General features: G+C 68.2%; 91 protein-coding genes (1 of these 91 only partly in view). 41 read left to right on the forward strand and 50 right to left on the reverse strand.

The window, feature by feature from the left end; translation table 11 throughout:
- The 3 genes from JHL17_RS37820 to lptF form a co-directional block, all read right to left on the reverse strand.
- On the reverse strand, nt 1-365 hold the 5' portion of the coding sequence (locus tag JHL17_RS37820; RefSeq protein WP_200199225.1) for a flagellar biosynthesis regulator FlaF. 181 nt of this gene lie to the left of the window's left edge; 365 of the gene's 546 nt are visible here — the first part of the coding sequence; the start codon lies at nt 363-365; its stop codon lies off the left edge, out of view.
- 87 nt (nt 366-452) lie between these two features.
- Nucleotides 453-1,463 carry a glycosyltransferase family 9 protein gene (locus JHL17_RS34775; RefSeq protein WP_200199226.1) on the reverse strand — a complete coding sequence of 337 codons (1,011 nt, stop codon included), beginning with the start codon at nt 1,461-1,463 and terminating at the stop codon, nt 453-455.
- Nucleotides 1,460-2,599 (reverse strand): LPS export ABC transporter permease LptF, encoded by a 1,140-nt coding sequence (lptF, locus tag JHL17_RS34780; RefSeq protein ID WP_200199227.1) that lies wholly within the window; start codon nt 2,597-2,599, stop codon nt 1,460-1,462. Before lptF ends, JHL17_RS34775 begins: the two co-directional genes overlap by 4 nt.
- Nucleotides 2,600-2,771: 172 nt before the next feature.
- On the opposite strand from lptF, the gene JHL17_RS34785 reads away from it, so the two are divergent.
- From JHL17_RS34785 to JHL17_RS34795, 3 genes are all read left to right on the forward strand, one after another.
- Nucleotides 2,772-4,949 (forward strand): O-linked N-acetylglucosamine transferase, SPINDLY family protein, encoded by a 2,178-nt coding sequence (locus JHL17_RS34785; protein WP_247894036.1) that lies wholly within the window; start codon nt 2,772-2,774, stop codon nt 4,947-4,949.
- Between the two features lie 107 nt (nt 4,950-5,056).
- Complete coding sequence (locus JHL17_RS34790) at nt 5,057-6,421, forward strand: PQQ-dependent sugar dehydrogenase (protein ID WP_200199229.1); 1,365 nt, start codon at nt 5,057-5,059, stop codon at nt 6,419-6,421.
- Nucleotides 6,422-6,547: 126 nt separating this feature from the next.
- A complete protein-coding gene (locus JHL17_RS34795) occupies nt 6,548-7,189 on the forward strand; it encodes an NUDIX hydrolase (RefSeq protein ID WP_200199230.1) in 642 nt (213 codons plus the stop codon).
- Nucleotides 7,190-7,214: 25 nt separating this feature from the next.
- Here the strand turns inward: JHL17_RS34795 and JHL17_RS34800 are convergent, their stop codons facing one another.
- The 3 genes from JHL17_RS34800 to JHL17_RS34810 all read right to left on the reverse strand — a co-directional run bounded on the left by JHL17_RS34800 (nt 7,215) and on the right by JHL17_RS34810 (nt 9,186).
- On the reverse strand, nt 7,215-7,685 hold the full coding sequence (locus tag JHL17_RS34800; protein WP_247894037.1) for a GNAT family N-acetyltransferase: 471 nt from the start codon (nt 7,683-7,685) through the stop codon (nt 7,215-7,217).
- A gap of 83 nt (nt 7,686-7,768) precedes the next feature.
- Entirely contained in the window at nt 7,769-8,011 is a 243-nt protein-coding gene (locus tag JHL17_RS34805; protein ID WP_200199232.1) for a DUF4167 domain-containing protein, read from the reverse strand.
- 542 nt (nt 8,012-8,553) lie between these two features.
- Nucleotides 8,554-9,186 carry a 3'-5' exonuclease gene (locus JHL17_RS34810; protein ID WP_200199233.1) on the reverse strand — a complete coding sequence of 211 codons (633 nt, stop codon included), beginning with the start codon at nt 9,184-9,186 and terminating at the stop codon, nt 8,554-8,556.
- A 249-nt stretch (nt 9,187-9,435) separates the two neighbouring features.
- On the opposite strand from JHL17_RS34810, the gene JHL17_RS34815 reads away from it, so the two are divergent.
- Together JHL17_RS34815 and JHL17_RS34820 are read left to right on the forward strand one after the other, a co-directional pair.
- Nucleotides 9,436-10,563 carry a cysteine desulfurase family protein gene (locus JHL17_RS34815; protein WP_200199234.1) on the forward strand — a complete coding sequence of 376 codons (1,128 nt, stop codon included), beginning with the start codon at nt 9,436-9,438 and terminating at the stop codon, nt 10,561-10,563.
- Nucleotides 10,564-10,673: 110 nt separating this feature from the next.
- Nucleotides 10,674-11,357, forward strand: coding sequence for a hypothetical protein (locus JHL17_RS34820; protein WP_200199235.1), 684 nt, complete (start codon nt 10,674-10,676; stop codon nt 11,355-11,357).
- An 82-nt stretch (nt 11,358-11,439) separates the two neighbouring features.
- Here the strand turns inward: JHL17_RS34820 and JHL17_RS34825 are convergent, their stop codons facing one another.
- The 17 genes from JHL17_RS34825 to JHL17_RS34905 all read right to left on the reverse strand — a co-directional run bounded on the left by JHL17_RS34825 (nt 11,440) and on the right by JHL17_RS34905 (nt 27,836).
- Nucleotides 11,440-12,204 (reverse strand): porin, encoded by a 765-nt coding sequence (locus tag JHL17_RS34825; protein WP_345773940.1) that lies wholly within the window; start codon nt 12,202-12,204, stop codon nt 11,440-11,442.
- 309 nt (nt 12,205-12,513) lie between these two features.
- Nucleotides 12,514-13,275 (reverse strand): 5-oxoprolinase subunit PxpA, encoded by a 762-nt coding sequence (locus tag JHL17_RS34830; protein ID WP_200199236.1) that lies wholly within the window; start codon nt 13,273-13,275, stop codon nt 12,514-12,516.
- 41 nt (nt 13,276-13,316) lie between these two features.
- On the reverse strand, nt 13,317-14,891 hold the full coding sequence (locus tag JHL17_RS34835; RefSeq protein WP_200199237.1) for a methyl-accepting chemotaxis protein: 1,575 nt from the start codon (nt 14,889-14,891) through the stop codon (nt 13,317-13,319).
- 245 nt (nt 14,892-15,136) lie between these two features.
- The gene (locus JHL17_RS34840) at nt 15,137-16,159 is read right to left on the reverse strand and encodes a 5-oxoprolinase subunit C family protein (RefSeq protein WP_200199238.1); all 1,023 of its coding nucleotides are present in this window, start codon (nt 16,157-16,159) and stop codon (nt 15,137-15,139) included.
- Nucleotides 16,156-16,923 (reverse strand): 5-oxoprolinase subunit PxpB, encoded by a 768-nt coding sequence (pxpB, locus tag JHL17_RS34845; RefSeq protein ID WP_200199239.1) that lies wholly within the window; start codon nt 16,921-16,923, stop codon nt 16,156-16,158. Before pxpB ends, JHL17_RS34840 begins: the two co-directional genes overlap by 4 nt.
- A gap of 44 nt (nt 16,924-16,967) precedes the next feature.
- Nucleotides 16,968-17,747, reverse strand: coding sequence for a substrate-binding periplasmic protein (locus JHL17_RS34850; protein ID WP_200199240.1), 780 nt, complete (start codon nt 17,745-17,747; stop codon nt 16,968-16,970).
- A gap of 87 nt (nt 17,748-17,834) precedes the next feature.
- Nucleotides 17,835-18,623, reverse strand: a complete 789-nt coding sequence (locus tag JHL17_RS34855) for a putative hydro-lyase (protein WP_200199241.1) — start codon at nt 18,621-18,623, stop codon at nt 17,835-17,837.
- Between the two features lie 171 nt (nt 18,624-18,794).
- The gene (locus JHL17_RS34860; protein ID WP_247894039.1) at nt 18,795-19,562 is read right to left on the reverse strand and encodes an ABC transporter ATP-binding protein; all 768 of its coding nucleotides are present in this window, start codon (nt 19,560-19,562) and stop codon (nt 18,795-18,797) included.
- 4 nt (nt 19,563-19,566) lie between these two features.
- The gene (locus JHL17_RS34865) at nt 19,567-20,286 is read right to left on the reverse strand and encodes an ATP-binding cassette domain-containing protein (RefSeq protein WP_200199242.1); all 720 of its coding nucleotides are present in this window, start codon (nt 20,284-20,286) and stop codon (nt 19,567-19,569) included.
- A complete protein-coding gene (locus JHL17_RS34870; protein ID WP_200199243.1) occupies nt 20,283-21,311 on the reverse strand; it encodes a branched-chain amino acid ABC transporter permease in 1,029 nt (342 codons plus the stop codon). Before JHL17_RS34870 ends, JHL17_RS34865 begins: the two co-directional genes overlap by 4 nt.
- Nucleotides 21,311-22,177 carry a branched-chain amino acid ABC transporter permease gene (locus JHL17_RS34875; protein ID WP_200199244.1) on the reverse strand — a complete coding sequence of 289 codons (867 nt, stop codon included), beginning with the start codon at nt 22,175-22,177 and terminating at the stop codon, nt 21,311-21,313. The genes JHL17_RS34870 and JHL17_RS34875 overlap by 1 nt, the downstream gene beginning before the upstream one ends.
- A gap of 226 nt (nt 22,178-22,403) precedes the next feature.
- Complete coding sequence (locus JHL17_RS34880; protein WP_200199245.1) at nt 22,404-23,756, reverse strand: ABC transporter substrate-binding protein; 1,353 nt, start codon at nt 23,754-23,756, stop codon at nt 22,404-22,406.
- Nucleotides 23,757-23,927: 171 nt separating this feature from the next.
- A complete protein-coding gene (locus JHL17_RS34885) occupies nt 23,928-24,848 on the reverse strand; it encodes a LysR family transcriptional regulator (protein ID WP_200199246.1) in 921 nt (306 codons plus the stop codon).
- Nucleotides 24,849-24,903: 55 nt separating this feature from the next.
- A complete protein-coding gene (locus JHL17_RS34890; RefSeq protein WP_200199247.1) occupies nt 24,904-25,473 on the reverse strand; it encodes a hypothetical protein in 570 nt (189 codons plus the stop codon).
- A complete protein-coding gene (locus JHL17_RS34895; protein ID WP_200199248.1) occupies nt 25,470-26,132 on the reverse strand; it encodes a ParA family protein in 663 nt (220 codons plus the stop codon). The genes JHL17_RS34890 and JHL17_RS34895 overlap by 4 nt, the downstream gene beginning before the upstream one ends.
- Before the next feature lie 148 nt (nt 26,133-26,280).
- The gene (locus JHL17_RS34900) at nt 26,281-26,928 is read right to left on the reverse strand and encodes a hypothetical protein (RefSeq protein WP_200199249.1); all 648 of its coding nucleotides are present in this window, start codon (nt 26,926-26,928) and stop codon (nt 26,281-26,283) included.
- Entirely contained in the window at nt 26,925-27,836 is a 912-nt protein-coding gene (locus JHL17_RS34905) for a helix-turn-helix domain-containing protein (RefSeq protein WP_200199250.1), read from the reverse strand. The genes JHL17_RS34900 and JHL17_RS34905 overlap by 4 nt, the downstream gene beginning before the upstream one ends.
- 646 nt (nt 27,837-28,482) lie before the next feature.
- Between JHL17_RS34905 and JHL17_RS34910 the strand changes: the two genes are divergently transcribed.
- Nucleotides 28,483-29,715 carry a plasmid replication protein gene (locus JHL17_RS34910; protein WP_200199251.1) on the forward strand — a complete coding sequence of 411 codons (1,233 nt, stop codon included), beginning with the start codon at nt 28,483-28,485 and terminating at the stop codon, nt 29,713-29,715.
- Nucleotides 29,716-29,730: 15 nt separating this feature from the next.
- Here the strand turns inward: JHL17_RS34910 and JHL17_RS34915 are convergent, their stop codons facing one another.
- On the reverse strand, nt 29,731-30,384 hold the full coding sequence (locus JHL17_RS34915) for a phosphatase PAP2 family protein (RefSeq protein WP_200199252.1): 654 nt from the start codon (nt 30,382-30,384) through the stop codon (nt 29,731-29,733).
- 172 nt (nt 30,385-30,556) lie between these two features.
- Between JHL17_RS34915 and JHL17_RS34920 the strand changes: the two genes are divergently transcribed.
- Nucleotides 30,557-30,982, forward strand: a complete 426-nt coding sequence (locus JHL17_RS34920; protein WP_200199253.1) for a putative toxin-antitoxin system toxin component, PIN family — start codon at nt 30,557-30,559, stop codon at nt 30,980-30,982.
- A complete protein-coding gene (locus tag JHL17_RS34925; RefSeq protein ID WP_200199254.1) occupies nt 30,979-31,230 on the forward strand; it encodes a pilus assembly protein HicB in 252 nt (83 codons plus the stop codon). Before JHL17_RS34920 ends, JHL17_RS34925 begins: the two co-directional genes overlap by 4 nt.
- 56 nt (nt 31,231-31,286) lie before the next feature.
- Here the strand turns inward: JHL17_RS34925 and hutG are convergent, their stop codons facing one another.
- From hutG to JHL17_RS34940, 3 genes are read right to left on the reverse strand one after another with little or no spacing between them, the layout of a single operon-like run.
- Nucleotides 31,287-32,102 (reverse strand): N-formylglutamate deformylase, encoded by an 816-nt coding sequence (gene hutG, locus JHL17_RS34930; RefSeq protein ID WP_200199255.1) that lies wholly within the window; start codon nt 32,100-32,102, stop codon nt 31,287-31,289.
- Nucleotides 32,099-33,637: a histidine ammonia-lyase gene (gene hutH / locus JHL17_RS34935; protein WP_200199256.1), complete on the reverse strand. Its 1,539-nt coding sequence runs from the start codon at nt 33,635-33,637 to the stop codon at nt 32,099-32,101. Before hutH ends, hutG begins: the two co-directional genes overlap by 4 nt.
- Nucleotides 33,634-34,998, reverse strand: a complete 1,365-nt coding sequence (locus tag JHL17_RS34940; RefSeq protein WP_200199257.1) for a formimidoylglutamate deiminase — start codon at nt 34,996-34,998, stop codon at nt 33,634-33,636. The genes hutH and JHL17_RS34940 overlap by 4 nt, the downstream gene beginning before the upstream one ends.
- Before the next feature lie 251 nt (nt 34,999-35,249).
- Between JHL17_RS34940 and hutI the strand changes: the two genes are divergently transcribed.
- The 3 genes from hutI (at nt 35,250) to hutU (ending at nt 39,099) form a co-directional block, all read left to right on the forward strand.
- Nucleotides 35,250-36,503 (forward strand): imidazolonepropionase, encoded by a 1,254-nt coding sequence (gene hutI, locus JHL17_RS34945; RefSeq protein WP_200199258.1) that lies wholly within the window; start codon nt 35,250-35,252, stop codon nt 36,501-36,503.
- Nucleotides 36,500-37,228: a histidine utilization transcriptional repressor HutC gene (gene hutC / locus JHL17_RS34950; RefSeq protein ID WP_200199259.1), complete on the forward strand. Its 729-nt coding sequence runs from the start codon at nt 36,500-36,502 to the stop codon at nt 37,226-37,228. Before hutI ends, hutC begins: the two co-directional genes overlap by 4 nt.
- 188 nt (nt 37,229-37,416) lie before the next feature.
- Entirely contained in the window at nt 37,417-39,099 is a 1,683-nt protein-coding gene (gene hutU / locus JHL17_RS34955) for a urocanate hydratase (protein WP_200199260.1), read from the forward strand.
- A gap of 177 nt (nt 39,100-39,276) precedes the next feature.
- Here hutU and JHL17_RS34960 read toward each other — a convergent pair whose 3' ends face one another.
- Nucleotides 39,277-40,605 carry a GH1 family beta-glucosidase gene (locus JHL17_RS34960; RefSeq protein WP_200199261.1) on the reverse strand — a complete coding sequence of 443 codons (1,329 nt, stop codon included), beginning with the start codon at nt 40,603-40,605 and terminating at the stop codon, nt 39,277-39,279.
- 201 nt (nt 40,606-40,806) lie between these two features.
- Here JHL17_RS34960 and JHL17_RS34965 point away from each other — a divergent pair, with 201 nt between their 5' ends.
- Nucleotides 40,807-41,832: a hypothetical protein gene (locus JHL17_RS34965; protein WP_200199262.1), complete on the forward strand. Its 1,026-nt coding sequence runs from the start codon at nt 40,807-40,809 to the stop codon at nt 41,830-41,832.
- Nucleotides 41,833-41,883: 51 nt separating this feature from the next.
- Here the strand turns inward: JHL17_RS34965 and JHL17_RS34970 are convergent, their stop codons facing one another.
- From JHL17_RS34970 to JHL17_RS34990, 5 genes are all read right to left on the reverse strand, one after another.
- Nucleotides 41,884-43,245 (reverse strand): GAF domain-containing protein, encoded by a 1,362-nt coding sequence (locus tag JHL17_RS34970; protein ID WP_200199263.1) that lies wholly within the window; start codon nt 43,243-43,245, stop codon nt 41,884-41,886.
- Entirely contained in the window at nt 43,242-43,745 is a 504-nt protein-coding gene (locus JHL17_RS34975; protein ID WP_200199264.1) for a pyridoxamine 5'-phosphate oxidase family protein, read from the reverse strand. The genes JHL17_RS34970 and JHL17_RS34975 overlap by 4 nt, the downstream gene beginning before the upstream one ends.
- A gap of 110 nt (nt 43,746-43,855) precedes the next feature.
- A complete protein-coding gene (locus JHL17_RS34980) occupies nt 43,856-44,923 on the reverse strand; it encodes a transglycosylase SLT domain-containing protein (RefSeq protein WP_200199265.1) in 1,068 nt (355 codons plus the stop codon).
- 176 nt (nt 44,924-45,099) lie between these two features.
- Nucleotides 45,100-45,531, reverse strand: coding sequence for a hypothetical protein (locus tag JHL17_RS34985; protein WP_200199266.1), 432 nt, complete (start codon nt 45,529-45,531; stop codon nt 45,100-45,102).
- Nucleotides 45,532-45,649: 118 nt separating this feature from the next.
- A complete protein-coding gene (locus JHL17_RS34990) occupies nt 45,650-46,201 on the reverse strand; it encodes a hypothetical protein (protein WP_200199267.1) in 552 nt (183 codons plus the stop codon).
- Nucleotides 46,202-46,718: 517 nt separating this feature from the next.
- On the opposite strand from JHL17_RS34990, the gene JHL17_RS34995 reads away from it, so the two are divergent.
- Nucleotides 46,719-48,686, forward strand: a complete 1,968-nt coding sequence (locus tag JHL17_RS34995; RefSeq protein ID WP_200199268.1) for a methyl-accepting chemotaxis protein — start codon at nt 46,719-46,721, stop codon at nt 48,684-48,686.
- A 183-nt stretch (nt 48,687-48,869) separates the two neighbouring features.
- Here JHL17_RS34995 and JHL17_RS35000 read toward each other — a convergent pair whose 3' ends face one another.
- A complete protein-coding gene (locus tag JHL17_RS35000) occupies nt 48,870-50,321 on the reverse strand; it encodes a catalase (protein ID WP_282189404.1) in 1,452 nt (483 codons plus the stop codon).
- Between the two features lie 121 nt (nt 50,322-50,442).
- Here JHL17_RS35000 and JHL17_RS35005 point away from each other — a divergent pair, with 121 nt between their 5' ends.
- From JHL17_RS35005 to JHL17_RS35015, 3 genes are all read left to right on the forward strand, one after another.
- Nucleotides 50,443-51,417, forward strand: a complete 975-nt coding sequence (locus JHL17_RS35005; RefSeq protein ID WP_200199270.1) for a LysR substrate-binding domain-containing protein — start codon at nt 50,443-50,445, stop codon at nt 51,415-51,417.
- A gap of 108 nt (nt 51,418-51,525) precedes the next feature.
- Nucleotides 51,526-53,853 carry a glycogen debranching protein GlgX gene (gene glgX, locus JHL17_RS35010; protein WP_200199271.1) on the forward strand — a complete coding sequence of 776 codons (2,328 nt, stop codon included), beginning with the start codon at nt 51,526-51,528 and terminating at the stop codon, nt 53,851-53,853.
- A gap of 188 nt (nt 53,854-54,041) precedes the next feature.
- Nucleotides 54,042-55,121, forward strand: coding sequence for a zinc-binding metallopeptidase family protein (locus tag JHL17_RS35015; RefSeq protein WP_200199272.1), 1,080 nt, complete (start codon nt 54,042-54,044; stop codon nt 55,119-55,121).
- Here the strand turns inward: JHL17_RS35015 and JHL17_RS35020 are convergent.
- Nucleotides 55,118-56,818 carry a sensor domain-containing diguanylate cyclase gene (locus JHL17_RS35020; protein WP_200199273.1) on the reverse strand — a complete coding sequence of 567 codons (1,701 nt, stop codon included), beginning with the start codon at nt 56,816-56,818 and terminating at the stop codon, nt 55,118-55,120. The two genes, JHL17_RS35015 and JHL17_RS35020, sit on opposite strands and share 4 nt — an antisense overlap.
- 482 nt (nt 56,819-57,300) lie before the next feature.
- On the opposite strand from JHL17_RS35020, the gene JHL17_RS35025 reads away from it, so the two are divergent.
- The 5 genes from JHL17_RS35025 (at nt 57,301) to JHL17_RS35045 (ending at nt 63,261) form a co-directional block, all read left to right on the forward strand.
- The gene (locus tag JHL17_RS35025; protein ID WP_200199274.1) at nt 57,301-58,398 is read left to right on the forward strand and encodes a TRAP transporter substrate-binding protein; all 1,098 of its coding nucleotides are present in this window, start codon (nt 57,301-57,303) and stop codon (nt 58,396-58,398) included.
- A gap of 309 nt (nt 58,399-58,707) precedes the next feature.
- The gene (locus tag JHL17_RS35030) at nt 58,708-59,817 is read left to right on the forward strand and encodes an ABC transporter ATP-binding protein (RefSeq protein ID WP_200199275.1); all 1,110 of its coding nucleotides are present in this window, start codon (nt 58,708-58,710) and stop codon (nt 59,815-59,817) included.
- 67 nt (nt 59,818-59,884) lie between these two features.
- Nucleotides 59,885-60,931: an ABC transporter substrate-binding protein gene (locus JHL17_RS35035; protein WP_200199276.1), complete on the forward strand. Its 1,047-nt coding sequence runs from the start codon at nt 59,885-59,887 to the stop codon at nt 60,929-60,931.
- A gap of 252 nt (nt 60,932-61,183) precedes the next feature.
- On the forward strand, nt 61,184-62,434 hold the full coding sequence (locus JHL17_RS35040; RefSeq protein ID WP_200199277.1) for an ABC transporter permease: 1,251 nt from the start codon (nt 61,184-61,186) through the stop codon (nt 62,432-62,434).
- Entirely contained in the window at nt 62,431-63,261 is an 831-nt protein-coding gene (locus JHL17_RS35045) for an ABC transporter permease (RefSeq protein WP_200199278.1), read from the forward strand. The genes JHL17_RS35040 and JHL17_RS35045 overlap by 4 nt, the downstream gene beginning before the upstream one ends.
- 132 nt (nt 63,262-63,393) lie before the next feature.
- On the opposite strand, the gene JHL17_RS35050 is transcribed toward JHL17_RS35045, so the two are convergent.
- On the reverse strand, nt 63,394-63,960 hold the full coding sequence (locus tag JHL17_RS35050; protein WP_200199279.1) for a cupin domain-containing protein: 567 nt from the start codon (nt 63,958-63,960) through the stop codon (nt 63,394-63,396).
- Between the two features lie 218 nt (nt 63,961-64,178).
- Between JHL17_RS35050 and JHL17_RS35055 the strand changes: the two genes are divergently transcribed.
- From JHL17_RS35055 to JHL17_RS35065, 3 genes are all read left to right on the forward strand, one after another.
- Nucleotides 64,179-65,639, forward strand: a complete 1,461-nt coding sequence (locus tag JHL17_RS35055) for an NAD-dependent succinate-semialdehyde dehydrogenase (RefSeq protein ID WP_200199280.1) — start codon at nt 64,179-64,181, stop codon at nt 65,637-65,639.
- A 23-nt stretch (nt 65,640-65,662) separates the two neighbouring features.
- Nucleotides 65,663-66,952: a 4-aminobutyrate--2-oxoglutarate transaminase gene (gabT, locus tag JHL17_RS35060; protein ID WP_200199281.1), complete on the forward strand. Its 1,290-nt coding sequence runs from the start codon at nt 65,663-65,665 to the stop codon at nt 66,950-66,952.
- Nucleotides 66,953-67,176: 224 nt separating this feature from the next.
- Entirely contained in the window at nt 67,177-68,379 is a 1,203-nt protein-coding gene (locus tag JHL17_RS35065) for a CaiB/BaiF CoA transferase family protein (RefSeq protein ID WP_200199282.1), read from the forward strand.
- Between the two features lie 61 nt (nt 68,380-68,440).
- Here the strand turns inward: JHL17_RS35065 and JHL17_RS35070 are convergent, their stop codons facing one another.
- Entirely contained in the window at nt 68,441-69,481 is a 1,041-nt protein-coding gene (locus tag JHL17_RS35070; RefSeq protein ID WP_200199283.1) for a zinc-dependent alcohol dehydrogenase family protein, read from the reverse strand.
- Nucleotides 69,482-69,615: 134 nt separating this feature from the next.
- Here JHL17_RS35070 and JHL17_RS35075 point away from each other — a divergent pair, with 134 nt between their 5' ends.
- Nucleotides 69,616-70,083 (forward strand): Lrp/AsnC family transcriptional regulator, encoded by a 468-nt coding sequence (locus JHL17_RS35075; protein WP_200199284.1) that lies wholly within the window; start codon nt 69,616-69,618, stop codon nt 70,081-70,083.
- Between the two features lie 48 nt (nt 70,084-70,131).
- On the opposite strand, the gene JHL17_RS35080 is transcribed toward JHL17_RS35075, so the two are convergent.
- Entirely contained in the window at nt 70,132-71,979 is a 1,848-nt protein-coding gene (locus tag JHL17_RS35080) for a methyl-accepting chemotaxis protein (RefSeq protein ID WP_345773941.1), read from the reverse strand.
- A 427-nt stretch (nt 71,980-72,406) separates the two neighbouring features.
- On the opposite strand from JHL17_RS35080, the gene JHL17_RS35085 reads away from it, so the two are divergent.
- The gene (locus tag JHL17_RS35085) at nt 72,407-73,309 is read left to right on the forward strand and encodes a DMT family transporter (protein ID WP_200199285.1); all 903 of its coding nucleotides are present in this window, start codon (nt 72,407-72,409) and stop codon (nt 73,307-73,309) included.
- Between the two features lie 9 nt (nt 73,310-73,318).
- Here the strand turns inward: JHL17_RS35085 and JHL17_RS35090 are convergent, their stop codons facing one another.
- From JHL17_RS35090 to JHL17_RS35100, 3 genes are read right to left on the reverse strand one after another with little or no spacing between them, the layout of a single operon-like run.
- On the reverse strand, nt 73,319-73,693 hold the full coding sequence (locus tag JHL17_RS35090) for a hypothetical protein (RefSeq protein WP_200199286.1): 375 nt from the start codon (nt 73,691-73,693) through the stop codon (nt 73,319-73,321).
- 38 nt (nt 73,694-73,731) lie between these two features.
- Complete coding sequence (locus JHL17_RS35095; protein WP_200199287.1) at nt 73,732-75,033, reverse strand: hypothetical protein; 1,302 nt, start codon at nt 75,031-75,033, stop codon at nt 73,732-73,734.
- A 2-nt stretch (nt 75,034-75,035) separates the two neighbouring features.
- Nucleotides 75,036-76,139, reverse strand: coding sequence for a hypothetical protein (locus JHL17_RS35100; RefSeq protein WP_200199288.1), 1,104 nt, complete (start codon nt 76,137-76,139; stop codon nt 75,036-75,038).
- Nucleotides 76,140-76,364: 225 nt separating this feature from the next.
- On the opposite strand from JHL17_RS35100, the gene JHL17_RS35105 reads away from it, so the two are divergent.
- Together JHL17_RS35105 and JHL17_RS35110 are read left to right on the forward strand one after the other, a co-directional pair.
- Nucleotides 76,365-78,389: an AsmA family protein gene (locus JHL17_RS35105; RefSeq protein ID WP_200199289.1), complete on the forward strand. Its 2,025-nt coding sequence runs from the start codon at nt 76,365-76,367 to the stop codon at nt 78,387-78,389.
- Between the two features lie 62 nt (nt 78,390-78,451).
- Nucleotides 78,452-80,227 (forward strand): SLC13 family permease, encoded by a 1,776-nt coding sequence (locus JHL17_RS35110; RefSeq protein WP_200199290.1) that lies wholly within the window; start codon nt 78,452-78,454, stop codon nt 80,225-80,227.
- Nucleotides 80,228-80,254: 27 nt separating this feature from the next.
- Here the strand turns inward: JHL17_RS35110 and JHL17_RS35115 are convergent, their stop codons facing one another.
- Nucleotides 80,255-82,024, reverse strand: a complete 1,770-nt coding sequence (locus tag JHL17_RS35115; protein ID WP_247894040.1) for a methyl-accepting chemotaxis protein — start codon at nt 82,022-82,024, stop codon at nt 80,255-80,257.
- A 438-nt stretch (nt 82,025-82,462) separates the two neighbouring features.
- Here JHL17_RS35115 and JHL17_RS35120 point away from each other — a divergent pair, with 438 nt between their 5' ends.
- Nucleotides 82,463-82,942: a hypothetical protein gene (locus JHL17_RS35120; protein ID WP_200199292.1), complete on the forward strand. Its 480-nt coding sequence runs from the start codon at nt 82,463-82,465 to the stop codon at nt 82,940-82,942.
- A 100-nt stretch (nt 82,943-83,042) separates the two neighbouring features.
- Entirely contained in the window at nt 83,043-83,333 is a 291-nt protein-coding gene (locus JHL17_RS35125) for a hypothetical protein (RefSeq protein WP_200199293.1), read from the forward strand.
- A 41-nt stretch (nt 83,334-83,374) separates the two neighbouring features.
- Here JHL17_RS35125 and JHL17_RS35130 read toward each other — a convergent pair whose 3' ends face one another.
- Nucleotides 83,375-84,394, reverse strand: a complete 1,020-nt coding sequence (locus JHL17_RS35130; protein ID WP_200199294.1) for a purine-nucleoside phosphorylase — start codon at nt 84,392-84,394, stop codon at nt 83,375-83,377.
- 250 nt (nt 84,395-84,644) lie between these two features.
- Here JHL17_RS35130 and JHL17_RS35135 point away from each other — a divergent pair, with 250 nt between their 5' ends.
- From JHL17_RS35135 to JHL17_RS35145, 3 genes are all read left to right on the forward strand, one after another.
- Complete coding sequence (locus JHL17_RS35135) at nt 84,645-85,808, forward strand: aminotransferase (RefSeq protein ID WP_200199295.1); 1,164 nt, start codon at nt 84,645-84,647, stop codon at nt 85,806-85,808.
- 262 nt (nt 85,809-86,070) lie between these two features.
- Nucleotides 86,071-87,615 carry a sensor histidine kinase gene (locus JHL17_RS35140; RefSeq protein WP_247894041.1) on the forward strand — a complete coding sequence of 515 codons (1,545 nt, stop codon included), beginning with the start codon at nt 86,071-86,073 and terminating at the stop codon, nt 87,613-87,615.
- A 164-nt stretch (nt 87,616-87,779) separates the two neighbouring features.
- Complete coding sequence (locus JHL17_RS35145; RefSeq protein ID WP_200199297.1) at nt 87,780-92,591, forward strand: alpha-2-macroglobulin family protein; 4,812 nt, start codon at nt 87,780-87,782, stop codon at nt 92,589-92,591.
- 55 nt (nt 92,592-92,646) lie between these two features.
- Here JHL17_RS35145 and JHL17_RS35150 read toward each other — a convergent pair whose 3' ends face one another.
- Nucleotides 92,647-92,835, reverse strand: a complete 189-nt coding sequence (locus tag JHL17_RS35150) for a hypothetical protein (protein WP_200199298.1) — start codon at nt 92,833-92,835, stop codon at nt 92,647-92,649.
- Nucleotides 92,836-93,247: 412 nt separating this feature from the next.
- Here JHL17_RS35150 and JHL17_RS35155 point away from each other — a divergent pair, with 412 nt between their 5' ends.
- The 5 genes from JHL17_RS35155 (at nt 93,248) to JHL17_RS35175 (ending at nt 100,078) form a co-directional block, all read left to right on the forward strand.
- The gene (locus JHL17_RS35155; protein WP_200199324.1) at nt 93,248-93,703 is read left to right on the forward strand and encodes a MerR family transcriptional regulator; all 456 of its coding nucleotides are present in this window, start codon (nt 93,248-93,250) and stop codon (nt 93,701-93,703) included.
- Complete coding sequence (locus JHL17_RS35160; protein WP_200199299.1) at nt 93,700-94,836, forward strand: thiolase family protein; 1,137 nt, start codon at nt 93,700-93,702, stop codon at nt 94,834-94,836. Before JHL17_RS35155 ends, JHL17_RS35160 begins: the two co-directional genes overlap by 4 nt.
- 26 nt (nt 94,837-94,862) lie before the next feature.
- Nucleotides 94,863-97,217 carry a 3-hydroxyacyl-CoA dehydrogenase/enoyl-CoA hydratase family protein gene (locus tag JHL17_RS35165; RefSeq protein WP_200199300.1) on the forward strand — a complete coding sequence of 785 codons (2,355 nt, stop codon included), beginning with the start codon at nt 94,863-94,865 and terminating at the stop codon, nt 97,215-97,217.
- 16 nt (nt 97,218-97,233) lie between these two features.
- The gene (locus JHL17_RS35170) at nt 97,234-99,024 is read left to right on the forward strand and encodes an acyl-CoA dehydrogenase C-terminal domain-containing protein (RefSeq protein ID WP_200199301.1); all 1,791 of its coding nucleotides are present in this window, start codon (nt 97,234-97,236) and stop codon (nt 99,022-99,024) included.
- A gap of 397 nt (nt 99,025-99,421) precedes the next feature.
- The gene (locus tag JHL17_RS35175) at nt 99,422-100,078 is read left to right on the forward strand and encodes a response regulator (RefSeq protein ID WP_200199302.1); all 657 of its coding nucleotides are present in this window, start codon (nt 99,422-99,424) and stop codon (nt 100,076-100,078) included.
- A 218-nt stretch (nt 100,079-100,296) separates the two neighbouring features.
- Here the strand turns inward: JHL17_RS35175 and JHL17_RS35180 are convergent, their stop codons facing one another.
- From JHL17_RS35180 to mutY, 6 genes are all read right to left on the reverse strand, one after another.
- Entirely contained in the window at nt 100,297-100,731 is a 435-nt protein-coding gene (locus JHL17_RS35180) for a CBS domain-containing protein (protein ID WP_200199303.1), read from the reverse strand.
- 159 nt (nt 100,732-100,890) lie between these two features.
- Nucleotides 100,891-101,598, reverse strand: coding sequence for an OmpW/AlkL family protein (locus JHL17_RS35185; protein WP_247894042.1), 708 nt, complete (start codon nt 101,596-101,598; stop codon nt 100,891-100,893).
- Between the two features lie 156 nt (nt 101,599-101,754).
- Nucleotides 101,755-102,267: a hypothetical protein gene (locus JHL17_RS35190; RefSeq protein ID WP_200199305.1), complete on the reverse strand. Its 513-nt coding sequence runs from the start codon at nt 102,265-102,267 to the stop codon at nt 101,755-101,757.
- Between the two features lie 28 nt (nt 102,268-102,295).
- Nucleotides 102,296-103,435, reverse strand: a complete 1,140-nt coding sequence (locus JHL17_RS35195) for an FAD-dependent oxidoreductase (protein ID WP_200199306.1) — start codon at nt 103,433-103,435, stop codon at nt 102,296-102,298.
- A 45-nt stretch (nt 103,436-103,480) separates the two neighbouring features.
- Nucleotides 103,481-104,197: a DUF1194 domain-containing protein gene (locus tag JHL17_RS35200; protein WP_200199307.1), complete on the reverse strand. Its 717-nt coding sequence runs from the start codon at nt 104,195-104,197 to the stop codon at nt 103,481-103,483.
- Between the two features lie 43 nt (nt 104,198-104,240).
- Nucleotides 104,241-105,299 (reverse strand): A/G-specific adenine glycosylase, encoded by a 1,059-nt coding sequence (mutY, locus tag JHL17_RS35205; RefSeq protein WP_200199308.1) that lies wholly within the window; start codon nt 105,297-105,299, stop codon nt 104,241-104,243.
- A 160-nt stretch (nt 105,300-105,459) separates the two neighbouring features.
- Between mutY and JHL17_RS35210 the strand changes: the two genes are divergently transcribed.
- The 3 genes from JHL17_RS35210 (at nt 105,460) to smc (ending at nt 110,421) form a co-directional block, all read left to right on the forward strand.
- Nucleotides 105,460-105,933 (forward strand): DUF721 domain-containing protein, encoded by a 474-nt coding sequence (locus JHL17_RS35210; RefSeq protein WP_200199309.1) that lies wholly within the window; start codon nt 105,460-105,462, stop codon nt 105,931-105,933.
- 103 nt (nt 105,934-106,036) lie between these two features.
- Nucleotides 106,037-106,699: a DsbA family protein gene (locus tag JHL17_RS35215; protein WP_345773943.1), complete on the forward strand. Its 663-nt coding sequence runs from the start codon at nt 106,037-106,039 to the stop codon at nt 106,697-106,699.
- Nucleotides 106,700-106,947: 248 nt separating this feature from the next.
- A complete protein-coding gene (gene smc / locus JHL17_RS35220) occupies nt 106,948-110,421 on the forward strand; it encodes a chromosome segregation protein SMC (protein WP_200199311.1) in 3,474 nt (1,157 codons plus the stop codon).
- The last annotated feature ends 251 nt before the right edge of the window (nt 110,422-110,672 follow it).

Genomic DNA, 110,672 nt, shown 5'->3' on the forward strand with positions numbered 1-110,672 from the left:
GCGGCGATGAACTCGCCCTGCGCGGTCAGGCCGCTGGCGACGTTGCGGTTGACGTTGACCAGCATGTCGATCTTGCCGAAATCGAGGTCGATCAGACGGTTGGTCGTTTCGCGGTCGACCAGCAGCGACAAGGCCGCGATGTTGGTCCGGACTTCCGGCGGATGGCCGCAATCCTCTTCGGTGATCGCCGCCTGGAAGATGGTCCACAGGCGCTGGTTCAGCTGAAGAGCTTCACGGAAGGCCTTTTCGTCCTTGGCATGGCTGGCGGCGATCATGCGGCGTGCCGCTTCCGCCAGGGCCCACGCCTCGACATCGCGCGGATTGTCCGAGGTCGGCTTGTTGGCATAGGTGGGAGTCGGCTTCATTCCAAACCCTCGGGGGAAAACCCATCCGGTGGGGCGGACCTGCCCCTTTGCTTCGTCCCGGAAGTGTCGGTTATCCGGCCGGCTTTGTCAACGCGACGGGGGTAGTTCGGCAGCTGCGGTGGACCCTGACGCAAACTGGTCACAAGTTCTATGCGTTTCGGACAGGAGCGCCTCGGCCGCCTCGGCCACCCGATCCTCGCCGATGCCGTCCATCAGGCCTCGGGCATCGGGGTCGGCGGCGACCCGGGCCAGCAACTCCGCCTGGGGAATGTCGCCGGTCACCACTCGCCCATGCGGCCCCCAGGGGCCGTAGATGGCGGGATAGCCGGGGCCGAACAGCCCGACGGTCGGCACCCCGGCCGCCGCGGCGATGTGCATCAGCCCGCTGTCGTTGCCGACATAGAGCGCTGCCCGCTCCAGGCAGGCGGCGGCGGCCATCGGGTCGGTGCGGCCGGTCAGGTCGATGGCGCGCGGCCCCAGCGCGTCCAGCACCGGGCGCGCCCGGTCCCGTTCCGGCCCGGCTGCCAGCACCGCCACCCGCGCACCCGCCAGCGGCCCGCCGTCGCGGGTCAGCCGCAGGGCCAGCCGGGCGAAACGGTCGGCCGGCCATTCCTTGCCCAGCCAATTGGCCGTCGGGCCGATGGCGAGGAAGGATTCGGTTCCGGCGGGGATGAGGGCGTCGGCCTGTCGCCTCGCGGCCTCATCGATCCACAGGCGGGGGGCCGGCGGCGGCGCCAGGCCAAGCACGGCGGCATTCTCCTCCACCTTGTGCATCGGGCGGGCCGCCTTGGCATGGAAGGCGCGGCGGCGCGCCGGCACCAGCCGCCCGACCGCCGAGTTGCGGAGGTCGACCACCAGATCCCAGCGCGTCGCCACGCAGTCCAGCCACAGCCGCAGCCAGTGCCGCGCATAGGACCGCTTCGCCAGCGGGATCAGCCGTTCCAGCCCCGGCACCGACCGGAACAGCGGCGCCGGAAGCGGTCCGCAGGCGATGGTCAGCCGCGCGTCGGGATGGGCCTCGGTCAGATGGCCGAGCAGCCCGGTCGACAGCACGGCGTCGCCCAGCCGGTTGGAGGTGATGAAGAGGATGCGGCTCATGAGGCCCGCCCGGCGGCGGCGGCGTCCGGAGCCCCCTGCCGGCGGCCGGGCCGCAGGCTCAGGCCCCGCGACATCACCCACAGGGCCGGCAGCAAGACCAGCAGCGGCATGGCGTACATCAGCGGCACGAACACCGTCGCCTTGCCGGCGAGGCTGGTCAGGCCCAACGCCGCCGACTGCAGCCCCATCACCAGCAGCACGGCGATGGTGACGCGGGAGGATTGGCCGCGCCGGTTGAACTCTCCCGACAGCAGGGCCGCCAGCGCGACCAGCGCATAGGACAATGCCAGCAGCGGCGAGGAGAAACGATGGTGCAACTCGGCGATCAGGCCGCGGCGCATGCGGTCGTCCTGGGCGGGAACGTTGCCGTCCATCAGCTCCGCCGTGGTGCGTTCACGGGCGTCGGGCCAGCGCTCCGCCGCCTGGGGCGCCACCGCCTTCAGGTCCACCGCATAACGGTCGAAGAACAACTGCGACAGCCGGTTGGTCTTACGGTCCAGCTCCTGCCGGTTGCCGTCGTAGACGACGAAGCGCGTGCCGTCCGGCCCGGTCTGCATCACCGCGCGGTCGCCCATGATCGTCACCGGCTTGTCCGGCTGGCGGCCGTCATGGATCAGCACCTTGTGCAGGTTGCCGTCGGAATCGCGGTCGCGCAGGAAAACGCTGAAGCGCTCGCCGACCTCGTTGAACACGCCTTCGCGCAGGAACAGCTGCGAATAATCGCTGCGCACGGTGTATTCCATCCGCACCAGCTCGCGGTGGGCGGCCGGGGTGATCCAGACGTTCAGCGTGAAGACGACGACCGTCACCGCCACCGCCAGGACCAGCGCCGGCTTCGACAGCGAGAAGGGCCCGACCCCCGCCGCCCGCATCACCACCAGCTCGCTGTCGGTCGCCATCTTGTTGTAGGTGAACAGGATGGCCCCAACCAGCGCCAGCGGCAGCACGATGCCGAGGAAGGTGGGCACGGTGAGCAGCAGCAGCCACAGGAACATGCCCATCGGCGCGCCGGCGCTGACCACGATCTCGATCAGGCGCAGCGACTGGCTGAGCCAGATGGTCAGCGTCAGGCCGGCCGTCGAATAGAGCGTGGCGATCAGCAGGTTGCGGAACAGGTACCGTTGCAGTCGGTTCATGGAAATCGGCCGGGGGCTGTATACGCGCGGCAAGCTGACCGCCCCGGACCGCCGGGTCAAGCATTGAAAACCGGCGGTACCAGCACGGGGTGCCTCGCCCCTCCAAGAAACCGCCGATATCCGTCCGGGAAAGCGCTGGCGCCGCCGCCCACCAACCGGTATGACGGTCGTCATGGCGACGATCCAGGAAGCGATGGCTGCCGCGTTGGCGCATCACCAGGCCGGCCGGCTCGCCGAGGCGGCGGCGCTGTACCATGCCGTGCTGGACGCCCTGCCGGGCCATGCCGACGCCGCCCATCTGCTGGGCGTGGTCCATCTCCAGTCCGGCCAGCCGGAACGCGCCGTCCCGCTGATCCGCGGCGCCATCCAGCACAACCATCGGGTCGCCGACTATCACGACAATCTCGGCAGTGCGCTGAAGGCGCTCGGCCGGCTGGAGGAGGCGGTCGCCGCCCACCGTCAGGCGGTCCGGCTGCGGCCGGAATTCGCCCAGGCGCTGTACAATCTGGGCAATGCGCTGGAGGCGCATGGCCGGCTGGAGGAGGCGGCGACCGCCTTCCGGCAGGCGGCGGCGCGACGGCCCGGTTATGCCCGCGCCCGCTTCAACCTCGGCAACGTGCTGGCGGCCCTGGGCCGGCGGGCGGAGGCCGACGACGCCTACCGTGCCGCCCTGGCCGACGATCCGGGCTTCGTCGAGGCCCATGCCAACCGCGGCGCGCTGCTGCTGGCGCTGGACCGGCCGCGGGAAGCGGCGGCGGATCTCGCCCGCGCGCTGGCGCTCCGTCCCGACCATGCGCCGGCCCTGTCCAATCTGGCCGCGGCCCGGCTGGCGCTGGGCGACCGCGACGGCGCGGAGCGTGCCGCCCGCCATGCGGTATCCGCCCGACCGGACCTCGCCGAGTGCCTGCTGCGACTGGGCGAGGTGCGCCAGCGCGCCGACCGGCTGGGCGCCGCGGCCGACGCCTATGGCGCGGCACTGGCCTGGAACCCGGCGCTGGCGGAGGCGCATGCCAACCTCGCCCTGGTCCGGCAGGGCCAGGGACTTCTCGACGCGGCGGAGGCCGGGAACCGGCGGGCGCTGCGGATCGATCCGTCGCTGGCCGACGTGCGTTCGAACCTCGCCTATCTCCGGCTGTTCCGGCCGGGAGTGACGGCGGCGGCGGCGCTGGAGGCGCATCGCGGCTGGGACGCCGTCCACGGCGCGCCGCACCGTGGGCGTTGGGTGAAACCCAGGGCGAAGCCCGGCGCGGCGCCGGCCGCCACGGGGCCGCTCACCGTCGCCATCCTGTCCGGCGATTTCCGCCGCCACCCGGCCGGGCTGTTCGCCGTCCGCACGGTGGAGGCGCTGCCCGGCCGGGACGTCCGGCTGCTGCTCTACGCCAACCAGACCGAAGCCGACGACGTGACCGCCCGCTTCCGCAGGGCGGCGGCGCGCTGGACCCCGGTCGCCGGCCTGACGGACGAGGAGGTGGCGGCCCGGATCCGCCATGACCGACCCGACGTGCTGATCGATCTCGCCGGCCACAACGCCCGCGGCCGGCCCGGCGTCTTCGCGCGCAAGCCGGCACCGCTGCAGGTGGCATGGGCGGGCTATATGGCGACCACCGGCTTGGCCGCCATGGATGCGCTGGTCGCCGACCACCACCATGTGCCGGACGGGATGGAGGCCTTCTACGGCGAACGGGTCCTGCGCATGCCCGACGCCTTCATCGCCTACGATCCGCCGGGCGACGACGGCGAGCTGCCGCTGACCCCGCCACCCAGCCTGTCCGGCGCCCCGGTCACCTTCGGCAGCTTCAACATCCTGACCAAGCTGAACGACGACGTCCTGGCCGCCTGGGCGGCGATCCTGCGCCGGATGCCGGACTCGCGCCTGCTGATGAAGACCAAGGCCCTGTCCTGTCCGGTCACCGCCGAACTCTGGCGCGGCCGGCTGGCCGCCGCCGGCATCGCGCCGGACCGCGTGACCATGGTCGGCGCCACCGGCAGCCTGGAGCATATGCGCCGGTGCGCGTCGGTCGACGTGGCGCTCGACCCCTTCCCCTTCTCCGGCAGCACCACGACGCTGGAGACGATGTGGATGGGCGTGCCGGTCGTCACCCTGCCGGGGGAGACCTTCTCCAGCCGCCATTCCCTGGCCTTCCTGACCGTGGCGGGGGTGGAGGGCTGCGTCGCCGCCGACCCGGCCGATTATGTGGAGCGCGCCATCGCCTGGGCGTCCGCCCCGCGGCGGCTGGCGGAGCTGCGCCGGAGCTTGCGGAGCCGCATGGCCGGCGGGCCGCTGTGCGACGGCGAACGGCTCGCCGCCGCCCTGGCAGGGGAACTGCGGGCGTTGACGGCCCCGCACTGAACATTGCGGCGAACACTGCGGCGAACACTGCGGCGGAACCAACCCGAACGCGTCGGCGTTGAGCCTTGGGTACCTCCTCCACGCCCATAGACGCGGGAATTCGGCGCATGCACAGCTCCACTCGGCTTGCCTTCCTGCTCTCCGCGACTGTCGCCGTCCTGTCGCTCGCCGGCTGCGGCGATCAGGCGTCGCTGCCGGTGTCGGCCGGCACCGGCCCCAACCCGACGCTACCGGCGCCGAAATCCTCGCTGATCCCGACGGTCAACATCGCCGACGCCATCGGCTGGCCGCAGGGCGCGCAGCCGGTGGCGGCCCAGGGGCTGAGCCTCACCCCCTTCGCCACCGGGCTGGACCATCCGCGCTGGATGCTGGCGCTGCCCAACGGCGACGTGCTGGTGGCGGAGACCAACGCGCCGCCGAAGCCGGAGGACGGCAAGGGCATCAAGGGCTGGGTCATGGGTCTGGTGATGGGCAAGGCCGGGGCCAAAACGCCCAGCGCCAACCGCATCACCCTGCTGCGCGACAGCGACGGCGACGGCAAGGCCGATATCCGCGAACCGTTCCTGGAGGGGCTGAACTCCCCCTTCGGCATGGCGCTTGTCGGCGGCGACCTCTACATCGCCGACACCGACGCGGTGGTGAAGGTGCCCTACAAACAGGGCGACACCCGGATCACCGCCAAGCCGGCGAAGGTCGTCGACCTGCCGGGCGGGCCGATCAACCATCATTGGACCAAGAACATCATCGCCAGCCGCGACGGCAGCAAGCTCTATGCCACCGTCGGCTCCAACAGCAATGTCGGCGAGAACGGGATGGAGGCGGAACAGGGCCGCGCCGCCATCTGGGAAATCGACCTGAAGACCGGCGCCCACCGCATCTTCGCCTCCGGCCTGCGCAACCCGAACGGCATGGATTGGGAGCCGACGACCGGTGCGCTGTGGACCGCGGTGAACGAGCGCGACGAGATCGGCAGCGACCTCGTCCCCGACTACATGACCTCGGTGAAGGACGGCGGCTTCTACGGCTGGCCCTACAGCTATTACGGGCAGCATATCGACCAGCGGGTGGAGCCGCAGCGCCCCGACCTCGTCGCCAAGGCGATCCCGCCCGACTATGCGCTGGGGCCGCACACCGCCTCGCTCGGCCTGACCTTCTCGCGGCAGGGCGCTTTGCCGCAGACTTTGCAGCAGGGCGCCTTCGTCGGCCAGCACGGGTCGTGGAACCGGGAGCCGGCCAGCGGCTACAAGGTGATCTTCGTTCCCTTCCAGAACGGCAAGCCGTCGGGTGAGCCGGTCGACGTGCTGACCGGCTTCCTCGACAAGGACGGCAAGGCACAGGGGCGCCCGGTCGGCGTTACTCTGGACGGCAAGGGCGCCCTGCTGGTCGCCGACGATGTCGGCAACGCCATCTGGCGCGTCGGCGTCGGCAGCACCGCCCAATCCGCCGAGCGGCCGGACCAGCCGAAGCAGTGACGATAGGGCTGCGGCTAAGGGGAGGATAGGCCCTGAAGCCGATGGCCGAGGCCAGGATTGCGGCCCTGGCCGGCTGTCCCCATAGTCACCCGAACCCTTCTGTTCAGGGACGTCGCGGAGTGCGGGATGGAACCGGATTGGTTGGTTTGGGCTCGCCGGGTTCAGGCACTGGCGCAATCCGGCCTCGCCTTCACCAGGGATGCCTACGACCGCGAGCGGTACGAAGACCTGCGGTTGCTGGCCGCAGAGATGATGGCCGCGCGTTCCGGCGGCGATCCGGCCCGGATCGAAGCGCTCTTCGCGGATCAGGCGGGCTACGCCACGCCCAAGGTGGATGTGCGTGGGGCGGTGTTCGATCCCGCGGGCCGCATCCTGCTGGTCCGCGAACTGGCGGATGGTGGCCGCTGGACCCTTCCCGGCGGCTGGGCCGACGTCAACCAGACGCCGAGCGAATGCGTCGCGCGCGAGGTGCTGGAGGAGGCCGGACTCGCGGTGCGGGTACGTAAGCTGGCATGCGTCTACGACCGGGCCCGTCATGCCCACCAGCCGCCCTATCCCTTCCATATCTACAAGATGTTCTTCACCTGCGATCTGGCCGGCACCGCGGCGGACGCGCGCGGGGACGGGCATGAAACGGGCGCTGCGGCGTTCTTCGCGCAGGAGGATGTCCCGGAAGCCGAACTCTCCGTCAGCCGCGTGCTGCCATTTCAGATCGCACGCCTGTTCCAGCACTGGCGGGATCCGCGGCTGCCGACGGACTTCGACTGATCAGCCTGCGCATCGCGTCCGACGCCTACCGCTGCGGTCCGGCAGCCGGGAGCGGACGCTCCATGACAATCGTGCGTTCCTCGCCATGGTATGCATCCCGGACGGCAGTGAAACCGAGCTTGGCATAGAATGGCTCCGCCGTGACGGACGACGGCACCGTCAGCGTCGTGACGCCCTTCCGGATCGCCACGCGTTCGATCTCGGCCATCAGGCTTCGTCCGATGCCTCGGTTCTGGCATGCCGGGTCGATGAACACCGTCCGGACGACATGCCCGTCCAGGCTCGCGGTGCCGACGATCTCGACTCCGATGACGGCAACGAACACGAGCCGCCGATCGATGAATTCAAGCACCGCCTCCGGACCGAAATTCCGTTCGACACGCCGGATCACGGCCTCGGAATAATCTTTGGCGTTCGTTTCGCGAAGCGACGAGATGACGAGGCGGCTGATGCTTGCAGCATCGTCGCGATGTGCAAGCCGCACCGAAACCTCCAACGCCCTCTTCCTTCCTGGTCCGGTCTCCATCCACCAAGGACGCCGGGGGTCGCCCCGGTGCTCCTTTTCGCAACGCCTCGGTTTCAATCCTGCCCGCGTGAGACGCGGAACCAATGCTCGGCATATTGCCGGCAGAGTTCCGCTTCCACGCCGTCGCCGGCGCGTTCGGCATCGACGGCGCGGGCGAGCCATTGGGTCTGTTTTTGAAGCGCCGATCCGTTCACCCGGGCGGGTGCCGGCCGAACCCCGGTCGATGCGGCGGCACTGGGGCGGGACTTGCTGAAATTCGGTCGCGACACTGGGACGCGGGGCCTGGAGGGTGGCATTGGGCCTACCGGTTTCCTTGAAAGAGTGGAGGGTCATCCTTTGACCCGACAAAGTCTACGCTGCACATCGCCAGGATGCGCGAAAATAATACAGCGTGGCGGCGGTGCCGCAAGGGCGCCCGGGGCTCCGAAGTCAGGTTAAGAAGGGCGCCTATAAGCCCTCTCCCCCCTGGGGAGAGGGTTGGGTGAGGGGGCAGCGCGGGCGGAACGCCCGTGCCAGGGGATTGCCAAGGGGCAGTATGCCCCTTGGCGGCGCGCAAAGCGCGCCGGCCCCCTCACCCTCCCCGTGGGAGAGAGGGCCTTACGTCGCTTACCGCTAACCTGACTTCGTTACCCTGCAAGGGCGCCGACATCCGCCGACGTGCCGACCGACGTCGAGAATGCGGCGGACCGAGGGAATCAGGGCGACGCGCAGGTCCGACGTGAGCCGAACCGCGATCATGTCGCCCTGGACCTGGCGGTCGCTGAATGCCCCGGCTTCGCAGACGGCTTCCGCCCGTCAAAAGCGCATGGCACGATTTCCGAATGCCCGGCGCGGTGCCTCACTCATACACGGCGTCGCGCGGTCCGGTATCTCCCAACGCCATTTTGACGAAGGCGTCAGCCGTCAGGTCTGCGTCGAGCAGCGCGCCATGATGGGCGAAGCGATCGCTCCGGTCGAGCCACAGCCGATCACACAGCGCATCGAGCGAGCCGGACGCGCCGGGGAAGACCTCGTGCGACATCTCCTTGGTACAGATGAACCGGTCCGCCGAGAACGTGTCGGCCCCCCACGCGGCGCGTCCGCAACGCGCGAACTCGTAGTTCAGGAAGTCCATCTCGTTCTCATAGGCATGCGCCACCAGACGATCCTCGCCCAGAAAGGCGAGAAGCGTGTCGGCGACCTCGGGAAAACGGGGCGCCGCCTTCAGGTCGGCGGGCTTGATGCCGTGCACCTTGATGGCGTCGGGATGAAGAGGGGCGTCGGGGTTGACCCGCGTCTCCCAGCTGCGCGCTTTCCTCCAGGCATCGCCCTCACGGAGGAGCTCAAGACACCCGATTTCGATGATGATGCCGGGCTGACGCAGGCCCTTGGGCGCCTTACGGATGTCCTGCAGGCTCGGCAGGCGCCGCCCGGTCGTCTCGATGTCGATCGCGACCAGCCGGTCACGGCCTTCCCATGGCTGCATGCTCATTGAAATCCAATCCTTCATCGGTGGAGCCACCTGTGGCACGGATGTGAAACAAGGACAACGCTCCGTCATGCCGCCCAGAGTAGCATGGCGAAAGCGCCGGTCGCCCTTCGCGACATCGCCTCCGGCCTCGACTCCACGCCGCGCATCCACCCGATCCGCGAATCCGCATTTCGACTGCGATCGCCCCGGATGGCGGCGGGAGAGCCAGCTTCCCCTCCCCTTCCGCGGCCGATGGCGCGATACTGCGCCATGATCTATCTCGACCATCTGGCCTCGACGCCGCTCGACCCGCTGGTGCTGGAGGCGATGCTGCCCTGGATGCGGCCCGATGCGGCCGGCAACCCGCATGCCGCCCATCCGGCGGGCTGGCGCGCCGCCGACGCCATCGACCAGGCGCGGGCCGAGGTCGCGGCCCTGGTCGGCGTCCAGCCGGGCGAGGTGGTCTTCACCTCCGGCGCCACCGAGGCGAACACGCTGGCCCTGCTGGGCGGCGTGCCGGCGGGCGGCGGCTGCGTCGTCTCGGCGGTGGAGCATGCCAGCGTGCTGGGCTGCCTGCCCGAATTGCGGCGGCGCGGCCATCCGCTGGCCGTCCTGCCGGTGGACTGCATGGGGCGGGTCGATCCCGCTGCCCTCGATACCGCCTTGAGCGGGTTGCCGGGGCCGGCGCTGGTGTCGGTGATGGCCGCCAACAACGAGGTCGGAACGGTCGAGCCGCTGGCCGAGCTGGCGGCCGTCGCGGCGCGCCATGGCGCAGCGATGCACAGCGATGCGGTGCAGGCCCTGGGGACGCGCGCCCTCGACATGGCGGCGATCGGCCTGCAGGGGCTCAGCCTGTCGGGGCACAAGCTGTATGGGCCGATGGGAATCGGCGCCCTGATCGTCCGCCGGGACTTCCGGCCGGTGCCCGCCTCCCCCGGCGGCGGGCAGCAGCGCGGGCTGCGGGGCGGGACGCTGCCGACGCCGCTCTGCGTCGGGCTGGGCACCGCCTGCCGACTGGCACGGATGCGCCGGGACGAGGATGCGCAGCGGATCGGCCGGTTGCGCGACCGTCTGTGGCAGCGGCTGCAAAGCCGCCTGCCCGGCATCCGCCGCAACGGCGGGGCGGAGGGCTTGGCCGGCTGCCTGAACGTCACGATTCCCGGCATCGACGCCGCCGACCGGCTGCTGGATCTGCCGGAGCTGGCGATCGCCACCGGTTCCGCCTGCCACAGCGGAGCCGGGGAGCCCTCGCATGTGCTGCTGGCGCTGGGCCTGTCGGCGGCGGATGCGCATGCCAGCCTGCGCTTCGGGCTCGGCCGCGGCACGACGGCGGCGGAGGTCGACGAGGCGGCGGACCGGCTGGCGTCCGTGCTGGGCTCGGCGATGCCGTCGTCCTAAGGAGACGGCGATGCCGTGGGAATGAATCGCCCCGCCGGAGCGTCTACGTCCAACTGGCTCCGCCGGCACGGTCCGTCCCGGCGGCAGAACCACGACAAGGGAGGAAACCCATGATCACTGCGAGCTTCCGGGCGAGCTTCCGGATCGCGGCGGTGGCCGCCGTCCTGATGGCTGTGCCGGGCGCAGCGTCGGCGCAGCAGGCCGGCCCGTCCGCCATGACCTTCTTCGTCACCAGCGCCGGCACCGGCAAGGGGGCCGATCTCGGCGGCTTGGCCGGCGCCGACCAGCATTGCCAGCGGCTGGCCCAGGCCGCCGGCGCCGGCAGCCGCACGTGGCATGCCTATCTCAGCACCCAGGCCGCCGACGGCCAGCCGGCGGTCAACGCCCGCGACCGCATCGGGAAGGGCCCCTGGCAGAACGCCAAGGGCGAGGTGATCGCCCGCACGGTCGAGGAGCTGCACGGCACCAACGCCCTGACCAAGCAGACCGCCTTGACCGAGACCGGCGGGACGGTCAACGGCCGCGGCGACCAGCCCAACACGCATGACATCCTGACCGGGTCGCAGCCGGACGGCACCGCCTTCCCCGCCGGACAGGACATGACCTGCGGCAACTGGACCAAAAGCGGCGCCGAGGGTGCCGCCATGCTCGGCCATCACGACCGCATGGGCCTGAACGAGGAGCCGCCGGCAAAGTCCTGGAACTCGTCGCACGCCTCGCGCGGCGGCTGCAGCCAGGATGCGCTGAAGGGCACCGGCGGCGCCGGGCTGCTCTACTGCTTCGCGGCGAACTGACCGGTTCGCCCCTCCTCACCGCGAGGGGATGGCGACGCCATCCCCTTGCCCGGGCTCAGTCGTCCGATCCTGCCACCGATCGCTAGAAAACCAGCCGCGCACCGACCTTGATCACCGTGCCCAGGGAATCGGCGCCGGTATCGATGTCGGTATCGGCCACCACCTGCCAGCGCGGGGTGATGTGGTAGGCCAGATCGGCGAGGTAATGGCCGCTGGCCGCGCCGTTCTCCGGCAATGTCCGCCGCGCCCGCAAGGACAGGGTCATGGCGCCGCGGCCATAGGCCAATGCCGCATTCAGGCTGCGGACCGAGACGCCGTCCGCCTCCTCCTGCCGGCGCAGGTCGCCGTCCAGGGTCACGTTCTGCCATTCGAACTGGGTGCCGACGATCCAGGACTGGCGCGGCAGCCGGCGGCTGTCGCCGCGCACCCGCGCCCGGCTGGTGCCGGCGGACAGGCGGGTGTTGATGCCGCCCATCTGGATGGTCTTGCGCACCGCCGCCTCCACCAGATGCATCGCTTCGCGCGGATCGGGCATGTCGCCGTTGCCGCGCGGCATCGGCGTGTAGCTGGCGCCCAATTCGAACCCACGCAGCGGCGGGGTGTAGTAGGTCAGCTTCGCCGTCCGGCTTCCCGCCCCGGTCGACGACGACACATCCGCCACCCCCACCAGTCGGTTGCGGGCACTGTCGGCCTGTCCGATCTCCAGCGCTCCCCAGGAGACATCGACAGCCAAGAAATGGCGCTGATCGGCAAAACTACCCTTTTGGTATAGAACGTCCGCAGACGCGTTGCTTGCCGATAAAATCGCCATTGCCGCCAGAATAGGCATGGAAATTCCTCGTCTCATAGGGCAAGCCTCGTGCTGTTTGGCCGATGGTCGACTGTCCGTCTGGTCGATACGGCCCTGTGTATCCTTTCAGGTTTGAGGGATGTTCGTCTAAAATTCTGACAAAACTGTGACCCGAATCTTGCGTATTGCGGTGCAAAAACGATTGCGGCTTCGCGAAATACGCGAAGCCGCTGCACTCGGGCCGGTCTTCAGGGGATTTTGGGAACGACGATCAAGCCTTGCCGGCCTCTCCCCCGGCAGGCTTCCGCGTCGCGGGTGCCGGTCGGGGAAACGACCATCGCGCCAAGGGTGGGGCGGGTCCCGCCCTCACGCCACCGCCTTCACCGCAACGCCGGCCGCCTCCAGCGCGCGGCGCACGGTGGCGGCCATGGCGACCGCAGTTGGGGTGTCGCCATGGACGCAGATGGTATCGGCGACGATGGGCAGTCGGGTGCCGTAGCGGCTCTCCACCGCACCGTCCAGCACCATCCGCACCACCCGCGCGGCGGCCAGATCCGGATCATGGATCACCGATCCGGCCACGCTGCGCGGCGTCAAGGTGCCGTCATCCTCATAGGTGCGGTCGGCGAAGGCCTCGCGCGCGACGCGCAGCCCGGCCTCCTGTCCGGCCCGGTCCATCGCGCTCAGCGGCGGGACGACGAACAGCAGGGCGGGGTCGACCGCCTTGATCGCGCGGGCGATGGCGCCGGCCAGATCCGGCTCCACCGCCGCCATGTTGTAGAGGGCGCCGTGCGGCTTCACATGGGTTACCCGCCGGCCCGACAGGGCGGCGCAGGCCTGGAGCGCGCCGACCTGATAGGCGACCAGCCGCTCGACCTCCGTCGTCGTGACGCCACGCATGACGCGGCGGCCGAAGCCGGGGCGGTCCTCGAAACCCGGATGGGCGCCGATGCGCACCCCCTTCTCCCCCGCCAGCCGGGCGGTGTCGGCCATGATGGTGGGATCGCCGGCATGGAAGCCGCAGGCGATGTTGGCGGAGGTGACGATGTCCAGCATCGCCCGGTCGTCGCCCATGGACCAGGCGCCATACCCCTCCCCCATGTCACAGTTCAGATCGATGCTCGGCATGGCTCTCTCGCAGTTCGTTCTCAAAAAAGATCCGGGCGCCGTCACGCCGCATCCGACTGTCGCAGGGAATGGATGAAGCCGGCAACCTCACTGCGCATCGCGCCCATCTGCTCCGCCAGCACCCCCGCCGCCCCGTCCAGCTGGGTGGAGGCGTCGCCGGTCTGGCTGGCCGCCACGGAGGTGGCGTTGACGTCGCCGAGCAGGGCACGGACACCCAGGGCCGCCTCGCTGACGCCGCGGCCGATCTCCGCCGTCGCCGCATTCTGTTCCTCCACCGCGGCGGCGATGGAGGCGCTGATCTGGCTGAGGCTGTGCACCACGCGGGCGATCTCGACGATCTCTTCGGCGGCCGAACCGGTGGAGCCCTGGATGGCGCGGATCTGCGTCTCGATATCCTCGGTCGCCTTGGCGGTCTGGGTCGCCAGCGCCTTCACCTCGCCGGCCACCACGGCGAAGCCCTTGCCGGCCTCGCCGGCGCGGGCGGCCTCAATGGTGGCGTTCAGCGCCAGCAAATTGGTCTGCTTGGCGATCGCATGGATCAGCGTCACCACCGCCGACACCCGGTCGGAGGCCTGGACCAGCCCGGCAACCTGATCGGTGGCCCGCGACGCGCGGCGCGACGCCTCGTCGGCGATCGATTGGGAATGCTGGGCCTGGGCCGAGATCTCGCGGATGGAGGCCACCAGTTCGTCCACCGCGGCGGCCATGCCGTCGACCGAGGCGTTGACCGACGCGGCATTGCCGGCAGCCTGCCGGCTGACCTCCCCGTTCTGTTCCGCCACGCCGGCAAGGCTGCGGGTGGCGAGCCCCATCCCGTCGGTGGTACGCAACACCTCGCCCAGGGTGCTGCCGACGCGCCGTTCGAAATCGTCGGCCACCCCGGCGATGGCGGCGCAGCGCTCGGCCTCCGCCTGCCGGCGCAACTCGATCTGCTCGGCCTCCAGCCGCTGCTTGGCCGCACCCTGCTCCTTGAAGACCTGGACGGCGGCCGCCATGCGGCCGATCTCGTCCCGGCGGTCCAGCGAGGGCACGTCGACCGCGCCGTCGCCGGCCGCCAGCCGCGTCATCACCCCGGTCAGCCGGACGATGGGCCGGGTGGCACCGCGCACCATCAGGAACAGCACGCCGCACAGTGCGACCAGAGCCGCCAGACCGCCGCCGGCCAGGAGCCATGCCCGTTCGGCAGCCTGAAGCTCGGCCCGGCGGGGCGACAGGTGGATCTCCACGCTGCCGAGCGTGTCGAGGCGGGCGCCGGTCTTGCGCTGGATGTCGGCCTTGCGGACCAGCACCGTGGGGTCGGTATCCGACACGTCGCCGCTCTTGGCGAAGACCTCGCCCTTGGGATCGAGAACCCGGCTGCCGAGATAGTCGGGATCGTTGGTGAGGGCCGCGAGCTGGGCCGCGGCGGATTCGGCATCGACGTTCCACAGCGGCTCCGCCAGACCGCCGGCGATGACGCGGACGGTGACGGCCGCCCTGTCCTCCAACGCGGTGCGGGCATCCTCGCGGTTGACGGTGACGACGGCGGCAATGCCCGTCGCGCTGATGATGGTGACCATCAGGGCGATGGGAACGACGACACGCATGGCAAGGGTACGGCCCACACGCTGCAGCATCAGGTCCACTCCATTGTGGGTGTTGGGGCGGTAAAGGGGAGCATAGGCTGTGAAATTTCGGAGGCTTTCTCGGCCGTCATCCCCGCGGAGGCGGGGAACCAGAGTTTCCAATGCAAATGCCTGCAAAGTCTGGATTCCCGCCTTCGCGGGAATGACGGCCGAGAAAAGCCCGTGATGAAAAAGGCGATGGGAAGTGAACCAAACTTCCGATGCTTCTCCACAGGACTCGAAAAAATTCCGGTCTCTCAGTCCCAGCCGGTGACGGCGCCACCGATCAGGTTGAAGCCGAGCAGCCGGCCGCTGTCGTACAGGGCGAAACCGCCGGCCGATTGCAGGAGCGCCGGCAGGCCACCGATCGTCTCGCGGTGGCGGGCCTGGATGCGCCCGGCCTCCGCCGCGTCGACGGCGGTGAAGCGCAGCCGCTCGCCGGGGCGCATCTGTGCCAGCGCCGCGACGTCCGGCCCGACGACGCAGGCGATCTTGGGATAGCCGCCGGTGGTCTGGCGGTCGGCCAGCAGGACGATGGGCCGGCCGGTGCCCGGCACCTGCACCGCCCCCAGCGGAATGCCGTCCGACGTGATGTTGAAGCCGCGCGCATGCTCGATCGCCGGGCCGTCCAGCCGGCAGCCCATGCGGTCGGCCTCATGGCTGACCGTATAGTCCTCTTCCAGGAAAGCCTCGATCCCGGCCTGGGTGAAGTAATCCTGCTGCGGCCCCAGCATCACTCGCAGCCGCTCGCCGCGTGCCGGCAGCAGGGAGGGGTCGAGACGACGCTCCCCCTGGTCCGCCGCCTGGTCGAGCTGCAGGGGAAGCCGGTCGCCGGTCTTCAATGCGGTGCCGTCCAGCCCGCCCATACGGCTGCGTATGTGGGTGGCGACGCTGCCCAGCACCGGTTGAAGCGCGAAGCCGCCTTCCACCGCCCAATAGCCGCGCATGCCGCTGCGCAGGGCCCCGATGCGCAGGGTCTGCCCGTCGGTCAGGCGCAGGCTGGTCCAGGCTGGCACCGCATCGCCATCCACCGTCAGGCCGACATCGGCGGCGACGGCGATGCGCACCGGCCCTCCCTCCACCACGATGCTGTCGCCGGCCAGGGTGAACTCCACCGCCCCCTCATCCGGCCGGTTGCCGACCAGGGCGTTGGCGGCGGCATGCAGCAGCGGGTCGGCCGCCCCGGCGACCGAAACACCATAGCGCTGATACCCGACCCGCCCGCGGTCCTGAATGGTGGAGCTGGGACCGGCGGACGCGACATGGAGATGGGTGGTCATGCCGCCGCTCCCTGCATCAGAGTGGCCGGAGCGGCGACGGTCTCGCAGTCGGGCAGATAGCCGTTCAGACCGTCCAGCCGGTCGAATTCGGCGGCGGTGACGGCGGTGAAGCGGATGCGGTCGCCGGGCGCCAGCAGGAAGGGCGGCTCCCGCCGTAGGTCGAAGGTGCGCGCCGGGGTGCGGCCCAGCAGATGCCAGCCGCTGGGCATGGCGATGGGGGAGATCGCCGCCTGCGCCCCGCCCTGCATGACGCTGCCCGCCGGGGTGACCATGCGCGGGTTCTCGCGGCGGGGCTGATGCAGCACCTCCGGCAGGCCGCCGAGATAGGCGAAACCGGGGGAGAAGCCCAGCATATAGACCCGGTAGTCGGCGCTGCAGTGCAGCCGCACCACCTCCTCCGTGCCGAGGCCGGACCGGCGGGCCACTTCGTCCAGATCCTCGCCATGGCCGCCGCCGAAGCAGACCGGCACGATCCAGCGCAGCTGCGGTTCGGCCGCCTCCTGCGTCAGCCCGGCAGCAAGCTCCAGCAACGAACGGCCCAGCGGTTCCGCCGTCGTCACCGCCGGGTCGAACTGCACCAGGATGGAGCGGTATGTCGGTACCGTCTCCACGATCCCGGACACACCGGCTTCGGCGATGCGGCGGTCGAGGCGATGGACGGCGGCGTTCAGGTCCTGGGCGATGCCGTCGCCCAGTTCGACGATCAGGGCGCTGTCGCCGGCCGTCCGCAGAACGGGGGCCGGAAACGCAGTGGTCACGCTCATGGCGGCTTCTCGAAAGCTGGTCGAAGGGAGGATGCGCCCGCCGGTCAGCGGGCGTATTTGTCCAGGATCTGCTGGTAGGCGCCGCTCGCCTTCATCGCCGCCACCCCGGCGTCGAACTCGTCGCGCAGCTTGGTGGTGTCGCGGGCCTTGGTGAAGGCGATGTAGCTGGGGATGTCCTGCACCGGAGGGTTCAACTCCTTCACCTTGTCCAGCGCGCCCGCCTGTTTCAGGAAATACTGGGCGACATAGCGGTTGCTGGGCATCACCTCGAACCGGCCGGACACCAGCTTCTTGACGTTGCTGTCGCTGTCGTTCGACTTTTCCACCGCCGGCAGCACGCCGGTCTTGATCGCGTCGTCGACGATGGAGCCGTAGCTGATCTGGTTGACCACGCCGAACTTGCGGTCGGCCAGCTTGGACAGGTCGCCGTCGAAGCTGACCGGACTGTCCTTCGCCACGAACAGCGACACCACCTGCGGCACCAGCACCTGGGTGGAGTAGTTCAGGAACTGCTCGCGCTCCGGCGTCTTGTAGGCGGTGAAGACGGCATCCGCCCCGCCCTCGCGCACGGTGTCGAGCGCACGAGCCCAGGGCATGATCTCCACCGTCACGCTATGGCCGGCAGCCTTCATCGCCTCCGTCACGATGTCGTAGGCGATGCCAGCCGGCTTGCCGCCGTCGTCGTAGATCAGCGGCGGAAAGCTGAGCGCCACCATGCGCAGCTGGTCGGCGGAAGCCGGCGCGGCGGCGGTCAACAGGCCGGCGGCAAGAGCGGCGGCCGGGGCGGCGGTGGAGAGCAGGCGGACGGAGAATGGAGATGGCATCGGGCAAGCCTCCACCGTGTCCGCCCGGAGCGGAATGCCCGCGCGGCGGCCGGTATTTGCAGGGGATGGAGCGGGGGAGAGAAGCGGTCAGAGCACCGACAGATGCGTGTTCAGCAGGTCGGTGATCAGCATGGCACCGGGGCTGTGGGTGATGGCGATCGGCGGTCGGGCGTTGCGGATCGCGACCTGTGGCGTCACCCCGCAGGCCCAGAAGACCGGCACCTCGCCGGGCTCGATGGGAACCCCCTCGCCATGTTCGGGATCGGCGATGTCGCGGATGCCGATGGCGGCCGGGTCGCCGAAATGCACCGGCGCGCCATGCACCGACGGGAAGCGCGAGGTGATCTGGATGGCGCGGATGGCATCCTTCGGCACCATCGGCCGCATCGACACGACCATGGTGCCGCTGAAGCGGCCGGCCGGCGTGCAGGGGATGCTGGTCTCGTACATCGGCACATTGCGGTTCATCGCGATGTGCCGCACCGGCAGACCGTCGGCCAGCAGAGCCTCCTCGAAGGAGAAGGAGCAGCCGATCAGGAAGGCGACGAAATCGTCACGCCACAGGTCGGTGATGTCGGTCGGCCCATCGGCCAGCACGCCGTCGCGATAGACGCGGTAGCGCGGCACGTCGGTGCGGATGTCGATGTCATGGCCCAGCGTCGGCAGGCGGGGATCGCCGACCTCCGACACCGCCAGCAGCGGACAGGGCCGCGGGTTCGCCTGGCAGAAGCGCAGGAAGTCGCCGGCCCAATCCGCCGGCAGGATGGCGAGGTTAGCCTGGACATGGCCGGGGGCGAGGCCGGCGGTCTGGCCGCTGTTGGCACCGCTGCGGATGCGTAGCCGCTCGGCAGCGGCGGAGAGGGGAGTGGTCGTCATGGGATGGTCCGGGGTTTTGGTGTTTTGTGTGGAGGCTTTGGCTTCGCTTTGCCCCCACCCCGACCCTCCCCCGCTAGGCAGGGGAGGGGGACAGGAGCGTTGTCGGCGCTCTAGCGACAGTCCCTCCCCCGCCCAGCGGGGGAGGTTAGGTGGGGGTCTAACTCCGCCCCCTCACATACCGAGATACGCCTGCCGCACCTCGTCGTTGCCCAGCAGATCCTGGCCGCTGCCTTCCATCACGACGCGGCCGGTCTGGATGACGTAGCCGCGGTCGGCGATCTCCAGCGCGCGGTGGACGTTCTGTTCGACCAGCAGCACGGTGATGCCGCGCCGACGGATCAGTTGGATGGTCTCGAAGATGCGGGTGACCAGCTTCGGCGCCACGCCCCAGGAGGGCTCGTCCAGCATCAGCAGGTCGGGCTGGCTCATCAGGCCGCGGCACATCGCCAGCATCTGCTGCTCGCCGCCCGACAGGGTGCCGGCCTGCTGGCGGCGGCGTTCGCCGAGCACGGTGAAGGTGTCGTAGGCGAATTGGAGCGTTTGCTCGCGTTTGGCCGCATCGCTGGTGGTGAAGCCGCCGAGCATCAGGTTCTGTTCCACCGTCAGGCGCGGGAACAGGCGGCGGCCTTCCGGCACCAGCACCAGCCCGCGCTTCACCCGCTCATGGGCGGGGACGGACGAGATGTCCTGGCCTTTCAGCAGGATCGAGCCGCCGTCGAGAGCGTTCAGCCCGGCGACGGCGCGCAGGGTGGTGGATTTGCCGTTGCCGTTGCCGCCGACCAGCGCGACGATCTCCCCCTTGTTCAGGGTCAGGCTGATGTCGCGGATGGCCGGGACGCGGCGATAGCTGGACTGGATGTTGCGGACCTGCAGCATCGCCTCGCCCTGCGGTACGGCGGCGACGGGGCGGACGGGTTCGGACAGCGTCGGTTGAAGCATCGTCTCACTCCCCCAGATAGGCGGCGATCACCGCGGGATTCTCGGCGATCTGGGCCGGGGTGCCGTCGGCGATCTTGGCACCGTAATCCAGCACGAGCATCCGGTGGGCGATCGGCATGATGCCCTCCATCACATGTTCGACGATGATGCTGGCGATGCCGCGCTGGTGGATGCGGTGGACCAGGGCCGACGCCTCGCGCACCTCGGTCGGGTTGAGGCCGGCCATCACCTCGTCCAGCAGGATCAGCTTCGGTTCGGTGGCGAGCGCACGGGCGACCTCCAGCCGCTTCTGCTCCGACACCGTCAGGTCGGACGCCGGGGTGTCCGCCCGGTGCGACAGTCCGACGAAGTCCAGCTCCGCCTCCGCCCGCTCGCGCGCCTCGGCCACCCGCTTGTTGCGCAGCATGGCGCCGACCATCACGTTCTCCCGCGCCGTCATCGACTGGAAGACGCGGACGATCTGGAAGGTGCGGGCGATGCCCAGCGCCGCCGCGGCCTCCGGCGTCGAACCGGTGATGTCCTGCCCTTCGAAGGCGATGCGGCCGGAGGTGGGGGTGTGGAAGCCGGCCAGGCAGTTGAACAGGGTGGTCTTGCCGGCGCCGTTCGGGCCGATCAGCCCGATGATCTCGCCGTGATGGACGATGAAGCTGATGTCGCGGTTGGCGATCAGTCCGTCGAAGGCCTTGCCCAGGCCGTCCACGGCAAGGAGGGGGGCGGTGTTCACGGACGGATCTCCTTGGCGCTGGTCTCGCCCCCGGCCGGCTTGGCGCCGGGCAGATGGCGGCCCAAATGGCGATGCAGGTCGCCCAGCAGGCCGAGCACGCCGGACGGGCTGAACACGGCGACCAGGATGATCATGGCGGCGTAGATGATCATGTCGGTGCCGGAGCCGGTGCTGCCGAACAGGGTGCGGCTGTATTCCTCGATGGTGATGAGGATGACGGCGCCCAGCACCGGCCCCGTCAGCCGGCCCACCCCGCCGAGGATGGCGATCAGCGCGATCTTGATCGAGATCGTCGTCGCGAACACCGAACCCGGATCGATGAACATCTCCTTCTGGGCGTAGAAGCTACCGCCCATCGCCGTCAGGAAGGCCGACACTGTGAGCGCGATCAGCTTGTAGCGGGTCAGGCTGACGCCCAGCGCGCGGGCCGCTTCCGGCTCGTCCTTGATGGCACGGAAATAATAGCCGATATGGCTGCGCTCGATCGCCCAGGACACCAGCACCGTCAGCACCAGCAGCCCGAGGATGACGTAGTAGTAGGGCAGCTTCGACAGGAAGATCAGCACGCCCCAGCCGCTCTGGTCCATCGGCAGGTAGAGGCCGACGGCCCCTTCGAGGGCGTCGCTGTTGGTGACCAGGATCTGCATGATCTCCGCCACCGCGATGGTCGCCATGGCGAAATAATGCCCCTTCAGCCGGAAGCAGGGCCAGCCCATGGCGAGCGCGAAGGCCGCCGCCACCAACCCGCCGGCGAGCGCGCCGATCCACGGCGTCAGCCCCAGCGTCAGCAGCAGCATGGTCGAGGTGTAGGCGCCGATGCCGTAGAACACGGCATGGCCCAGGGAGACCTGACCGGCATAGCCGCCGACGATGTTCCAGGCGACGCCCATCTGGGCGCCCATCAGGATCAGGATCAGGAAGTTCTGCTGCGACGGCTCGGTGACCGCCAGGGGCAGCAGGGCGGCGAGCGCCAGCAGGGCGATGGTGCCGACGCCCTTGCGCGAGAGGATGGTTGCGGTCGTCATCAGGCTTTCCCCAGCAGGCCGCGCGGACGCACCAGCAGCACGATCAGCAGCAGCGACAGCACGATGGCGGTCTTGTATTCCGGACCGATCAGGAAGCCGCCCAGCACCTCGATCAGCCCGACGATGATGCCGGCCAGGAAGGCACCGGTGACGCTGCCGAAGCCGCCCAGCACGACCACCACGAAGGCGATCAGGATGAAGTTCGATCCCACCTCCGGGAAGATCGGGAAGAAGGTGGCGATCAGCCCGCCGGCCAGACCGGCGCAGGCGGCGCCGATGCCCCAGGCCAGCGCGAACATCTTCTGGCCGTCGATGCCCATCAGGGTGGCCGCCTCACGGTCGATGGCGGTGGCCTCCAGCGCGGTGCCGAGCCGGGTGCGGTGCAGGAACATCCATAGGGCGCCGGTCACGCCCACCGCGCCCAGGGCGGCGACGAACTGCGGCAGGCCGAATTGGACGGAGCCGAGCGCGATGTTGCCGCTGACGAGGCTGTGCGGGATCAGCCGGTGATCGGGCTTCCAGAAGAACTGCGCCAACCCGCGCAGCAGGATCATCAGGCCAAAGGTCGCGAAGATCTGCGACAGCATCGGTGCCTTCAGGATGCGGCGGATCACCGTCTGGTAGACGATGACGCCGACCGCGAACAGCAGCAACGCCGTCAGGGGAAGCGCCACGATCGGGTCGATGGCGAAGATGGCGAAGGCCCAGAAGCTGGCATACATGCCGAGCATCAGGAATTCGCCATGGGCGAAATTGACGATGTCCATCACGCCGAAGATCAGCGTCAGGCCGACTGCGACCAGGGCGTAGATCAGCCCGATCAGCAGGCCCGAGACGAGCACTTGGATGAGAATGTCTGCGGTCATTGCCGCGCCCCCTTACGCTCAAGGGTGGGCCGGAGGAACTGTGCGGGAAAATCCCCTTTCCCATCCTGGAAAGGGTGGCGCCAATGGCGCCGGGCGGGAGATGCATCGTGGATCGAAGCGCGGAACCGACGGGACATCTCCGAAGCCCTACCCGCCGCCAAGCGACGGGCTCCCCCTTTTCCAGGACGGGAAAGGGTAAGCAGCAGCCCGATGAAAGAAGCGGTGGTCAGCGGCCGTCCCAGGCCGGCATCGGGTAGACGACCGGCTTGGTCGCCACGTCGAACGGCCAGACCGTCACGTACTGCCCGCCCTGCACCTGGACGATGATGCCCGTGCCCAGCTCGTTCTGGCCGCTGGCGTCGAACTTGACGCCCTTCCACGGCATGATCAGGCCGCTGGCCGGGATGTCCGTCTTCTGCAGAGCCTCGCGGATCGCGTCGGGCTTGGTCGAGCCGGCGCGGTCCAGCGCATCGGCCAGCACGGCGATGCCGGTGAAGGCGCGGGCCGAGTTGCCGTTGAAATTGACGCCGGAGCGCTTCTGCATCAGGTCGTTGACCTGTTTGATCAGCGGGTTGCGTTCGGCCTGATCGAGCGCCCAGACCTCGCGGCTGATGACGAACTCGCCATCCTTGCCCATGGTCTTCAGGAACTCGCTGTCGTTGAAGCCGGCGTCGTTGGCCAGCAGCATCTTCGGCAGGAAGCCCAGCTCCTTGTAGGTCTTCATCGACAGGATGGCGTCGCCGAGATAGCTCGACTGCATGATGACGGCCGGGGCGGACGCCTTGATCCGCTGCACCTCGGACGTCATCTGGGTGGTCTTGGCCGGGTAGAGGATCTTCTCGGCGATGGTGAACTTCTGCTCTTCGGACAGCTTCACCTGGAGCTTGGTCGTCTCGTTGCCCCACAGCGTGTTCTCGTTGAACAGCGCGATGTTGCGCAGCTTGTCGCCGGTCTTCTTCTCCATGTCGCCGAGGAAGGTGAAGAAGTTGCCGACGAACAGGTCGTCATGCGGGGTGGTGCGGAAGAACCATTTGAACTTGCGCTGGGTCAGCGAGGCCGAGGAGGATTCGCCGTTCAGGAACGGCACGCCGTAGCGTTCGGCGACCTGACTCGCGGTGGCGGTGACGTTGGAGAAATAGGCGCCGGTCAGCGCCACGACCTTCTCGCTGGTGATCAGGCGCTCGGCCTCGGTGGCGCCGACCTGCGGGTTGCCCTGGTGGTCGCCGAAGATCAGCTTGATCTTGGCACCCTTCAGGTTCGGCAGGCCGATGCCGGCGACCAGACCCGGCGGGGCGGGAATTTCCTTGTTGACGATGGCGGCGGCCAGTTCGGCGGCGGCCTTCAGCTCGACGCCGGTGGAGGCGGCGGCACCGGTCAGCGGATAGATCACGCCGATGCGGATTTCGTCCTCGGCATGGGCCGGAGCGGCGCCGAAGCCGATGCCAGTGAGCGCGGTCGTGGTCAGCAGGGCCGCGGCGGCAAGCATATGCTTGAGGGTCCGGCGGCGGGTGGGGGACTTGATCTCGGCCCGGGCATCGGGCGTACGGGTGGGTTCGGTGATCGCTGCCGCGAACCGCATCGTGGTTCTCCTCTGTTCAGTGCCTTGGTGGCTTGCGGCGCTTGCCTTTGCGGCTGGTTGGGTGCGCCTCTGACAGGATGATGACACGAACAGTCTTAGGTGCGTCCAATCGTAAGTTTTGATCTGGATTGATAACCAGGAGCGATCAATCACCTGCTAATACGCGCCGGCTCAGTCCGCGGCACGCGGAGCCTCGTTGCCGGTGGCCGCCTCGTAATCGGCGGCCACCGCAGCCGCCAGATCGGCGACGACCGAGGCCATGTGGTTCTCGGCCGTGGCGGAATGGGCGGCACAGAAGGTCATCCCCAGCGGAGGCGCCTGCGACCGGATCAACCGTAGCGTGCCCTCCGCCAGCTCCCGCTGAACGATGGCGGTCGGGATCACGCTGACGCCGACCGCGTCCACCGCCATGCGGACGACGCTGGCGAGCGAGCTGTTGCCGAACATCCGCACCTGCAGGCCGATGGAGGTGAACAGCTCGCGGATCACGCCGTAGGGTTGGGTGGTGCGGGAGAAGGTGATGATCGGCCAAGCCGCGAGATCGCTGAGCGAGACCGGCTCCGCCGGCAGGGGCAGCGCCGGGCTCACCACCCAGCCCAGCGGGTAGTTGCCGACCGGTACGGTCCTGAACCGCACGTCGGTGTAGGAGGCCAGCATCACCGCCACGTCGAGTTCATGCCGGGCCAGCGCATCGCGCAGGCTGGGAGAGGTTTCCACCTCGATCTCCAAAGACACGGCGGGATAGAGCGCGTTCAGCCGCTCGATCAGCTGGCTGAGCCAGGTGTGGACCACCGTCTCCGCCACGCCGAGCCGGATGACGCCGCGGATGGCGCTGCGGTCCGCCACGGCGGTCAGCAGCTCCGACTTCAGCGCCATCATCTTCTCGGCATAGGTCAGCAGGACCATCGCCTGCGGCGTCGGCGCCACCCGTCGGCCGACGCGGTCGAACAGCACGACGCCCAGCTCGTCCTGAAGCTGGGCGATACGGGCGGAGACCGCCGGCTGGGTGGTGTTCAGCCGTTCGGCCGCCCGGCGGAAACCGCCGAGCCGCATCGTCCAGATGAAGGTCTCCAGCGACTTCAGGTCCAGCATGCCTCACCCATCCCCGTTCAGGACCATCGCACACCGCACCGTCATCGCCGGTGAGTCAGTCCTGGCCGTCCAGCGTCGCCAGTTCAGCCTCGACCGCCACCAAACGCTCCCGCAGCCGGTCGCGTTCCGCCTCCAGGGCCTCGCGGCGGCCGACATGGTCAATGGCCTTGTTCCGCAGGTCGCGCTTGAACCGCACGATCTCCGGCCGGGTGACGTCGGGACGGATCAGGTTGCGCTGATCCGCCAGCCGCAGCTGCTCGCTGGTCAGGGTGGCAAGCTGGTAGACCGTAGCATAGCTGGGCGGCAGCTTCGGTCCCGGCAGGCGCCCGCTGTCGACAGCCTCCGCCACCATGCGCAGCTGGTAGGCGACCTGATAGCCGAAGGGCAGCTCGTTCTCCACCATCGCCTGGAACTCACCGTGCGGCAGGCGTGCCCGCGCCTGGACCAGATAGCGGCCGATCAGCAGGAACTTCTCCTGCGCGCTGCGCCAGAGGGTGGAGATTTCCTGGACGAACTCCTCGCGCCGGACGAGGTCGACGGTCGCCTCCGACATGCGCTCGATCCGCTCGTCCACTGCGATGTGGCGACGGGCCTGGGCCTTCGAGACCTGTTTGAATCCGCTCATTGCGCCAGCTCCAGTTCGTGGCGGACGAAGGCCCAGACGCCGGCGACATGCTCGGCTCCCTTGCCGCCCTTCAGTTCAAGCAAGCCGAGCCCGCGGCCGGCGGTGAACTGGATGTCCTCGTAATCCGGGACCTCGACCGGGCAGATCCGGCCGTCGTCCAGCAGCTTCCTCTGCGCCTCGGTGAAGCCGCGGGTGCGCGGCTTCACGCGGTTCATGACGAAGGCCGCGTTCTTGCCGTAGCGGCGGACGAAGCGCATCCAGGGCCGGACGGAATCGAGGTCGTCGTCGCTCTGGCCGGTCGGCACCACGATCAGGTCGGAGGACAGGGCCAGCAGCTTGAACTCTTCCGGATGGTCCTCGATCGAGGGCGGCGTGTCGATCACCAGCAGGTCGAAGCCCGCGATGCCGTCGAGCGCCGCACGGATGTCGGCCGGGGTCATCCCCGCTTCGAAATGGGTGATGGACGCCATGCCGTCCGGACGCTTGGCGAACCACTTGGTCAGGCTGCGCTGCGGATCAAGGTCGAGCGTCGCCACCGCGCACCCGTCGAGCGCCGCCGCCACCGCGATGTTGCGGCTGAGCGTCGTCTTGCCGATCCCGCCCTTCGGGCCATTGACCAGCAAGCGCTTCACCGGCACGTGTCCCGTGTCGTTGCCCATTCCCATGCCCCTTTTCGCCATCGGCTGTCGGCCCCTTTTACCAAAGCGCGGCCATGGCGCAAATCTAAGACGTGTCTTAACTTCGTACACGCCTCCACAGGGTGTCGTCCCTGCCACAGACAATGCCCTTAAGACAGAAGCAGTTCCATCATCGCATCCGACGTACGGCCGATGCCAGCACCGGACGCAGCAGCCCGGATGCACTGCCGCTTCCCGTCTCACCGCTCCGTTCCCCAGCCATCGCGATGGCGCGCAGCCGGTCGGCCAAGGCCCGCTCCGCGGTACAGGCCTCCTCGCACAGGGCGCGGATCTCGGCGATGCTCGGCCGCCATTTGCGGGTTCGCCGCCATCTGCGCGCCGCCTGGTCGATGGCCCAGGCGGGAAACTCTCCCAGATCGTCCGCCCAATCCATCGCGAGCAATTGCTCCACCTCCGGGGTCGTCGCCTTCGCCGGGAAATGGCTGAGCAGGGCCAGCACGCGGCCGAGCAGATGGTTGGCCGATGCCGGCGCCAGGATGCTCTCGTCGATCTCGGTGAGCGCCTGCCGGGCCAAGGCGGCGTGGCGCGGCGTCACTCCGTCCGGCGGCGTCCAGTCCTCCACCACATCGGCGAAGCCATCTTCGGTGAAGCGGCTGTGGCGCCCGACCTGCCCGCAATCGAGCAACCGCTGCAGAGGTTCCGGCAACGCGTCGCGCAGCATCCGGCTGCGCAAGCCGGGCGCCATCGCCGGGTCGAAGGGCAGTGGCAGGCTTGGCGGAACCGGGCTGGATGCGGGGAACGGGTGCAGGTTGCTCATGCGATCCCCCAGGGGCTGGCGGCGGTGGTGGAAGACGTGGACAGGGCGGCCGCGGAGTGTCCGGTCGCGGATTGGCCAACCGGCTGCCCTCCGTTCAAACGGGCGGCGACGCTTGCCCAGGCGGACAGGCGCTGTTCGGCGCCGGCTGCTGCAGTCGGCATGACGGGACGGGAGCCGGCCCGTCCGGCCCTGCCATCCGGTGCGCGGACCGTTGCCGCGGGCCGTTGCTCCATGCGGGCGGTGACACGCGCCATGTCCTGGAGGAGCCAGGAGCGCCACGCCGCGGCAGGATCGCGGTACCGGTAGCCATGGGCGCGGCATTGCTGGACGAAGCGTTCGGCGTGTCTCCCGACATCGACCTCCGGGAACTGCGCCGTCGCCCATTGGCGATCGGTCGGGGCCGGCACCCAATCCTGGGGAACGGGTTCCGCCGGAGTTGTCTCATGCTCGTCCGCACGCCGGTGGAGCGTGTCTGGAATCTGTTCTGGTTCAGGCTGTTCGTGACTCGCTGCTGAACAGGGGGAGTCCGCCGGCGAGTCAACGGGGCTGTCCACCCCTGCACCATCCGTGGCGGCGTTCCCGGCAAGCAGAACCAGCCGGTAGCGGCAGCTCAGCCTGCCGCCGTTGGCGGACCGGCGATGTTCGATGCCGACCAGCTCGAGCGCTTCCAGCCGGCCCAGGATACGATTGACGGTCGGCCGGCTGCGTTTCAGCTTTTCCGCCAGCGTCGCCTGCGACGGCCAGCACACCCCGGCCTCGTCGGCGTAGGTGCTGAGCGCGGCCAGTACGGCAAGGCCGTCGGCGTCGAGATCGGGGTGGTCGAGCCACCAGGCCGGGATCCGGCCCCAACGGTTCTGCCCGCTGCGGTTCGGGGGCGTGCTGCTCGCTTTCGTGCTGTTCCGGGTCATCTGTGGCGATACTCCTCCGCGCAATTGGCCGCATCGGCGGCGGTCGCGATTGGATCGGAGGATTCGAAGCGATCCGCGGCAGAGTCGAATCGCGAGCCGCAACTCCATGGTCCCTCCATGGAGCGGCAACCCGCGGATCCTGAGTGACAGCCCGCGACCTTGAAGCCTCTGCCCGCGACCATGGAGCGTCAGCCCGCGATGCCGCGCCGAATCGGGATCCTGGTGCTTTTGGTCGCGGTCATGGAGCCATTGCCCGCGATTGCGCCTTGGCTGCCCCCCACGATCCTGGAGCGACAGCCCGCGATTGCCCGCCCCGGGGGGATCGGCGGACAATTCCGCCGTCCCCTCGCTCGCGCGACATGCCCATGGAGTGGTAGCCCGCGGTTCCGCTGCCCAGGCCGGCCATGTCCGGGCGCCGATTCTCTCCGATTCTTCAAGGAGTCGCGGGATTGTGGCCCGGGAGGGCACGGCTTGGGACCCAATCGCGGGCTATCGCTCCATGACTGCGGGCCGTTGCTCCATCATCGCGGGGTGCGGCACCATATCCGCGGGCTGTCGCTCCATCCCGGATGCGGTAGTTTCTCCGGGTTCTGTTGCACCGGCGGGACCGGCGCGCCATGGTTACTCCCGACCCTCGGAGACGTTCATGACCAAGATGGCCCCGACCAGCGCCGCGCAACTCATCCTGTTCGAGCTGGAAGACCGTTCGCAATCGCACCTGATCGCGCTCTACGATCTGGCGCCGCGGTTCGTGTTCGTCTCCCGCGACAACGACAAGGAAAAGGCGGCCAAGGACAAGGGCGAGCTGGTCACCAAGGACAACTTCATCAAGTCGGTGCGGCGCGAGTTCGCCTTCCGCGGCCGCAACTACCGTCTGACCGTGCAGCCGGCCCGTATCGACCGGCTGAGCACGGCGAAGAAGGACGACCGCGCGCCCGGCGGCGGACCGGATCTGGTCGAGGTCGAGATCTTCCCGTCGGAGCGCGAGCAGGTGGTGGAGCAGGTCGTCCGCCGCCTCGCCATGGACCGCTCCCGCCTGTCGCTGACCGGCGAGAACCGCGACAAGGTGCAGATGCGCTTCAGCCTCTACGAGATCCAGCGGGAGCTGCGGGCGGTCAACCACACCCTGTCGATCCAGGACATCCGCGAATCGCTGACCATCCTGGCGCGCTCCCGCATCATCATCTCGACCGGCAGCAGCGCCGAACCGGGGAAGAAGAGCCGCGGGCAGAACCTGCTGGAATCGACCGCCTTCCCGGTGCTGGCAATCCGCTCGCGCCCGGATCTGGTGGACGAGGACGGCGGGGTCGAGGAGACCTACCTGGAGTTCAACCCGCTGGTCTCCGCCGCCATCCGCGATCTGGAGTTCAAGCCGGTCTCTTACGCTTGGCTGATGAAGCTGAAGTCGCCGGTGTCGCGCTGGCTCTACAACCGCCTGTCGATCGAATACGACACCGCCGACGACGAGGCGAAGCCGGTGTCGATCAGCGCCGACGAGATCATCAAGAACAGCGGCATGAACGAGTGGTCGCGCCGCCGCGACACGCTGCGGGTGGTGACATCCGCCGTCGATGCGCTGGTGGAGGAGGGGATCCTCGACGTCGCCGACAAGGAATACACCAAGGTCGGCAAGCGCATCGACGCCATCGATTATGTGCTGGCGCCGTCGCAGAAGTTCCTGGATCAGGTGCGCCGCGGCCGCCGCGTGCAGATCACCAACATCGACCTGCTCAAGCAGATCGTCGGCAACGCCATGCGCCCCGACGGTTTCGTCCCCCTGAAAGCCGGCGAGGTGGCGGACATGCGTCACAAGCGGGCCAAGCGGCTGGCCGACCCGGCCAAGCCGGAGCAGCCATCCTTGCCGCTACCGAAGGAATAGCGCGTCGCCGGGGTGTCAGCGTGTCAGCAGGCGCCGCGCCAGCAGCGTGACCGCGGTCCCGAGCAGGGCGCCGGCCAGCACGTCGGATGCCCAATGCCGGTGCTTGACCACCCGCCCGCTGGCCAGGGCCGCCGCAGTTCCGTAGATCATCAGACTTTGCGTCGGCGACCGGCTGACCGTGGCGAGTGCGGTCGCCGCGGCGAAGGCGCTCGCGGCATGGCCCGACGGCAGCGACCTTGCGCTGATCTTCTTTTTCGGCCGCCGGCGCGGCGCGCATTCGTCGGGACGGCGGCGCTTGACGTAGCGTTTGATTGAGCGGCTGGCGGTCGCCGTCGCCACCAGCCCAAGGACGCCGACGCTGCCGGCGCGGCGTAGATCCTCCTGCCCGGTCAACAGCCCGACAATTCCGGCGATGGCGAAGCTGGGGATCAGGACCGGCCGCTTTATGACGTAATGGCCCGCGGTTGCCAGCACGCGGCTCATCGGCCCCGGATCGCAGGTGACGATGTCGTGGACCTGGGCGTCCAGCGCATCGACCGCTGTCAGGGCGGGTTGCAGGACGGCGGGGGCGGGGCGTCCGCCATAGCCGATGCCACCGCCGGGATTCTCGATGCCGCTCCTGTCGCCGATGACGCCAGCGGTGAAGTCACTGTCTATGATTTCGCTCAAGACCGATCCCCTGCCTCCTCGCGCCCTGGCATGGGCGCCGCAGGGGAACGCGGTGGAAGCGGGGTCGGTTCCATGCCCCAACCTGTCGGATCGATGTTCCACTCTCAACAAGACATCCCATACGATGTGATCTGCATTGTCCTGCGTAAGGGTTCCACCCATAATCACTCGAATGAAGAGAGCTGTTCTCGACACAAACATTCTGACCGCAGGCTTGCGTAGCCGGCAGGGAGCCTCCTTTGCGGTGCTGAGTCTCCTTGCCGATGGACAATTCATTGCGTTGGTGACCACCGCCCTGTTCCTGGAATACGAGGCGGTGTTGAAGCGGCCCGAGCAGCGTGAGGTTCACGGACTCAGCGAGGCGGATCTGGATGGGCTGCTCAGCGAATTGGCCGCAGTTCTGGAGCCTGTTGACGTGCGGTTCACATGGCGGCCCCAACTTTCCGATCCGGCCGACGAGATGGTGCTGGAGGCGGCGGTCAACGGCCGGGCGGACGTTCTGGTAACCCACAACGTCCGGGACTTTGCCAGCGCCGCGCCGCGGTTTGGCATACCAGTTCTTCGGCCGGCAGAGTTCCTGCGAGGAGTAACGCTATGAGCAAGGCGACCTATCCCCTCAAGTTGCCCGCGTCCGTCAAGGACGCCGCTGCCCGGTTGGCCCGTGAGGATGGCGTGTCACTGAACCAGTGGATCGCCGCGGCTGTGGCCGAGAAGGTCGGTGCCGTTGAAACGGCTGCCTCCTTCCTGAAGGCCCGTGCCGATACCGCGACCGGCTCGGGCCTGCGGTCATTCCTGGATCGGGTGCCGGACAGACCGCCCCAGACGGGTGACGAACTGGAACGGTAACACCCGCAAGGAAGCGGCTCCGGCTAACGGCGCCGCCCCATGCCGTCACGATGGGATCAGCCCTGCGCCGGCCGCCAGCCGGCGAAGGCCTCCAGTACCGCTGCCAGGACCCGTTGCAGTTTTTCCGCCCGGTCGGGGCGGTAGGCGAAAGGCGGCGCCTCCTCGTCCATGTAGCTGTCCTGGGTCAGCTCCATCTGCAAGGCATGGACGTTGTCGGCCGGACGGCCGAAATGGCGGGTGATGTGGCCGCCGACGAAGCGGCCGTCGGCGACGCAGGTCAGCCCCTCCGCCGCCGAGGCGCGTTCCATCGCCGCAACGACACCGGCGATCAGACCCGGATCGGCGCTGGTGCCCCGCGCGGTGCCGAGGTTCAGGTCGGGCAGCCGGCCATCGAACAGGCGCGGCACATGGCTGCGGATCGAATGGGCGTCATAGAGCAGGGCGAAGCCGTGGCGCTCCTTCACCCGCGCCAGTTCCGCCGCAAGAGCGTCGTGGTAGGGCCGCCAGTAGCCCTCCACCCGCTGCGCCACCTCGGCCGCGTCGGGCGCCCGACCCTCGCGGTAAAGCGGCGTGCCGTCGAACAATACGTCCGGGCACAGGCCGGTGGTCGCCTGTCCGGGATAGAGGCTCTCGCCGGTCGAGGACCGGTTGAGGTCGACGACATAGCGGGAATAGCGGGCGCTGATCAGCGTCGCGCCCATGCCGCCAGCGAAACCGTACAGGCGCGGGATGTGCCAGTCGGTGTCGCGCAGGGTCAGCGCCTCTTCCGTCAGCCGATCGGCCAGACCGGGGGACAGTTCGGTGCCGCAATGGGGCATGCTGATGACCAGCGGGCCGTCGCCTTGCACCAGATCGAAGATGGTGTCGCTCATTGTGCGGTCTCCAGGGATACCGGCATCAGATGGTCGAGCGACCCGTCGCGCACCAGGGCGCCGATGGCGGCCAGATCCGGGGCGAAGTAGCGGTCGACCTCGTAGCGCGGCACCTGGGCGCGGATGGTGGCGATGGCCTGCTCCAGCCGTTCCGTGGTCTTCAGCGGGCGATGGAACTCCAGCCCCTGAATCGCGGCCAAAAGCTCTATACCGACGATGTCGGCGACATTGCCGGCGATGTCGCCCAGCCGCCGTGCCGCGAAGGTCGCCATGCTGACATGGTCCTCCTGGTTGGCGGAGGTCGGCAGGCTGTCGACGCTGGCGGGGTGGGCCAGCGTCTTGTTCTCCGACGCCAGGGCGGCGGCGGTGACGTGGGCGATCATGAAGCCGGAGTTCAGCCCCGGCTCCGCCACCAGGAAGGGCGGCAGGCCGCTGATGGTGGTGTCGATCAGCATGGCGATGCGGCGTTCGGCGAGCGCGCCGATCTCCGACGCGGCGATGGCGAGCTGGTCGGCGGCCATCGCCACCGGCTCCGCGTGGAAGTTGCCGCCGGATAGCACCTCTTCGGTGTCGACCAGAACCAGCGGGTTGTCGGTGACTCCGTTGGCTTCGATCACCAGCGTGCGCGCCGCCTGCCGCATCTGGTCGAGCACCGCGCCCATCACCTGCGGCTGGCAGCGCAGGCTGTAGGGGTCCTGCACCCGGTGGCAGTCGGGGCCCTGGTGGCTGGCGTTCAACTCGCTGCCGGCCAGCATGTCGCGGAAGGCGGCGGCGACGGCGATCTGGCCGGGTTGGCCGCGCAGCGCGCTGATGCGGGCGTCGAAGGGCCGGTGGCTGCCCATCACCGCCTCAACCGACAGGGAGCCGGCGACCAGCGCCGCCTTGAAGGTGCGCTCGATCTCGAACAGGCCGGCGAGCGCCAGGCCGGTCGAGACCTGGGTGCCGTTGATCAGCGCCAGACCTTCCTTGGCCTTCAGGTCGAAGACCGGCAGCCCGGCGATGCGCAGCCCCTCCTCCGCCGGCAGGGTCTCGCCCTTGACCCGGACATGGCCGATACCGAGTAGCACGCCGCACAGATGGGCCAGCGGCGCCAGATCGCCCGACGCGCCGACGGAACCCTTGCCCGGCACCACCGGCAGTACATCGGCCTGATAGAGCTTCAGCAGCGCATCGACCAGCGCCGGACGGACGCCGGACGCGCCGACGGCGAGGCTGACCGCCTTGATGACCAGGATCAGCCGCACCACGCCATCGGCCAGCGGGGCGCCGACGCCGGTGGCGTGCGACAGGATCAGGTTGCGTTGCAGCTTTTCCAGGTCGCTCGCCGCGATGTGGGTGTGGGCCAGCTTGCCGAAGCCGGTATTGACGCCGTAGACCGCCTCGTCGCCGCCGGCGATCTTATCGATCAGCGCGCGCGAGCGCTCCATCCGCGGATAGGCCGCCGGGTCGAGCGTCAGGGCCGGACGGTCGCGGTAGATGCTGCGCAGCGTGTCGAGCGACAGCGCGCCCGGAACCAGAGTGATGGTCTCGCTCATCCCAGAAGTCTCCCAAGTGTCTTTTTGAAGCGGTCGGCGATCTCGTCCTCGCGCGGGTGGCGACGATCGCGGACGACGGCGCGTCCGGCGATCACCACGTCCCGGACGAGGGGGGTGTTTCCGGCGAAGATCCAGCCGTCCAGCAGCGCGTCGCCCTCACGCGCCGCCAGCAGCGGGTGGTCGGTGTCGAGCACGACGATATCGGCGCGGAGGCCGGCGGCGATGCGCCCGGACTCGAAGCCGGTCGCCTGCGCGCCGCCGGCCTGGGCGTCCTCCACCAGCCGGCGGGCGGTGGAGCGGCGGGGACCGCCGGCCAGCACGGTGCGCCGTTCGCTGGTCAGCCGCGCGCCGTACTCCAGCCAGCGCAACTCCTCGACCGGGCTGACGGAGATGTGGCTGTCGGAGCCGATGCCCCAGCGGCCGCCCTGCGCCATATAGGAGTCGGCGGCGAAGAAGCCGTCGCCGAGATTGGCCTCGGTGGTCAGGCAAAGCCCGGCGATGGCGCCGCTGGCGGCGACGCCCGCCACCTCGGCTTCGGTCATGTGGGTGGCGTGGATCAGGCACCAGCGGCCGTCCACCGGCTGGGTGTCGAGCAGATGCTCCACCGGGCGGCGGCTGCGGTAGGCGACGCAATCCTCGACCTCCCGGCGCTGCTCGGCGATGTGGATGTGGATCGGGCCTTGCGGATGGGCGGCGACGATCTCGGTCAGCAACCCGTCCGGCACGGCGCGCAGCGAATGCGGGGCGATGCCGAGTTGGACGTCGTCTGCTTCGCCATAGCTGTGGCGCAGCGCCGTGGTCAGCCGGTCGAACCCTGCCCCGTCATGGATGAAGCGGCGCTGCCCGGCGGTCGGCGGCGTGCCGCCGAAGCCCGAGGCGTTGTAGAGCACCGGCAGCAGCGTGATCGGCAGTCCGGCGGTCCGCGCGGCGGCAATGGCGCGGTGGCTCATCTCCGCCGGGTCGGCGTAGGCGCCGCCGTCGCGGTCGTGGTGCAGGTAATGGAATTCGGCGATGGCGGTGAAGCCGGCCTTCAGCGTCTCGACATAGAGCTGGGCGGCGACCGCCTCGAAATCCTCCGGGGCCATGCGGTCGAGCGCGCGGTACATCACCTCGCGCCAGCTCCAGAAGCTGTCCGACCCCTCGCCGGAGGATTCGCCCATCCCGGCGATGGCGCGCTGGTGGGCGTGGGAATGCAAATTGGCAATGCCGGCGACCGCTGCTCCGGCGAAGCGCTCCGCATCGGCCGGGCAGGCGGCATCGGGCATCGCCGAGACGATCCGCCCGCGTCCGTCCGTCTCGACCAGCACGTTCTCCGCCCAGCCGTCCGGCAGCAACGCCGAGGTAAAAAACAGGTTGCTCATGGGGGCGTCCTCGCTATTATAGACAACACTATACAAGTATAGGCAACCTGCTGCCAAGAGGGTTGCGGTACAAACTTTCCCTCTCCCGCCCCGGGAGAGGGAGGGGACCCGCCGGAGGCGGGGAGGGTGAGGGGGATGCCAAGAATCCCGAAGCGCATGGTTCCTTGCGCTACCCCTCACCCTTCCCAAGCTTTGCTTGGGCCCCTTCCCTCTCCCGGGGCGGGAGAGGGAGTCTCAAAGGAGACGAACCGATGCCGACCAGCGCGCCGTGGGATTCCCTGTGGATCGACCTGTCCGTTGCCACGATGGGCGAGGCCGACGGCTACGGCGCCATCGCCAATGCGGCGGTGGGCATCAAGGACGGCCGCATCGCCTTCGTCGGCCGCCGCGCCGACCTGACCGATGCGCCGGACGCGCTGGCGACCGAGGTCCATTCGGGGCAGGGCGGCTGGATGACCCCCGGCCTGATCGACTGCCACACCCACCTCGTCCATGGCGGCAACCGTGCCCGCGAGTTCGAGATGCGGTTGAACGGCGCCACCTATGAGGAGATCGCGCGGGCCGGCGGCGGCATCCTGTCCACCGTCACCGCCACCCGCGCCGCCACGGAGGACCAGCTTCTCGCCGCCAGCCTGCCGCGGCTCGATAGCCTGCTGGCCGAGGGCGTGACGACGGTGGAGGTGAAGTCCGGCTATGGCCTCGACACCGAAACCGAGACGCGCATGCTGTGCGTCGCCCGCCGGCTGGCTCAGGTCCGTCCGGTGGAGGTGCGCACCACCTATCTCGGCGCCCACGCCCTGCCGCCGGAGTTCAAGAACGACCCCGACGGCTACATCGACCGCATCTGCGCCGAGACGCTGCCGGCCGTCGCCGAAGCCGGGCTGGCCGATGCGGTAGACGCCTTCTGCGAGGGGATCGGCTTCTCCGTCGCCCAGACCCGCCGGGTGTTCGAGACGGCGAAGCGGCTCGGCCTGCCGGTGAAGCTACATGCCGAACAGCTGAGCAATCTCGGCGGCGCCCGGCTGGTGGCGGAGTTCGGCGGGCTGTCGGCCGACCACATCGAGCATTTGGACGAGGACGGCGTCGTCGCCATGGCCAAGGCCGGCACGGTCGCGGTTCTGCTGCCCGGCGCCTTCTACGCCCTGCGCGAGACCAAGCTGCCGCCGATCGAGCTGCTGCGCCGCCATGGCGTGGCGATGGCGCTGTCCACCGACAACAACCCCGGCACCTCGCCGGTGACCTCGCTGCTGCTGATGCTGTCGATGGGCTGCACCTTCTTCCGCCTGACCCCGGCGGAGGCGCTGGCCGGCATCACCCGCCATGCGGCGAAGGCCCTGGGGCTGGACGACCGCGGCATGATCGCGCCCGGCCTGCGCGCCGACCTGGCGGTCTGGCGCATCGAGCATCCGGCGGAACTCGCCTACGCCATCGGCCTCAACCCCTGCATGGCGGTGGTCAATGGCGGGGTGGTCCGCAAGCCGCGCGTCGAAGCGGAGGTCGCATGAGCGACACCATCTCCACCGCCCAGCCGCGCTACGCCCAGATCAAGGAGGCCATCCGCCGCCGGATCAGCTCCGGCGACTGGCCCGAAGGTTTCCAGATTCCGTCGGAGCACAGGCTGCTGGAGGAATTCTCGGTCAGCCGCATGACGGTCCACCGCGCGCTGCGCGACCTGACCGACGAGGGGCTGCTGACCCGTGTGCAGGGTCTGGGCACCTTCGTCGCCGAACGGCCGCCCAGCACCGACGTGGTGGAACTGCGCAGCATCGCCGACGAGATCGCCGAGCGCGGCAACGTCCACGCCTGCCGGGTGGAGCAATTGCTCGCGGTTGCCGCCGATGCCGGGCTGGCCCGCCGCTTCAACCTGCCGGTCGGGGCGAGGCTGTTCCATTCCATCGTCGTCCACAGCGAAAGCGACGTGCCGGTCCAGCTGGAGGAACGCTGGGTCAACCCGGCGGTGGCGCCCGACTATCTGGACCAGGACTTCACCCGCCAGACACCGGGCGAATACCTGATCCGGCTGGAGTCCTCGCCGCAGGTCGAGCATGTCATCGAAGCGGTGTCGCCGACGGCGGAGATCGCCCGGCTGCTCGACATTCCCGTCACCGAGCCCTGCCTGCGCGTGACCCGCCGCACCTGGGTCGGCGGACGAGTGGTGACGGTGGCGATGCTGGTCCATCCCGGCAGCCGCTACCGGCTGGGCGCGCGATTCCAGTTACCGCCGCCTTAGCAACGTTAGACCCCCACCTAACCTCCCCCGCTGGGCGGGGGAGGGACTGCCGCCACCCTCCCGCATCAGCACTCACTCCCTCCCCCGCGATCGGACCGGCCTTTGGCCGGCCGAGAGCGGGGGAGGGTCGGGGTGGGGGCAAGAGTCAGCACCAAACGCACATCCCTCCCACCAGGAGCCATTCCCCCATGTCATCCCGCCTCGACAACCAGCGCGTCATCCGTGCCCCGCACGGCCCCGAACTGAGCTGCAAGAGCTGGCTCGCCGAGGCGCCGATGCGCATGCTGATGAACAACCTCGACCCCGACGTCGCCGAACGGCCGCAGGAGCTGGTCGTCTATGGCGGCATCGGCCGCGCCGCCCGCGACTGGGAGAGCTTCGACCGCATCGTCTCGGCGCTGAAGACTCTCAACGACGACGAGACCCTGCTGGTCCAGTCGGGCAAGCCGGTCGGCGTCTTCCGCACCCATGCCGACGCGCCGCGCGTGCTGATCGCCAACTCCAACCTGGTGCCGCGCTGGGCGACCTGGGAGCATTTCAACGAGCTGGACCGCAAGGGTCTGGCGATGTACGGCCAGATGACCGCCGGCAGCTGGATCTACATCGGCAGCCAGGGCATCGTGCAGGGCACCTACGAGACCTTCGTCGAGGCCGGGCGCCAGCATTACAACGGCGACCTGAAGGGCAAGTGGATCCTGACCGGCGGCCTCGGCGGCATGGGCGGGGCGCAGCCGCTGGCCGCCACCATGGCCGGCGCCTGCATGCTGGCGGTCGAATGCCGTCCCAGCAGCATCGAGATGCGCATCCGCACCGGCTATCTCGACCGCCACACCGCCGACCTCGACGAGGCGCTGAGCTGGATCGACGAGGCCTGCGCCAAGGGCGAGGCGATCTCCGTCGGCCTGCTCGGCAACGCCGCCGACGTCTTCCCGGAACTGGCGCGCCGCGCCGAAACCGACATCAAGGCCCGGCCGCACATCGTCACCGACCAGACCTCCGCCCATGATCCGGTGAACGGCTACCTGCCGCAGGGCTGGACGCTGGAGGAGTGGGAGACCGCCCGCGAAAGCCAGCCGGCCGCGGTGGCCGCCGCCGCCCGCAAGTCGATGCGGGTGCAGGTGGAGGCGATGCTGGCCTTCCACGCCATGGGCATCCCGACCGTCGATTACGGCAACAACATCCGGCAGATGGCGAAGGAGGAGGGGCTGGAGAACGCCTTCGACTTCCCCGGCTTCGTTCCCGCCTATATCCGTCCGCTGTTCTGCCGCGGCATCGGTCCCTTCCGCTGGGCGGCGCTGTCGGGCGACCCGGAGGACATCCGCAAGACCGACGCCAAGGTGAAGGAGCTGATCCCCGACGATCCGCACCTGCACAACTGGCTCGACATGGCGGCCAAGCGCATCCAGTTCCAGGGTCTGCCGGCGCGCATCTGCTGGGTGGGCCTCGGGCAGCGCCACCGCCTCGGCCTCGCCTTCAACGAGATGGTGAAGTCGGGCGAGCTGAAGGCCCCCATCGTCATCGGCCGCGACCATCTCGACAGCGGCTCGGTCGCCAGCCCGAACCGCGAGACCGAGGCGATGAAGGACGGCACCGACGCCGTGTCGGACTGGCCGCTGCTGAACGCGCTGCTGAACACCGCCAGCGGGGCGACCTGGGTCAGCCTGCACCATGGCGGCGGCGTCGGCATGGGCTTCTCGCAGCATTCGGGCATGGTCATCGTCTGCGACGGCAGCGACGCGGCGGCCAAGCGGCTGGAGCGCGTGCTGTGGAACGACCCGGCCACCGGCGTGATGCGCCATGCCGACGCCGGCTATGACATCGCCATCGACTGCGCCAAGGAGCAGGGGCTGAACCTGCCGTTTTTGAAGTAGGCGGGGAGGGAGGAGAATCTCCCTCTCCCGTCCCGGGAGAGGGAAGGGGCCCAAGCGGAGCTTGGGAAGGGTGAGGGTGGTGCAAGGAACCATGCGCTCCCTGAGTCTTGACCAACCCCTCACCCTCCCCACTTCGTGGGTCCCCTCCCTCTCCCGGGGCGGGAGAGGGCTTTTTCCTCACGCCCCCCGGATCAAATCCGAATACCAGCGCGCGGATTCCTTCGGGATCCGCGCCTGGGTTTTGAAATCGACCCGGACGATGCCGAAGCGGGTGCCATAGCCGCCGCCCCATTCGAAATTGTCCAGCAGCGACCAGACGAAATAGCCGCGCACATCGGCCCCCAGCCGCTTCGCCTCCGCCATCGCGGCGATGTAGGCCTGGAGGTAGGACAGCCGCTCCGCATCGACGACGCGGCCCTTGGCGTCGGGCGTCTCCGCCGCCTTGGTGCCGTAGCCGTTCTCGGTGACGTAGATCGGCAACCGGTAGCGCCGGGTCAGGTCCAGCAGCGTGTCGCGGAAACAGCCGGGATCGTAGGGCCAGTCGATGGCCGTCCGCTTCATCCCCGGCGGCGGCGAGCCGAAGCCGAAGCCCCAGATCAGGCTGTCGTCCCGGCGGCCATAGACCGGGGCGTAATGGTTCAACCCGAACCAGTCCACCGGCCGGGCGATGCGGGCCATGTCGCCGGGCTGGACATAAGGTTCGATGGCCTCGGCGATGCGGCGCGGGTAATGGGCGCGCAGCTGCGCATCGGGGAAGGCGCGGTTCCAATGCTCGTCGAACAGGGCCGCCGCCTCGACATCCTCCGGCCGGTCGGTCTCGGGCCGCATCGGCTGGACGCTGTGCACGGCGCCGATGGAGGCATCCGCCACCAGCGCCCGCAGCACGTCCACCCCGGCGCCATGGGCGAGGTTGACGTGGTGGATCACCTTCAGGTGGGTGGCGCGGTCGGCGATGCTGGGCGCCCCCCAGCCGAAGGCCCAGCCGAACAGGGTGAAGACCGAGAACTCGTTGAAGGTGGCCCAGCGCTTGACCCGGTCGCCATAGCGCCGGGCGCAGAGGGCGGCGTAATCCTCGAACCAGCCGATGCTGTCGCGGGTGGCCCAGCCGCCCAGGTCCTGCAAGGCCTGCGGCAGGTCCCAGTGATAGAGGCAGAGCCAGGGCTCGATCCCCTTTTCCAGCAGCCGGTCGATCAGCCGGTCGTAGAAATCCAGCCCCGCCCCGTTCGGCGCTCCGCGTCCGCGCGGCAGCACCCGCGGCCAGGAGACGGAGAAGCGGTAGGCCTGCAACCCCAGCCCGGCCATCAGATCCACGTCCTGCGGCATCAGGCGGTAGTGGTCGCAGGCGACGTCGCCGCTGTCGCCGTTGTCGACCCGGCCCTTCAGCTTGCAGAAACTGTCCCAGATGCTGGGTGCCCGCCCGTCGGCCTCGGCCCCACCCTCGATCTGATAGGCGGAGGTGGAGGCGCCCCACAGGAAGTTTTTTGGGAAAACCGGACGTTCGGCCATGGCGGATCACCCGAGGAAGGAAGCCGCGAATCCTACCCCTTTCCCGTCCGGGAGGAAGGGGCCTTTCGTCGCTGCGGCGGGGCGCGCAAGGCACCGCCATCCGCCGGGTAATCCGTCACCATATCGCGGTCGACAGGACGGCGCGGCGCTCCTATGGTCACGCCAATTGGACGAGCGATACCAGAAAGGAACGGGCGCATCATGGCGAAGAAGGACGGAGTCAACGGCAAGGGCGGCCAGTTCAGCGGGACCCCGGCCGACCGGCTGGTCCGGCTGTGGCGCAACAACGACGAGCGCTTCGGCGCCCTGCTGGACGAGGTGCTGGACGGTAACCGCCAGGGTGTGATCGAAGCCGCGGTGGGCAAGCTGCGCGAAGAGGAGAGCTACGACTTCATGGACGAGGTCGAGGCCTTCTCCGAGACGGCGCAGAGCACCGACGAGCAGGGCGACCCCACCCTGTCCACCCTGTTCTGGGTGGCGCTGGAGGTCGAGGGCCGGTTGGACCAACCGCCGTCGACCGACGCCATCGAACGCGCGCTCGATTCGGCCGGCCTGCTGGAAAAGGCGGCCGACATGCGGCTGCTGCCGCTGTGGCTGGATCCGGAGCCGCTGTCCTATCTGGAGGCGGCCGACCGCCGCACCCTGCTGCGCCGCCTGATCGAGTCGCCCGAAGCGGCGGAGACCTTCGTGCGCGAGCAGGATCTGGTTGCCGCTCCCGACGACGGCGGTCTCCGCCTGGTCGGCGTCGTCGGTCTGGTGATCGAGGAGGATGCCGAGCAGAACGGCGAGGCGATGCCCGACCCGCTCAATCTCGGCTTCGCCGGCGAGGGCCAGGAGCTGGAGATCGACCCGATCGAGCAGGAGCGTATCCGCCAGTCGATGGTCGCCTTCGCCGAAGCGGTAGCATCCGCCGATCCGCGGGTGAAGCGCTGCGAGCCGGTCGGCGGGCTGAACGACCTGCTGGACTTCACCGCGGAAGGCGTCTGGCCGGACGATGTGGATGCCAATTTCGACGAGGTCAACGACTTCCTCGACATCGCCGGCAACGAGACCGGCGACGGCATCCTCGACGTGACGGTCAGCGGCACGCCGACGGGCATGCAGGTGCTGGCCTACAACTCCGACGGGGTGCTGCTGGACGAACGGATCTTCGATCTGACCGGGGAGCGTGCGGAAGAAGCGGTCGCCCTGATCAAGCGCCGCTGCCGCCGCGTCACCGAGGACTGAGACCGGAGGCGCTTCGTCGGCGGCCGGATACCGCCTCCCGAAGCGCCTCCCTCACTGCATCTCTTCCAGAAGCAGGGGCTTTTCCACCAGCAGGCGGAAACGGCCCCGGCCGGTCTTCTCAATGCGCAGGGAGCCGCAGCGCTCGGACAGCCGGCGTTGCAGCAGGATCAACCGCGCCTCCAGGTTCTCGGCGAAGTCGGGCAGCGGGATGTCGGGCGCCAGCCGCAATTCGCGGTTGGTGAAGTCGGTGCGGCCAAGCGCGGTATGGTCGCGCACCAGCTTCCACAGGATAGCGCCGGCCACCCCCTTGATCAGGTAATCATGGTCGAGGAAGACGCTGTCGTCGGTGGCGTAATGGCGCACGGTGAGCGGTGCGCTGCCGGCGGGCGGCCTGGCGGCCGGGGCTGGTGCATCCTCCACCTCTCCGCCATGCGCTGCCGGCAGGCCGCGCATCAGGACGCCCAGTTGTGCCGCGAGCGTCGCCAGAGCATCCTCGTCGTCATAGGTGAAGCGCATCTCCTGCACGCTCTCGACGAACAGCACGCCGGCCAACGCACCACGGGCGTCGCCCGCCGCATGGGTCAGGATCGGCACCGCCAGCTGGCTGTGCGGCCGCTCCAGCCCGGGGAAGGGAATCTCGCGCAGCGACCCGGCTTCCGTTCCCTCCCGCATCGCCATGCTGTAGGCGACGTCGGTGGTCATGTGGGTGATGCGGATCGGCACCTGTTCGCGCGCCGCCATGCCGATCACCCCGTCGCCGGGCGTCACCTCCCAGCCGATGCCGCTGCCGCGGCCGATGGCCTCGTAGCCCAGGGCCGCCACGGCGAACAGCCGGCCGGTGACGGCGTCGGGCAGCAGGATCAGCGCATGCTCCACCCCGAACAAATCGCGCAGGGCCGCGAAGACGCGGTCGAGCAGGTCCGACAGGTCGGCGCAGCCGTGCAGGCCCTCGCAGGCGCGCCGGACGGCCGACAGCAGGTTTCGCGGCCGCAGGCGCGCGGGCAGGGGGCGCCCGCCGGAAACCGCCTCGATCGCAGTCACCCGGAACAGGTCGGCGCCGCGCAGCCGGAACACCGCCGCCATCCCGACATGGGAGGCGATGCCCGACAGCTTCGCCTTCATGCTTTCGAACAGCGGCCCGTCGGTCTCGGTGCGCAGATAGGCCAGCCGCAGCCGGTATTGCGCCCCGGTGGACGGATCGATGATCTCCAGCTGGGCGTCCGGATTGGCCAGGATGTTGGAGCGCGTCTTGTTGAAGAACTGGTAGGACAAGGCGATGTGGTAGGGATCGACGTAATGGACCTGCGACAGCTGCGAGACGTTGGGCGTGCCGTCCGCCGCCGCGGTGGCGATGGTGCCGGGAATGACGCCCTCCAGGCAGTCGCGGATCGCGTCGAGGGTCAGATCGTTCATGCCGGGATCCGTTCGCCGGCCCGCGGCCCCGGCGTCTGATCGAAGACGGCGGATGGGCGGAGATGCAGCGCCACCAGATCGGCCGGATCGAAGGCCATCACCGCCCGCACGAAGGACTCGGTGAAGCCGATGCCGGTCAATTTGGCGACGAAACCGTCGAGATAGGGGCCGGCCAGCGCAGCCTCTTCCGCCGTCGGAGCGGCCACGACGGCGCCTTCGCCCTTGATCTGCAGCGAGCGGTGGGTGCTGGGTTCGGAAATGACCACGGCCAGCCGGCCGGTCTCGGCGACGGCCGTGACCAGGGCGGCATTGGCGCGCCCGTCGATCAGCACGCTCAGCCGCTCTCCCCCGGCCTTCGTCCGGGCCGCCACGGCTCGCCCGACCAGCGGGCGGCCGGCAGGGTCGCTGGTCGCGACATTGACGCTGAGACTGCGGTCCAGGAAGCGCAGGACCGCAGCATCCAGCCCCGTTTCCTGCCGAAATCCGTCCGGCTCCGCCACGCCCGCCCCTCCGCGTTGCCGACCAGACGTCAGCATAGCAACGGTGCCGGGCCGTCGGCAAACCAACCGATGGACGTCATCCTTCGGCGGTGCGGCGGGATGGGGCCACCTCAGGCCCCGGGCGCCACCACGAAGCAGGCCATGCCGATGGTGACCAGCCCGTTGCAGGCGCTGGCCGCATCCTGCTGCGACAGGCCGGACAGGCGGGCGCGGTAGAGCGGTCCGGTCTGGGTGTCCACCGCCTGCACGATGCGCTGCGAGCGCGACAGCGACGGCACGGAGGTGCGGGCGCGGTCGATCACGCGCTGGCTGTCGTCGGGCGAGCGGAAGGCACCGAGCTGCACCGTCCACACCCCGCCGCCGGCGGTCGCGGCGCCGGCCATCGTCGCCACCGGACGCGGGGCCGGGGCATCGGGGGTGGAGGTGTCGGGAGCCACCACGCGCACCGCCGGCGCCGGGGAGGGCAGGGACGCCACGGCGATCGGCGGCCGGCTCGCCACCGGGCGGCTGTCGGCCGGCGGCGCGTAGGATGGGGCCGGCTTGGAGGGTGCCGAATAGGACGAGGACGGCCGGGCATAGGGCGAACCGTAATCCGGCGGCGAATCGGACGAGGTGGATGGCGGCGCGCTGACCAGCACGATGTCGGCGCCGTTGGGCGCCGGGGTGCGGTTCAGCCGCGGGCCGACCGACGCGATGTAGCGCTTGGTCTCGCCCGGCAGGCCGCGCTTGCCGGCCAGATAGTCGCCGTAGCAGCCCGGACCGCAATTGTAGGCGCCGAGGAAGCCCGGCGCGCCGAAGAGGTTGTACATCTCGCGCAGATAGGCGGTGCCGGCGATGATGTTGTCGTGCGGATCGAAGGGGTCGGAGCCCAGATTGTGCTTGCGCCGCATTTCGTCATAGGTCGCGGGCATCACCTGCATCAGGCCCATGGCGCCGGCCTTGCTGACGATCGGCTGGCCGTTGACGGTGGTGCGCCCACCGCTCTCCTGGCGGATAACCTCGCGGATCCACAGCTCCGGCATGTCGAAGCGCTTGGACGCCTCCGAGACATGGGCGTCGATCTCCGCCGGAGAGGCAACGCGATGTGTGTCGCCGCCGCTGGCGCAGGCGCTCAGCAGGGCAGTCAAGGCGGCGCAGGTCAGCAACGGCTTCAGGCGACGCACGGAACCCCCGGTCATCGTTCAGTTCAATCTTTAGGATAAGCCCGATTTGGAGGTAGCGACATTTGCACATTCCAGGCCCGCCGTAAACCGTCCCAGCTGTGACCTTCGACGCGGCCGGAGAGCGCGGAGGGAGAGGGGCGGGTGAGTCCTTCGGACGGCAAGCGGCCGGACGGGCATCTGCCGTCCGGGGATCAGCTTTCCCGGTCGTCGTCCGGGTCGCGGCGGGTGGCGAGTTCGCGCAGCAGTCGTTCCTTGGCGGTCTTCCGGCTGGGACGGCCGCCACCCCGTCCGAACAGCCCGCCCAGCAGGCCGCCGGGCTTCGGCCCCTCTTCCGGCTCCACCGCTGACTGGGCACGCTCCGCCTCCCGCCGCGCGAGCATGGCGGCACGATCGACCAGCGGGTTGCGCAGCCGGCGCGGCAATGCCTTGAAGGCGAGGTTGGCGCGCTCCAGGTCCGCCAGATCCTCGGTGGAGCGGGCGATGCGCAGCGCCACCCGCAGCAGGTCGAGCCGCCAGGCATCCTCCTGCGCATGCGGCAGCGACTCCGCCGCCGCCAGCAGGGTGTCCAGCCCTTTTCCGGTCAGCGCACTGGTCGATCTCTCGGTGTCCTGGTCCCGTCCCATGCCATCTTCATCGCTGTCGCGCTGAAGGCGGACTTTAGGACGGCTCGACGGGATTTGTCTGCCCCCATGCGGAGATCACACCATTCGGGTGGAGCGTGCATGCCCCAACCCGCCGGGATCAATCGCGAAACGCCACGACGATCATGCGGTCGGAGGCCTTGGCCGGTTTGAAGAACGGCCTCAAGGGCTGGTTCGAGGTGTGGACGCCGGCAAATCCCGTCGGAAAACCATGAGACCTTCTGAACTGCGCGGCGCCTGGAGGAACATCGGTCTGATAGTCGAAATAGGTCAGCTGCCCATTGTCGCGTACCGCCGCGATCCAATGGGCGCCGACGATCTGCCGGAAGTCGCTGTTGTATTTTCCCACCAGAACGAGGAAGTAGGCTCCGTCCGGATATCCGTTCATGAAATGCTCTGCGGCAGGGATCATCAACGGATTGTCCTGCGAGCCGGTCACGGCGATGTTCTGGCAACCGCGTGAGCGGAGATAGCTGACGATTCCATCGACCTGTCCCTGGATGTAGCGGGCGGAGTCGATCTTCGTTCCGTTTCTCCTTTCCTGGTACCGGACGAAGATTTGCGAAACGAATTCGCCGCTGAACGGAGCGTTGACGTTGCCGCCGACGATGGTGTTCAGGTCCTGCATGATGACGCCGTAGCTTTCGTCCATCAGGCCGGCCAGGGCGCAGACGGCGCAATTCGATTCGGCCACCGCTCCGTTCGGCGCGTCGTTGACTGGCATTTCCCGGACTCCATTCGACTTTCGGCTGTGCCGATGCTCTCAAAGCAATGTTCGGTTGGTCAACCACCGCTTCGTTGCGGACCAGGTGAGATCGGGTCGTCATCATTCATGACACAAGCTGTTGCATGGTAGAACAAATAGACACAATTTTATAGATTTTGAAATAAATGGCGTTGGGGGCAGCGTGGCTCCAGGGCAACGCACAGGCCCATCGACGCCGACCATGGATCAGGCATGGAGTATCTGCACGCAAAATGTGCAGTTCGTCCTTGATCAGTGCAGGTTATTGGGAAACAGGACGGAATGGACCTGTGTAATAGTGGAAGCAACCAAGTACATTTAGTATTTTCTTCATAATTTCCGGCCGTAGTTGATCTACCAGCAAGCAGTGACGGTATGGCCCAGTCAGCCTGGCCGATCCTGCGGCCCACTCTGGAGAGCGAGCATGTTCCGCGGAATGAAGATCGGTACCCGTTTGGCGGTCGCTCTGGCCGGAAGCGTCGTGTTGGCGATCGGTGCGACCACGCTCAGCAATCTGTGGCTCAGCCGCCTGCTCGTCGAACATGCGGCGGACAATCAACTGAGGACGTTCCAGGAATTCCTGGATGCGAATGTCTCGAGCGAAGCCCGGCGTGCCCTGACGCTTGCCCAGGGTCTGGCAGGGAACGGCGAAATCCAGGCGGCGTTCGCCGCACAGGACCGCAGTCGTCTGGCGGCCATGCTGGTGCCGGGTTTCAAGGACCTCAAGGAACAGCATGGCGTCACCCAGATGCAGTTCCACACGCCGTCCTCGGCCTCCTTCCTGCGCGTCCATCGTCCGGAGAAGTTCGGGGACGACCTGTCCTCGTTCCGCTTCACGGTCGTCGAGGTGAACAAGACCCGCAAGCCGGTCTTCGGGCTGGAGAATGGGGTGGAGGGCCTCGGCATCCGCGGCGTCGTGCCGATGACGAGCCAGGGGACCCACATCGGCTCCTTCGAGGTCGGCCTGTCCTTCGGCAAACCTTTCTTCGAGGCCTTCAACAAGGAGACCGGAGCCGAGGTCGCCTTCCACATCGCAAAGGACGGTGGCTTCGAAACCTTCGCCTCGACCTTCCGCGAGGCGCCCCCCGTCGGACAGGATCTGATGAAGCAGGCCCTGCTTGGTGAATCGGAAGTGCAGACATACCAGCTCGGCGGCATCAGCTACGCCCTGCGGCTCGCTCCGGTGCGGGACTATCGCGGCACCGCGATCGGCTTCTACACCATCGCCATGGATCGGAGCGCATTCGACGCGCAGATCGCGCAGGCGCGGAGCTCGGCGATCCTGATCGGAGTAGCGGTGCTCGCGATGGCGCTTTGCGTCGCTTGGCTGGTGAACCGGGGAATCGCCCGCCCCATCCAGGCGATGACCGTCTCGATGGGCGACCTCGCCAAGGGGAACACCGACATCCGCGTGTCCGGGATCGGGCGCCGCGACGAGATCGGCGCCATGGCGGATGCGCTGGAGGTGTTCCGCCGCGGCATGATCGAAACCGAGGCGCTGCGGACCGAGCAGGAGCTTTTGAAGCAGCGCGGCCAGGAGGAGCGGCGGGCGGCGATGCTCGGCCTTGCCGACCGCTTCGAGGAGAGGATCGGCCGGCTGGTCGGGGCCCTGTCGTCGGCGGCCACCGAGATGGAGGCGTCCGCCGGGTCGATGTCGTCGACCGCGGAGCAGACGAACCGGCAATCCGCGGCGGTGGCCGCGGCCTCCGAGCAGACCTCCGCCAATGTCCAGACGGTGGCGGCGGCGACCGAGGAACTTGCCGCCTCCATCACCGAGATCGGCAGCCAGGCGTCGCAGTCGCAAGGCGTCGCGGGCAAGGCGGTGACCGATGCGCGGCAGACCGACGAGGCCGTGCGCAAGCTGGCCGACAGTGCCAAGCGGATCGGGCAGGTGGTGGACCTGATCCAGGACATCGCGAGCCAGACCAACCTGCTGGCGCTGAACGCCACGATCGAGGCGGCGCGGGCCGGCGAGGCCGGGAAGGGCTTCGCCGTCGTGGCGTCCGAGGTCAAGGTGCTCGCCACCCAGACCGCGCGGGCGACGGAAGAGATCAGGCAGCAGATCTCCCAGATGCAGCAGGACTCGAACGGCGCCGTCGACGCCATCAAGGGGATCGGCGGCGTGATCGGCGAGATCAGCGAGATCGCTGCGGCGATCGCGGCGGCGGTCGAAGAGCAGGGCACCGCCACGCAGGAGATCTCGCGCAACGTCCAGCAGGCGGCCGTCGGGACCCAGGAGGTCTCCTCTCACATCGTCGGTGTCCGCGAGGCCGCCAACGAGACCGGGTCGGCGGCGACCGAGGTTCTCGGCGCCGCCCGTGAACTGTCGCACCAGGCGGAGGTCCTGGCGGACGAGGTCAGGGGCTTCCTCGACAGCGTCCGGGCGGCATGACGGCGGGCGGCAAGCCGTTGGAATAAGAACGGTCCTCTCCCCATGCCGGGAAGAGGACCGTAGGTGTATCGGGAATATGCGCGGCTGGATGCCGGCAATCATGCCGCGCCGCTGGATGCGGCCTCCCGATCCGGCCCCTCCGCGAACCCGCGGAAGGGCCGGCAACACCATCTCACAGGCGTGTCATTCGGCGGCCTGCGCCACGCTCAGGCCCAGGCGATTGGCCACGCCCTCGCCATAGGCCGGGTCGGCGGCCAGGAAGTGTTTCAGCTGGCGCTGCTGGATGTGCAGCGGGGCGTTGCGCAGGCTGCCGGCGATGTTGTCCATCAGCCGGTCCTGGGCTTGCCCGCCGATCAGGCGGAACAGGGCTCCGGCCTGGGCGTAGTGGTCGTTGCCTTCGCGGTGGTCGTAGTGGGCGGCGTCGCCGCTGATGCGCAGCGGCGGCTCGCTCGGCACCCCGGTCTGGGTCGGGCCCCCGAAGCTGTTCGGCTCGTAGTTCGGCCGGCCACCGCCATTGCCGTCCACCCGCATGGCGCCGTCGCGCTGGTAGTTGTGGACCGGGCTGCCCTGCGGCTTGTTCACCGGGATCTGGTCGTAGTTGCCGCCCAGCCGGTAGCGGTGGGCGTCGGCATAGGCGAAGAGCCGGCCCTGCAGCATCTTGTCGGGGCTGAAGGAGACGCCGGGCACGACGCTGGCCGGGCTGAAGGCGGCCTGTTCGGTCTCCGCGAAGAAGTTCTGCGGATTGCGGTTCAGCACCAGCTCGCCGATCTCGATCAGCGGGTAGTCGGCATGCGGCCAGACCTTGGTCAGGTCGAACGGGTTGAGGCGGTAGCCGTCGGCCTCGGCCTCCGGCATGATCTGCACCGAGACGGTCCAGGCCGGGAAATCGCCGTCCTCGATGGACGCATAGAGGTCGCGGGTGGCGTGGTCGGGGTCGATGCCGCTCATGGTTTCCGCCTGCTCGGCGGTCAGGTTCTGGATGCCCTGGCGGGTCTTGAAGTGGTACTTGACCCAGAAGCGCTCGTTCGCCGCGTTGATCCACGAGAAGGTGTGGCTGCCGAAGCCGTCCATGTGGCGATAGCCGCGCGGGGTGCCGCGGTCGCTGAACAGGATGGTCAGCTGGTGCATCGTCTCCGGCGACAGCGAGAAGAAGTCCCACATCGCGGTGGGGTCCTTCAGGTTGGTCGCCGGGTTGCGCTTCTGGGTGTGGATGAAGTCGGGGAACTTCAGCGGATCGCGCAGGAAGAAGACCGGCGTGTTGTTGCCGACCAGGTCGTAGTTGCCTTCCTCGGTATAGAACTTGACGGCGAAGCCGCGCGGATCGCGGGCGGCATCGGCGGAGCCCTTCTCGCCGCCGACGGTGGAAAAGCGCAGGAAGACGCCGGTCTCCTTGCCCATGGTCGACAGGAAGGCGGCCTTCGTCCATTGCGTCACGTCGCGGGTGACGCGGAAGGTGCCGTAGGCGCCGGCGCCCTTGGCGTGGACCACGCGCTCGGGAATGCGTTCGCGGTTGAAGTGGGCCAGCTTCTCGATCAGGTGGAAGTCCTGGAGCAGCAGCGGACCACGCGGCCCGGCGCTCAGCGAATTCTGGTTGTCGGGAACGGGCTGGCCGAAGCTGGTGGTCAGGGTGCTCATCGGGGTCATCCTCTCGAAGGCGGTGTCGTTCGACGTGGTGTCATTGTCTCGCCTCTGGTTATCCGGCGTCTTGAACGATATATCCAAGACATAGAAGGAAATGGACCAATAGGCGTCGTCTATGAATCTCTCCGGCCTGTCCCTGCGTGACCTGGAATATGTCGTCGCCGTCGCCGAGCTGCGCCATTTCGGCCGTGCCGCCGAACGCTGCGCCGTCAGCCAGCCTTCGCTGAGCGCCCAGATCCGGAAGCTGGAGGAGGCGCTCGGCCTCTCGCTGTTCGAGCGGACCAGCCGCAAAGTGCTGCTGACCCCGCGTGGCGAGGCCGTGGTGGCGCAGGCCCGCACCGTGCTGGAGGAGGCGCGGCGCCTGCTGGCGCTGGCCGACGGATCCGAGGGGGCGCTGACCGGGCGGCTGCGGCTGGCGGCGATCCACACGCTCGGCCCCTACCTGTTTCCCCACATCCTGCCGCCGCTGCGCAAGGCCTGGCCCGAGCTGACCCTGATCCTGTCGGAGGGCCGCACCGACAGCCTGCTGGAGGATTTGCGCGACGGCCGGCTCGACGCCGTGCTGCTCGCCCTGCCGGTGGAGACCGACGGGCTGGTCGCCGAGCCGCTGTTCTTCGAACCCTTCCTGCTCGCCCATCCTGCCGGCCATCGCCTCGGCTCGGCTCCCCACCTGTCGCTGGCGGATCTGGATCCGTCGGAGCTTCTGCTGCTGGAGGAGGGACATTGCCTGCGCGATCAGGCGCTGGCCGCCTGCGGTCTGAGTGCGCGGGGTGGCGGCGTCCACGCCACCGGGCTGGAGACGCTGCGCCACATGGTGGCGGCCGGCGCCGGCTGCACGCTGATGCCGCTGCTGGCGGCCATGGGACAGGATGGCGCGGGACAGGACCGCCGGACCGTCGGCGTCGGCGGGCTGGTGGAGTATCGGCCCTTCGATACCCCCGGCAATGGCGTCCGCCCGCCTGGCCGGACCGTCGGTCTGGTCCGGCGGGCCAGCGACCCGCGCGCCCGCGGCCTGCGCGATCTGGCGGACCTGCTGCGCCGCGATCCGCCGCCGGGCACGGAAGCCGTCCTATTCCAAAGAGACGAGTGACGGGGGAAGGAACAAGCGCCCATCGGCCGGGTTGAAGGCACGGCCCATGCTCCTCACTGTCCAGAGGAACGGGTGCGACTTTCGATCCAGGCGGAGAAACGGGCGATCATGGCAAATATCCTGAGGCAGGCAACACGGCTCGGTGAAGGTTTGCCCTTTCCGCTGGGCGCGACATGGGATGGGCTCGGCGTCAACTTCGCCTTGTTTTCCGCCAACGCGACCAAGGTCGAACTGTGTCTGTTCGATGAAAACACCGAGGAGGAGCTTGAGCGCATCGAGCTTCCCGAATTCACCAACGAGATCTGGCACGGCTACCTGCCCGACGCCCGCCCCGGCCTGCTCTACGGCTACCGGGTCCATGGGCCGTACGAGCCCGAGAACGGCCACCGCTTCAACGCGAACAAGCTGCTGCTCGACCCCTACGCCAAGGAGCTGGTCGGCGAGATCCGCTGGAACCCGGCCCATTTCGGTTATGTGATGGAATCGGGCGACGACCTGACCTTCGACGAGCGCGACAGCGCGCCCTTCATGCCGAAATGCAAGGTGATCGACCCCGCCTTCACCTGGGGCCGCGACCACAAGCCGGGCATCGCCTGGGACCGCACCATCTTCTACGAAACCCATGTGAAGGGCTTCACCAAGCTGCACCCGGCGGTGCCCGACAGCCTGCGCGGCACCTATGGCGGTCTGGCGGTGAAGGAGGTGGTCGACTACATCAGCTCGCTCGGCGTCACCTCGGTCGAACTGCTGCCGGTCCACGCCTTCGTCCAGGACCAGCATCTGGTCGACAAGAATCTCGCCAACTACTGGGGCTACAACTCCATCGGCTTCTTCGCGCCCGAACCGCGCTATGCCGCGTCCGGGAACGCCATCAAGGAATTCAAGGAGATGGTCGCCCATCTCCACAATGGCGGGCTGGAGGTGATCCTCGACGTCGTCTACAACCACACCGCCGAGGGCAACGAACGCGGGCCCACCCTGTCCTTCAAGGGCATCGACAACGCCTCCTACTACCGCCTGCTCCCGGACCAGAAGCGCTACTACATCAACGAGACGGGGACCGGGAACACCGTCAACCTCAGCCATCCGCGCGTGCTGCAGATGGTCACCGACAGCCTGCGCTACTGGGCGACGGAGATGCATGTCGACGGCTTCCGCTTCGACCTCGCCACCATCCTCGGCCGCGAGCCCTACGGCTTCGACGAGGGCGGCGGCTTCCTCGACAGCTGCCTGCAGGACCCGATCCTCAACAGCGTCAAGCTGATCGCCGAGCCGTGGGACTGCGGTCCCGGCGGCTATCAGGTCGGCAACTTCCCGCCGGGCTGGGCGGAGTGGAACGACAAGTTCCGCGACACCGTCCGCGCCTTCTGGAAGGGCGACGAGGGCAAGCTGCCGGAGGTGGCGCCGCGGCTGTGCGGTTCGGCCGACGTCTTCAACAAGCGCGGGCGCAAGCCCTGGGCCAGCGTGAACTTCATCACCGCCCATGACGGCTATACGCTGAACGACCTCGTCTCCTACAACGACAAGCACAACGAGGCGAACGGCGAAGGCAACAACGACGGCCATTCCCACAACCTGTCCTGGAACCACGGGGCCGAGGGACCGACCGACGACCCGGAGATCAAGGCCCTGCGCGAACGGCAGAAGCGCAACCTGCTGGCGACGCTGCTGCTGTCGCAGGGATCGCCGATGCTGCTGGCCGGCGACGAGTTCGGCAACACCCAGCACGGCAACAACAACGCCTATTGCCAGGACAACGAGACGGCCTGGCTGAATTGGGACGACATCGACGAGGACGGCCAGTCGCTGATCGAGTTCGTCCGCCGCGTGGTGGCGGTGCGCCAGTCCTTCCCCATGCTGCGCCGCGGCCGTTTCCTGTCGGGCGAATACAATGCCGAATTCGAGGTCAAGGACGTCACTTGGCTGACCCCCGGCGGCGACGAGATGGAGGAGGGCAACTGGCACGACGGCAACGCCCGCTGCCTGGGCATGCTGCTGGACGGCCGCGCCCAGGCCAGCGGCATCAAGCGCCCGGCGATGGACGCCACCCTGCTTCTGGTGATCAATTCGCACCATGACGTGGTGGAGTTCACCCTGCCGGAGGTGACCGGCGGCAGCGTCTGGCGCTGTCTGCTCGACACCAACCTGCCCGATCCGGACGAGGTGCCGCGCGTCAACACCGGCGAGGGCTATATGGTGACCGGCCGTTCGCTGCTGCTGCTGGCGCTGGAACCGGACGGCAAGACCTCCTTCGCACTCCGCCGCGCCGCCCGCGCGCTGCGCAATGTCGCCGAAAGCCCGACCGCGGTGTCGTCCTACGGCGAGGAGAGTGCCGAGGTGGAGAAGCCGGTGGAGACGAAGGAACCGGTCGAGGTGGAAGCCGTTGCGGAGCCCGCGCCGGCGAAGAGCGAAGCTTCCGCGAAGAAGCTCACCTGACCCGACGCCACAATTCCCTCTCCCGTCCCGGGAGAGGGAAGGGGCCCACCGCGAAGCGGTGGGAAGGGTGAGGGGTGATCCAAGGAACCATGCGCTGCTGGATTATCGGATCGCCCCTCACCCTCCCGCCTTCGGCGGGTCCCTCCCTCTCCCGGGCCGGGAGAGGGCAATCAGGAGCCCCCCCCGCCATGAAACTCTTCGAATGCCAGAACTGCCACCAGCCTCTCTATTTCGAGAACACGCTGTGCGAGCGCTGCGGGCACCGGCTCGGCTATCTGCCCGATGCGGGGACCCTGTCGGCGATCGATCCGACCGACCATGACGGCGTGTGGAGCGCGCTCGCCACCACCGAGCCGCTCTACAAGTTCTGTGCGAATGCCGAGCTGGACGCCTGCAACTGGATGCTGCCGGCCGATTCGGCCGACACCCACTGCGCCGCTTGCCGGCACAACCACATCATTCCCGACCTGTCCGACACCGACAACCTGACGCGCTGGCGCAAGCTGGAACTGGCGAAGCACCACCTGTTCTACACGCTGACCAACCTGAAGCTGCCGTTGCAGACCCGGATGGAGAACCCTGAGGAAGGGCTGGCCTTCGACTTCCTGTCCGACACGGTGGGCTCCGACGGCACGGTGACGCCGGTGCTGACCGGCCATGCCAACGGCCTGATCACCATCAACGTCGCCGAGGCCGATGACGCCGAACGCGAGAAGCGCCGCACCGAGATGGGCGAGCCCTACCGCACGCTGCTCGGCCATTTCCGGCACGAGAGCGGCCATTACATCTGGGATCGGCTGGTGCGCGACGATCCGGCGTTGCTGGAGCGCTTCCGCGCCCTGTTCGGCGACGAGCGGCAGGATTACGGCGAAGCGCTGAAACGCCATTACGCCAACGGCGCGCCGCCCGACTGGCAAGCCAACTTCGTCAGCACCTACGCCACCGCCCACGCTTGGGAGGATTTCGCCGAGACCTGGGCCCATTACCTCCACATCGTCGACACGCTGGAAACCGCCCGTGCCTTCGGGCTGAGGATCCGCCCGCGCATCACCGAGGGGGCGGAGCTGGAGGCGGAGGTCGATTTCAATCCCCACAAGGCCAGGCGGATCGAGGATCTGATCGAGCCGTGGCTGCCGCTGACCTACGCGGTGAACAGCCTGAACCGCAGCATGGGCCAGCCCGACCTCTACCCGTTCATCCTGTCGGCGTCGGTGATCGAGAAGCTGGGTTTCATGAACGGGCTGGTGCGGGGGTTGGAGGGGCGTTAGCCGCCGACCATGGTCCGCATCCAGCGCACCGACCGGTTGCGGCCGTCGCGCTTGGCCTTGTAGAGCGCCGCGTCGGCATGGCGCATCACCGTCGCCATGTCCCTGTCGTCCTCCGGCCAGGAGGCGATGCCGATCGAGCAGCCGACCCTTATCTTCTCGCCGTTGAACGATACCGGCTCGTTGACCGCGGCGATGATGCGGGTGGCCAGCTCGTCGGTGTCGGGGGCCGGGCGGCCGGCGCGGCGGGGGAGCACGGCGGCGAATTCGTCGCCGCCCAGCCGGGCGACGACGTCATCGTCGCGGAAGATGCTGGCGAGCCGGCCGCCGATCTGGCGCAGCACGGCATCGCCGGCATCGTGGCCCAGCCTGTCGTTCACCGGCTTGAACCCGTCCAGGTCGATGTACATCACCATTGCCGATCCGCCGCCGGCGCCGGTGGATGCCTCGACATACTGCTCGAAATAGCGCCGGTTCGGCAGCGCGGTCAGCCGGTCCTCGTAAGCGATGTCCTCCAGCCGCATCAGCGCCGCGTCCTTGTTGGTCAGGCCGTCGACCATCTCCCGCAGCGCGACCGAAAGCCGGCGGATCTCCGCGGCCCCGCCGACGTCGGGGATCGCCGCGCCGGGTCCGCCCTTGCCGATCCGCTCGGCGGCGTCGGCGATGGCGCCGAGCGGGCGGGCGATCCGCCCGGCGGCGAACCAGCCGATCACGCTGAACAGCAAGGCCAGCAGGGTGCCGGACCCGATGATCGTCATCCGCAGCCGGTTGGTCTCGGCGAAGACGACGTCCGCCGGCTGCCGGGCGACGACGGTCCAGCCCAGCCCGGCATAATCGTGCAGCCCCTTGCCGTGGGCCACCCCGGTCACATAGGTGATGCCGTCGGGCCAGACCTCGCTGCTCCAGCCGTCGCGCAGCTTGCCGGACAGGGTCGGTACCGGCAGGGGCTTCCCCACGGCCGATTCGGGACCGATCAGCACCGTGCCGTCGGCCGACAGGATAAACAGCGTCAGGCCTTTGCGGTCAGCCAATGGTTCGGTCAGCTGCCGGATCGAGATATGGGCCCATTCCCAGCTGTAATGGGCGGCCAGCACGCCGACCGTGCTGCCGTCCGCCTTCTGCAGCGGCGCGGACACGTCGACGAACTTGGGTGTTTCCCCCTGCAAATACGGCACCTTGCCCTTCAGGGCCACGGCCTGGTGCACGTCGCCGACGAACAGGCCCTTCATGCCTTCCTGATGCACCGGACGGCTGGAGATGTCGGCTCCCAGGAGAAGCCCGTTGGAGGCGGCGACCACCCGGCCTCCGGCATTCGTCATGCCGATCCAGGCGATGGTGGGATCGCGGCGCTTCAACTCGTCGATCGTCGATTGCGCCACCGTCGGGTCCTTCAGCGCATCGATCCGCGACAGCGCGGCGATCTGGTTGGCGCGGGCCCACATGGTCAGATCGAGCTGCCGGACCAGCGATTGCGCCAGCCCGGTCATCGAGTTGCCGATTTCCTTGGCCAGCGCGTCGGCGGCGCCGTTGCCGACCACCAGCCCCTTCACCAGGGTAGACCCGAGCACCAGCACGGCGACGGTCACCGCCACCATGACGCGCAGGCCGATGGCCCGGCTCCGGACACGACCCGGGAAAAAACCGCCCTTGGCGCTGCGGTGTGCGGCAGCGCTGCCGTTCGGCTGTCCAGGGGACGTCATGGCGGCAAGATCCTTTCGGACGGCTTCGTCAGATCCGGCGGGGGCAGATCGATCCGGTTGGAGACGGTCATTGCGGGAACCGTATCATCCCAGCCCTTTATAAAGGGTCAACCGGAACTTAATCGATGCGCTGTGATCGGGATGAGCGCGCAAGGCCTCTGCCGGGACGCGGTAGCGCACCCCGACGGGCGTCAACCAAAAAAGTTTGCTGGGCTGACTTTCAGCATATTGCGGAAAAAGGAAAAGGCCGCTAGCAATACAGCTGCGGCCCGAGTTTAGGGAGGAAACGCCTGAAAGGCGATCGAAACAACAAATAATGCTGCGTCGCCGAAAATCCAGCCCGTTGCGGCTGGATTTTTCGTTTCCCCCGCAAGAATCTTCCCCGCATTCCGTGTTGCCCTGACGGAAGAAGGATTCCCCGGACGGTTGGTTGCGCTATCATGTCGGCCCAACGAACCATATGATCGGGAAGATTCGTCATCATGAAACGGCGTGCGTTCCTCACCAGCGCCGGCGTCGGCATTGCCGCCGCCGGGACCGTCGCGGCTCCGGCCATCGCCCAGACCTCCCAGCCCGAAATCAAGTGGCGCATGGCGTCGAGCTATCCCAAGAGCCTCGACACCATCTATGGCGCGGCAGAGTTCATCGCCAAGCGGGTGTCCGACGCCACCGACGGCAAGTTCCAGATCCGCACCTTCGCGGCGGGCGAGATCGTTCCGGCGCTGCAGGTGCTGGACGCGGTGCAGAACGGCACGGTCGAGTGCGGCCAGTCGGCGGCCTATTTCTACGTCGGCAAGGACCCGACCTTCTGCTTCGACACCGCCATGCCCTTCGGCCTGAACACGCGCCAGCACATCGCCTGGATGATGCATGGCGGCGGGCTGGAACTGATGCGGGAGGTGTTCAAGGATTACAACATCCACCATATCCCGGCCGGCAACACCGGCGCCCAGATGGGCGGCTGGTTCCGCAAGGAGATCAAGAGCCTGGATGATCTGAAGGGCCTGAAGATGCGCATCGGCGGTCTGGTCGGCCAGATCCTGACGCCCTTCGGGCTGGTCCCGCAGCAGCTCGGCGGCGGCGACATCTACCCGGCCCTGGAGCGCGGCACCATCGACGCGGCGGAGTTCGTCGGCCCCTATGACGACGAGAAGCTGGGCTTCCAGAAGGTCGCCAAATACTACTACTACCCCGGCTGGTGGGAAGGGTCGGCCCAGATCCCGTTGATGTTCAACATGCAGGCCTGGGACTCTCTGCCGAAATCCTACCAGACCATCCTGGAGCAGGCCTGCTGGGAAGCCAACAGCTGGATGATCGCCAAGTACGACACGCTGAACGCCGCAGCGCTGAAGCGGCTGGTCGGCGCCGGCGCCGTGCTGCGCCCCTTCCCGCGCGACATGATGCAGGCCTGCGAGAAGGCGGCATTCGAATTCTACGAGAAGCTCGCCGCCGGCAACCCGCGCTTCAAGAAGGTCTATGACGGCTGGAAGCCCTTCCTGGAGCAGGAACGGCTGTGGTTCCGCGTCGCCGAGAACGGCTTCGACAGCTTCGTCTACAGCCAAGCGGCGCAGCAGCGCTGAGTCCCCTGTGCGGGGCGGATCGCCTGCGGCGATTCGCCCCGGCCGTCGTCGACAGATGTCGATTTCCGTCGCTCCGTCTGTCCGTTATCGTGATCATCGGTCTTCTCAATCGCACGCGGATGGAGCACACTGCCGGTCGGAGCGTGGGCATCGCCTTCGCATTTGCACAAAAAATCGGCAGACTGTTGAATTGATCAAGTCATAGTCATTCCTCTTGTCTATTTTCTTAAACGCATGGTACCGTCGGGGCCAGAATGACGGACCGGGGTGGCGTACCCGGATCCAGTCGCCTGTGACGGGAGCGGACGGATGGACGGCGGGATGATCGCGACGACAGATACCCTGGTGCGCTTCTCCGGGGTGCAGAAGACCTACGATGGCGAGCATCTCGTGGTGAAGAGCCTCGATCTCGACATCCGCAAGGGCGAATTCCTGACGCTGCTGGGGCCGTCGGGGTCGGGCAAGACCACCACGCTGATGATGCTGGCCGGGTTCGAGGTGCCGACGCAGGGCGACATCTTCATCGGCGACCGGCCGATCAAGAACACGCCGCCGCACAAGCGCGACATCGGCATGGTCTTCCAGAACTACGCCCTGTTCCCCCACCTGACGATCGAGGAAAACGTCGCCTTCCCGCTGTCGGTGCGCGGCATTTCCAAGGCGGAAATCAAGGAGCGGGTGGCGGCGGCGCTCGACATGATCAAGCTCGGCACCCTCGCCGGCCGTCGTCCCGGCCAGCTGTCCGGCGGCCAGCAGCAGCGCGTGGCGCTCGCCCGCGCCCTGGTCTTCAATCCGGCCCTGGTGCTGATGGACGAGCCGCTGGGTGCGCTCGACAAGCGCCTGCGCGAGCATATGCAGCTGGAGATCAAGCGCCTGCACGAGACGATGGGCCTGACCGTCGTCTATGTCACCCACGACCAGGGGGAGGCGCTGACGATGTCCGACCGCATCGCGGTCTTCAACGACGGCATCGTCCAGCAGATCGACCGGCCGGATGCGCTGTACGAGCGGCCGGTGAACAGCTTCGTCGCCAACTTCATCGGCGAGAACAATGTTCTGACCGGGGTTGTCGAAAATATCGAACAGGGCTGGGCGCGGGTCGCGCTGGACGCCGGCGGTTCGGTGGTGGCGCAGGCGGTCAACATCGGCGGCGCCGGCAACCGCACCTCGCTGTCGCTCCGCCCGGAGCGCGTGGCGATCGAGACCGGCGACAGCGGCGACACGGCCGTCAACCGCCTGCCGGCGACGCTGACCGACCTGATCTATCTCGGCGACCACACGCTGGCGGTGCTGAACACGCCGGCCAATCCGGAATTCATGGTCAAGCTGCCGGCCGGCTCCTATGCCGGCCTGGCGCCGGGCCAGGACGTTTACATCGCTTTCCGCCCGGAGGATTGCCGGGCGCTCGATCCGGTCTGAGGATCCGCTTCCTCACGGCCAGGGTGCCTTCCAGAAATAACGACCACGACGAATAAGGACGGGGATTATGTCGAAGAAAAAGGTGGCTCTCGGTTTCGTCGCGACTTTCACCGCCCTCACGGCCCTGGCATCGGCCGCGAGCGCCCGCGACCTCACCGTCGTGTCGTGGGGCGGCGCCTATCAGGACGTCCAGAAGAAGGTGTATTTCGGTCCGTTCAAGGAGAGCGGCACGCCGATGAACGACGAATCCTGGGATGGCGGCGTCGGCGTCCTGCGCGCCAAGGTCCAGGGCGGTGCCTCCACCTGGGACGTCGTGCAGGTCGAGAGCGAGGAGCTGGCGCTCGGCTGCGACGAGGGCCTGTACGAGAAGATGAACTTCTCCAAGATCGGCGGCGAGGACAGCTACCTGCCGTCCACCGTCAACGCCTGCGGCGTCGGCGCCATCGTCTATGACTTCGTCCTCGGTTATGACAAGGACAAGCTGAAGGACGCGCCGAAGAGCTGGGCCGATTTCTTCGACACCAAGAAGATCCCGGGCAAGCGCGGTCTGCGCCAGGGCGCCAAGACCACGCTGGAGATCGCGCTGATGGCCGACGGCGTCGCCCCGGCCGACGTCTACAAGGTTCTGGGCACCGAGGCCGGCATCGACCGCGCCTTCAAGAAGCTCGACACCATCAAGAACGACATCGTCTGGTGGAAGGCCGGCGCCCAGCCGCCGCAGCTGCTGGCGTCCGGCGAAGTGGCGATGACGTCGGTCTACAACGGCCGCATCGACGCCGCCAACAAGAACGAGAAGAAGAATTTCGGCATGGTGTGGAACGGCGCGCTCTACACCGTCGACAGCTGGGTCATCCTGAAGGGCAGCCCGAACGTCGATGCCGCCTACAAGTTCCTGAACTTCGTCGGCAAGCCGGAGAACCAGGCCAAGCTGTCCGAAGGCATCGCCTACGGCACGTCGAACAAGAAGGCCCCGTCGCTGCTGCAGAAGGCGGTCCTGGCCGACCTGCCGACCGCGCCGGACAACATGAAGAACGCGATCGAGATCAACACCGACTTCTGGCTGGAGAACATCGACCGCCTGACCGAACGCTTCAACAAGTGGGCGGCGAAGTAAGCGTTAGCTTTACGTAACGGCACTCTTCCCCCTCTCCCCCCCGGGGAGAGGGTCGGGGTGAGGGGGATGCACAGCGGCAGGCATCGGGTCGAACGGTGCTTCTCCATTATATTTTCCGGCGGATCACTGCCCGCCCTGCGGTGACCGGACGCCATGCGTCCCCCTCACCCTAACCCTCTCCCCGGGGGGAGAGGGGATGGTCCCGGATTTCGGGGTTTCTTGCGCCCGCGTTTTTCCAACAGGACAATGCCGATGACAGCCGCCTTCGTTGCCGGCGCCGACGTGCCGTTGAAGCGTCGATTGAAACGGGCCGAGCGGACCCGGCAGTTCCGTGCGCTGGGGCTGGTGCTGCCGCTGCTGGCCTTCCTGCTGTTCACCTTCGTCGTGCCGCTCGCCGGCATGATCTGGAAGTCGGTGGACGACTGGGAGGTGCCGCAGGTGATGCCGCAGACCGTGGCGGCCCTGGGGCATTGGAACGGCCAGGGGTTGCCCGACGAGGCCGCCTTCGCCGCGCTCGCCGCCGACATCCGCACCGCGCGCGAGGCCGGAACCCTGGCCGTCGCCGCCAAGCGGCTGAACTATGTCGTCAACGGCTTTCGCACGACGCTGCTGTCGACCGGCCGCAAGCTGAAGGAGCAGCCCGCTCCCGGCACCGCGAAGGATACGATGATCGAAATCGCCCCGGCCTGGGGCGAGCGCGAAAGCTGGACGGCGATCAAGAGCGCCAGCGGCCCGGTCACCAGCTATTACCTGCTGGCCGCGGTCGACCTGACCCGCAACCCGGACGGCGCCATCGTCCAGTCGCCGGCGGACCAGGCGATCTATCGCGACGTCTTCATCCGCACCTTCACCATCGGCTTCGGCGTCACGGCACTGTGCCTGCTGCTGGGCTTCCCTGTGGCCTATCTGCTGGCGAACCTGCCGACCGGCCGGTCGAACCTGCTGATGATCTTCGTGCTGCTGCCCTTCTGGACCTCGCTGCTGGTGCGCACCTGCGCCTGGATCGTGATCCTGCAGAGCGAGGGCATCGTCAACGGCTCGCTGCAATGGCTGGGCGTGATCGACGAGCCGCTGCGGCTGATCTACAACCGGTTCGGCGTCTACATGGCGATGACCCATGTGCTGCTGCCCTTCATGATCCTGCCGCTCTACAGCGTCATGCGCGGCATTTCGCCGGCCTACATGCGGGCCGCCGCCTCGCTCGGCGCGCCGCCGGCGACCGCCTTCCTGCGCATCTACCTGCCGCAGACCATCCCGGGGATCGGCGCCGGCTGCCTGCTCGTCTTCATCCTGGCCATCGGCTACTACATCACGCCGGCGCTGGTCGGCGGGGCCGCCGACCAGATGATTTCGTCCTTCATCGCCTTCTACACCACGGAAACGGTCAACTGGGGCCTCGCCTCGGCATTGGGTGCGGTGCTGCTGCTCTCCACCGTGGTGCTGGCGCTGCTTTACGGCAAGCTGGCGCTCGGCCGCCAGACGACGGGAGGTCTGAAGAATTGAGCGCGAACCAATCCCCCCAGACCGCCAGCCAGCGCGCCGCCTGGATCGCGACGGTGGTCGCCTCCACCCTGGTGTTCATCTTCCTGATGGCGCCGATCCTGGCGATCGTGCCGCTCTCTTTCAGCTCCAGCACCTACCTGACCTATCCGCTGCCGGGCCTGTCGCTGCGCTGGTACGAGGATTTCCTCGGCTCGGCGCGCTGGATGAACTCGCTGAAGAACAGCGTCATCATCGGCGTGGCCTCGGCCATGCTGTCGATGGTGCTGGGCACGCTGGCCTCGCTGGGGCTGGCCCAGTGGAAGAGCAAGTGGAAGCCGCTGGTGCTGGCCGTCGTGCTGTCGCCGATGGTGGTGCCGGTCGTCATCACCGCGGTCGGCGTCTATTTCTTCTTCGCGCCGCTGGGGCTGACCGGCAACTATCTCGGTCTGATCCTGGTCCATACCGCGCTGGCGACGCCCTTCGTCGTCATCACCGTGTCGGCGACCCTGCAGAGCTTCGACATGACGCTGGCGCGCGCCGCCGCCTCGCTGGGGGCGCCGCCGCTGCTGACCTTCCGCAAGGTGATCCTGCCGCTGATCCTCCCGGGTCTGGCGTCCGGCGCGCTGTTCGCCTTCGCCACCAGCTTCGACGAGGTGGTGACGGTGCTGTTCCTCGCAGGTCCCGAGCAGCGTACGCTGCCTAGAGAAATGTTCAGCGGCATCCGCGAGAACATCAGCCCGACCATCACCGCGGTGGCGGTGGTGCTGACGGTGATCTCGGTCTGCATGCTGTCGACGCTGGAAATCCTGCGCCGGCGCAACGAGCGGCTGAAGGGGAATGCGGAGTAGGGGAGGCGTTACCCCCCACCCCAACCCTCCCCCGCTGGGCGGGGGAGGGGGCAGGTGCTGATGCGGGAGAGTGGCGGCAGTCCCTCCCCCGCGAGAGCGGGGGAGGTTAGGTGGGGGGCTAACTCAGCAAGGTCACAGATACGGCGGCGTGCAGGCGCTGATCACCTCGCACTCCACCTCGCCGATGTTGCGGAACCGGTGGCTGATGCGGCTGTCGAAGAAATAGGCGTCGCCGGGGCCGAGCAGCTGCTTGCGGTCGCCCACGGTCAGTTCGATCTGGCCCCTGATGACGATGCCGCCTTCCTCGCCCTCGTGCTGGAGCATGGTGCGGCCGGTGTCGGCGCCGGGAGCATAGCGTTCGTGGAGGATTTGCAGGTTGCGGCTGCGCAGGTCGCCGACCTGCCGGAACGAAACCTGGCCGACGGTGCCCTTCAGCTCGCCGGCCAGTTCGATCAGCTCGTCGCCCTTGAAGAAGATCTGCTCGGGCGGCGGCAGGTCGTCGGAGGAAAAGAATTCGGCCAAGGTCATCGGGATGCCCTGAAGCACCTTGCGTAGCGACGACACCGACGGGCTGCTGCGGTTCTGCTCGATCAGGGAGATCGTGCCGTTGGTCACTCCGGCCAGCTGGGCGAGCGCCCGCTGCGACAGCCCATGCTGTTCGCGGATCTGCTTCAACCTGGCGCCGACGTCGAATTCCATCACCGGACTCCTGCTCCGCTTCCATTAAGGCAATAGCCCATCCGCGCAACCCCGTCATCAGAATATGAACAGTTAAACAGGGGTTGTTTAATTTATTAAACATGGTAGGCTTCTGTCCAAGGTCCAGGCCCCCGCACAGGAAACCCTTGAACTGCAAGGATGTTTCCGCCGGGCGCGGCCGGCCGGTTCCATATTCCTTCATCCAGGGCGGATCGAACATGCTGTCGCTGAACGACCAGGGCCTTCTCCGAACCAAGGGCTACGTGAACGGTGCGTGGCGCGCGGCCGATTCCGGGAAGAGCTTCCCGGTCACCAACCCGGCCACCGGCGCCGTCATCGCCGAAGTGTCCGACATGGGCGCCGCCGAAACGCGCGAGGCGATCGACGCCGCCAACGCCGCCCTGCCGGGCTGGAAGGCCAAGACCGCCAAGGAGCGCGCGGCCATCATGCGCCGCTGGTACGACCTGATCCTCGCCGCGCAGGAGGATCTGGCCCAGCTGATGACCGCCGAGCAGGGCAAGCCGCTGACCGAATCGCGCGGCGAGGTCGTCTACGGCGCCTCCTTCATCGAGTGGTTCGCGGAGGAGGGCAAGCGCGCCTACGGCGACGTCATCCCGTCCTTCGCCGCCAACAAGCGCATCGTCGTGCTGAAGGAGGCCATCGGCGTCGTCGCGGCGATCACGCCGTGGAACTTCCCGAACGCCATGATCACCCGCAAGGTGGCTCCGGCGCTGGCCGCCGGCTGCACCGTGGTGGTCAAGCCGGCCGAGGACACCCCGCTGTCGGCGCTGGCGCTGGCCGAGCTGGCCGAGCGCGCCGGTTTCCCGGCCGGTGTCTTCAACATCGTCATGGGCAGCGAGCCGGCCGCCATCGGCAACGAGCTGACCCACAGCCCGATCGTCCGGAAGGTCAGCTTCACCGGCTCGACCGAGGTCGGCAAGCTGCTGATGCGGCAGGCCGCCAGCACGGTCAAGAAGGTGTCGCTGGAGCTCGGCGGCAACGCCCCCTTCATCGTCTTCGACGACGCCGACCTCGACGAGGCGGTCAAGGGCGCCATGGCGTCGAAGTACCGCAATGCCGGCCAGACCTGCGTCTGCGCCAACCGCCTGCTGGTCCAGGCCGGCGTCTATGACGCCTTCGCCGCCAAGCTGGGCGAGGCGGTCAAGGCGCTGAAGGTCGGCGACGGCACCGAGGCTGGCGTCACCCAGGGCCCGCTGATCAATGCCGATGCGGTCGCCAAGGTGGAAGAGCTGATGGGCGATGCGCTGGAGAAGGGCGCCAAGATCGCTCTCGGCGGCAAGCGCCACGCGCTGGGCGGCACCTTCTTCGAGCCGACCATCCTGACCGGCATCACCACCGAGATGCGGGTCGCCCGCGAGGAGATCTTCGGCCCGGTCGCCCCGCTGTTCAAGTTCGAGACGGAAGAGGACGCCATCCGCATGGCGAACGACACCGAGTTCGGGCTCGCCGCCTATTTCTACAGCCGCGACATCGGCCGCGTCTGGCGCGTGGCGGAAAAGCTGGAATACGGCATCGTCGGCATCAACGAGGGCATCATCTCGACCGAGGTGGCTCCCTTCGGCGGCGTCAAGGAGTCCGGCATCGGCCGCGAAGGCTCCAAATACGGCCTCGATGATTTCATGGAAGTCAAATACCTCTGCGTCGGCCTCGGCGCCTGACCCTCGTCAAAGGAAATCGGACCATGAGCACCAACCAGTCCTTCGTCGCCCGGCGCGAGGCCGCCGTCTCCCGTGGTATCTCCGCCGGCATGCCCTTCTACATCGACCGTGCCGAGAATTCGGAGATGTGGGACATCGAGGGCAAGCGCTTCATCGATTTCGCCGGCGGCATCGCCGTGCTGAACACCGGCCACCGCCATCCGAAGGTGATGGAGGCGGTTAAGGCCCAGCTGGAGCGTTTCACCCACACCTGCGCGATGGTCACGCCCTATGACAGCTTCGTCGAGCTGGCGGAGAAGCTGAACGCGCTGGTCCCCGGCCCGACCCCGAAGAAGACCGCCTTCTTCACCACCGGCGCCGAGGCGGTCGAGAACGCCGTCAAGGTCGCCCGCGCCGCCACCGGCCGTCCGGGCGTGGTTGCCTTCTCCGGCGGCTTCCACGGCCGCACGCTGCTGACCATGGGCCTGACCGGCAAGGTCGTGCCCTACAAGGTCGGCTTCGGTCCGTTCCCGGCCGAGATCTTCCATGTGCCGTTCCCCAACGCCTATCGCGGCATCAGCGAGGCGGAGAGCCTGAAGGCGCTGGACACCCTGTTCAAGTCCGATGTCGATCCGGCCCGCGTCGCCGCGATCATCATCGAGCCGGTGCAGGGCGAGGGCGGCTTCAACATCGCCAGCCCGTCCTTCCTGCAGGCGCTGCGTGCGGTCTGCGACAAGCACGGCATCGTCATGATCGTCGACGAGATCCAGACCGGCTTCGCCCGCACCGGCAAGATGTTCGCCGTCGAGCATGCCGGGATCGAGCCGGACCTCGTCACCATGGCGAAGAGCCTGGCCGGCGGCTTCCCGCTGTCGGCACTGACCGGCAAGGCGGCGCTGATGGATGCCCCGATCCCCGGCGGCCTGGGCGGCACCTATGCCGGCAGCCCGCTGGCGACCACCGCCGCGCTGGCCGTCATCGACGTCATCGAGGAAGAGAAGCTGATCGAGCGCGCCGAGACGCTCGGTGAGCGCATCGCCGGCCGCTTCCGCACCATGGCCCAGCGCAACAGCCTGTCGGTGATCGGCGACGTCCGCAACCTGGGCGCCATGGTCGCCATGGAGCTGGTCACCGACCGCGAGACCAAGGAGCCGGCGGCCGACCTGACCAAGGCGCTGGTCGCCAAGGCGGCGGAAAAGGGTCTGATCCTGCTGTCCTGCGGCACCTATGCCAACGTCATCCGCGTGCTGGTCCCGCTGACCGCCTCGGACGCCCTGGTCGACGAAGGCCTGGACATCATCGAGCGTTCCCTGGAAGAACTGGTGTCGGCGTAACCTCTTCCGCCCCCAAAGCCCCCCTCTCCCCCCCGGGGAGAGGGAAGGGGCCCAAGCGGAGCTTGGGAAGGGTGAGGGGGTCGCATGGCGAGGATTATCAAGCAACGCGGAGCGCCGGCATTGTCCTTGGGGCTCCGCAATGCATCCCCCTCACCCTAACCCTCTCCCCAGGGGGGAGAGGGGACTCAAGGGCGGGGGAGAGCCAATAAAGCAGGAGGAAGACCTTGGCCGGACCCTTGTCGCACATCCGGGTGCTGGAGCTGTCGCGCGTGCTGGCCGGACCGTGGTCGGCGCAGACGCTGGCCGATCTCGGCGCCGACGTGATCAAGGTGGAACGGCCGGGTGCCGGCGACGATACCCGGGCCTGGGGTCCGCCCTGGGCCGGCGACCAGTCGGCCTATTTCCTGTCGACCAACCGCGGCAAGCGGTCGATCACCATCGACTTCGAACGGCCGGAAGGGCAGGAACTCGTCCGCAGGCTTGCCGCCCAGGCCGACGTCGTCATCGAGAATTTCAAGGTCGGCGGGCTGGTCAAATACGGCCTCGACTATGACAGCCTGAAGGCGGTTAACCCGCGGCTGGTCTATTGCTCGATCACCGGCTTCGGCCAGACCGGGCCGTATCGCAACCGGGCCGGCTACGACTTCATGATCCAGGGCATGGGCGGGCTGATGAGCATCACCGGCCAGCCCGACGGCGAGCCGGGCGCCGGTCCGGTCAAGGTCGGCGTCGCGGTGACCGACATCTTCACCGGCCTCTACGCCACCATCGGCATCATGGGCGCGCTCGCCCATCGCGACCGTACCGGCGAGGGCCAGCAGGTCGATCTGGCTTTGCTCGACGTCCAGGTGGCGGTGCTGGCGAACCAGGCGATGAACTGCCTGGTCGGCGGCAAGGCGCCGCAGCGGCTCGGCAACGCCCACCCCAACATCGTGCCCTATCAGGCCTTCGCCACCCGCGACGGCCATATCATCCTGGCGGTCGGCAACGACGGCCAGTTCGCCAAATTCTGCACGGTCGCCGGCCGTCCCGATCTGGCGCGGGATGAGCGCTACGCCACCAATCCGGCCCGCGTCGCCAACCGCAAGGAGCTGGTGGCCGTGCTGGAGGAACTGATCCGGACCCGCGACAGCCACGATTGGCTGGGCGCGCTGGAACAGGTCGGCGTTCCCTGCGGCCCGATCAACGACCTGACCGCGGTCTTCGCCGATCCGCAGGTCCAGGCCCGCAACATCCACCAGGATCTGCCGCACCCGACCCAGGGCAGCGTGCCGACGGTGGCGAGCCCGATCCGCTACAGCGGCACCCCGCTGGTCCATGACACCGCCCCGCCGACGCTGGGCCAGCACACCGACACGGTGCTGGCGGAAGCCTTGGGCCTCGGCGAGGCCGACATCACGGCCCTGCGGGAAAAGGGCGTGATCTGACCGCCGGTTCGGGCAGCCGGAAAGCCACGGCTTTTCCGGCTCCGCCCTTCGAACTCCGCCGTCAGAACTCCGTCACCACGGTGACGCCGGCACCCTCGAACCTGTCCATGCCCATCAGGGCGTCGATGGACTGTTCCAGCGTGACCGTTTTGCCGATCAGCTTCTCGGGCGCCAGCTTTCCGGACCGCATCATCTCCAGCATCGCGTCATAGCGATGGGCCTGCATGCCGTGGCTGCCGAGGATCTCCAGCTCCTGGGCGATGACCCGGCTCATCGGAATGGCGGGCGTGCTGTTCTCCGCCAGCATCAGGCCGACCTGGACGTGCTTGCCCCGCTTGCGCAGGTTGCTGATCGAGTTGAAGCAGGTGGTGGGGTGGCCCAGCGCGTCGAGCGAGACATGGGCACCGCCCCGCGTGATCTCGATGACGGCCTCGGCGACCTGCCCGACCTCGGCCGCATTCACAGTCGCGACGGCACCCAGCGCGCGGGCCAGACCGAGCTTTTCCTCCGAAATGTCGATGGCGACGACATTGGCGCCCACCGCGTTGGCGATCATCACCGCCGACAGGCCGACGCCGCCGCAGCCGTGAACGGCGACCCACTGGCCGGCCGAAGCCTTGCCCTGGTCGACGACGGCGCGGAAGGAGGTCACGAAGCGGCAACCGAGGCTGGCGGCGGTGGTGAAGTCCATCGTCTCCGGCAACCGCACCAGATTGATGTCCGCCTGATGCAGGCCGACATATTGGGCGAAGGATCCCCAATGGGTGAAGCCGGGCTGGAACTGCCGGTCGCAAACCTGATGGTTGCCGGAATGGCATTCGGGACACGCGCCGCAGCCGCCGACGAACGGAACGGTCACCCGGTCGCCGACCTTCCATTTCGTCACGTCCCGGCCGACCGCCTCGACGATGCCGGCCAGCTCATGGCCGGGAACATGGGGAAGCTGGATGTCGGCGTCATGGCCGACCCAGCCATGCCAGTCGCTGCGGCAAACCCCGGTCGCCATCACCTTGACGACGACGCCGTGCGCCTCCGGTGTCGGATCGGGCACCGTCATGATGCGAGGGGGTGCGGAAAACGCCTCGTAGACCACCGCTTTCATCGGGCTCTCCTCCTGGGACTTTCCGCCATTGTACTGGGATCCCCCTGAAATTGCCTTTCAATCGGCGATTGCCCGCGTTGGAAAGATGAAGCACTCTTCCGGCTGTCGGTGCCTTCTTGAAAGAATTCCTCGTCATGGACACGCTTGATAAGGTGGATGCCGCGATTGCGGATCGGCTGCAGCGGGATGGCCGGCTGTCCAACGCCAAGCTCGCCGAGCAGCTCTCGCTCAGCGAAGCGTCCTGCTGGAGACGCCAGAAACGTCTGGAGGATTGTGGCGTCATCAAAGGATATCAGGCGGTTCTCGACCGCCGGAAGCTGGGGTTCGGCGTGATGGCGTTCGTGCAGATCGTCTGCACCCAGCATGGAGAGGACGTGACCGCCGCGTTCGAACAGATCATCCAGGCCTGCCCTTACGTGCTGAGTTGCCACAACACGACCGGTGAGGCGGATTTCCTGCTGATGGTCGTCGCGCAGGATCTCGACGATTACAGCGGCTTCGTGGATCAGGTGTTGAGGAAGCTTCCGGGCGTCGCCAGCATCCGGTCGAACCTGTCCCTGCGCGAGATGAAGGCGACGAACAGGCTGCCCGTCCTGGGATAGGTCGGCGATCGCGCAAAGTGTCCGCGCGATCGCCGAGGGTATGCGGTATCAGGCCGCGCGAACACCCCTGAGGAACTCGTCGACCGCGGACCTGAGCGTCTTGGCTTCGCGCGACAGTTCGCCGGCGGCATCGAGAACCTGGCCGGCCATGCTGCCGCTCTCGCTGGCAGCCTTCTGGACCTCGCTGACGTTGCTGGAGACCTCCATGGTCCCGGAGGCGGCCTGCGTCACGTTCCTCGAGATCTCCCCGGTCGCCGCGTTCTGCTCCTCCACCGCCGAGGCGATCGCGGTGGCGATCCCGCTCATCTGGGTGATCGTTGCACCGATCCCCTTGATGGCGTTGACGGCTTCGCTCGTCACCGCCTGCATCGTGGCGATCTGCGCAGCGATCTCGTCGGTGGCGCGGGCGGTCTGGGTCGCGAGATTCTTCACTTCCGAGGCGACGACGGCGAAGCCCTTGCCGGCATCGCCCGCCCGTGCCGCCTCGATGGTGGCGTTCAGCGCCAGCAGGTTGGTCTGGCCGGCGATGCTTTGGATCAGCGTCACCACCTCGCCGATCTTCTGCGCGGCGTTCGCCAGACCGGCGACGGTGCCGTTGGTCCGCTCCGCGTCCTTGACCGCCTGTGCGGAGATCTGCGACGAGGTGCTGACCTGCTTGGAGATTTCGAGCAGCGATGCCGACATCTCCTCGGCGGCGGCGGCGACGGTCTGGACGTTGGCGGAGGTCTGCTCGGCCGCGGCGGCCGAGGCGCTGGCCTGATGACTGGTCTGTTCCGCCGTTCCGACCATCGTCGTGGCGACCGACTGCATATTGCCGGATGCCGTGGCGACGCTTTCCACCACGCCCTTGACGCTGGCTTCGAAACTCTGGGCCAGCGCCGCCATGGACGCCTTGCGGTCCGCCTCGGCCTTCGCCTTCAGTCCCTGCTGTTCGGCTTCCAGCCGGGCATTGTCGATGGCGTTCCGCTTGAACACTTCGACGGCCTTGGCCATGGCGCCGATCTCGTCGCGGCGCTCCTGTCCGTCGATCTGTACGCCGTTGTCCCCAGCTGCCAGCTTGCCCATGACGGCAGTCATGCCGCGGATCGGCGTGGCGATGCCGCGCGACAGCAGGATGCCGGCCGTGATCGCCAGGAGGAGGAGGAGCCCGCTGCCCGCGAGATTGACGGTGTAGGAGGTGGAGAACGCTTCGGCCTGATCGACGGCACGCTTGCCGAGGAGATCGCGTTCCGCCTTGTCGATCTCCGCGATTTTGCCGCGCACACCGTCCATCGACACTTTTCCCGCGCCGGAAGCCGCCAATGCGAGGGCCTGCTCACGGGTTTCGGGTCTTGCCATCTGCGCGATCTCCTTCTCGGCGATCGTGGTCCGCCACATCTGATAGAAGCGATCGACCTCGGCGAAGCGTGCCTGCTGCGCCGGGTTGTCGGCCGTCAACTGCTTCGCCCTTGCAAAGGCATCCGCATAGCCGCGCTGGCCTGTCCGATATGGCTCGAGGAACTTCTCGTCGCCGGAGATCAGATAACCGCGGACACCGGTCTCCTGGTTCACCACCGATCCCAGGATGATGGAGACTTCCTCGAGCACCTCGTATGTGTGGACCGTCCAGCCGCTCGACGTCTCGATGAACGAAAGCTTCGAATAGCTGGAGAAAGCGACAGCCAAGGCAATTGCAACCACAGATGCAAAAGCACCGGCAATCTTCTTGGCAATCGAGACGTTTGCAAGGTTGAACATCGTTTCTTCCTCTCCCAATCCATACGCCAAGAGTGCATCGACGGTTTTGCACCTTAAGGCAGCGACATAAAAAGAAACTAAACCGAGATTTGAGTTCTTCGCGATGAGTGATAGGAAGTATTCCAGATGCAAAATTAAGGCATAGTTAAAAAGCGACATGTAGTTGTACTTTGATTCATCTCATTGATGTTTTCCCTATCCAGAGAGATATCTGCGTTTGTGTGATTATCTGTAAGAAAAATATCCACATTCCCAATCACATGATCCGTAACCCTGGAGAATAATTTCGCGAAACGGATGTTTTATTTCACGGTCGTGAAGGGCTGCACTGTCGCCCCCGGAGTGACCTCCGCGGTCATGCTTCCGACGGCGGAGAATGCGATCCCGCCTTGTTCGGAGGTGCATCGGCATCGGCGCCAGCGGCGGTCGGCGCGGGCCAGCGCCCATTCGGCATCGCTCCCGTCCCTCAGGCAGGGGTTGCGTTCGACCGCCATTCCCGCAATATCGCTTCCCCCGCAGGGGCGATCGCAGTCTTCAGCCTGCGATTCCTGTGGTTCACGCTTGCAACAAACCCCTGGACCCTTCCATGACCGCGGCCCCCGCGACCGACACCCGCCGCGGCATCCTGATGATGCTGGGCGGGATGACGCTCTTCACGCTGAACGACGCGCTCGGCAAATGGCTGGTGGCCGACCATCCGGTCGCCATGCTGCTCGCCGTGCGCAGCCTGTTCGGGCTGGCGGTGCTGGCGCCGATGATCTGGCGCGAAGGCATCGCCACGGTCTTCGCCGTCGACCGGCTGCCGCTCCACATCCTGCGCGTGCTGCTGATGACGGTGGACGTCGCCTGCTTCTATTGGGCGGTCGGCTATTTGCCGCTGGCCGACGTGATGACCATCTACATGTCGGCGCCGCTGATCGTCACCGCGCTGTCGGTGCTGGTCCTGCGGGAAAACGTGGGCTGGCGCCGCTGGGTGGCGGTGCTGGTCGGCTTCGTCGGTGTCGTCATCGTGCTGAACCCGACCGGCCGCTTCGATTTGTGGCCGTCGCTGGTGGCGCTGGTCGGCGCCTTCATCTTCTCGAGCGGCGTGATCTCCACCCGCGTGCTGCGCTCCGCCTCCAGCCTGACGCTGGTCGGCAACCAGATGGTCGGCGGTCTGCTGATCGGCGGGGTGACGCTGCCCTGGACCTGGGAGGCGCCGGGCTGGCTCGGCTTCATCCTGCTGGGGCTGCTGGGCGTCACCGCGCTGGCCGGCCACGCCATGATGAACCGCTCGCTCCAGCTCAGCCCGGCCGCGGTGGTGGTGCCGTTCCAGTATGTGTCGATCCTGTGGGCGGTGATCCTCGACCTCGCGGTCTGGGGCACGGCACCCACCGCGCGCATGGGGGTGGGGGCGGCGCTGATCATCGGCAGCGGCCTGTTCATCGTCTACCGCGAGCAACGCCTCAAGCGCGGCGTGGCGGGCGAGGGCGTGGCGGAGGTGCCGTGAGGCGGACGGTCACCGTCCGAAGAAGCGCGGGACCAGCCTGACCGTCACCGGCTCCACCGGGCGCCAGCCATAGTCGTGGATGACGTCGTTGGACTCCATGGGGCGGCGGTCGGGCTCCAGCGACCAGGTGATGTGGTAGGTGGAGCCGTCCGGCCGCTCGCTGGTGCCGCCGATGGCGACGACCAGCGCCTGCACCCCTTCGCCGTCGTCGGCGCAGCCGATCACCTCCGCCTCGGCGGCGGTGGGCAGCGGCTCCTGCGGGCCGGTGCCGAAGATGTGGGTCACATGGTCGGCGACCAGCCGCTCATAGCGCGGCGGGACCAGGGCCAGCAGGCGGCCGCGCTCGTCGGCCGGCAGCTCCCACCCGGTGTATCCCGTTCCCATGGCCTCTTCCTCTCCCACCGTACAACCCGGCAGCGCAGTCAACGCCGGCCGCCGCTCATGATCCCGTCCATGATCTTATTCGCTTCGGCCGGGCCGGCAATCAGTTCGATCATGCGGATGGCGGTATAGCCGGTGCGCGGGTTGCCGGCCGGGCCGGCCAGCGCCTGCTGGGCCTTTTCGGTCAGCGTGACCGTGGTCTTCCGGGTCATCTCCCGCAGCTCGCCGCGCAATCCCAGGGAATCGGCGATGGTCGCGCATTTGCGCAGCGCCCGGGCATGGTTCTCCGCCCGGACCAGCTGGGCCCGCCCGTCGCTGCCGCCGTCCAGCGCCCCGATCGCCGCGACGATGCCGGCGTCGGCGTCCTGCAGCACCTGGGTGTTCACCATGGCGTGGACGGAACTGCGGATGTCCTTCAGCCGCCGATCGAACTCCTTGTTGCGGCTGTGCTCCATCGCCGCGCGGGTAGCGTCCAGGCTGGCGACGAGGTGGAGCGCCAGGTCGGCCACCGCCATGCGGTCGCCACCGGCGGCGGTTTGCCAGGCGCGCGACCGTTCCTCGATCTGGGCGACCACCGTCCCGCTCAGCGACATGAACAGGCTGGCGCGGTCGGCCGGCTTCTGGCCCAAATCCATGTCCCACAGCCCGCTCAACAGGACCGACGGGTCGGTCAGGCGCGACGCGGCGAGCAGCACGAAGATCTTCAGCGCCGCCGGCCTGGCGCGGGAAATACGCCGGCCGATGGTCTGGATCGCCTCCATATGGTCGGCGTGAAGCTTCGGCACCGGCTTGGGCGACAGCGCCGCCTTCAACTCGATCACATCGGGGGCGATGGACAGGATGGTGGCGATGTCCGCCAACGCCCGCGTCCGGTCGGGATTCATCCGCAGCTCGAGCGCATCGCTGTAATGTCCGGATATCGCCCCCTCGGCGATCTTCGACACCGCGGCCGCGCATTCGGTCCAGAACGCCTCGCTCAGCGCCTTGCGTTCCGGTCCGTATTGCAGGGCGGGGCGGAAGGCGCGCAGCCGTTCCTTGCCGATCTCCGCCTCCACCAGCGGCCACAGGCTGTTCATCAACGCCCGCTCGATCACGCTCAGCGGCACCGGGTCGGCCTTGCCCAGCGCTTCGAACAGGTCCTCGAACGGGTCGCAGAACAGGCGTTTCAGCGTCGGCCGGCGGTTCAGCCGCAGCTCGATCAGCCGGGGACGGATCACGGCGATGGTGCGCAGGATGTCCGGGTGGTCGTTCATCCGCTCCAGCAGATCGACCACCTGGCGGAACTTGGCCTCGTCGATGTCCAGAAGCTTGTCGCCCAGCGCGACCAGATCCCTCATCTCCATGGTCAGGCCGCCCTTCCCTTGATCGTCTCGATCCGCATGACGAGATCGACGTCGAGCTGGCCGCTGCGCCAGTCGACATAGGCCCGCACCGACCGCTTGTGGCTGGAGATCAGCGTGTCCGCCATCTGCGACTGGTTGGCGCGTCCCTCGTCCTTGGGCAGCAGGGGGATGACCCGGAAGATGTCGTGGACCGCCATGGCCTGGGTGTGGCGGTCCTGGGTCAGGGCGTCGCTCCACAGCAGGATCAGGTATTCCCAGCCGTCGAGCAGCCAGGACAGCCGGCTGGACGCCTTGCGGATCTGCGGCCGTTTGGTTTCCCACTGGCGCAGCAGCGTTTCGAAGGAGGCCATCGCCTGATCGAGCTGGCCGATGACGTTGCGGGCATGATTGACGGTGTGTTCCGCCACCTCGGCACAGAAGCCGCCGATGGGGGCGGCTTCCGACACGTTGTCGGTCGCCCAGTCGGTCATGCTGTCGCGGAAGCCGTTCAGGTCGCGCATCAGCCGACGCAGCCGGGCCGGCTTGGGCGAACTGGCGAGCCCGATCGATTCCATCAGCACCGCCAGCTCGGCGATGCGGCCATAGAGTTCGGTCGGTTCCAGCGCCAGGCGCTGCGCCGCCTTCATCATCAGGTCGCGCGTCAGCTTCTGTCCCTCGGCGGAGGTCAGGCCGACCCGCAGGATCTCCGTCGATTCCAGGCCGACCGCCTTCAGCGCCTCCACGATCAGCTGGTAGTTGATCAGCAGCCGCTGCTCCTCGTCGTCCTTCAGCGCCGCTTCCGCCGCCGACACCGCGCCGGCGCCGGCCAATCCGCAGCGCGCCGCCTCCAGCACCGCCTTGCGGATGTCGTCGGGCGAACAGGCGTCGGCCTTGGCGATCAGGTCGTGCAGCATCCGGTCATGGACCGTCATCGGGAAGGCCAGCGGCAGCGACTTCCACGGAACCACATAGACGCCGCGCCCTTCCGACAGGTTGGGCACCAGCACCTCCAGCTGGTCGCGGCTGTCCTTGCGCGCCCGGGTCTGGGCCAGGACCGGCGTGGTGAAGGCCACGGCGGCACCGCGTTCCTCGAAGGTGGACGGGGCAAAATTGGTCAGTGAACGCATCGTGTCTGCGGCCGTGGCTGCCAGGGGTGTGAAACCGGATGTCCGTGCGATTACGACGCTAAGATGCTGAACTTTGCGTTAAATCCAATATAAGCGGCAACGGAAATATATGACTTTTGGAGGGAGCGCCCGGATCTCTTGCGGTAACCCCCGTCTCCGGCCTTCACTGATGAGCCGCTTCGTCCGTTGTCGATGAAAGGGACGGTGTGGGGGAGGGCCGACGGTATGGCAAAGGGTGCGGGATTGGTGTTCAAATGGATCGGCTACGGGCTGCTCGGCTTGGTCGGTCTCGTCGTCGTCGGAGTCGGCGCGGTGCTGGTGCTGTTCGACTGGAACGACGCCCGCGGCTTCGTCGCCCGACGCGCCTCCGCGGCGCTGAACCGCGAGGTCGCCATCGACGGCGACCTGCGCGTCCATCTCGGCGACCCGATCCGCATCCATCTGGAAGGGCTGCGCGTCGCCAATGCGGAGTGGGCCCAGGACAAGACGATGGCCGAGATCAAGGCGTTGGATGCCACGCTGCGCCCCTGGCCGCTGCTGCGCGGCGACTGGGAGTTGCCGGAGCTGAAGATCCAGGGGCCGAAGCTGATTCTGGAGAAGAACGGGAAGGGCGAGGCCAACTGGACTTTCGGTCCGCCCAATGCGGAGAAGGAGGTGGCGAAGCAGGCGGCCACTCCCGACAATCGCGGCGACATTCCGGTGATCGAGCGGCTGGTGATCGCCGACGGCGCCATCCGCTACCGCGATCCCACCAGCGACATCGACATCGACAACACCATCAACACCGCGACCGGCGGCAACGACAGCGATACCGTGGAGCTGAACGGCAAGGGCAGTTTCGCCGGCAAGCCGTTCACCCTGGCTGCTGTCGGTGGGTCGCTCCTCTACCTGCGCGACGACCCCAAGCCCTATCCGCTGAAGGTCGACGCCGCCGTCGGCAAGACCAAGGGCCATATCGAAGGTTCCATCGCCGAACCGGTGAAGATGGAGGGGGTCGACCTGTCCGTCGCCCTCAGCGGCCCCGACATGGCGGAGATTTTCCCCATCGTCGGCATCCCGACGCCGAAGACGCGGCCCTACTCCATCGCCGGCCATCTGTCGCGCGAGGGCGACCTCTGGGCCTTCCGCAGCATGAAGGGCAAGGTCGGCGAAAGCGACCTGTCCGGCGAGGTATCGGTGAAGACCGGCGGCGAGCGGCCGCTGGTGAAGGCCGACCTGACCTCCACCCGGCTGGCGGCGCAGGATCTCGCCGGTCTGGTCGGCGCCTCTCCCCGCGGCACCGGCGATTACCCGACCCGCGGCAACGGCCGCGTCATCCCCGCCACTCCGGTGAACGTGGAGATGCTGCGCAACACCGATATGGACGTCCGGCTGCGCGGCCAGCGGGTGGAGGCGCCTTTCGCCCCGCTCCAGGACCTGGACATGCGGGTCAGGCTGACCAACGGCGACCTGCATTTCGATCCTCTGTCGCTGGGCATCGGCGGCGGGCGGATCGCCGGGACGGTGCAGGTGGACGGCAGCCGCAAGGTGCCGGCGATGCGCACCAACCTGGACATCCGTGCCATGAAGCTGTCCTCCTTCTTCAGCGAGACGTCTCTCGCCGGGCAGATCGGCGGAACGGTGGCCGGCCGCATCCAGTTGGCCGGAACCGGCAAGACGGTGGCCGACCTGCTCGCGACGTCCGACGGCAAGATCGGCGTGTCGGTCGACGGCGGCCGGGTCACCAGCCTCGCGGTCAAGGGGCTGAAGACGAACATCCTGGAAACGCTGGGCGTCGTGATCTCCGGGTCCCAGCCTCTTCCCTTCAACTGCCTGGTCGGCAACCTGTCGGTGGAGAAGGGCATCGCCCGGGCCGAGGCGCTGGTGCTGGACACGCCGGAGACCCTGGTCACCGGCAAGGGAACGATCAGCCTGCGCAACGAGGCGCTCGACCTGCGCATCGTCGGCGATTCCAAATCGCCGCAGGTCTTCGCCACCCATGTCCCGGTTCTGGTCGGCGGGACGCTCGGCAATCCCGACATCGGCGTCGATCCCACCGAGTCGGCGGCACGCGGGGCCGCGGCGGTGGCGCTTGGGGTTCTGCTGACGCCGCTGGCCGGCGTGCTGCCCTTCCTTGACCCAGGCAGTGATGAGCAGCCACAGTGTGGCCGGCTGGTGCGGGATGCCCGGTCCCCCGACAAGGGGGCGCCGGCATCCGGCAAGTCGGGCAATGGCCGTGGAGAAGGGAAGGCGTCGGGTTCGGCGCGCTGACCGGACGCCGCTCCCGTCCGATCCGGCCATCGTGAACGGCAGGCAGGACGCATCCCTTCCCTATGACCATCGACCAGATGTTTTCGTTCGGCATCATCGGCGCGGTGATCGCGCTGCTGATCTGGGACCGGCTGCGCTACGACCTCGTCGGCATGATCGGGCTGCTGGCCTCGGTCGCCGTCGGGATCGTGCCGGCCAAGGAGGCCTTCCAGGGCTTCTCCGACGACATCGTCGTCATCGTCGGCTCGGCCCTGGTGGTCAGCGCCGCGGTTGGCCGGTCGGGCGTGGTGGAGGCGGCGATGCGTCCGCTCACCGCGCGGATGACCGGCGTCTGGACCCAGGTGGCGGTGCTGGCCGGGGCGGTGACCCTGCTGTCGGCCATCGTCAAGAACATCGGCGCGCTGGCCATCTTCATGCCGATCGCGCTGCAGGTGGCGCGGCGCAGCGGCACGCCGGTGTCGATGCTGCTGATGCCGATGGCCTTCGGCTCGCTGCTGGGCGGGCTGATGACGCTGGTCGGCACCTCGCCCAACATCATCGTCTCGCGCGTGCGGGCCGAGATGACCGGCGAGCCCTTCCACATGTTCGACTTCACGCCGGTCGGGATGGTGATCGCGCTGTTCGGCGTCGCCTTCCTGACGGTGGGCTACCGGCTGCTGCCGAAGGGGCGGGCGGCGGGAGCCGGCCCGGCCTTCAACATCGACGACTATACGGCGGAGGCGCGGCTGCCCGCCGGGTCGCCGTTCGTCGGCCGCACCGTGGCGGAGCTGGAGGCCCTCGGCGAGAGCGAGGTGACCGTCGCCGCCATCGTGCGCGAGAACTACCGTCGCTACGTGCCCTCGGGCCATTGGGTTCTGTTCGCCGGCGACATCCTGGTGCTGGAGGGCGACACCACGGCGCTGGCCGATCTGGTCAAGCGCGCCGGCCTGCGCATGATGCACGACAAGGACCAGGAGGGGGTCGAGAACGAGGACGACATCGCCGTGGTCGAGGCGGTGGTGGAGCAGCGCTCCGCCATGATCGGCCACAGCATCGAGGAGGTGAACCTGCGCGAGCGCTTCGGCGCCAACCTGCTGGCGCTCAGCCGGCGTGGCCGGCCGATCCGCCAGCGGCTGCGCCGGGTCCGTCTGCAGTCGGGCGATCTGGTGGTGCTGCAATGCCGGCAGGCCGCCGTGTCCGACACGCTGGCCGAATTGGGCTGCCTGCCGCTGGCCGAGCGCAACCTCGCCATCGGCCGCACGCCGAAACGGGCGGTGGCGGTGGCGGTCCTGGGGGTGACCGTCACGCTGATCGCCACCGGCCTGGTGCCCGTCGCCATCGCCTTCTTCGGCGCCGCGGTGGCGATGACCGCGCTGAAGGTGGTCAGCCTGCGCACCGCCTACGAGGCCATCGAATGGCCGATCCTGGTCCTTCTCGGTTCCCTGATCCCGGTCAGCGAGACCCTGCGCACCACCGGCGGCACCGAACTGATCGCCGGCTTCCTGTCGGACCTGTCGCAGGGCCTGCCGCCGGTGGGGGCGCTGGCGATGATCATGGTGGCGGCGATGGCGGTGACGCCCTTCCTGAACAACGCCGCGACCGTGCTGGTGATGGCGCCCATCGGCGCCAGCCTCGCCACCCATCTGGGGCTGCGGCCCGACGCCTTCCTGATGGCGGTGGCGATCGGCGCGGGCTGCGACTTCCTGACCCCCATCGGCCACCAGTGCAACACGCTGGTGATGGGACCCGGCGGCTACTGCTTCGGCGATTACTGGCGGCTGGGCCTGCCGTTGTCGATCATGGTGGTGGTGATCGGCACGGCGGCCATCGCGCTGTTCTGGCCGCTCGTGCCGCGATGACCGCGGAGGAGCCGGCCTCACCGCCGCTCAGGGTTGCCGAACCTTGCGGACGAAGCCGTCGACTTCCCGGCTCAGCGCGGCGCTCTGGCTCGACAGGGTGTCGGCGGCCGCCAGCAACGTGTCGGCGGAGCGCCGCGTGCGGTTGGCCGCGTCGGTGACGCCGTCGACAGTGTCGGACACGCCCCGCGTGCCGCGTGCGGCCTCCTGCGCGTTCCTGGTGATCTCCTGGGTCGCTGCGCCCTGCTCCTCCACCGCCGAGGCGACGGCCACGGTGATGTTCGAGATGTTGCCGATGGTCCGGGTGATCCCGTCGATGGCCTGAACGGCCTGGGCGGTCTCCTCCTGGATGGCGCTGACCTGGGCCTGGATGTCCTCTGTCGCCTTGGCGGTCTGGTTGGCGAGATTCTTCACCTCGCTCGCCACGACGGCGAAGCCTTTCCCCGCTTCCCCCGCGCGGGCCGCCTCGATCGTGGCGTTGAGGGCCAGAAGATTGGTCTGGCTGGCGATCACCTGGATCAGGTTGACGACGTCGCCGATGCGCTGCGCCGTGGCGGCAAGTCCCTTCACGCTTTCGTTGGTGGTGTTGGCCTCGCTCACCGCATCCCGGGCGACCGAGGAGGCGCTGGACACCTGACGGGCGATTTCGGCGACCGAAGCGGCCAGCTGCTCCGCCGCCGCCGCCACGCCCTCGACATTGGTCGTGGTGTGGAGGGCTGCTGCCGACATCGAGTCCGACTGGCGGGATGCGTCCTGGGCGGTGGTGGACAGGGTGCGCGCATTCTCCTGGACGCTGCCGGTGGCGGTACGCACCTCGGCCACCATGCGCGACACCGACGCCTCGAATTCGTCGGCCAGCCTGGCCATCGTCCGCCGCTTTTCCTCCTCCTGGAGCCGTTCCCGCTCCTGCTGGGTGGAACGGGCCGTCTCGGCCTCCGTCAGGCCGCGTTTGAAGATGTCGGTGGCCCGCGCCATCTCGCCGATCTCGTCGCCCCTTTCAAGGAAGGGAATCGGCACGCCCTGCTCGTTGCGGGACAAGCGGTTCATGGCGCCCTTCAGGGCGTCGAGCGGGGAGGACACCCTCGCCATCAGGATCCAGCCGGCCAGCGCCAGGACGATGCCCAGCAAGGCCAGCGTCGCCATATTGACCGTGTGGTAGAAGGCCACGTCCCGATCCGCGGCGTCGATCGCTCCCTGCGTGCGCTGTTCCAGCAGGACGTAGAATTCGTCGACCGGGGCCATGATCTGCGATTTGAAGGCGTGGTATTCCTTCGAATGCATCAGGTTGCGGGCGAGTTCGAAATCTGGGTCCTTCTTGACGGTGTAGTTGCCGCGCCCATCGTCGAACAGCCCCTTGACCGCGTTCATTGCCTTGGTTTCGAGTTGAACCAGCCCGTCGGAATTGGCCTGGGCCTGCTTGAGTTTTCCAAACTCCGCCGCGGTGAAGCCGGCCTGCTCCATCAGGATCTGGAGCGGAACCGCCGGACCGTCGGCGCGCGGCTTGGTGCCGGACGCGGCGACGAAATCCCAATAGATGCGGTGGTACGCCAGGGGGCGCGGCTTCTGTCCGTTGCGGATGGCGAGCACATCCCAATACTGGGCTTCGTATTTGGCATCGCCGGTGATGACATAGGTGCGGGCAAGACGTGTCAGATCATCGGAGCTTTGCCGCAGCTCATCGGCCAGCAGATATGAATTGTATCTTGTCGCCTGTGCGGCCGTCAGGGATTCGTTAGCTTTGCTTAAAAGAAAGAAAGACAGAATGTTGGCGAAAAAAGCGGCAATCAGGAGTGGCGCCATGAAAAATATTGTTTTCCTGACAGACAGCTTCATTCGCGCGGCTCCCCTCTGAAATATCAGTGTTTGAGCATTTGAACGAGCATTACGGTAATGTTGAAATCATTGTGTGTCATCAAGTTTCTATTTTGAACGCTGAAGCATGCTGTGGATACGGTAATGAAAGAGTTAAAATTGTCGAGAACAGCAACCTCCGTACGTTGCGGCGATCAGTGGGCATGCGCCGGATACCGGCTTGCCCTATAAAGCACAAGGGGGGCAGGGCAAGTGGAAGTGGTCTTCCGGGCCATCGGATCGAAAGGAGCCGGACCCCGTTGCCGGCACCTGCCTTGCGCCACAGTTTCGCCCCATCGCTTTGCGATATTCCGTCACGTTCCAGTCTGATGTAGGCTTCTGCCATCGCAAGGCCCACGAACCGGCTTGGCCGGACAGGAGGCTGACATGTCGGTGTGGCGCCGGTATCTGGTGAAGGACGTGACCGGCCGGCTGGTCGATCTGCCGAGCAGCCTGTTCGACTGTGCCGACGACGGCACGGCGCCGCTGCCGCATTTCGCCGGCCGCTGCGTGGAGGTGGTGGCGGCGGTGATCGTCGGCGACCGCAAGGCCCACGCCCGCGTCACCGAACTGGCCTTCACCAAGCTCTATTTCGACCAGATGGGCTATGTCGACGCCGCCAAGCGCGAGCGGATGATCCGCCTGATGCTGGAAAGTTGCGCCGACCGCCGTTGCCCCCCGCCGCGCCAGGGGAGTGCCCAGGGCAACTGCGTCCACCTGTCCCGCCGCGCCGTCGCCGCCCGCGACCAGTTGATCCGCGAATTCGGCTGGGAACCCAAGCCCGCCGAGCGCGACGCCGCCCTCAGCCGCCTCGACCCCTCCCGCCTGCGCGCCGCCCCGCCGGAACCGGTGCCGACGCTGCATTGACGCCCCTCTCTCCCCTGCAATGGAGTGGCCCCCCTTTTCGACCCGCGCTCCCCGGCCCATATGCAGACCAACGGAAAGCATGGAGCTTGGCGAACCGCAGATGAGTCCTCCCGATACCGCCCAGACGCTGTCTTTCGCGCGCGTGCGACAGCTGGCCCTGATCGGCGCCGGATGCACGATCATCCTGCTCGGCCTGCTGATCGCGCCCTTGCCCGGTCCCGGCGGCCTGCCGGTGATGCTGCTCGGCGGCGTGCTGGTGCTGCGCAACTCCGCCGATGCCCGCCGTCTGTTCGTGCGGGGCAAGCGCCGATATCCCCGCATGTTCAGCCCGGTCGAGCGCATCCGCCAGAAGCTGCGCGCCCGCCGCCTGCGCAAGATGCACGGCGGCTGAGCCGCCCGCGCCTGTCGGGCGGGCGGCTTCCCGCATGGCGGTCAGGGCGCCGGCAGGGCCGGAACGCCGTCCTTCCACTGGTCCCAGTGGCCGACGATGTGGTCGACCATCCGGGAACCGACGAGTTCGACATTCTCCACCGTCTCGGCGAACCCGCCGGCGGTCTCGCCGGGCTTCGGGTCGAGGTGCTGGAGGGTGGTTTCGTTCGGGTTGCCCTGGTCGAAATTGACGGCGCCGCGCAGGCTCATCACCCGGTCGGAGCCTTGCAGCCGCTTGATGACCAGCGTGATCGCCGCCGCCTCCATCTCGGTGATGACGTAGTCGTCCGCGCCATAGAGCTTGGCGATGTACTGCGCCTGGGCCGACATGCCGGGGCCGTGGAAGAAGGTGTCGCCGGTCATGTGCGTGCCGGTGCCCACGAAAGGAGCACGCTGCGCGGTTTCCTGCGGATAGCGCTTGCGATAGGCGCGGGCGGAGTCGCTGTCCTTCAGCGGCGTGTCGGCGGTCAGCCGCATCGCCCAGGAGACCAGAGCCTGGTTCATCGGGAACAGCCGCACCGCTTCATAACCCTTGCGCGGCATGAAGGTCGGCTCGCCCGGCTTGTTCTCCTCCGGCGCCCAGCGGTGGCCCAGATCGTAGTCGACCACCCAGGTCGCCCAGCTCACCTCGCCAATGGTGCCGCGCGACGGCGGGGTGCCGGCCACGCCGGTGACCAGGAAATAGGCTTGCGCCAGGTCAAGCTGCGGGTTCAGCAGGATCGCCTGCATCGAGGCCGAGGAGCTGACCTTGCCCATGCCCAGCACCGAGCCGCAGACGCCGTCGGCGTTGCAGTAGACCGGGTTCAGCGCACCCTTCACCGTGATCGGCTCGGCCGTCTGCCAGTAGCGTTCGTACCAGTGCTGGAACTCGCCCGCGCGGTCGCCGGTGTTCTTGCCGATCTCGAACATCGAGCCGACGAACACCTTGACCTTGATCGGATCCGCGGCCTGAAGGGGGCCGGTCAGCCCGAACAGGAGCAGAGCCGACAGGGCGGCGCCGCGGCAGCGGGAGGACAATGACATCGGAACTTTACTCCGTGGAACGAAAAGACGCGCCGGAGTATGCAACGGCCATACCATCCCCGTCTCCATCGCTCGGTGCCGGGAGCACGGAATGCCGGACTATTTTGCCGGCCGTCCCCTGTCCGGGGGGCCGTCCGCCCCAGCGGGCGACCCATCGGCCGGTCACGGTCTGCCCTGCGGAACCCGGTACTGGACAGCGTCGTTCCCCAGCATCCATCTTGTGCGTCCGTTTGCATGAGGAGGTTTTCCGGTGAAGTCGGGCAATGCGCTGCTGTCCAGCTACGGCACCACGATTTTCGAAGTCATGTCCCGCCTGTCGGATGAGCATGGCGCGATCAATCTGGGTCAGGGGTTCCCCGACGACCGCGGGCCGGCCGACGTGCTGCAGACCGCGGCCGACGCTCTCCTGACCGGGTGGAACCAGTATCCGCCGATGATGGGCACGCCCGGCCTGCGGCAGGCGCTGGCCGCCCATGCCGCCCGTTTCTACGGGCTCGACGTCGACTGGAAGACCGAGACGATGGTCACCTCCGGCGCCACCGAGGCGCTGACCGCCTGCCTGCTCGGCCTCATCAACCCGGGCGACGAGGTGGTGCTGTTCCAGCCCATGTATGACAGCTACCTGCCGATCATCCGGCTGGCCGGCGGCGTTCCGCGCTTCGTCTCGCTGAAGGCGCCGGACTGGAGCTTCGGCCGCGCCGACCTGGAGGCCGCCTTCTCCCCGCGCACCAAGCTGGTGCTGATCAACGATCCGCTGAACCCGGCGGCCAAGGTCTTCGACCGGGCGGAGCTGGACCTGATCGCCGAGTTCGTCCAGCGTCACGACGCGCTGGCAGTTTGCGACGAGGTGTACGAGCACCTCGTCTTCGACGGCCGACGCCACATCCCGCTGATGGCCCTGCCGGGGATGCGCGACCGCTGCCTGAAGATCGGCTCCGCCGGCAAGACCTTCTCCCTGACCGGCTGGAAGGTCGGCTATGTCACCGCCGCCCCGCATCTGTTGCAGCCGGTGGCGAAGGCGCACCAGTTCCTGACCTTCACCACGCCGCCGAACCTCCAGGCCGCCGTCGCCTACGGCCTGGGCAAGGAGGAGGGCTATTTCACCGGCCTCGCCGCCGGGCTCCAGGCCAAGCGCGACCGGCTGTCGGCCGGCTTGGCTTCGGTCGGGTTCGACGTGCTGCCCAGCGCCGGCACCTATTTCGTCGCCGCCGACATCTCCCGCTTCGGCTTCGACGGCGACGATCAGGCCTTCTGCCGCTGGCTGGTGGCGGAAGCGAAGGTCGCGGCCATTCCCGTCAGCGCCTTCTTCGTGGAGAATGCGCCGACCAGCGTGGTGCGTTTCTGCTTCTCCAAGAAAGACGAAGTGCTCGACACCGCCATCGAGCGGCTGCGGAACCGTTTCGTGTCCCGATAGACCTGTGTACCCATGAATGCTGCATAAGCGAACTGTTTGGATATTTGACAAGTCTTAACCGATTGACGCAATGATCGGCTCTACCCAATACCGATCCGCCCCGAATGCGGCGGACCGGTGTTGGGCGGTGGAATGGCGGAGCGCAGGCATGCCACGTCTCCCGATCTTTCGGTTTCCCTTACTTCGGACGCCGTCTTTCCGGACCTGTGTCCTGACGGTCGCCGCCCTGGCACTGGGCGGCGTGTGGGGAGGCTACGCCCTGATGGCCTCCTCCATGCTGGCGGTCCAGACGCGGGAGGCGATCGCCAGCGCCCAGACGACGGCCCGCGCCTATGAAAGCAGCACCAGCCGCACCCTGCACGATGTCGACACCACGCTGCGCTCCTTTGCCGAGCGCTATGCCGAAGGCGGGTTGCCCCGTGCCCGGCGCATCATCGACGACGGGCTTTATGATGTCGCCCTGATCCATCACTTCAGCGTCTTCGATCCCGAGGGCCGCCAGCTCTTCCGCAGCGAGGGGAGCGGTCCGCCGGAAGGGCTGGATGGTCGTGGCCTGCTCGATTACCACCAGGGGGAGGGACGGTCGCTGATGAAGGTCGGCTTGCCCTTCATCGGTTCGGCGACCGGCCGGCCGCTGCTGCGCTTCTCCCGCCGGCTGGAGGATGCCGCGGGCGACTTTGCCGGGGTGGCGGTCGCCAATGTCGATCCCGATTCCCTGTCCGGCTTCTACCGGCAGGCGGATGTCGGCCGCAACGGGGTGGTCACGCTGGTCGGGCTGGACCGGATCATCCGCGCCCGCGGCTCCAAGGACGGGAAGGACGCCGTCGGGCTCGACGGCTCCGGCTCGAACCTGTGGGTGGCGGTCCAGCAGTCGCCGAGCGGGGTCTTCTGGCAGGACAGCCTGGCCGACGGCATCCGTCGCGCCTACGCCTACCGGCCGGTCCAGGGCTTCCCGCTGATTCTCGTCGTCGGCATCGCGATGAAGGACATCGACGCCGCGGTCGCCGGTTTCCGCGGGCAGATGCGGATCATCGCCGCCCTGCTCAGCGTCTCGGTCCTGCTGGTCGCCGCCTTCCTGCTGGTCCAGCACCGCAATGCCGAGAGGCTGGCGGCGGCGCTGGCGGTCAACCGCGATTTCCTGGCCCGCGTCAGCCACGAGCTGCGCACGCCGCTGAACGCCATCCTGGGATTTTCCGAAATCATCAAGGACCAGATGTTCGGTCCGGACGCCGGGCCGCGCTATACCGATTATGCCCGCGACATCCATGCGTCGGGCCGGCACCTGTTGACCCTGATCGACGACATCCTCGATCTGTCCCGCCTGCAGGCCGGCAAGTTCGCGCTGCTGATGGAGGATGTCGATCCGGTCGCCGCCGCCGAATGGGCGATCCGCATCGTCACCCCACAGGCGGTGCAGAAGTCGATCCGGCTGGAGATCGACCGTCCGCCGGCCCCGATCCTGGTGCGGGCGGACGAACGCGCGCTGAAGCAGATGCTGCTGAACCTGCTGGGCAACGCCCTGAAATTCACGCCTGAGAACGGGCGGGTGCTGGTCACCGTCTGGCGCGGCGGCCATGGCCGCTGCATCGTCCGCGTCACCGACACCGGCATCGGCATGACGGCGGAGGAGTTGCGCCAGGCCTCCGTCCCCTTCGGCCAGACCTCGGCCCACGCCACCCATCCGGGCCGCGGCACCGGCCTGGGCTTACCGATCGTCAAGTCGCTGATCGAGGCGCATGGCGGCACTCTGCGCATCGACAGCCGCCCCGGCCAGGGCAGCCGGATCACGCTGGAATTCGCCGCCTGATCGGCCGGCCCAGGGCGAACTTCATGGCGACGCCGCAAAGCCATGGCGTAACCCCCGCCGCTTGGGCATACTCCGCGCCGGTTTTCTCCAGGTCCGAGCCGACGCCAGGGCTGTCCCCGGCCGCGCGCTTTCGGACCCACCCGCGGAATTGGGGCCTGTCTAGAATGTTGCGTGCGCTGGCGCGTGTCTGTGCCGTTCTTGCCGCGTGCTCCGGCACGCTCACCGTAACCCAGACCTTCGCCGCCGACCCGCCGGCCGAGCCGGTGCCTTTCGGCGTCGCCAGCGTCGAGGTGGTGGCGGAGCGCGATACGCCGCAGGCCTGCTTCACCTTCACCGACCGGCTGGAGCGGTCCCGCGCCGTCAACTACCGCGACTATGTCGCGGTGGAGCCGGCGGTGGACGGCGCCGCGATCGCCCGCGACCGCACCCTCTGCGTCGAGGGGCTCCAGCATGGCGAGACCTATCGCGTCACGCTGAAGGACGGCCTTCCCGGCGCCGACGGCAAGCGGCTGCCGGCCGCCGACACCCGCGAGGTGCAGGTCCCCAACCGCAAGTCCTCGCTGGCCTTCCGCGGCGCCGGCTACATCCTGCCGCGCGTCGGCGCGGACGGGCTGCCGCTGCGGTCCATCAACCTGGACCGGGCGAAGCTGCAGGTTCTGCGCATCGCCGACCGGGCGCTGGTCGAGAAGATCTATTTCGGCCGCATCACCCAGCAGATGAGCGATTACGACATCGGCGAGATCCTGGACAAGTCGGGCCAGGAGGTCTGGCGTGGTGAGATGGGCATCGGCAACCAGCCGAACCGCACCGTCACCACCGCCTTCCCCATCGACGCCGTGCTGGGCAAGCTGGAGCCCGGCGTCTACGTCGCGGTCGCCGGCGCGGACGAGATCAAGCCGGGAGGCTGGGACCGCAAGGCGACCCAATGGTTCGTCGTGTCGGACCTCGGCCTCAACACCATTCTCGGCCAGGATTCGCTGGTGGTCTTCGCCCGTTCGGTCCAGACCGCGGCGGCGGCCGCGGGGGTGGAGCTGCGTCTGGTCGCCCGCAACGGCACCGAGCTTGGACGCCTCCAGACCGGGGAGGACGGGCTCGGCCGCTTCGACCTCGCGGCCCTGCGCGCCGCCGGGACGGAGCCGGTGCAGGCGCTGTTCGCTGCGCGCGGCGACGGCGACTTCGCCGTTCTCGACCTGACCGCCGGCGGCGCCCCGCCGGCCGAGGCCCAGGACAAGCCGGTCGGCGTCGTCCGTCCGGCCGCCGGCGGACTCGACACCTATCTCTACACCGAACGCGGCATCTACCGGCCGGGCGAGACGGTTCAGTTGACCGCCCTGCTGCGCGACGCCGACCTCAACCCGCCGCCGGCCGGCAAGCAGCTGACCATCCGCGTCCTGCGCCCCGACGGCTTCGAGGTGGAACGGCGCAGCCTGACCGACAGCGGGGCCGGCGGCTATGCCACCCGCATCGATCTGCCGATGAACGCCTATCCCGGCAACTGGATCGTCACCGCCCATGCCGAGCCGGACGGCCCGGCCATCGGCAAGGTGGAGTTCCTGCTGGAGGATTTCGTGCCGCCGCGGCTCGACGTGGCGCTCGCCTCGCCGACGACGGAACTGGCGTCCGACGGCGAGGCCGAGATCGCGCTCGACAGCCATTACCTCTACGGCGCGCCGGCCTCCGGCCTGCCGGGCGAGCTGACGGTGACGCTGCGTGCCGCCGCCAACCCCTATTCCAACCTGCCGGGCTATCATTTCGGTCTGGTTCAGGAGGACGTGAAGCCGGCCCGCGCCGACCTGCCGGGCTTCATCACCGATTCCAACGGCTCGGCCCGGCTGAAGGTCAAGCTGCCGCGGCCGCCCGACAGCACCCGTCCGCTGGAAGCGGTGGTGCGCGCCACCCTGTTCGACATCGGCGGCCGGCCGGTCGGCCGCGACTTCGTGCTGCCGGTACGCCACCAGCCCTTCGCCATCGGCATCAAGCCGCGCTTCGAAGGCGACGGCGTGCCGGAAGGCGCCACCGCCGGCTTCGACGTGATCGCCGTCGGCCCCGACGGCAAGCCGGCCGACCGCGCCGACCTCTCCTACGAGCTGTTCGAGGAGGAGTATGATTATGCCTGGTACGAGGCAAACGGGCGCTGGGACTACAAGGTCACGGTGAAGGACCAGCGGGTGACCGGCGGCTCGCTGTCGGCCCAGGCCGCCGCCCCGGCGTCGGTGGAGACCCCGGTCGCCGCCGGCCGCTACCGGCTGGAGGTGTTCGATCCCAAGACCGGTGTCGCCAGCAGCTTCCGCTTCGCCGCCGGCTGGTGGATGACCCCGACCGCCGGCGAGCGGCCGGACGCGGTCGACGTCTCGGTGATGATGCCGGCCTACCGCGCCGGGGAGAGCGCCTGGGTCTTCGTCAGGCCGCCCTATGACAGCCAGGTCCTGGTGGCGGTGGCCGACCGCGGCGTCACCTATGCCGTCACCCGCGCCATCGGTCCGCAGGGCGCCTTCCTGGAAATCCCGGTCGGGCAGGGCTGGACCAGCGGCGCCCATGTGCTGGCGACCGCCTTCGCCACCTCCGACCCGCAGTCGAAGAAGCCGCCGCGCCGCGCCGTCGGCCTCGCCTGGCTGGCGAAGGACAAGGCCCCGCGCACCCTCGATATCCGGCTCTCCGCCCCGGCGGAGACCGAGCCGCGCCGTGCCATGACCGCCGACATCACGGTGGAGGGTGTGCCTGAAGGCAAGCAGGCCTTCGTCACCCTGGCCGCCGTCGACGAAGCGGTGATGCAGCTGACCGACCAGCCCTCGCCGGACCCGGCCCGCCATTATCTGCGCAAGCAGCCGCTCAGCGTCGAGCTGCGCGATTCCTATGGCCGCCTGATCGACCCGGCCAGCCTGGACGCCGCCCGTCCGGCGGCCCAGCCGACGCCGCGCCTGCGCCAGATCTCCGGTCCGGTTCCACCCAAGTCCGAACGGGTGGTCTCGCTCTATTCCGGCATTCTGACCGTCGGTGCCGACGGCAAGGTCTCCGTTCCCTTCGATCTTCCCGACTTCCAGGGACGCCTGCGCCTGATGGCCGTCGCCTGGAGCGAGGGGCGGATCGGCCATGCCGAGACCCAGCTGCTGGTCCGCGATCCGGTCGTCGCCGACGCCGTGCTGCCGCGCTTCCTCGCTCCCGGCGATTCGGCGCAGGTCCTGCTGTCGCTCGACAACCTGAACGGCCCGTCCGGCGATTACACCATGACCCTGACCGCCGAAGGTGCCGTTTCCATCGTCCAGCCCGGATCGGGTGGCGAAGCGGCCCCGCCGGATCTGGCCCCACCGGATCTGGCCGTGCCGAAGCTGGCGCGCGGCAAGCGGGCGGCCGCCGGCCGGGTGCTGACCGCCACCAAGGTCGGAGCCGGCCATGTCACGCTGGACGTCAGCGGCCCCGAGGGCATCCGCGTCACCCGGCGCTGGGACATCACCGTGCGCCCGGCCTCGCCGCCGGTGTCCCGCCGCAACGCCGCCGCCCTGCCGACCGACAAGAGCCTGGCGGTTCCCGCCGACATCACCGCCGGCCTGCGGCCGGAGAGCCTGTCGATCGGCGCGGTGGTGGCACCCTTGCCGGACCTGGACGTGGCGGGTCAGCTCTTCGCGCTCGACCGTGCGTCGGCGGGCGGGGCGGAGCAGACCGCCAGCCGCATCCTGCCGCTGCTGTCGATGAGCGACGTGGCCGCCGGCCTCGGCATCGCGCCGGAAGACCGGATCAAGGCCCGCGTCCAGCGCAGCGTCGACCGGCTGCTGACCTTCCAGCGCATCGACGGCGCCTTCGCCGCCTGGTCGCCGAAGGGTGATCTCGATCCCTGGCTGACCGCCTATGCGGTCGATGTGCTGGGGCGGGCCAAGGCGGCGGGCTACCGCATTCCCGACCAGCCCTATCGCAAGGGCCTGGACTGGCTGAAGCAGGCGATCGACAACGCCTGGGTCGAGACCGCCGACCTGCCGGGGCGCGCCTATGCGCTCTACGTCCTGGCACGGGCCAAGATGATCGACGCCGGTGCCGTGCGCTATTTCCGCGAGAATTACTGGGACCGGCTGCAGACCGATTTCGGCCGGGCGCAGATCGCCGCGGCGACCGCCGTGCTGGGCGACCAGCCGGGGGCGACGGAGGCCTTCTCCAAGCTGACCGGCGCCCGCATGGTGACGGCCAGCCTGCGCGACCAGGGCTCCTCGCTCAGGGACGAGGCCGGCGTGATGGTGCTGATGGCGGAGAGCGGGGCGGTGGACCGCGACCGCATCTTCCAGGCGGCCGACCGGGTGGCGAAGACCTTCGCCGCCGTGCGCACCACCAACCCGCAGGAACAGGCCTGGCTGCTGCTGGCCGCCAGGGCGCTGATCGACCGGGCCGCGCCGATGAAGCTCGCCATCGGCGACCAGACGGTGGAGAACGCCAAGCCGCAGATCCTGGCCATCGACCCGGCCACCCCGCCGGCCATCCGCAACCTGGGCGGCGAGGTCCGGCAGACCGTCTCCGTGGCCGGCGTCCCCAACGACCCCGCCGGCGGGGAAGAGCAGGGGATGACCATCCGCCGCCGTCTGTTCGACATGGCCGGCCGGCCGGTCGATCCGGCCGGCATCCGCCACAACGACCTGCTGGTGGTGATCCTGGAGGGCGAGGTCGGCGATCCGCTCGACCATTCGGTGCTGGTCAGCGATCCGCTGCCGGCGGGCTTCGAGATCGAGAATGTCCGCCTCGCCAACAGCGGCCAGCTCGGCAAGCTGTCCTGGCTGGGCGAGCTGTCGGCCGCGCGCAACGTCGAGTTCCGCGACGACCGCTTCCTGGCCGCCGTCGACCTGCCCAAGGCGGCTCCCCGCTTCCGCCTGGTCTATCTGGTCCGCGCCGTCACTCCCGGCGATTTCGCGGTCCCCGGCGCCCAGGTCCAGGACCTGCAGCGTCCCCATCTGTCCGCCCGCACCGCCGTGTCCCGGCTGCGCGTGCTGCCGGAGTGACGTGAGCACGCGACAGGGGATGCCGGTAACGGCGTCCCCTGGCCGCCGGTGATGCCTAAAGGTAGCTCTGCTCCCGCCGGTGATCCTCCCGCCGGCGGGCGAGCAGGGCGAGGCCCGCGGCGATCACCGTGAAGCACAGGGTCAGCATCAGATAAAAGGCCAGTGCGAGCCCGACCGTCATGGTGCCGAGCAGCACCATGGCCAGTATCCAGACGCCCAGCGATACGATGGCGCGCGCCGACATGGGTTGTCTCCTGTCCCCTGTCCTGATCCGCCTGAGAAATTCGACCCGCCCCGAAACATTCCCGGCCTTCCGGCCGGCTGCTTTCGGCCGCCTGTTTTTCGCCACGTCCGCTTCCCACATTCGATAGGAGGGAAGCCGGTGGCAAGCCTGTGTTCACCGCAAAGCCTGCCACGCTGTCGACCACACGGGGGCGCGGCATCCTGTCACTGCGCGGGCGCGCCGCACCCGTTAGTGACTGAACAATTGCCGCAAGCCGGTTTCGACGGCCGGTTCGTCCTACTGATTGGCCCAACTGATTTGTGAGGCCAACAAGTCTGTTGACAGCGTGCGGCATCAACCTTACCTTTACGTAAACGTCAGGGAAGGAGCGAGCGGAGTGGATCGGCATTCGATCGGCAACGGCGCGATGGAGATGGGGGAGGGGGCCGGCATCAGCCGCATGTCCGATCCGCGCCTCGCCATCGGCGAACTGGCCGGGGAGTTCGGTCTGACCCACCGCACCATCCGCCATTACGAGGATGAAGGGCTGCTGGCGCCGGAACGGGTCGGCAGCACCCCCGGAGGCGCCCGTGTCTACCGCCATCGCGACCGCGCCCGGCTGGCGCTGATCTGCCGCGGCAAGCGGCTGGGCTTCAGCCTGGCCGAAATCAAGGATTTCCTGAACCTCTACGACACCGACGACGCCCAGATCGAACAGATGCGCTACATGCGCTCCATCGCGCGCCGGCGGATTTCCGCACTCGAACAGCAGCTTGCCGACGTCCAGCAGACCTTGGCGGAGCTGTGCACCATCGACACCCAGATCTCCGAGCATCTTCGCCGCAACGGCATCACGGAGACGCAGGACATGGAGGAGAAGCACTCATGAAGTCGGTCGTCATCGCCGGTTATGCCCGTTCGCCCTTCGCCTTCGCCCATAAGGGCGAGCTGACCAAGGTCCGCCCCGACGATCTGCTGGCCCGCGTCATCGCGGCGCTGGTCGAGCGCACCGGCCTGAAGACCGACGACATCGAGGATGTGATCGTCGGCTGCTCCTTCCCCGAGGGCGAGCAGGGGCTGAACGTCGCCCGCAGCATCTCCTTCCTGGCCAAGCTGCCGCAGACCGCCGCGGCCACCACGGTGAACCGCTATTGCGGCTCCTCGATGCAGTCGATCCACCAGGCGGCGGGAGCCATCCAGATGGGCGCCGGCGAGGTCTTCGTCTGCGGCGGCGTCGAATCGATGACCCGCGTCCCGATCATGGGCTTCAACCCGCTGCCGAACCCGGCGTTGAAGGAGTCCTATCCCGAAGCCTACTGCTCGATGGGCATCACCGCGGAGAATGTCGCCCGCAAATACGCCGTCTCCCGCGCCGAGCAGGAGGCGCTCGCCGTCGCCTCCCATGCCAAGGCGGCAGAGGCCCAGGCGGCCGGCCGCCTGTCGGATGAGATCGTCGGCATCCAGACCCCGGCCGGTCTGGTCGACAAGGACGGCTGCATCCGTCCCGGCACCAACGCCGAAAGCCTGTCGGGCCTGAAGCCGGCCTTCACCGCCGACGGCACCGTGACCGCCGGCACCTCCTCGCCGCTGACCGACGGCGCGTCGGTCGTGCTGGTGACGACGGAGGAGTATGCCCGCGCCAACGGCCTGCCGATCCTGGCGAAGATCCGCTCGGTCGCCGTCGCCGGCTGCGCGCCGGAGCTGATGGGCCTCGGCCCCGTCCCGGCCACCCGCAAGGCGCTGGCCCGCGCCGGCCTGTCGATCGCCGACATCGACATCATCGAGATCAACGAGGCCTTCTCGTCCCAGGCCATCGCCTGCATGCGCGACCTCGACATCGACCCGTCCCGCATCAACCCGGATGGCGGCGCGCTGGCGCTCGGCCACCCGCTGGGAGCCACCGGCGCCCGCATCACCGGCAAGGCCGCGGCCCTGCTGAAGCGCGAAGGCAAGCAGTTCGCGCTGGCGACCCAGTGCATCGGCGGCGGCCAGGGCATCGCCACCATCCTGGAAGCGGTCTGACGAACGGGATCGGGGAGGAAACGACCATGAAGATCGAACGCGCCGCCGTGATCGGTGCGGGCGTGATGGGTGCCGGCATCGCCGCCCATTTCGCCAACGCTGGCATCCCCTGCGTCCTGCTCGACATTCCTGTGAAGGATGGCCCTGCCAAGGAGGGTGCCGACCGCAGCGCCATTGCCAAGGGTGCGGTGGCCAAGATGCTGAAGACCGATCCGGCTCCCTTCATGCATCCGAAGAACGCCAGGCTGATCACGCCCGGCAATCTTGAGGATGACCTCAATCTGCTGGCCGACGTCGACTGGATCGTCGAGGCCATCGTCGAGAACCCGGCGATCAAGGCCGACCTCTACAGGCGCATCGATCCGGTGCGCAAGGCGGGCTCGGTGGTGTCGTCCAACACCTCCACTATCCCGCTGGCGGTGCTGACGGAGGGGCAGGGCGAGCAGTTCCGCCGCGACTTCCTGATCACCCATTTCTTCAACCCGCCGCGCTACATGCGGCTGCTGGAGATCGTCGGCGGCGCCGACACCCGGCCCGATGCCATGGCCGCCATCGCCGAGGTCTGCGACCGCCGTTTGGGCAAGGGCGTCGTCCACTGCAAGGACACGCCGGGCTTCATCGCCAACCGCATCGGCGTCTTCTGGATCCAGTCGGCGGTGAATGCCGCGGTGGATCTGGGCCTGACGGTCGAGGAGGCCGACGCCGTCGGCGGCCGTCCGATGGGCATCCCCAAGACCGGTGTCTTCGGCCTGATGGATCTGGTCGGGCTCGACCTGATGCCGCACATCGCCAAGAGCATGTCGGCCACCCTGCCGGCGAACGACGCCTATCGCGGCCAGATGCGCGAGCACCCGGTCATCACCCGGATGATCGCCGAGGGCTACACCGGCCGCAAGGGCAAGGGCGGCTTCTACCGCATCAACAAGGCCGGCGGCGGCAAGGTGAAGGAATCGGTCGACCTCCGGACCGGCGACTACGCCCCGTCGGAGAAGGCCCGGCTGGACAGCGTGTCCGCTGCCGGCCGCGACCTGCGCAAGCTGTGCGAGCATCCGGACAAGGGTGGCCTTTTCGCCCGCCGCGTCCTGGCGCAGACGCTGGCCTATGCCGCCAGCCTGGTGCCGGAGATCGCCGACAGCATCGTCGCCGTCGATGAGGGCATGCGGCTCGGCTACAACTGGAAGCAGGGGCCGTTCGAGCTGATCGACCGGTTGGGCACCGACTGGTTCGCTGAGCTGTGCCGCTCCGAAGGCATCCCGGTCCCGGCGCTGGTCGAGACCGCTGCCGGCCGTCCCTTCTACCGGGTCGAGGACGGCAGGCTCCAGCACCTGACGACATCCGGCGTCTATGACACGGTGGTGCGTCCGGACGGCGTGTTGCTGCTGTCGGACATCAAGCGCGCCGCCGGCAAGCCGGTGTGGAAGAACGGCTCGGCCAGCCTGTGGGACATCGGCGATGGCGTGCTGTGCGTCGAGTTCACCAGCAAGATGAACGCCGTCGATGCCGACATCATGGCCGCGTACGAGAAGGCGATGCGCCTGATCGGCGATGGCAAGGGTGATTGGAAGGCGCTGGTCATCCACAACGAGGCCGACAATTTCTCGGTCGGCGCCAATCTGGGCCTCGCCCTGTTCGCGCTGAACATCGGCCTGTGGCCGCAGATCGAGGAGATGGTGGAGGGCGGCCAGCGCACCTACCGCGCGCTGAAATACGCGCCCTTCCCGGTGGTGGCGGCCCCCAGCGGCATGGCGCTCGGCGGCGGCTGCGAGATCCTGCTGCATTCCGACCATGTCCAGGCCCATGCCGAGACCTATGTCGGCCTCGTCGAGGTCGGCGTCGGCCTGATCCCGGCCTGGGGCGGCTGCACCGAGATGCTGGCCCGCCATCAGGCCAACCCGAAGGCGCCGCGCGGCCCGATGCCGGGCATCGGCAAGGCCTTCGAGATCATCAGCACCGCCACCGTCGCCAAGTCGGCGGCCGAGGCCAAGGAGCTGCTGTATTTTCGAGCCGGCGACGGCATCACCATGAACCGCGACCGGCTGCTCGCCGACGCCAAGGCCAAGGCGCTGGAACTGGCGGCGGATTACACTCCGCCGGAGAAGACCACCAGCTACGTCCTGCCCGGTCCCAGCGCCAAGGCGGCGATGGAACTGGCGGTGGAGGGCTTCGCCCTGCAGGGCAAGGTCACCCCGCATGACAAGATTGTCTGCGCGGCGCTGGCCGAGGTGCTGAGCGGCGGCGAGGAGGCCGACATCGTCAAGCCGGTCGGCGAGGATCACGTCCTGCGGCTGGAGCGCGAGGCGTTCATGGGGCTGGTGCGCACCGGCGGCACCATCGACCGGATCGAGCACATGCTGCTCACCGGCAAGCCGCTGCGGAACTGAGGGGGAGGAACGAGAGATGCCGATCTACAAGGCTCCGCTTGAGGATGTGCGCTTCGTCCTGGACGAGATCGTCGGCCTGGACAAGCTGTCGGCCCTGCCGGGCTACGAGGACGCCACGCCGGAACTCGTCGGCCAGGTGCTGGAGGAGGGCGCCAAGCTGTGCGAGGAGGTGCTGTTCCCGCTGAACCAGTCCGGCGACGGCGAGGGCTGCCATTTCGAGAATGGCGAGGTCCGCACGCCCAAGGGCTTCAAGGAGGCCTATAGCACCTATATCGAGGCCGGCTGGCAGGGTCTGGCCTGCGACCCGGCCTATGGCGGGCAGGGGCTGCCGAAGCTGGTCAACACCATGCTGGAGGAGTTCATCTGCTCCGCCAACCTCAGCTTCGGCATGTATCCCGGCCTGTCGCTCGGCGCCTACAACGCGCTTGCGATGTATGGATCCGAGGAGCTGAAGCAGCGCTTCCTGCCCAAGCTGGTCGACGGCACCTGGTCCGGCACCATGTGCCTGACCGAGCCGCATTGCGGCACCGACCTCGGCATCATCCGCACCAGGGCGGTGCCGGCGGAGGACGGGTCGTTCAAGATCACCGGCACCAAGATCTTCATCTCGGCCGGCGAGCATGACCTGACCGGCAACATCCTGCATCTGGTGCTGGCCCGCCTGCCGGACGCCCCGGCCGGGACCCGCGGCATCAGCCTGTTCCTGGTGCCGAAATTCATGCCCAACGAAGACGGCATGCCGGGCGCGCGCAACGGCGTCGCCTGCGGTTCCATCGAGCACAAGATGGGCATCAGGGCGTCGTCGACCTGCGTCATGAACTTCGAGGATGCCACCGGCTGGCTGGTCGGCGAGCCGCACAAGGGCATGCGCGCCATGTTCGTGATGATGAACGCGGCCCGTCTGGCCGTGGGCATCCAGGGGCTGGGGCTGGCCGAGGTGTCCTACCAGAACGCCGTCAACTACGCCCGCGAACGGCTCCAGGGCCGCTCGCTGTCGGGGGTGAAGGCACCGGACAAGCCGGCCGACCCGATCATCGTCCATCCCGACGTGCGCAAGAACCTGCTGACCGCCCGTGCCTTCACCGAGGGGGCGCGTGCGCTCGGCGCGCTGACCGCCTACAAGCTCGACGTGGCGGAAAAGCATCCCGACGAGCGCACCCGCCGCGATGCCGACGAGTTCGTCCAGCTGATGACGCCGATCGTCAAGGCGCTGTTCACCGACATCGGCTTCGAGTCGGCCAACATCGCCGTGCAGGTCCATGGCGGCCACGGCTTCATCTGGGAGACCGGCGTCGAGCAGTATGTCCGCGACGCCCGCATCTGCCAGATCTACGAGGGCACCAACGGCATCCAGGCGCTCGACCTCGTCGGCCGCAAGCTGCCGCAGGACATCGGCCGCCTGCTCCGCCACTTCTTCCATCCCGTCGGCCGCGACATCGAGGCTGCGATGGAGAAGGACGAGCTGGGCGAGTTCGTGATGCCGCTGGCCAAGGCCTTCGCCAAGCTGCAGCAGGCCACCGCCCTGATCGCCCAGAAGGGCCTGAAGGATCCGGAGGAGGCCGGGGCCGCCGCCAGCGACTATCTGCGCCTGTTCGGGCTGGTGGCGCTGGGCTGGTGCTGGCTGACCATGGTGGAGAAGGCGCAGGCCAAGCTCGAAGCCGGGGAGGGCAATGCCGCCTTCTACGCGGCCAAGATCAAGACCGCACGTTTCTACATGACCAAGCTGCTGCCGCAGACCAACAGCCTGTTCATCACCATCGCCGCCGGCGCCCAGCCGGTGATGGAGCTTGAAGAAGCCGCCTTCTGATCCGTCCTGCCGCGCCCCAAGGGGCGCTCGACTTCAAAGCCGGTCCGGTGCCGTGGTTGGCGCCGGGCCGGTTTCTTTATTTCGGCCCGGCAGCGCATTTTTTACCAAGGTCCAGTACCGCATTCGCCTATTGACCTAAAATTATCATACCGCTTTGGAAATATCACTCCTGGGAAGTGCTCTCTCCGTCCGTTAGGCCTTCGGAGCGGTGACAAAAGTTAATTTCAGGTTGTCCGCCCTCGTCCCTGCGTGTTACATCTCAATAGAGATTACGTTTGGCCGGTGCCTGCTATATCCTTCGGATTTTAGGGAATATGCGGGTGGCGACGGCCCCTTCCTTTTCTCAAGCCCTCGACGGGCCTTTCGGAGGGGCGAGCATGGTGCGGGAGTTTGAGCGATGAAGATCCTGATCGGTGATGATCACGTTTTGTTCCGGGAAGGTCTTCGCCGTCTGCTTGAGCAGCTTCGCGAGAATGCTACCTTCGCGGAGGCCAGCAATTTCGACGAGCTTCTGGATATGGCGGCGTCGACGGAACAGGCCTATGACCTCGTCCTGACCGATCTGCGGATGCCGGGATGGCCCGGCTTCTCCGGCATCGGCATGCTGCGCGATCGGCAGCCGAACGCCAAGGTCGTGGTCATCTCCGCATCCGAGGCGCAGGCCGACGTGCGCGAGGCGCTGGAAAACGGCGCTGCCGGCTACATCCCGAAATCGTCCAGCGTGAAGATCATGCTGAGCGCGCTCGACCTGATCTTCTCCGGCGGCATCTATGTGCCGGCGGCGGTGCTGCGCGACGGGGGCGAGTCCGACCAGCGCAGTGCCGGCGGCGGCGTGATCCCGCCGACCGATCCGCAGCTGGAGCAATTGCTGACCCAGCGTCAGCGCGAGGTGCTGGACCGCCTGCGCGAAGGCAAGTCGAACAAGCAGATCGCCCATGAGCTGGGCTTGTCCGAAGGTACGGTGAAGATCCATATGACGGCGATCTTCAAATCGCTGGGCGTGCGCAACCGCACCCAGGCGGCGATGGCCTTCCCGCAGTCGCATTCGGCCTGAAGCCGCAAGTCCCGATCAAAGGAAACGACCCGCCGGAGCGCTCCGGCGGGTCGTTTCCTTATTCAGGCGTTTTTCAGGCGACGGGCTCCGTGTCATACGCGGTCAGAAAAATTCTGACCGCTGCGTTCATACGCCACGCAGGCTTCGCGCCTGGCGGCGCGCGCCCGCAGTCGCGGGCGATACCGGGTTCGAAAAGTCAGAACTTTCCGAATCCGGTATCAGCCCATGCCGGCGACATAGCCGCGCAGCGATTCGACCTCCAGCTCGGCGTCGTCGATACGGGCCTTCACCACGTCGCCGATGCTGATGACGCCGACGACGCGGCCATCCTCGACGATGGGCACATGACGGATGCGCCGTTCGGTCATCACCGCCATCATGTCGGCGACGGTGTCGGTGGCGGAGGCGGTGATCAGCTCGCGCGTCATCAGGTCGGCCACCGGGCGGTCCAGGGCCGCCGCACCGTCGCGGGCGATCGCACGCACGACATCGCGTTCCGACAGGATGCCGACCGGCCGCCCGTCCTCATCCATCACCAGCACGGCGCCGATCCGGTGTTCGGTCAGCAGGCGGGTGACGGCGGCAACGGTGTCGTCCGGCGTGGCGGAGACGATCCGGCTGCCCTTGCGCTTCAATACGACTGCAACATGCATGGTGCTACGGCCTCCCTTCCGACGACCCCAATAACGGAATCATGGGGATAACCGTACAATCTGCAAGGCTGATGATAAAAAGAAAAAGGCGGCCTCCCCCGGATGGGGAAGGCCGCCTGCCGGAAAACCGGGTCCGCCCCGGGACCCCGAAACCGGTTCTTAGAAGCGGTAGCCGACGCCGATGCCGACCAGCCACGGGTCCAGCGTGACCTTCGAGCTGACCGGCAGGACGGCGCTGCCCAGGCGGGCGTTGGCGGTCACGTCGGTCTTCAGGAAGACCTTCTTGACGTCGAAGTTCAGCGACCAGTTGCCGGTGATGGCGACGTCGACGCCGGCCTGTAGGGCCCAGCCGAAGCGGTTCTTGTAGTTGGTGTCGGTGATGCGCAGGCCGGCGGCGTTGGGGTTGTCGGCCGCATCCTCGTTGTAGAACAGGGTGTAGTTCACGCCGGCGCCGACATAGGGGCTGATGCGCTCCTTCGGCATGAAGTGGTACTGCACGGTCAGGGTCGGCGGCAGCAGCGACACCTTGCCGATCTCGGTCACGCCGCCGGCGCCGGCGATCAGGTTGCCCTTCACGCGGTGGCGGCTGGTGCCGGCGATCAGCTCGGCGGCGATGTTGTCGGTGAAGAAGTAGGTGAAGTCGACTTCCGGAATATAGTCGTTGCCGACCTTGGCCGACCCGATGTCACCGAGCGCCGAGTTGTTGATCGTGCCCTTTTCCTGCGGCAGCACGGCCAGGCCGCGCGCACGAACGACGATGTCGCCGGCCGACTTGCCCTTGAAGTCCTGAGCGAGCGACGGGGAAGCGATGGCGACGAGGGCCGAGGTCGCCAGCAAGGCGGCGGCGGCGCGCGACAGGATGGTCATGGGGTCTGCTCCAGGCAATGCGTTGTTGCTGTTCTGTGGCATCAGCCAATGGAGCTATTACCAGACACCGAGTATGGGTACTAGGGGGGCTACAACCCTTCCTCTCCTGATGCAGCAGCTCTGCAACAGTGACGAGTTGTCACATGGACAAGGAAATCAAGGAGCTGGTTTGATCGTTTGTTGGGGAATCAGCGCCATGCAGTTCTGGACGATGGCATAGCATTGGCCAAGTCGTGCCGACCCGCCGGTGGCTCCACCATACACGACGCGCTCGACCACCCCGTTTCTCAGACTGAAGGTTGCTTCGCAGTCGAAGCTGCTGACTTCATATCCATAGGACGGCCAGCCATAGCCGTAACCATAGTGAGGCCATCCCCAGCCGCCATAATAGCCGATCGGCGGCGGGCTCGGGTAGGAGACGAGGCGGGAACTGCGGTAGGTGAAGAAATCCCGGTTATCGACGGTCGCCTGCCGTTCCGGCACCCCGGCGCAGGACAGCAGCGTCTCCTTCGGCATGCCGATCAGGGCGGTCTGCGCCACCAGCGCCTCGTCCGCCGCCGGGTTGGCGCAACCGCCCAGAGCCCCGGCCGCCGCCAGCGCCGCGACGCAGAGCGCCCGGCTCGCCACTGGCTTCCTCGTCGACCGCCCCATCAACCGACGCACAGACATCGCACGCCTCCTCCACCCTGATGCCCGGTTATCGTTTCCGTGCCGGCGACAGGTCGTACTCCGCCACGCCCAACGCCCGCACGTCCTCCGGCAGGCCGCGGCCGGTGGCGAGCCCCGCCGCCGTCCGGCCCATCGCCGGCGCGGTCTGGATGCCGTAGCCGCCCTGGCCGGCCAGCCAGAAGAACCCTTCGGCGTCGGGCGCGAAGCCGACCACCGGAACCTTGTCGGCGACGAAGCTGCGCAGGCCGGCCCAGCGATGGGCCAATCTCCGAACGGTGAAGCGCGACGCTTGTTCCAGCCGGTCCACCGTCTCGGCGACGTCGATGTCCTCCGGCTGCACGTCACAGGGCTCGACCGGCGTCTGGTCGGCGGGGGAGGCCAGCAGGCGGCCGGCATCCGGCTTGACGTAGAAGGTCTCCGCCACGTCCGACACCATCGGCCAGCTGTCCAAGCCCACCTTGTCGGCCGGATCCCCGAACACCGGATCGAAGGTGATGGCGGTCCGCCGCTTAGGGACCAGTCCGACGGTGGCGACGCCGGCCAGCCTCGCCAGCTGGTCCGCCCAGGCTCCGGCGGCGTTCACCAGCACCGGCGCTGCGAAGGTGCCGGCGCCGGTCTCCACCACCCACAGCCCGTCCCGCCGCGCCAAACCACGCACCTCGGCATCCGTCACCACGCGGCCGCCGCGCCCCTTCAGCCCGCGCAGATAGCCCTGGTGCAAGGCATGAACGTCGATGTCGCGGGCGTCCGGCTCCCACACGCCGCCGGCGACATAGTCCGGGCGGAGGAAGGGCGCGCGGGCCAGAACCTGGGCGCGATCATGGCGTTCGACCGACGGGGTCAGGCGGCGACCCTGCTGATACTCCGCATCCAGCCGGTCGATCTCATGGCCGCGTCCGATGATCAGCACCCCGCGCGGGGTCAGCAGCGCGTGCTCGGCGAATCCGGCGGGCGGCTCCGTGTAGAAGTCCCAGCTCGCCACCGTCAGGGCGCGGATGGGTGCCGGTCCATAGGTCTGGGTGTAGAGCGCCGCCGACCGGCCGGTCGAGTGATAGCCGGGCTGCGATTCGCGTTCCAGCACCAGCACCCGGCCTTCCGCGGCCAGCTCGTAGGCGGCGGACGCACCGGCGATGCCGGCCCCGACCACCAGGAAATCGACGCGCTCCACGTTTCCCGCTCCTCGAATTCTTGTCGGTACATTTTTATCGGCCGCCTATGGCATGGCGGCGCTTAGGCTTGGCATTTGATCCGGCAGGGCCACCATTTCAAGGATCAGCTTCTGCCGCAGGGCGGCGACGAAGCTGTCCTTGTCCAAGGCGCTCTTCACGAAGCTGCCGGGGCCGCCGATCACGCTTTCCTCGAAATACTCCTCCAGCCAGGGGAATTCGTCGAGGATGGCGAGGCCGTTGACCACGATTCCCCGTTTGGTCACCCGGTCGCGCGCCTCCGCCGGATCGATCCCGCCGTTGGAAAAGCCGTTCGAAACCAGGTCGATGACCTGCCGCGGCGCCTTGCCGCCGCGATCGAACAGCTTGGCCGCTTCGACGACGGCGCTGCCGATGGCCGTCGAGTCGCCCTGGAAGCCGCGGGGCAGGGCGTCGATCCGGTCGGCGAAACGGCCGGCGTCCTCGGGCCTGGACAGCGAGGTCCAGGGGATCAGAACCCGCAGGCTGTTCGGTCCCGAATAGGCGGCCAGCGTCACCCGCGCCCCGGCCGCGGCCAGCGCGTCCGCCACGGCGGGGTCGCGGAAGGCGGCGGCATGCCCCTGCAGCTGGAACTCCAGGTCGCCTGTGGTGATGGAGGCCGACCCGTCGAGCGCCAGCACCAGCGCCACCCCGGGCTGTCCGTCCGTCTTCTCGGGCGGAGCGGCCAGCGACCCGCCGCACAGGACCAGGAGGACGGAAAAAACGGCAATCACGGCACGCGGCATTCCCATCGGCACTCCATGCTTGAAAGGGCCGGCGCCGGCCCCTTCAAGCGTTCGAGAGGGCGTGGCGCACCACCTTCACCATCACCGACGGCAGGGCGTGGTCGCCCAGCCGGTCGACCGGGACCCAATTGCCGTCGGCGCTCCGCCAGTCGGCACCGGCCTGCGCGGCGACCACCTCAAGCTCCAGGTGAAAATGGGTGAATGTGTGGCGGACCAGACCGGGCAGCCGGCGCCAGCGCGTAGGGAAGGGCTGCTGCGCCGCCACCGCCGCCTCGCCGGGCAGGTCCGGTCCCCAGGCGGTCGAGGGCACCTCCGCCATGCCGCCCAGCAGCCCCTCCTCGGCCCGGCGGCGCAGCAGCACGGCGCCGTCGGGGTTCAGCAGCCAATAGGCGACGCCGCGGCGGGTCGGCTTTTCCGCCTTGGCGACCTTGCGCGGCAGGCTCTCGGCGATGCCGGCGGCGCGGCCCTCGCAGTAATCGGACCATGGGCACAGCATGCATTTCGGCTTGCGCGGGGTGCAGATGGTGGCGCCCAGATCCATCATCGCCTGGGCATAGTCGCCGGGCCGGAAATCCGGCGTCAGCGTGGCGGCCAGACGGCGAAGCGTCGGCTTGGCGTTGGGCAGCGGCTCTTCCACCGCGAAGATTCGGGCGATCACCCGCTCGACGTTGCCGTCCACCACGGTGGCCTTGCGGTCGAAGGCGATGGCGGTGATGGCGGCGGCGGTGTAGGCGCCGACGCCCGGCAGCGCCAGCAGCGCGGCCTCGTTGCCCGGAAACCGGCCGCCATGGTCCTCGGCCACCACGCGGGCGCATTTGTGCAGGTTGCGGGCCCGCGCGTAGTAGCCGAGCCCCGCCCAGGCCACCAGCAAATCGTCCAGCGGCGATTCTGCCAGATCGCGCACCGTCGGCCAGCGTTCGGTGAAGCTGCGGTAATAGGGCGCGACCGCTGGGACGGTCGTCTGCTGCAGCATGATCTCGGACAGCCAGACCCGGTAGGGATCGGCGGTCTCCCCCGGCTTGGCGCGCCAGGGCAGGTCGCGGCGGTGGCGGTCGTACCAGGACAGCAGCCGCCGGGCGGCCTCGGTGGAATCTGGAATCATGATGGGAAGAAATAGAGGGTTCGGAGCGTCTGGGGAAGGGAGTGGGGCAAATCCCTGGCCGGGCGCTGGGCATCGGCCCACGCTTGCGCTAGGGTGCCGCCAACCCACATGACCCGGAACCGGTGCTTCAGCCGGGGCCGCACAGGAGTGATCGCAGAGCATGAGCGGACCGCGTCGCATCGGCCAATCCGTTCCGGAGGTCGCCGGCAAGGTGCTGGGCAAGCGCGGGCTTGCCTTCGGCGCGCTGATCACCGACTGGCCGTCCATCGTCGGCCACCAGCTGTCGCTGCGCACCGCTCCCGACAAACTCAGCTTTCCCCGCGGCAAGCGCGAGGAGGCCACCCTGCACATCCGCGCCATGGGGGCGATCGCGCTGGAGCTTCAGCATCTGGAGCCGCAGATCATCGAGCGCATCAACAGCTTCTTCGGTTACCGCGCGGTGGCGAAGATCAAGCTGATCCATGCGGCTCTGCCGTCGACGCCGTCGCCGGTGGTGCGTCCGCGCGCCCTGACGATGGACGAGGAGATCGGCATCACCACCACCACCGCGACCGTCGAGGACGAGGAGCTGCGCGCCACGCTGGAGCGCTTCGGCCGCTCGCTGATGGCGCGGCCGAAGCGGGCGGCGCGTTAACGGGCGCCGGTCCGATTTTACCGGCCCCATGCCGTCCGGCCTGTGCTGGACGCGTCGGGGCCTCATTGTCTATACGTCAACATCTGGTAGGAACGAGGGCAAAGTGAACCGCAAAATTCTGGGACGCAGGTATTTCGGGCTGGCCGGCCTTCTCGCCATCGGCTTCACCGCCGCGTTCGGCACCGCCATGACCGCGGCGCCGTCGGCGGCGCAGGCTGCCGCCACCCTGCCGCCGGTGTCGGAGCTGATGGCCGACCGCGTCATGGGCGACCCCAAGGCGCCGGTGACGATCCTCGACTATTCGTCGATGACCTGCCCGCACTGCGCCCACTTCCACACCGACATCCTGCCGAAGATCAAGGAAGCCTACATCGACACCGGCAAGGCCAAGCTGATCTTCCGCGACTTCCCCTTCGATCAGGCGGCGCTCAGCGCCAGCATGCTGGCCCATTGCGCCCCGTCCGAGCGCTACTATCCGCTGACCGACGTGCTGTTCAAGAGCCAGTCGACCTGGAGCCGCGCCGCCGACCCGGCCAAGGCGCTGGCCCAGTACGGCAAGCTGGCCGGCATGAGCCAGGAGACCATCGACGCCTGCCTCGCCAACAAGGAACTGGCCGACGCCATCCTGAACAGCCGCCTGACCGGCCAGAACCAGTACAAGGTCGAAGCGACCCCGACCTTCATCCTCAACGACGGCAAGGCCCGCATCGAAGGCGCCCAGTCGTTCGAGGAATTCTCGAAAGCCATCGACAAGCTGCTGAAGTAAGCGAGGGCGTTTTGCCCCCACCTTGATCCTCCCCCGCTCTCAGCGGACCTACGGTCCGCCTGCCGCGTCAGCACAAAGCGAAGCTTTGTGCGAGAGCTGGGCGGGGGAGGAGACCAGTGCTGATATGATAGGGTTGCGGCAGTCCCTCCCCCGCCCAGCGGGGGAGGTTAGGTGGGGGCATCGCTGGCCGGCACTTCATCATTCGATGCACTCGCCTCAAAGCCCGGTACATCAAAGGTTCTTTCCCAGTGCAGTTCACGCGTCTCCGCCTGTCGGGTTTCAAGTCTTTCGTCGATGCCACGGATCTGGTCATCGAACCCGGCATGACCGGGATCGTCGGCCCCAACGGCTGCGGCAAGTCCAATCTGGTGGAGGCGCTGCGCTGGGTGATGGGCGAGACCTCGGCCAAGCGCATGCGCGGCGACGACATGGACGACGTCATCTTCGGCGGCACCTCCAGCCGGCCGGCCCGCAATCTGGGCGAGGTGACGCTGGCGGTCGACAACCGGTCGCGCACCGCGCCGGCCGGCTTCAACGAGCATGACGAGCTGGAGATCACCCGGCGGATCGAACGCGGCTCCGGCTCCGACTACCGCATCAACGGCAAGCTGGTGCGGGCGCGCGACGTCCAGCTCCTGTTCGCGGACAATGCGTCGGGCGCCGGCTCCCCGGCGCTGGTCAGCCAGGGCAAGGTGGCGCAGATCATCGCCGCCAAGCCGCAGGAGCGCCGCGCTCTGCTGGAGGAGGCCGCCGGCATCACCGGCCTGCACTCCCGCCGGCACGAGGCGGAACTGCGGCTGAAGGCGGCGGAGACCAACCTGACCCGCCTCGACGACGTGATCGGGGCGATGGACACCCAGCTGCAGAGCCTGAAGAAGCAGGCGCGCCAGGCCGTCCGCTACCGCAACCTGTCGGATCAGATCCGCAAGGCGGAGGCCGTGCTGTGGCATCTGCGCTGGCTCGCGGCGCAGGAGGAGCGCGCCCGCGCCCATGCCGCCTTCGCGGCCGCCGAGGCCGAGGTTCGCGACCGCATGCTGGCGGTCAACCAGATGGCCGCCCGCCGCACGGAGGCCGCCGCCGGTCTTCCCGACAAGCGCCAGACCGAATCGCGCACGGCCGCCGCCCTGCAACGGCTGGTGATCGCCCGCGAACAGCTTGATGCCGAGGAGAAGCGCGTCGCCGACCAGCAGCGCGCGCTGGAAGCCCGGCTGCGCCAGATCGCCGGCGACCTCGGCCGCGAGGAGGCGCTGGCCGCCGACGCCGGGGAGGCGCTGGCCCGGCTGGAGGCCGAACGCGACCGGCTGATCGCGGCGCAGGCCGACGAGGAGATGCTGGAGGACGCAGCTGCCGAGGCTTTGGCCGAGGCGCGCGAGCAGGTCGATGCGCTCGACCGCGAGCTGACCCGGCTGACCGAGACGGTCGCCACCGACGAGGCCCGCCGCGCCGCCACCCAGCGCCAGTCCGCCGAGCTGGAGGCCCGGGCCGCCGGCCTCGCCAAGCGGCTGGCGGACCAGCAGGCCCAGCGCGCCGTGCTGGAGGCGGAGATCGCCGCCCGTGCCGACCTGTCGGAGGCCGAACTGGCGGTCGAACTGGCCGAGCAGAGGCTGGAACAGGCCCGCGACGCCGCCGAGGCCGCCGAACTGGCGAAGGCGGAGGCCGAACCGGCCCAGTCCCGTGCCCGCGAGGCGCTGTCCGCGGCCGAGTCCGCCTGCGCCAGGCTGCGCGCCGAGGAGCGTGCCTTGGCCGAACTGCTGGAAGCCGGGGCGGGCGGGCCGTTCCCGCCGTTGGTCGATGCGGTGACGGTGTCGCCCGGCTACGAGGGGGCGCTCGCCGCCGCGCTGGGCGACGCGCTTACCGCGCCGCTGGACGTCGCCGCTCCGGTGCATTGGCGCATGCTGCCGGCCTATGAGGCCGTGGCGCCGCTGCCGTCCGGTGCCGAACCGCTGTCGAACCATGTGCAGGGGCCGCCGGCCGCCGCCCGCGCCCTCGTCCATATCGGGGTCATTGCCGACGCCGGGGCCGATGCCGGGGCGGGCGCCGCGCTGGTGGGAAGGCTGGCGCCCGGGCAGGTGCTGGTCAGCCGCGACGGTGGGGCGTGGCGCTGGGACGGGCTGACCGTCCAGGCCGGCGCCCCGACCGCCGCAGCAATCCGCCTGAAGCAGCGCAACCGGCTGGCCGAGCTGCGCGGCGAGCTGGAGCTTGCCGAGGAGCAGGTCACGCTGGCGCGCGAGGCGCTGGACCTCGCCAAGCGGACGGTGGAGGAGGCCGCGCAGGCCGACCGCCGCGCCCGCGATGCCGTGCGTGAAGGCTTCGCCGCGCTGAACGCCGCCCGCGACCGCCACGCGAAACTGGCGCGTGAGGCCGATGCGGCGTCCCACCGCCTCGCCGCCCTGGTGGAGGCGGTGGAACGCCTCGCCGTCGAGGAGAGCGAGGCCGCCGCCCGCCGCGACGAGGCGCTGGAATTGCTGGAGGCGCTGCCCGATCCGCGCGAGGGGCGGGAGCGGATGAACGACCGGCGTGCGGCCCTTGCGGAACGCCGCACCGCCCTGTCCGAGCGGCAGAATGCGCTGGACCGCCTGACCCGCGAGGCGCAGGCCCGCCGACAACGCCTTGCCGCCATCCAGTCCGAGACCGCCTCCTGGGACACCCGCTCCACCGGGGCCGGCGGCCGTGTCGCGGAGTTGCGCCAGCGCGCGCAGGAGGCGGAGGGCGAGATCGCCGCGCTGTCCGGCCGGCCGGCCGGGATCGCGGCGGAACGCCAGGATCTTCTCGACCGCATCGCCGTCGCCGAGCGCGACCGCAAGCGTGCCGCCGACGCCCTGGCCGAGGCGGAGGCCCGGCTGGCCGAGACCGAGCAGGCCCTGCGCGACGCCGAAGCGGCGCTGGCCGACGGCCGCGAGGCCCGCGCCCGTGCCGAGGCCGCGGTGTCGGCGGCCCAGCAGCAGGAACGCACCCTGACGGAACGCATCGCCGAACGGCTGGACTGCCGGCCGGAGGACACCCGCGCCGCCGCCGAACTCGATCCCGCCGAACCGATGCCCGACGCGGCGGCGGTGGAAGCCCGGCTGGACAAGCTGACGCGCGAGCGCGAGACCATGGGGCCGGTCAATCTACGGGCGGAGATCGAGGCTCAGGAGCTGGAGGCCCAGATCACCGGGCTGCAGGGCGAGCGTGAGGATCTGACCGCCGCCATCGCCCGTCTGCGCCAGGGCATCTCCAGCCTGAACCGGGAGGCGCGCGAGCGTCTGGTCGCCAGCTTCGACGTGGTCAACCGCGACTTCCAGGAACTGTTCACCCGCCTGTTCGGCGGCGGCAAGGCCTATCTGGAGCTGGTCAACGCCGAGGATCCGCTGAACGCCGGGCTGGAGATCTACGCCAGCCCGCCGGGCAAGAAGCTGCAGGTGCTCTCGCTGCTGTCGGGCGGCGAGCAGGCGCTCACGGCGCTGTCGCTGCTGTTCGCGGTCTTCCGCTCCAACCCGGCGCCGATCTGCGTGCTGGACGAGGTGGACGCCCCGCTGGACGAGGCGAATGTCGGGCGCTTCTGCGATCTGGTGGAGGACATCGCCCGGCAGGGCGACACCCGCTTCCTGATCATCACCCACCATCGCCTGACCATGGCGCGGGTCGACCGCCTGTTCGGCGTGACTATGGTGGAGCGCGGTGTGTCGCAGCTGGTCAGCGTGGATCTCAGCCGGGCGGCGGAGTTGCGCGGGGTGGCGTGACGGTGGGAGGGGAAGTCGTCGGCTGACGATGCCCCCACCCTGACCCTCCCCTGCTCTCAGCGGACCTACGGTCCGCCTGCCGCGTCAGCACAAAGCATAGCTTTGTGCGAGAGCTGGGCAGGGGAGGGGATTAAGTGCTTGTTCAGAATGGCGGCGACGATCCCTCCCCCGCCCAGCGGCTACGGCATTCACAGATCTCGCGCCTGCAACAAGGCGTACAGTTTGAAATTGAAAAAGCCCCTCTCCCCTCG

This window comes from Azospirillum endophyticum (assembly GCF_016595245.1).
In the GTDB taxonomy this organism is placed as follows: domain Bacteria; phylum Pseudomonadota; class Alphaproteobacteria; order Azospirillales; family Azospirillaceae; genus Azospirillum; species Azospirillum endophyticum.

Coding starts and splice junctions, on each gene's coding strand:
- JHL17_RS35110 (WP_200199290.1), top strand. CDS start 78,452: ATGACCATCGACCAGATGTTTTCGTTCGGCATCATCGGCGCGGTGATC.
- JHL17_RS34990 (WP_200199267.1), bottom strand. CDS start 46,201: ATGGACGAAAGCTACGGCGTCATCATGCAGGACCTGAACACCATCGTC.
- JHL17_RS34890 (WP_200199247.1), bottom strand. CDS start 25,473: ATGAGCGGATTCAAACAGGTCTCGAAGGCCCAGGCCCGTCGCCACATC.
- JHL17_RS35140 (WP_247894041.1), top strand. CDS start 86,071: ATGGCCTCCTCCATGCTGGCGGTCCAGACGCGGGAGGCGATCGCCAGC.
- JHL17_RS35200 (WP_200199307.1), bottom strand. CDS start 104,197: ATGCCGCGTGCCGTGATTGCCGTTTTTTCCGTCCTCCTGGTCCTGTGC.
- JHL17_RS34840 (WP_200199238.1), bottom strand. CDS start 16,159: ATGACCACCCATCTCCATGTCGCGTCCGCCGGTCCCAGCTCCACCATT.
- JHL17_RS34785 (WP_247894036.1), top strand. CDS start 2,772: ATGGCGACGATCCAGGAAGCGATGGCTGCCGCGTTGGCGCATCACCAG.
- JHL17_RS35180 (WP_200199303.1), bottom strand. CDS start 100,731: ATGCATGTTGCAGTCGTATTGAAGCGCAAGGGCAGCCGGATCGTCTCC.
- JHL17_RS34790 (WP_200199229.1), top strand. CDS start 5,057: ATGCACAGCTCCACTCGGCTTGCCTTCCTGCTCTCCGCGACTGTCGCC.
- JHL17_RS34940 (WP_200199257.1), bottom strand. CDS start 34,998: ATGAGCAACCTGTTTTTTACCTCGGCGTTGCTGCCGGACGGCTGGGCG.
- JHL17_RS35210 (WP_200199309.1), top strand. CDS start 105,460: ATGAGCGGACCGCGTCGCATCGGCCAATCCGTTCCGGAGGTCGCCGGC.
- JHL17_RS35055 (WP_200199280.1), top strand. CDS start 64,179: ATGCTGTCGCTGAACGACCAGGGCCTTCTCCGAACCAAGGGCTACGTG.
- hutG (WP_200199255.1), bottom strand. CDS start 32,102: ATGAGCGACACCATCTTCGATCTGGTGCAAGGCGACGGCCCGCTGGTC.
- JHL17_RS34820 (WP_200199235.1), top strand. CDS start 10,674: ATGATCACTGCGAGCTTCCGGGCGAGCTTCCGGATCGCGGCGGTGGCC.
- gabT (WP_200199281.1), top strand. CDS start 65,663: ATGAGCACCAACCAGTCCTTCGTCGCCCGGCGCGAGGCCGCCGTCTCC.
- JHL17_RS34855 (WP_200199241.1), bottom strand. CDS start 18,623: ATGACGACCACTCCCCTCTCCGCCGCTGCCGAGCGGCTACGCATCCGC.
- JHL17_RS35130 (WP_200199294.1), bottom strand. CDS start 84,394: ATGTCATTGTCCTCCCGCTGCCGCGGCGCCGCCCTGTCGGCTCTGCTC.
- JHL17_RS35035 (WP_200199276.1), top strand. CDS start 59,885: ATGTCGAAGAAAAAGGTGGCTCTCGGTTTCGTCGCGACTTTCACCGCC.
- JHL17_RS34905 (WP_200199250.1), bottom strand. CDS start 27,836: ATGACCCGGAACAGCACGAAAGCGAGCAGCACGCCCCCGAACCGCAGC.
- JHL17_RS35160 (WP_200199299.1), top strand. CDS start 93,700: ATGAAGTCGGTCGTCATCGCCGGTTATGCCCGTTCGCCCTTCGCCTTC.
- JHL17_RS34995 (WP_200199268.1), top strand. CDS start 46,719: ATGTTCCGCGGAATGAAGATCGGTACCCGTTTGGCGGTCGCTCTGGCC.
- pxpB (WP_200199239.1), bottom strand. CDS start 16,923: ATGAGCGTGACCACTGCGTTTCCGGCCCCCGTTCTGCGGACGGCCGGC.
- mutY (WP_200199308.1), bottom strand. CDS start 105,299: ATGATTCCAGATTCCACCGAGGCCGCCCGGCGGCTGCTGTCCTGGTAC.
- JHL17_RS35100 (WP_200199288.1), bottom strand. CDS start 76,139: ATGCGTTCACTGACCAATTTTGCCCCGTCCACCTTCGAGGAACGCGGT.
- JHL17_RS34965 (WP_200199262.1), top strand. CDS start 40,807: ATGGCGAAGAAGGACGGAGTCAACGGCAAGGGCGGCCAGTTCAGCGGG.
- JHL17_RS35030 (WP_200199275.1), top strand. CDS start 58,708: ATGGACGGCGGGATGATCGCGACGACAGATACCCTGGTGCGCTTCTCC.
- JHL17_RS34900 (WP_200199249.1), bottom strand. CDS start 26,928: ATGAGCAACCTGCACCCGTTCCCCGCATCCAGCCCGGTTCCGCCAAGC.
- JHL17_RS35145 (WP_200199297.1), top strand. CDS start 87,780: ATGTTGCGTGCGCTGGCGCGTGTCTGTGCCGTTCTTGCCGCGTGCTCC.
- JHL17_RS34875 (WP_200199244.1), bottom strand. CDS start 22,177: ATGACCGCAGACATTCTCATCCAAGTGCTCGTCTCGGGCCTGCTGATC.
- glgX (WP_200199271.1), top strand. CDS start 51,526: ATGGCAAATATCCTGAGGCAGGCAACACGGCTCGGTGAAGGTTTGCCC.
- JHL17_RS34870 (WP_200199243.1), bottom strand. CDS start 21,311: ATGACGACCGCAACCATCCTCTCGCGCAAGGGCGTCGGCACCATCGCC.
- JHL17_RS35120 (WP_200199292.1), top strand. CDS start 82,463: ATGTCGGTGTGGCGCCGGTATCTGGTGAAGGACGTGACCGGCCGGCTG.
- hutI (WP_200199258.1), top strand. CDS start 35,250: ATGCCGACCAGCGCGCCGTGGGATTCCCTGTGGATCGACCTGTCCGTT.
- JHL17_RS35075 (WP_200199284.1), top strand. CDS start 69,616: ATGGACACGCTTGATAAGGTGGATGCCGCGATTGCGGATCGGCTGCAG.
- JHL17_RS34795 (WP_200199230.1), top strand. CDS start 6,548: ATGGAACCGGATTGGTTGGTTTGGGCTCGCCGGGTTCAGGCACTGGCG.
- JHL17_RS35155 (WP_200199324.1), top strand. CDS start 93,248: ATGGGGGAGGGGGCCGGCATCAGCCGCATGTCCGATCCGCGCCTCGCC.
- JHL17_RS35170 (WP_200199301.1), top strand. CDS start 97,234: ATGCCGATCTACAAGGCTCCGCTTGAGGATGTGCGCTTCGTCCTGGAC.
- JHL17_RS34810 (WP_200199233.1), bottom strand. CDS start 9,186: ATGAGCATGCAGCCATGGGAAGGCCGTGACCGGCTGGTCGCGATCGAC.
- hutH (WP_200199256.1), bottom strand. CDS start 33,637: ATGAGCGAGACCATCACTCTGGTTCCGGGCGCGCTGTCGCTCGACACG.
- JHL17_RS34895 (WP_200199248.1), bottom strand. CDS start 26,132: ATGGGCAACGACACGGGACACGTGCCGGTGAAGCGCTTGCTGGTCAAT.
- JHL17_RS35150 (WP_200199298.1), bottom strand. CDS start 92,835: ATGTCGGCGCGCGCCATCGTATCGCTGGGCGTCTGGATACTGGCCATG.
- JHL17_RS35020 (WP_200199273.1), bottom strand. CDS start 56,818: ATGACGTCCCCTGGACAGCCGAACGGCAGCGCTGCCGCACACCGCAGC.
- JHL17_RS35185 (WP_247894042.1), bottom strand. CDS start 101,598: ATGACCATCCTGTCGCGCGCCGCCGCCGCCTTGCTGGCGACCTCGGCC.
- JHL17_RS34970 (WP_200199263.1), bottom strand. CDS start 43,245: ATGAACGATCTGACCCTCGACGCGATCCGCGACTGCCTGGAGGGCGTC.
- JHL17_RS34805 (WP_200199232.1), bottom strand. CDS start 8,011: ATGCCACCCTCCAGGCCCCGCGTCCCAGTGTCGCGACCGAATTTCAGC.
- JHL17_RS35125 (WP_200199293.1), top strand. CDS start 83,043: ATGAGTCCTCCCGATACCGCCCAGACGCTGTCTTTCGCGCGCGTGCGA.
- JHL17_RS35080 (WP_345773941.1), bottom strand. CDS start 71,979: ATGTCGCTTTTTAACTATGCCTTAATTTTGCATCTGGAATACTTCCTA.
- JHL17_RS35095 (WP_200199287.1), bottom strand. CDS start 75,033: ATGGAGATGAGGGATCTGGTCGCGCTGGGCGACAAGCTTCTGGACATC.
- JHL17_RS35050 (WP_200199279.1), bottom strand. CDS start 63,960: ATGGAATTCGACGTCGGCGCCAGGTTGAAGCAGATCCGCGAACAGCAT.
- JHL17_RS35085 (WP_200199285.1), top strand. CDS start 72,407: ATGACCGCGGCCCCCGCGACCGACACCCGCCGCGGCATCCTGATGATG.
- JHL17_RS35090 (WP_200199286.1), bottom strand. CDS start 73,693: ATGGGAACGGGATACACCGGGTGGGAGCTGCCGGCCGACGAGCGCGGC.
- hutC (WP_200199259.1), top strand. CDS start 36,500: ATGAGCGACACCATCTCCACCGCCCAGCCGCGCTACGCCCAGATCAAG.
- JHL17_RS35175 (WP_200199302.1), top strand. CDS start 99,422: ATGAAGATCCTGATCGGTGATGATCACGTTTTGTTCCGGGAAGGTCTT.
- JHL17_RS34925 (WP_200199254.1), top strand. CDS start 30,979: ATGAGCAAGGCGACCTATCCCCTCAAGTTGCCCGCGTCCGTCAAGGAC.
- JHL17_RS35040 (WP_200199277.1), top strand. CDS start 61,184: ATGACAGCCGCCTTCGTTGCCGGCGCCGACGTGCCGTTGAAGCGTCGA.
- JHL17_RS35190 (WP_200199305.1), bottom strand. CDS start 102,267: ATGTCTGTGCGTCGGTTGATGGGGCGGTCGACGAGGAAGCCAGTGGCG.
- hutU (WP_200199260.1), top strand. CDS start 37,417: ATGTCATCCCGCCTCGACAACCAGCGCGTCATCCGTGCCCCGCACGGC.
- JHL17_RS35000 (WP_282189404.1), bottom strand. CDS start 50,321: ATGAGCACCCTGACCACCAGCTTCGGCCAGCCCGTTCCCGACAACCAG.
- JHL17_RS35165 (WP_200199300.1), top strand. CDS start 94,863: ATGAAGATCGAACGCGCCGCCGTGATCGGTGCGGGCGTGATGGGTGCC.
- JHL17_RS34825 (WP_345773940.1), bottom strand. CDS start 12,204: ATGAGACGAGGAATTTCCATGCCTATTCTGGCGGCAATGGCGATTTTA.
- JHL17_RS34835 (WP_200199237.1), bottom strand. CDS start 14,891: ATGCTGCAGCGTGTGGGCCGTACCCTTGCCATGCGTGTCGTCGTTCCC.
- JHL17_RS34885 (WP_200199246.1), bottom strand. CDS start 24,848: ATGCTGGACCTGAAGTCGCTGGAGACCTTCATCTGGACGATGCGGCTC.
- JHL17_RS34815 (WP_200199234.1), top strand. CDS start 9,436: ATGATCTATCTCGACCATCTGGCCTCGACGCCGCTCGACCCGCTGGTG.
- JHL17_RS34960 (WP_200199261.1), bottom strand. CDS start 40,605: ATGGCCGAACGTCCGGTTTTCCCAAAAAACTTCCTGTGGGGCGCCTCC.
- JHL17_RS35015 (WP_200199272.1), top strand. CDS start 54,042: ATGAAACTCTTCGAATGCCAGAACTGCCACCAGCCTCTCTATTTCGAG.
- JHL17_RS35025 (WP_200199274.1), top strand. CDS start 57,301: ATGAAACGGCGTGCGTTCCTCACCAGCGCCGGCGTCGGCATTGCCGCC.
- JHL17_RS35105 (WP_200199289.1), top strand. CDS start 76,365: ATGGCAAAGGGTGCGGGATTGGTGTTCAAATGGATCGGCTACGGGCTG.
- JHL17_RS34830 (WP_200199236.1), bottom strand. CDS start 13,275: ATGCCGAGCATCGATCTGAACTGTGACATGGGGGAGGGGTATGGCGCC.
- JHL17_RS34910 (WP_200199251.1), top strand. CDS start 28,483: ATGACCAAGATGGCCCCGACCAGCGCCGCGCAACTCATCCTGTTCGAG.
- JHL17_RS34880 (WP_200199245.1), bottom strand. CDS start 23,756: ATGCGGTTCGCGGCAGCGATCACCGAACCCACCCGTACGCCCGATGCC.
- JHL17_RS34920 (WP_200199253.1), top strand. CDS start 30,557: ATGAAGAGAGCTGTTCTCGACACAAACATTCTGACCGCAGGCTTGCGT.
- JHL17_RS35070 (WP_200199283.1), bottom strand. CDS start 69,481: ATGAAAGCGGTGGTCTACGAGGCGTTTTCCGCACCCCCTCGCATCATG.
- JHL17_RS34850 (WP_200199240.1), bottom strand. CDS start 17,747: ATGCCATCTCCATTCTCCGTCCGCCTGCTCTCCACCGCCGCCCCGGCC.
- JHL17_RS34775 (WP_200199226.1), bottom strand. CDS start 1,463: ATGAGCCGCATCCTCTTCATCACCTCCAACCGGCTGGGCGACGCCGTG.
- JHL17_RS34985 (WP_200199266.1), bottom strand. CDS start 45,531: ATGGGACGGGACCAGGACACCGAGAGATCGACCAGTGCGCTGACCGGA.
- lptF (WP_200199227.1), bottom strand. CDS start 2,599: ATGAACCGACTGCAACGGTACCTGTTCCGCAACCTGCTGATCGCCACG.
- JHL17_RS34980 (WP_200199265.1), bottom strand. CDS start 44,923: ATGACCGGGGGTTCCGTGCGTCGCCTGAAGCCGTTGCTGACCTGCGCC.
- JHL17_RS34860 (WP_247894039.1), bottom strand. CDS start 19,562: ATGCTTCAACCGACGCTGTCCGAACCCGTCCGCCCCGTCGCCGCCGTA.
- JHL17_RS35115 (WP_247894040.1), bottom strand. CDS start 82,024: ATGGCGCCACTCCTGATTGCCGCTTTTTTCGCCAACATTCTGTCTTTC.
- JHL17_RS35005 (WP_200199270.1), top strand. CDS start 50,443: ATGAATCTCTCCGGCCTGTCCCTGCGTGACCTGGAATATGTCGTCGCC.